The organism is Cryptosporangium minutisporangium (genome assembly GCF_039536245.1).
GTDB classification, from domain to species: Bacteria; Actinomycetota; Actinomycetes; order Mycobacteriales; family Cryptosporangiaceae; genus Cryptosporangium; species Cryptosporangium minutisporangium.
The window spans coordinates 94,417-209,759 of the sequence record NZ_BAAAYN010000024.1 but is presented as its reverse complement, the minus strand read 5'-3'; the positions used below and the strand labels follow the sequence as shown (position 1 = coordinate 209,759).

Genomic DNA, 115,343 nt, shown 5'->3' with positions numbered 1-115,343 from the left:
GTCGCGACGGCCGCCCGGGCGCTGCGGGAACGGTACGCGGCCGCCGCCCAGCAGCAGCAGGCCACGATCGCCGGTGCGCTGCGGCGGGCCGGGGCCGCACACCTGATCCTGCGCACCGACCGCGACTGGGTCGCCGACATCGTCCGGCACGTCTACGCGCAACGCCGCCTGGGCCGTGCCGCTCACCGACCGATCAGCACCGGAGGTGCCACCGCATGAACTGGCTCTCCCCGGAGCGGCTGTGGCTGCTGCTCGGCGTCGCCGCGCTCGCGGCGGCGTACGTGCTCGCGCAGCGTCGCCGCAGCCGGTACGCCGTCCGGTTCACCAACCTCAAGCTGCTCGACCGGGTCGCGCCGCAGCAACCGGCCTGGCGCCGGCACGTCCCGGCGAGCCTCTTCCTCGTCATGCTGATCCTGCTGGTGGTGGGCTTCGCCCGGCCGCAGGCGGAGGTCCAGGTACCCCGGGAGCGCGCCACGGTGCTGGTCGCCGTCGACGTCTCCCGCTCGATGCTCGCCCCCGACGTCGCCCCGGACCGGCTGACCGCCGCGAAGGACGCGGCCCGGGAGTTCGTCGCCGACCTGCCCGAGCAGTTCAACGTCGGCCTGATCGGATTCGCCGGCAGCGCGTCGGTGTTCGTTCCGCCCTCGACCGACCACGACGCGGTGGCCGCCGGAATCGACCGGCTCGCCGAAGGCAGCGCCGGACAGTCGGGTACCGCGATCGGCGACGCGATCGCGACCTCCCTCGACCAGATCCGGTCGGCGTCCGAGGGGGACGAGGACGCGCCGCCCGCGCGCGTGGTCGTGCTCTCCGACGGTGCGAACACCGCCGGTCAGAACCCGGACGACGCGGCCAGGCTCGCCGCCGAGCAAGGCGTTCCGGTGGACACGATCGCGTTCGGCACCGCCGACGGAACGATCGACGCCGGCAGCGGTCTCGGCACCGGCGCCCAGCCGGTGCCGGTCGACGGCCAGACCCTCGAATCGGTGGCCGGCGCGACCGGTGGCTCCTACTTCCAGGCCGGCGACGCCGACGAGCTGCGCGACGCGTACTCCGACATCGGCAGCTTGATCGGCTACGACACCGAGGTCCAGGACGTCTCGGCGCGGTTCATCGGCGTCGGCCTGGTGCTGGCCGTGCTCGCTGCGGTCGCCTCCCTGTTCTGGTTCGCCCGCCTTCCGTGAGGGGATCGCTCATGTCCGGACTGGGATCACCGAGGGGACCGCACTTCGTCTCCCCGCACCTCCTCGCACCACCGCCCTATGTGCCGATCGCACCGCCGGGCACCCGCCGCCGCTGGCCGCTGGTCGCCGCAGCCGGCGTGGCGGTGGTCCTGCTCTCGACGGGCACCGGCGGCGTCGCCGGGTACGTCGCGGGGGCGGACGAGCAGCCACCCGCCGCGGTCGCGACGACCGGCATCCCGTCCGATCTGGTCGCCGCGGCCAGCCGGGCTCTCCCGGGTGTCGTCTCCGTGCAGGTCCGCACCGGATCGGGTGGTTCGTCCGGGTCCGGCTTCGTCTTCGACGACCGCGGCCACGTCGTCACGAACAACCACGTCGTCGCGGCCGAGGGCGGTGGATCGGTGTACGTCGTCGGCTCGGACGGGCGCCGGCTGCGCGCCGAGGTGATCGGCACCGACCCGAGCAGCGACATCGCGGTGCTGCGGGTCGATCCGTCGCCCGCGTTACGCCCGCTCGGCCTCGCCGACCTCGGCCGGACCCGGGTCGGCGAGCCGGTTCTCGCGGTCGGCTCGCCGCTCGGACTGTCCGGCACCGTGACCGCCGGCATCGTCAGCGCGCTGGACCGGGAGGTGCGGCTCGGCGGTGCGGTGCGGCAGTCGGCCGTGCAGACCGACGCGTCGATCAACCCCGGCAACTCCGGTGGCCCGCTGGTCAACGCGCGCGGCGACGTCGTGGGCGTCAACACCGCGATCGCGACGCTGGAGGGCGGTGGCTCGATCGGGATCGGGTTCGCGATCCCGATCGACCGCGTGCAGCAAGTCGCCACCACGCTGATCGCCCGGGGATAGTTGGAGCATGAGGCTCTTGGTGGTCGAGGACGAAGAGGACCTGGCCGAGGGTCTGCGCGTCGGCCTGTCCCGCACCGGCTACGCCGTCGACGTCGCCACCGACGCGACCGAGGCCGCCGACCGGCTCACCGTCCACGCGTACGACCTGATGCTGCTCGACGTCAACCTGCCCGACGGCGACGGGTTCGCGCTGTGCCGGTCGCTGCGCACCGGTGAGCTGACGACGCCGGGCGACGGCGACCTGCGCGTGCTGATGCTCACCGCCCGTGGCGGGCTGCGCGACCGGGTCCGTGGCCTGGACGAGGGCGCAGACGACTACCTGGTCAAGCCGTTCCACCTGGCCGAGCTGCTGGCCCGGATCCGGGCGTTGCTCCGCCGCGACACCAGCGGCACCACGGCGACGCTCGCCGTCGGCGACCTGGCGCTGGACACCGCCCGGCACACCGCGACGCTGCGCGGCGAGCCGCTGACGCTGACCCGCAAGGAGTTCGGCGTGTGTGAGTACCTGATGACCAGGCCCGGCCTCGTGGTCTCCAGTGAGGAGCTGCTCGAGCACGTCTGGGACGCCAACGCCGACCCGTTCACCCAGACGGTCCGGGTCACGGTCGGGACGCTGCGGCGCAAGCTCGGCGACGGGTCGATCGAGACCGTGGTCGGGCGGGGTTACCGGCTCCGGGACGGTGGCTGGTGAGGCGGCCCGAGGTGTTCCGCTCGATCCGGTTCCGGCTCACGGTGATCTACTCGACGCTGCTCTTCGCGCTGGCCGGCACCGCGCTCGGCGTCACCTACATCGCGGTGGCGCAGACGACCGAGCCGCAGCCGATCACCCAGCGGACCGCCAAGGTCTACGGCGCCGAGTGGGAGCTCCTCGGGACGACCACCGTGGCCGAGGTCAGCGAGATCGAGGCCGCGGTCAACTACAACACGCTGCAGAACCTGCGCACGTACTCGCTGATCGCGCTCGGTGGGCTGTTCGTGGCGAGCCTCGGCATCGGCTGGGTGCTCTCCGGGCGGGTGCTGCGGCCGGTCGGCGCGATCGCCAGGGCCGCGCGGGACATCCAGGCCACCGACCTGTCCCGCCGGATCCGGCTGCACGGACCGCACGACGAGCTGCGGGAGCTCGGCGACACGATCGACTCGATGCTCGACCGCCTCGAGGACGCGTTCTCGGCGCAGCGTCAACTGATCGACGATGCCTCCCACGAGCTGCGCAGCCCGCTGGCGATCATCCGTACCCACCTGGACGCGTCGCTGACCGACCCCGACGCGACGCCGGACGAGCGGCAGCGGGCGGTCGCGGTCGTCGACCGCGCCACGTCGCGGATGTCGCGCCTGGTCGAGGACCTGCTGGCGACCGCGCGCCGGGACGCGGACGCCGCGGTCGAGACCGATGTGGATCTCGCCGCGGTCGCCAGGGAAGCCGGGGAGGAGGCCTCGCTCGACGACCGTCCGATCCGGCTCCGGTACGCGACCGTGCCCGGCCTGCGCCTGGTCGGTGACGCGGACGCGCTGCGGCGCGCGGTCGGCAACTTGCTCTCCAACGCGCTGCGCCTCGCCCCGGAGGGATCCACCGTCACGGTGGCCACCGGCCGGTCCGGGTCGTGGCTGTGGGCGGCGGTCGCCGACGAAGGGCCGGGCATCGCGCAGGAGGACCTTCCCCGCGTGTTCGACCGGTTCTGGCGGGCGCCGAACGGACGGAGCTCGTCGCGCGAGCGCCGCACCGGGCTGGGCCTCGCGATCGTCCGGCAGATCACCGAATCCCACGGCGGCTCCGTCGCGGCTTTCTCCGCGGTCGGGACGGGCAGTACGTTCGTACTCTGGCTTCCGGCCGCCGACCGCACGGGCGACGAACCACCCCCGCAACGCAGTCCATGGCCCTGACGCGCTGCGCGGACAAACTCCCTGATGCGTCGGTATCGCGCGTTACTTCTGATCTGCGCCACGTCTTTGCAGTTTTTCCGACGGGTCGAATGGACAGGAGTTGACGCGTAAGGAAGGGTTAGGCCCACGGCCCACGTGGGGCCGAGGAAGCTTTTCGGAGGAAATACAGCATGGCTACTGGCACCGTGAAGTGGTTCAACGCAGAGAAGGGCTTCGGCTTCATCGCCCCGGACGGGGGCGGCCCGGACGTCTTCGCCCACTACTCGGCGATCCAGGGACAGGGCTACAAGGAGCTGACCGACGGTCAGCAGGTCGAGTTCGAGGTCACGCAGGGCCAGAAGGGCCCGCAGGCTGCGAACATCCAGCCTCTCTGAGCCGCTAGGTTGCGCCGGGCTACACATCCGGCGCGACCGTCCCGGTCGTCGCGACGCCCGGCCCCGATGAGGGCCGGGCGTTGCTGCGTGTAGGGGCCCGTCAGGTCACCGTGCGGACGAGGTCGGCGACGCGCTCCGGCATCGACAGGAACGGCGAGTGCGACGCGTCGAGCGCCACCACGGTCGTCGGATTCCCCGGATAGGCCGCGTCGGCCTCCGCGATGAACCTGCGCTGCAACGTCGGCCGAATCGCCATGTCCTGCTCGCAGGTGACGTAGGTGCGCGGCACTGAGCCCCAGCCGTCGCTGGTCAGCGTGGTGGTTGCGGTGACGATCGCGGCCGGCGCGTCCGGGCTGAGCAATCCGATCGCGGCGTCGGCGGCGTCCGGGTCGACGTCGCCGTAGAACGCCTGACGCAGCTGCGCCTGGTAGTCGGCGTCGCTCGACGACGTGTCCAGCCGGAGCGCCCCCACCGCCGCGGGATCGGCGCGCAGGGACGGCCCGATGAGCTCGCCCGCGTTCTCCGGCGACTGGATGTAGGCGATGCCGGGGACGCCGGACGCGGGCATGAACGCCGCCAGATACACCGCGTGCGCGATCAACTCGGGCGCTTGCTGGGCGGCGCGGGTCAGGACGAAGCCGCCGGCGCTGTGAGCGACCACCACGACCGGGCGGCCGCCGCCGAGCTGTTGGATCTGCGCGATCAGCAGGTCACCGGCGTGGTCGAGATCCACGTCGGCCACCGGGGAGACCTCGGTGGCCTGCGCCTGCGCGTCCGCCGGTGACCGACGCGCGAACGCGGGGCGGCGTGCCCGCAAGCCGTGTCCGGCCATGTCGACGGCGGCCGCCCGGCGCCCGGCCGCTGCGAGCCGAGGGAGCACCTCCGACCAGCACCAGGACCCGTGCCAGAAGCCGTGGAGAAGTAACAGGGGGGCCGGGTCGCCGGACATGTCGCTCCTCGGGGTGCGGCGTCGCTACCTCGGAGTCTCCGATGAGGGCGGGTCGGAGAACCGGTCAATCGATCCGCTTCTTACCCGGCAGTCCACGGAACGCTCGCGAGAGTCTGATTGTGGCAGGAAGCGGCCCGCGTCGTCAGGTTTACCGCTCGTCGAGGCGCTCGATCATGAACGTCGCCGGGGCGAGCCGGAGAGCGGGGCCGCGGCGTTGTCCGCGCGCATCGCGCGCCGCGTCGGCGTCTGTCCGGCTCACCGCGGGCCGGCCAGGGGGATGCGCTGGAGATCGTGGCCCACGATCACCGTGCCGGAGTAGCCGGTCCGGGCCTTCCGCTCCCAGACGGCGTCCGGAACCAGGTTCGGGTCGCCCGGCGAGAGGTGATTGAGGACCAGGGTCGGGACGCCGGCCTGTAGCTCGCGAGGTCACCGGGTGCGGCCCGGTCCGCGGTGAGCAGCCGGTCGTCCGGCTGGGCGGCGGCCAGCTCGTCCAGGGACGGAACATCGGCGCGCGACTGAGCATCCAGCGCGTCCAGGCGATCCGGATCGTCGGGCTGCAGCGCCAGGACCGGAACGCCGAGCTCCTTCCCCAGCTCGGCCGCGAGCTCGATCGACGGTTCCGCCGCCACGATCAGGCGGGCGCCGCCGAGGCGCAGCAGGCCGGCGATCGCCGCCGGGGAGAGCGCCGGGTTGATCGGCTGCGCGATCCCGACCGCCTGGGCGGCGAGCAGCGCGGCGAGCATCTCGCCGCTGTTCGGGGCGAGGAACGCGACCGCGTCCCGGCGGCCGACACCCAGCTCGGTGAAGACGTTGGCGACCCGGTGCACGCGGTCGCGCAGCTCCGCGTGGGTCGACGTGACCGGCTTCTGCCAGGCGGTGACGTCGGGCAGGAACACGGTCGCCTCGTCGTCGGGCCAGCAGGTCGCCGCGCGGTCCAGCAGCGCGTACGTGCTGGCGGGGAGCGCACGGTCGGACAGCGGCACGGCCTCGATGCCGGCGGGGTCGGTGTCGGTGGGCCAGAGCAGGCTCATGCGGCTCCTTCCAGGAGCATGCGGAACGGTGGGAGGAGAGGAAGAGAGGCTCGAACGGCGTCCAGCAGGCCCTGGCCGGTGCGGTCGGCGGCCAGCACCACCCGATCCGGCCGGATCAGCGCGTACCGGGCACGGCCGCGCGCCAACCAGGCACGGAGCGTGCCGTCGTCGTCCGCGAGGTCGCGGCCGAGGACCAGACGCCGAGCGCCGATGCTCGCGGCCAGCGCGTCGGCCGTGTCGTCGAGCGGGCCGGCGGAGAGCAGCGCGAACCCGGTGCCGAGGACGTCGTCGAACCGCTGGGGGTGGCCGTCGACCGTCACCCAGGGCTGCGGGACCAGGGTTCCGGCGAGGCCGGGGCGTGGTCCGGGCCGCGAGCGGACCAGCGGGCCGCGGCGCAGGCGCGGCGCGGCGGCGTCCAGCGCACTGGCGGTGAAGCCGGGCAGCCGGCAGGCACCGGCCAGCACGGCTCGGCGGAGTGCGGCGGCGCCGTCCTGGCCGCCGGTCATCGTCCAGCCGACCATCATCGCGGTCCGCACCATTCGCCGGGCGTGCGGCGCGCGCTCGGTGGCGTACGTGTCGAGCAGCCGTTCGTCGGCCGCGTGGCGGAGCACGGCGGCCAGCTTCCAGGAGAGGTTGAGCGCGTCCCGCACACCCGAGCCGAGGCCCTGTCCGATGAACGGCGGGGTGAGATGGGCGGCGTCGCCGAGCAGGAACACGCGGCCGCGTCGCCACCGATCGGCGAGCCGGGCCTTGAACGTGTAGGCCTGGGCGCGGATCACCTCGACCGGCGCGCCACCCGTCCACGGGCGGAGCAACTCGGCCAGGCGGTCGGGCTCCGTGAGCGCGGCGACGTCCTCACCCGGTCGCACCCGGAACTCCCACCGGTACCGGTCCGGGCCGACGCGCATGTAGGTGGCCGCGCGCGCCGGGTCGCAGACCTGGTGGACGCCGTCCCACGCGTCCAGCGGCGTGGCGCTGCGGGCGTCGATCACACACCACTGCTCGGAGAACCCCAGATCGGTCAGGGTGGCGCCGATCGACGCCCGCACCGTGCTGTTCGCCCCGTCGCAGCCGAGCACCGCGCGGGCGGTCAGGTCCTCGCGGCCCCGGACCCGCAGGCGGACGAGACCGGCCTCCTGGTGCACGCCGAGCACCTCGGCCCCGGTGCGGAGCGGGATCCCGGCGCCGGCGACCGCCTCCCGCAGCAACCGCTCCAGGTCGGGCTGGTCGAAGAGGTTCGCCTGCGGATACCCGTGGTCGCCGATCGGCCGGGCCCGGCGGAACTCGGCCATCGTCCGGTGCCGGGCGTCGAGCAGCCGCATGCCGAGCGTCGGGCGGCTCACCCGGCGGAAGGCCTCCGCGACGCCGGCCGCCTGCAGGATCCGGCACACCTCGTCGTCGAGGTGCACCGCGCGGGGCAGCGGGAACGGCTGCGGATGGCGTTCCAGGACGACGCTGGGCACGCCGTGCCGGGCCAGCAGCAGGGCGGCGGTGAGCCCGACCGGGCCGGCGCCGACGATCGCCACCGGAATCACGGCGCGGTCACCGTCGTGTGCTGGCAGCCGAGATCGATCCGCCCGTCCGGCGTCGCGATGCTCGCCGTGACCACGTCGCCCGGCTTCAGGTAGCGCGGATTGGCCTCCTGGCGGGCGAAGAACGTCCGCCACTTGCGCTCGGGCGGCAGCAGGGCGCCGATCTTCTCGACGATCTTCGGAGGCGCCTTCAGCGCGGTACCGCCCGGTGTGCCGGTGAGCAGCAGGTCGCCGGGCGCGAGCGTCTGGAATCGGGCCAGCAGGGTCAGCGCGCGGGCCGGGCCGACGATCATGTCGGCGAGCGTCCGATCCTGCCGGGGGACACCGTTGACCGCCAGACGCAGGCGCAGGTTGATCAGGTGCGGGAAGTCCTCCGGTTCGAGCAGGGTGAGCCGCGGCCCGACCGGGGTGAACGTGGGGTAGGACTTGCTCTCGTAGAACTGGCCCTTGGTCAGCTGCACGTCGCGGGCGCTGACGTCGTTGGCGACGACGAGCCCGGCGACGTACTCGGCCAGCGTCGCCTCGGTGACCACCGTCCCGATCGGCACTGCGGCGCCGAGAACCAGGCCGAGCTCGACCTCGTAGTCGAGCAGCCGGACGTGGGCGGGCTTGACGATCGGGTCGGTCGGTCCGCTGATCGACGCCGACGACTTGCGGAAGAACGTCGGCGACACCCGGTCGGGGTCGAAGCCGGAGTCCTTGGCGTGCGAGCGGTAGTTCACCATCTGCGCGACCACCCGGCACGGGGCGGTGACCGGCGATTCGTGTGCGAGCTCCGCGATCGGCCTCGTCCCCGCGGAGGCGCCGGCATTCTCCGCCGCCTTCTCGACCGCGGCGCGGTCGGCGAGCAGCTCGGCGGTGGTGGTGGCAGCGGTCTCGATGCCGATGGCGTGGCCGTCGCGCTCGATCCACCAGCCGTCGGCCGTGCGGACTACGTCGATCGTCATTTTTTCATCGCCTTCATCAGCGCGATCAGGCGCGGGACGTCGATCTCGTTGGTGTCGTCGCGGAGCGCGCCGAGCACAGTGCTGGCCATCGCCGGCGACGGTCGGGTGCCGAGGAAATCCGCGGTCACCGGCGGTCCCCACTGGGACAGGCCGCTGGCCGACATCTCCGCCCAGCCCGGCTCGACCGTCGCGTCGAACAGGTCGCCGTCGGCGAAGTGCTCCATCATCAGCCGGTCCGGGTCGCGCCAGTAGTCGAAGATCTGGCTGCCCTGGATGTGCCGGCCGATGCCCCAGACGCGTCGGTAGCCGCGCTCGGTCAGGTACTCGCCGCCGGCCGCGACGGCGTCCAGGTCGGTGACCTGGTAGGCGGAGTGCACGTAGCCGGTCTCCGGGCCCAGGTGCATGGCGAGCGTGTGGTGGTCGGCCGGTTCGCTGCCCCGGTCGCAGCGGAGGAACGCCATCGTCGGCCCGCGATCCCGCTGGCCGTCGAGGAACAGGAAGTCGCTGACGATCAGCCCGAAGTGCTCCAGGTACCAGTCCAGTGCCTGGCCGAACCGCGTGGTCTGCAGCACGACGTGCCCGAGGCGCTGGACCCTGGCCGGTTCGCGCGGCGGCCGCTGCGTCGCGTTGATCCGGTGTGGCGCGGCGCCGACGTTCAGCGTCTGCGGCCGCTGCTCGGGCAGCGCGGGCAACTCCTCGACGCCGTGGACGACGCGGACCGGGAACCCGCTCGGATCCCGGACGTCGACGACCCGGCCACCGCCGGGCTCAGCGAGCTGCCGGACGTCCGCGCCGGTGTGGCGCGCGAGCCGGTCGAGGTCGGCGGCGTCGACGGCGCGGAACGCCGGGCCGACGAAGCGGGACACCGGCCCCCGGCGGATCACCGAGCAGCCGGACCCGGCGAACGTCCCGCGGAGGTAGAGCGCACCGTCCGTCCGCGCGGCCACCGCGAAGCCGAAGTCGCCCGCGAAGCGCTCGGCCCGGTCGAGGTCCGGCTTCTCGAACTCCAGCCACGCCAGGTCGGCGACCTTGATCACCGGGTTCCGGGCGCGGCCGGGATGCTCGCCGCGGTGGGCGCCGTGCTCGCTGTGCAGGTTCTCGTGCGCGGTCGCTGGCTCGGCCATCGCGACGCCCCCTCGTCCTCGGGCTACCCATCAAAGTGACGAAATCTTCAACTCTGATGAAACCCTCTGTCAAGAGCCTCCTCTACAGTCGGGGGGTGACCGCTGAGACCGACGCACGGCAGGGAGCCAACCGCGTCGCCCGCCGAAAGGCCCGGACGCGCCAGGCGCTGATCACGGCCGCCCGCGACGTGCTGGCCAGCGGGGGGAGTACCGACCTCAGCGTTCAAGAGCTCACCGAGGCCGCCGACGTCGGGCTCGGGTCGTTCTACAACCACTTCACGAGCAAGGCCGAGTTGTTCGAGGCCGCCGTCCTGGAGGTCCTCGAGCAGCACGGCCAGTACCTCGACGACCTGCTCCCCGACGTCGAGGACCCGGCCGAGGTGTTCGCGGCCTCGGTGCGGCTGACCGGCCGCCTGGTGGGCACGCACCCGCACATGGCCCGCATTCTGGCGCGGTCGGGAATGGCCTATCTGGAGGCCGACCGCGGGCTCGCGCCCCGGGCGTTGCGCGACATCGAGCGGGGTATCGCGTCCGGACAGTTCACCGTGCGGAACGCGTACGTGGCACTGGCCAGCACGGCCGGCTCACTGCTCGCGTTCCTGCACCTGCGCCTGTCCGGTGGGGACGTCGTCGAGGCCGACGCCGACGAGCTCGCCGAACAGGTGCTCCGGATGCTCGGCATGCCCCCGGACGTCGCCCACGAGATCGCCCACCGCCCGCTGCCGGACCGTTCCTGACCACGCGCGCCGCCGGGCGGTCGCGAGCACGATCCCCGAGTAGCCGTGGACGTCGCCCTGTGGGACCTCGTGCACCACGACGTCCCCGTCGGCGACGTCGAAATCCCGCTCGAGTACGGCGCGAACGTCGTCCTCGTCGATGTCCGCACCCGGGAAGAGCTTTCCCGCGACGTGATAGCCGCGGCAGCGGCGCAGCGCCGCGGTGACGAACAGCCCTCCGGGCCGGACCATCGACGTGATGTGGCCCATGAACACCGTCCAGGTGGTCCGGTCCGCGGTCGCCGAATCCGCGCAGTAGGCGCTGACGACCGCGGAGTACCGGCGGTCGATCGGACGCGGATTCCGCGCATCCGCCTGGATCAGCGCGGTGATCTTCGCGCGCGCCAGCTCCTCCCGGGCGGTCACCTGCTCGGACGTCGGTTCCTCGCCGCGTTCGCCGCTCTCGCAGCGCAGTGTGTGACGGACGAACGGGCGCCAGTCGTGAGCGGCGGGATCCCGGTCGATCCAGCGCTGGATCTCACGGAGGTTGGCCGGTAGGTAGTCGGCCAGGTGGATCTCGGAGGCCACGGGAGCGGCCGCGAACACGTGGTGCAGGGTCGGACCGACGCCGAAGAACAGCATCGGCCGGCCCTGCGGTGCCCGGCGCACCGCCTCCACCAGGAAGGCGATCGTGGCGATCTCGTCCGGCTCCACCTGGCGGTAGTAGCCGGCGAGGTACTCGGCAGGCACCCAGTCGGCCTCGAACGACGCGTAGCGGCGTCGCCTGCGGAGAGCCGCCCGGGTCAGACGGCCGAGCCCGTACTCGTACGCGGCGGCGACGAGGTTGGCGCCGCCGAGGAACACCAGCGCCTCCCGTGACCCGACCGAGTCGCTGAGGAGGACGGCGCCGAACGCACCGACGTAGTACGGCACCTCTTTGCCGATCTCGCTGCCCACGTACCCGGCGTCCGCGGCGATCCGCCCGGCCCGCTCGTTCGTCGTCGCACGCCGGACCAGGTCGTGCGCGGCCTTGGACAGGACGTTCGTGCTGGTCCCCGTCGTCGTGAGCAGGGTCCGGTTCGCCGGCAGGCTGGTCCGCAGTCCTTGGATCCACGCGAGGTAGGTGGCGGCGAGGAACGCGAGCGCCCACGCGTGGTCGAGCCCGGCGAGCAGGCCCGAGGCGACCAGCGCGATTCCGGCGGCCGTGGCGACCGCGTCCAGCGCGTAGGTCGAGGCGGCGGTCGCCACGAGGCTGATCACCCAGCGGAGCAGGCCGGCGCGGCGGGGGGTTCCGGCGACCGCCGTCACCGCCCGGCTCCCGCGTCGGGCCGCTCGGCGTCGGATCGCTCGGCGTCGCGCCGCTCGCCGTCGGCCAGGACGCGGCGGAGCAGCTTGCCCGCGGCTGACCTCGGGACCGACTCGGTCAGCCGAACCGCCCGGAGCCGCTTGTACGGTGCCACCCGCGCGGCGACGTACCGGAGGAGTTCCTCGGCGGTCGCCGGTGCCCGCAGCGCCACGTGGGCGACCGGGACCTCGCCGGCGTCGGGGTCGGGGCGGGGCACCACGGCCGCGTCGGCGACCGCCGGATGGGTGAGCAGCAGGTGCTCCAGCTCCGCCGGGGCGACCTGGTAGCCCTTGTACTTGATCAGCTCCTTCAGCCGGTCGACGACGTAGAGGTAGCCGTCCTCGTCGAAGTAGCAGAGGTCTCCGGTGTGCAGCCACCCGTCACCGTCGATCGTGGCCGCCGTGGCGCCGGACCGACCGCGGTAGCCCCGCATGAGCTGCGGACCGCGTACCCAGAGCTCCCCGGTGCGGCCGGCCGGGAGGTCGACACCGCTGTCCGGGTCGACGATGCGCGCCTCGGTGTTGGGCACCAGGCGTCCGACGGACCCCCGCCGCGGTGCGTCGAGCGGACCGACGGTGAGGAGCGCGCTCGCTTCGGTGATGCCGAGTCCCTGGCCGGTCACGCAGCCGAGCCGCTCGGCGCACCGCAGCTCGATGGCCGCGCTGAGCGGTGCCGCACCCACTCCGATCGCCCGCAGCGAGGACAGGTCGTAGTCGGCGACCATCGGATGGGCGGCCAGCGCGAGTGCGATCGGCGGCACCACGACCGTCACCGTCACCCGCTGCTCCTGGATCGCCGCGAGGAAACCGTCGAGGCTGAACCGCCCGAGCGTCACGACCGTGGCGCCGGCCGCCAGACCACACGGGAGGACCAGGCCGAACCCCATCGCGTGGAAGAAGGGTGCGACCGCGAGCACGACGTCGTCCTCGCGGAACTCCAGCACGGCCTGGCTCTGCCGGATGTTCGTGACCATCCCCGCGTGCGTCAGCTCCACCCCTTTCGGCAGACCGGTGGTGCCGCTGGAGTAGGGCAGCGCGGCCAGCTCGCCGCCGACGACGGTGGGCGGTGGCGCGCTCTGGTCGATCAGCGTGTCGAACGACGTCGCACCGGCGGCGTCACCGAAGACCACCACCTCCGCGACGCCGGCCTTCTCCGCGGCGGCGAGCGCCCGGTCCAGGAACGGCGGCGCGGTGACCAGCACGCGCGCCCCGGCGTCGGCCAGCTGCTCGGCCAGCTCGTCCGCGGTGAGCATCGGGTTGGCGCCGGTGACGATCCCACCGGCGGCCATCGCTCCGTAGGCCGCGACGGCGTACTCGGGGAGGTTGGGGCTGTAGAGGGCCAGCACGTCGCCGGTCCCGAAGCCTCGCGCCGCGAGCGCGGCCGCGACCCGCTCGGTACCGGTGGCGAGGCCTCGATAAGTGATCGTCCGGCCGGTCGCGGCGTCGACCAGGGCGGGCTTGTCGCCGAGCCGGGCTGCGTGGCGGAGCACGGTCGCGTGCACGGTGGAGCCGCCGACCTCTACGTCGGGAAGGTCGCTGCGGAACAGGTGGGACAGGGCCATGGAGGGCTCCTTCGTCGGTCGTCGTGGGGCGGACCGTACGAAGGCACCGTTAGCCGACCGTTTCCCGATCGTGTTCCGCGCTAGAGTCGAGCTCCCCGGTGACGGCGGTGGCGACAGTGGACGAAGAGCTCCGCATCCGCGTACTCGGCGGCGTCGAACTGTCGCTGAGCGGACGGCCGCTGGTCGGGCTGGCGTCGGCCAAGGGCACCGCGCTCCTCGTGTATCTCGCGGTGACCGGCCGAGCCCACTCCCGGTCGGCTCTCGCCGGACTGCTCTGGAGCGACCTGCCCGAACAGACCGCCCGGGCCAATCTGCGGCTGGTGCTGACGAAGCTGCGCCGGATCCTGCCGCACCACGTCACCGCCACCCGGACGACCGTGACGCTGGCCGAGGACCGGCCGGTCTGGGTCGACGCGGTGGAGGTCGGCCGGGCGGCTCGCGCCGGGTCGAACGGCGCGGGCGGCACCGACCTGCTGCCGACCGTGCGGCTGTGCCGCGGGGAGCTGCTCGACGGGTTCGCGGTACCCGGCGCCGAGCTGTTCGACGAGTGGCTGGCCGGCCGTCGTGCGGCGGCGAGGGCCGACATGCTGGCGCTGTTGGAGCGGGCAGCGCAACGCGCCCGGGAGCAGGGCGCGACGGAGGCCGGCATCGAGGCCGCCCGCCGGATGGTGGGGCTGGAACCCCTGCGCGAAGAGGCCCACCGGGCGCTGATGTGGTTCCTCGCCACGGCCGGGCAGCGCAGCGCGGCGCTCGCCCAGTACGACACCTGCTGCTACCTGCTCCGGGAGGAGCTCGGCGTCGAACCGTCGGCGCTCACGGCCTCGCTCGCCGCCGACATCGCCGGAGCAGGCGGCTTCACCGACCTGGCGGCCCCAGCCACGTCGACCGCGGGTGACGACCTTCCACGCCCGCTGACTGCTCTGGTGGGTCGGGAGCGGGAGTTGGCGCGCCTGCACTCCATGCTCGACGACGCCGCCTGCCGGCTCGTGACGCTGGTCGGCCCCGGCGGGATCGGGAAGACCCGCCTCGCGGTGGAGGTCGCCGCGTCCCGGCGGAGCCGCGCGAGCGACGACGTGGTGTTCGCGTCGTTCGTCGGGACCGCACCGGCCCGTCCGGGCGACGCCGCCGACCTGGTCGTCGCGCATCTCGCTCGCACGCTCGGGCTGGCGCCGTCCGCGCCGGGAGACCTGCTGGAGCTGATCGCCGAGCAGCTGACCGGTCGGCGACGGCTGCTCGTCCTCGACAACCTGGAGCATCTCCGCGGCGCCGCGGCCGTGTTCTCGGAGTTGCTGCGTCGCGTGCCGGACCTGCAGCTCCTGGTGACGTCCCGGCGGCAGCTGGGCCTCGGAGCGGAGTGGGTGTTCGAGGTGCGCGGGCTGGCCTTCCCGCGGCCGGGGGACGAGCGTGCCGCGTCCGGATACCCGGCCGTGGAGCTGTTCGAAGAACGTGCCCGGCTGGTGCGGCCCGGCAGCCTCGGTGTCGGCGGCTCGGACGGGGTCGCCAGGGTGTGCCGCCTCGTCGACGGGGTGCCGCTCGCCATCGAACTGGCGGCGCGCTGGGTTCGCGGCGCCGACCCGGACGCGATCGCCGACCGGCTCGGCCGGGGACTGGAGCTGCTCTCCACCGAAGCGCCCGACGTCGAGCAGCGGCACCGTAGCCTGCGTGCGGTCATCGACTGGTCCCACCAGCTCCTCACCGACGCCGAGAGCCGGGCGCTGCATCGCCTGTCGGTGTTCCGGGGCGGCTTCGACCTGGACGCCGCCGAGGCCGTCGCCGGAGCCGATCTCCCGATCCTCGGCGGGCTCGTCGAGCAGTCGCTGGTCGTCGTGGCCGAGGACGGCCGGTACGACATGCACGAGCTGCTCCGCCAGTACGCGGGCGAGCGTCTGGCGGCCGAGCCCGAGCAGGAGAGGGCGGTCCGACGCCGCCATGCCGCGCACTTCGCCGCCCGGCTCCCGGAGGTGGGCGCCGACGACGAGAACCTCCACGTGGCCACCGATTGGTTCGTCCGGTGCGGCGATCCCGCGGCCCTGGACAGCCACCTGATGCGGGTCTGGGCGCTGTACCGGAACCAAGGCCGGTTCCGGGAGGTCCAGGCGTTCGTCCGGGCCGCGCTGCGACGCGACGACGTGCCCTCAGCGCTCGTGGCCCGCTGGCAGCGGGTGCTCGGGGAGTGCGCGCAGCAACTCGGCCAGGCGGCCGCCGCGCGGCACCATCTGGAGCGTGCGCTCGCGGCGTCGGGCACTCGGCTGCCGAGTTCGCACGCAGGCTGGGCGAACGCGCTGGCGAGGGCGGTGAGCGACCGGGCGGTGCACCGCCTCCGCCCCGACCGGGTCGCGCGAGACGCGCACACGCGCGAGCTGGCGACCGAGCGCGCTGCCGCGCTGTTCGCGATCTGCGAGGCGTACTGGACGCTCGAGGGGCCGCTCCCGGTCCTCGTCAGCTCGCTCCGGGCTCTGGACGACGCGGAGCGAGCCGGTGACGCCGACCTCGTGGCTCGCGCCGAGGCCGGGGTGGGGATGACCGTGGGCACGGCACGTTTCCGTCGTTCGGGTGGCCGGAGTCTCCGGGCCGCGCGCGCCGCCGCGGAACGCAGCGACGACCCGCTGACCGCCTGCTGGGTCGGCATCCTCGGTGGTCTCTACGGGCTCGGGGTCGGCGACTGGTCCGCGGTCGAGTCGGGCGGTGCCAGGGCTCTGGAACTCCAGCGAGGGGCGCCGCTGCACCGGCTGGCCGATCAGAACGGGCTGATCGTCGCGATCGCTCAGTACCTCCGGGGCCGGTACCCGGAAGCGGTCACTGGAGCCACGAGAGGGCTGACGGCCGGGCGGCAACGGCACGACCCCGGTGTGCAGCTCTGGGCGTTGCTCATCCTGTTGGAGACCAACCTGCGCACCGATCCGGACGCCGCCGCGCTCGCGGCCTGGGGCGCCGAGGCGTCTCGGCTCCTGCCGAAGGCGACCGCGGTGGACGCCGCGCGTCTGCACGTGGCCACCGCCCGGCGGCAGCTGCACTGCGGCGAAACCTCCGCAGCGATACGCGAGCTGCGAATCGCCGACGGTCTGGCCGACGCGCCCTCGCCCAGCGTGCCGTACGCGCTCGAGGCACACGCCGGCATGCTCGACGTCTGTCTGACGCTGATCGACCACGGCGCCCCGGCGGAGCTCAGGGCGATGGCGGCGGCAGCGCACCGTCGGCTCCGGCGCCACGCGCGCACGTTCCCGGTGGCCCGGCCGCGGGCACTGCTCGGTGTCGGTCGGCTCGCGGAGTCGGGCGGCCGGAGCCGGACCGCGAGACGTGCGTGGGTCCGGGCCGCCGCGGAGGCCGAGCGTCTCGGGATGCCGTACGAGGTGGCCGGCGCCCACGACGCTCTCGGCCGTCACCTCGGCGGCGAAGCCCGGTCGGCGCTCGGGCTCACCCGCACCCAGCACCTGAACCGCGCGCTCGCCGACTACGAGGCGATCGGCTGCGCCGCGGACGCGCGCCGCCTGCGCGCGATTTTGGCCGAGGACGCCGGGGCCCGGTGAGCTAGGCTCGGGAGGCCGACACCGCGGGGGCCGCGCCGATGGTCGATGACTTCCTCGCCGACGCGTTGGGCCGACTGGACCAGCGCATTCTCGAGGTCTGCGACGAGGAGGAGCGGCGGGCATCCCGGCTGGCCGGCGGCGGTGGCCGCGGCTGGGCTGCGGTACGCGATCTCGTGCGCCCGCCGGTCAACGACCTCGCGATCCCAGCGGGTGAGCCGGCCGAGCTGGTGCCGGACGGATCGCACGTGCTGCGCCGGATCGGCCGCGAGCTCGCGCTCACCGAACGTCAGCTGGAAGTGATCCTGGTTCTCCTTGCCGCTCATGTGGAGCCGCGGTACCAGTCGGTCTACGCGGTGCTACAGGACGACCTGCGGCAGCCCCGTCCGACCGAACGCGTCGTGCACGCGCTGCTCGGTCGGCATCCGGATCGGTCCCGGGCGCTGGCCGACGCGCTGAGCGCCGGTGGCCGGTTGGTGCGCAGCGGCCTCGTCCGCCGCCTGCCGGGGCTGTTCGCGCCGCTGGCCCGGCCGTTGGATCTGGCGGACGACGTCGTCGCCGCGCTGCTCGGCGCGCCGGAACCGCCGGTCGAGGGCGCGACCGCACAGCACTGGAGCGTCGGTACCGGTGCCCCTGGTGAACCTCGGTGGCAAGTCCTGTTCGGACCGGGCGACCTGGCGGCGGCTGCCCGCGAGCGAACTGACCGACGGGTGGTCGAGATCGGCGTCCCCCCGGCACCGGAGACGGCGGTCGGCGTGGCCACGGCGGCCTGGCGGGTCGGCGTCGCGACCGACGCGTGCCCGCTGCTGGATCTGAGCGCCCTGGAGCAGCCCGCGGTCGACGCCGTCGTCCGGACGGTCGAAGAGCTGGTCAGCGGCGTCGGCGGAGGCGCGTGGCTGCTCAGTCGCGAGGCGATCCCGGTGGCCGCACCGCACGTGGAGGCGGCGTCGCCCACCTGGGCCGGACGCCGCGATGCCTGGACCGCCGAGGCGGCGTTACGCGGCATTGCGCTCGCCGCCCCGGACGCCGCCGAGCTGGCCACCCGCCACCGCCTGGACGCACGGGGCGTCCGGCAGGTGTTCGGCCTCGCCCCACCCACCCCGACGCTCGCCGACCTCGACCGGATCGCCGCCGGCTTCGGGCTGGAGCACGTGCGGCTCAGCCAGCGCACGGTACCGATCCGGGGCTTCGACGACCTCGTCCTGCGGGAGACCACGCGGGAGGCGCTCGACCGGCTGGTCCACTATGCCCGCCATCGCGACCGGATCGCCGAGGAGCTCGACCTGGAGCGGCGGTTCCGGCTGCAGCGTGGACCGGTCGCGCTCTTCTCCGGCCTCTCCGGTACGGGCAAGACGCTGGCCGCCGAGGCGGTGGCGGCCACGCTCGGCCGGCCGCTGCACACCGTCGATCTGGCGCAGTTGGTGAGCAAGTACATCGGCGAGACCGAGAAACACGTCGACGAGGTGATGACGCAGGCCGAGCGCGCCTCGGCGGTGCTGTTCTTCGACGAGGCCGACGCGCTGTTCTCCAACCGGGTCGAGAAGGCCTCGAACGCCGGTGAGCACTTCGCGAACATGCTCGTCGGCTACCTGCTCCAGCGGATCGAGCTGCACGACGGCACGACGATCCTCGCGACGAACCTCCGCGGCGGCATCGACGAGGCGTTCCTGCGCCGGTTCCAGGTCCGGGTCGAGTTCCCGTTCCCGGAGGCCGACGAGCGGGAGCGGATCTGGCGGCTCCTGCTCCCCGATCGGCTGACCCTGGCCGACGACGTCGATCTCGGACGGCTGGCCAAGGCGCACCGGCTGGCCGGCGGGGACATCCGCAACGCCGCGCTGAAGGCCGTGTTCGCCGCCCACCGGCGCGGAGCGCCGCTCTGCCAGGACGACCTGGAGCGGGCGATCGCGGTGGAGCTGCTGGAGCTGGGCCGGCTGTCCCGTCACCCCCGCGGGACCGACGGCCAGCCGGACCGCGGTGAGCTGCTCCGGGCCGTCCTCGACGACCTGCACGACCAACTGGACGCGTGCCTGCGCGGACGATTCCTCAAACAGATTCACCTGGTACACGGCTCGCCCACCGACGAGCGGCTCGCCGGGAAGCGGCCGGCGGTCTCGATCGCACTGTTCCGGCTCGCCGCCCGGCGCGGCGCGGACGGACTGCGGGCCGGCTTCATCGTGTCGGCGTGGTCGCACCTGGCCGAGGAGGAGACCGAGTTGCTCGGCGTCGTGCACGAGGCGCTGGGCGGGATGGCGCTCGCTCCGGTGCACGGCAGGGTGGCGCGGCTGCGGGTGCAGGAGAGCCACGACTTCGACCTACTGCACCGGTTCTGGAGCAGCCACGACCATCCGGTCCGGGCTTCTGTCGTCGTCGACGCCGAGATCGAGTGACGGTCAGCGGTTGGTGGACGCGATAGGCCGACCTGCCCCCGTGAGCCGGAGCTCGTCCGGGCGGAGTTCCCGCATGTGCGCGAGCGCGACGAACACGGGCTCGGGGCCGAGTAGCGCGACGGCATCGGCGTTGATCGCGATGACCGTGCCGTACATCATCGGGAGGAGCCCCCACTTCGTGGTTCCGTATTCGTCACCGCCGACTCTGGCGACGACCGGCTGGTAGCCGGTGGGCACGGTGTACTCGGAGGTGTGCTTGATCCAGCCCGCGTTCCAGGTCAGGAACGGGGAGGTGTCGATGACCATCAGCTGGCGTTCGAGCCGGCTCATCTGCTCGGGATCGAGCGTCGGGTTGGCCAGTGGCACCGAACGCATCGGCGTGAGCAGTTCCCAGGCCCGCGTGAGCTGTTGCTCGGTGGAGGACAGCCGACCGCCGAGGTCCCTCAGCTCGCTGCCGCGTAGGGCCTTGATCTCCTCGGGAGCGAGCGGGGCGGGCTCTGCGCCTGCACCGGTGAGTCGGGCTCTCGGGTAGGCGGCGTCGATCCGGGCGGCGAGCGTGCGGTCCTCGGTGGCGCGGCGACCTGCCAGCTCGGCGTCGAGTTCGGACGGCAGGATGAGGCCGGAGCTCACCCGGCGCTCCTCGATCGCTCGTTCGGCGGCGGCGGCCTCCCGCTCGATCAGCCCGGCGACGGTCGGATCGGTGCCCGTGGTCGCGGCTGCGGAGCGGGCCTGGGCGATCGACGAGCGCAGGGCCATCTCGGTCAGGCGCAGGCGGTGGAACAGGTCCGGGTGCTCGCGGAACGCCTGCTCGCTGCGCTGCCCGAGGCGATAGGAGTCCGACCAGGTCTCAGCCTTGGACATCGTCGGGAGTGCCGCCACGCCCTCGGCGACCCTGGCGTCATACGCGGTGCGGAGCGACTGAAGCCGGGCCACGGCGGCGCGTGGGTCGACGGCGTCGCGTGCCAGTCCCGTATACGCGGCGGTCGTCACGTCGACCGGCTTGCCCGGCCCACCTCCGAGCACGGCCGCCCGGCGTAGTACTGCCGACATCCGGCTCTCGAACTCGGCGAGTTTCTCGGTGTAGGCCGAGTAGGCCGGGGTGCCCGGACGGATCATCGGCACCGGTCGTTGCCCGCCGGGTGGCACTTCGATCCGGTAGCGGGCGTTGTCCAGGATCTGCTGGACCTTGTCCATCGCCTCGAACAGTTCGTCCCACTTCGGAGACGCCGCGTCGAGCTGCCCTTCCAGCGTGGTCAGCCGCTTGCGGAGCTCCGTCCACTGATCCATTGCCGCGATGCGCGTCGCGTCGTAGCCACTGAGGTCGAGCTTGGCGTCCAGCGCCAGGAACCGGGCCTGGACGCCCGGCTGGTCGGGATCGCCGATCGTCGCGGCTCCGCGCGTCCGGGCGAACCGTGCCGCGAGCGCGTCCAGCGTGCGGAGTCCGATGTAGGAGTCGGCGGCCGCCGCGTAGGCGCCCTCGAACAGCCCGATCAGCTGGTGCTCTTTCAAGCGTGCCCGGATGGTGTGCCGGATCTTCGCCTCGGTTGCCGCCGCCTTGAGCTCGGCCGCCCGGTCCGAGCCCAGCTGCGTGAACGAGGCCTCGTCCCGCTCGGCGAGCATCTTGCTTCCGATCGCCATCTCGTACTCGTCGAGGACCGCGCCGATGTCCTGATAGACGTGAGTCACCGCGCCGGGCCCGAACGCCGTGAGGCGTACCAGATCGTCGTCCAGATGGGCCAACGCGAGGAGCGGCTCGCCGGCCAGCGTGACCGCCAGACCGGCGCTCATCGTGACCGCCTTCACCGGGGAGGGCGGCATGACCGCAGCCGCCGACATGATCGACATGCCGGCCTTCATGCAGAGCAAGTTCACGGTGCTGTGCAGTGTGGTCCGGAGGATCCTGAAGTTCTGCTCCTCCTCCGTCCCCTGATCGGACATCCAGGCGGCGCCCACCTCCAGCAGCGCCAACGCGACGAACTCCTTCTGGGCCACCTCCTGGACGCGGAACATCCGGATTCCGATCGAGATCCCCCAGGCGTCGTGCGTCGTGCGGAGGATCGCCTCCGGGATCGTCGCCTCTCCGCTCGCGACGCCACCGGCCGTGGACGCCAGCCCGCCCACGCTGTGGATGACCATGAGCGCGCCGAAACCCTGACCGATCCGGCCGAAGACGCGGTCGATCTTGTCCGGTGCCTTCATCAGGAACTCGGTCTTGACCTGCTCACCCGCGGCGTTCCGGGTGATCGACTCGCGCCGCAGCACGCCCTCGCTCAACCGCTCGAGCACGGCGTCCACCCGATGGAGCTCGCCGTCGAGGACCGTGCGCTCCGGCCCGGTCAACTCGTTCGCGGCTGCCGCCAGCTCGGTCCGGAGCGCGGTCGTGCGGGTCATCAGGTCGAGCCGCTTGTCCGCCGGGACCCGGTCACCGTCGATCGTGGCTCCGGCGTCCTTCAGCTGCTGGTAGATACGCTCCAGGGCGACGCGGCGCGGCTCCGGGAGCCGGGCGATCGCCTCGGTGACGCCGCGTGGGATCGCCGACAGCTCCGCCTCGATCGTCAGCGTGGAGCCGAGGCGGATCGCCGCCCGGAGATGTGTGACAACGTCGCCGGGGAGAGCCGCCTCGATCGCGCCGACCCGCTGCAACTCGGTGTGGATCTGGTCGGCGGTGACGCCCGCCCGGACGGAGGCCCGCTCGGGGTCCGCGAGGAACTCCGCCTTCTTCCCCGCGCTGATTTCGGTGCCGCGGGCCTCGATCAACTCGTTCCCGCGCAGCGTGACAAGCTCGTTGAGGCGCGACTCCAGGTAGGCGATCTCGGCGTTCAGCCCGGCGACGAGGTCCGCTGCCGGGAGCGTGCTGCGCAGGTGCCGGGGACCCATCTCGGCGTCGCTCAACACCGTGCGCTTCGCCTCGTGCAGCATCTGCAGCCGCTCCAGCACCGCCACGGTGCGTGCCTCGCCCGAGTACTGGGTGATCCCGGTGCCCGACGTGCGCACGGTGAGGTCGGAGCTGAGCACGGCCTCGCCGCCCGGCGTCGGGCTGGTGGGCTCGCCCGCGAACACGACCCGCGCGCCCAGGCGGGTGACGAACTCAAGCAGCGCCTGGGCGTTCGGGGCGGTGGGGGTCTTGCCGAACGAGAATTCCGCGTCGCTCTGGATGACGATCGTGAGCTCCCCGTTGCGCAGGAGCAGGCGCCGCAGGAGGAGCTCCATGCCTTTGACATCCTCGCTTCCGCTTTTGCCAGCGGCCAGACCGAAGTGGTGTCCGAAACCGACGAGCACCTTGACGCCGGTCAGCGCGGCATCCAGGCGCGCTGCGCCCGGCGCCGTGTCCTTCAAGAACGCGGAGAAGTCGGCGCCCCGCAGATCGCCCAGGACGATCGCTCGATTGCCGGAGGTCTCGTTGCCGAAGAGGTAGAGGAAGCTCCCGGTGTCGACCAGCTTCCCGGGGCTCTTGCCGGCGGCGATCTTGGCCTGGTAGTCCGACTGGGCGCCGCCCAGCGCGAAGATCTCCACGCTGCGACCGCCGCCGAGCTGAACGCCTGTGGTCGTCACGCTGTCCTTCGGCCCGGTCAGGTCGAGGCCCGGCTCCCACGTCGGCCCCAGCCGGGTGCGCACCGGCTCGGCGCCGGCTCTGGTCCGGAGATCGGTGATGAGGTCCGTGTAGACCTTCGTCTTGAGCCCGGTCCAGCTTCGGGAGACGATGACGCGGTCCGGCGGGATGTTGTGCTCGGCCATCAGCCTGCGGATCACGTTGACGTGGTCGTCGTGGGCATGGCTGGTCAGGATCGCGTCGAGAGTGGAGACTCCGAGCTCGATGGCCATCCGGCGGGCGGCTTCCACGGGGAGGAAGCGCTCGACCTCGGTGCCCGCGTCCATGATGAAGCCCATGCCGACGTTGGTCCGCACGACGATCAGCGCTGCTTTTCCCAGCGCGGGTATCCCCATCCAGCTGGTGGGGGTCTTCGCCCCGATCGGCTGGGGGCCGGTGGGGCCGGTCGGCCGCAGGTTCGGAACCGTGACGTCCGGCACCGGGGCCTGCCGGGGCTTGAGCATCACGCCGTACGAGTCGAGCAAGTACATCCCGCCGCCGCCGATGCCGATGACCACCTCGTCGGGGACCTTCTCCCACTCGGTGTCGAGTCGGTCGACGATCGCCGCGTCGATGGCGGTCGGCCCCGCTGCGGGATCCACCGGCGCGCCGGTGAGCGTCACCAGCCCGCCGGTTTCCTCGGCGAGCATCAGCGCCGGCGGGACGACGGTGCCGAGCAGCGCACTCACCTGGGACTCGACGTAGTGGTTCCAGCGCACCTCGCGGATCGCGGCGTTGGCCGCGATCGGCTGCCGCGCCTCCCACGCCGCCCGCTCGGTGTCCAGCCGGGCTCGTAGGTCGGACTCCAGCCAGCGCCGGTACTCGGCCTCGGCGCCGCGGACCGCGTCGAGCGTTTCGCGGGCGCGGGGATCGGCGTACTGATCCACGGTGGCGCGGATCTGTCCGATCGCGAACCGCTCCGCGACGAACGGCAGGTTGTGGCCGTTCGGTGCGCCCTTCATCAGCACGGCCTCGTCGAAGCGCCGGACCGGGGCGGTCTCGCCGAGCCGCCGGGCGATCTCCGCGCCGACCGGTGCGGCGAGCGCGGGCGTGCTGAGCTGCTGACCCGCGTCGAGCAGGATCCGGCCGGAAGAGGTGTCGACGACCACGACCACGCCGGCGCCGACGGCGTCCGGGGTTGGCTGCGTGGTGAACGCGTACTCGTCGGTGACCGCGCTGACGATGAACGAGCCGTTCAGCGTCCAGGCCGGTGCGCCCTCTGGGAGATCCGGCGGGATCCGGAACGGGTCGCTCGCGGTGGCCATCGCCGCTTCGTCGGGGTTGTCGTAGACGTCGGCCAGCGGGACCGCGTAGACCGTGATCCGCTCCGCGGTGCGCACCGGCCGGTCGAGCTGGACGTACCGGTCCACCCCGGTCGCGGCGGGTCCGACCACCCGGACGTGGGTCGTGACGTTTGCCGGGGGTGCGGCCTCCAGCGCTGGGTCGAGGACGAATGTGCTGACCGGTTCGAACGCCTCCGAGGAGGGCCCGGCGTCCGGTACGTCCTGATGCTGTACCGCGTGGCCGCCGAGCGGCGTGACGGTGAGCGGGCGGCGGCCGGCCGCCATCGCGTCGCTGATCTCGTCGGCCTCGGTCTCCGCGGCGGGACCGGGTAGGCCCGGCGCCGCGTGCGGAGGGCCGTCCAGCTGCTGGAGGACGTGGCCGATCTCGTGACGGAGCAGGCGGTCACCCGCCGCGGTTCCGGGCTGCGGTTCGCCGGGGGCGATCGCGATGTCGGCGCCGACAGTGAGCGCACGTGCACCGACATCCGCCGCGACCGCGGTGTCCCGATGGACGCGAACCTCGCCCAGCTCGCGATCGGTCGTGGCCTCCGCCGCCGCTCGCAGGTGCGTGGGTAGTGTCTCGCCCGCGCCCAACTGGCCGCGGACGGCGTCGGGCTCGGGGGCGTATCGGCTGCCCGCGCTGGGCGGAACCGTGACTGTACGGCCCTGGAAGTTCGTGGCGGCCGCGGCGCGGGGGCCGGTGGTCGTCGCTGGCTCGCGGACGTGGTCGCTCGGCTCCGGCGCCGGCGGATCCGTCGCGGGCACCCGGACGGGTGGCCGGCGAGGGACGCGGGGAGACGGCGCCGGGGTCCTCACCGCATCGACTCCGGGGCGGGCTGGGCCGGCCGATTCCCGTGGGCCGGCCGAGTATCGTGTGCCGGACGAACTTCGTGGGCCCCCAGGATGACCCGGCCTACGGCGGAGGTACCGAAGACCCGGGCGGTGACGCGGGCGTCCGGGTCGTCCCGGCCGGTGCTCGTGGCTGTGCGGCCGTCGGCGGCGGGTGTCACCGGCCCGCTCCATCGCGCGGTCCAGCCGTCGTCGAGCCCGTAGGTGGCCAGCCGGTACTCGTGGTGGGATTCGTCAGGGCCGACGACGACGGCCAGCGGCAGTACCTCGACCGGGCCCAGCACGGCCCAGCGCGCGAGGATCAGGTCGGTGAGCCGGGCCGCCTCGGGAGGGTCCAGCCAGCCGGACGCCGCGGCGGCTCCCTCCGGGGTTGCCAGCCGCGCCAGGACCGCACAGCCGTCGGTGAACCGGTCGGCCTCCAGCAGCGGTCCGAAGTGGCGCGGTAGCCAGTCGCCGAGCGCGGTGAGGACGTGGGCGAGCAGCATGGTCGGCGGCACCGGTGGGCTCATCCGAGCCTCCGCAGCGACCGATCCTGGAACCGGCGGTGCAGGCGGCCCGGCGCCGGGTCCGGGCCTAGCTCGGTCGTGATCCCGCGCCCGCGCAGGGGCCTCGCAGCCGGTCGGGTTCGGGGCGGCGCGACCGTGTGGTCGGTGTCGACGGGGTCGATGGGGTCCACCGCGACGACCCGTTCAACGTCATTGGCCTGTTCCTCGGCGACGGCGGGCGCGGTCGCGTCGACGAGGTTCGGAGGAGGTGGCGGGAGCTCGGGCCGTCGGATGTGTTCGGGGGCGGGCGCGTCGCGGACCGGGTTGCCGTGCGGCGGAGGACTGAGCCTGGTAGGGACGTGCGGCCGGTCGGATGGTGTCGGCGGTGAACCGGGGTGCTCGGCCGCGAGGGCAGGAAGGTCGGAAAGGGTCGGCTCGGGGGGTACCGGTTGAGTGGGGAGGCGCTCAGCGGGACGCGGGGCCGGGAGTCGTGCTACCCCAGGTCCGGTAGGTGAACCGGGTACCTTCGGTGCCGGGGATGTTCCCGGTGCTGCCGGTGTTGCCAGTGCGTCCGGCGTGGACGGTGCCTCCGGGGCGGGCGGCAGGTTCGGGGTGCGCGGCGCGGGCAGCTCCAGCCGCGGTTCGACGCGGGAAACGTCCGGAGCCTCGGCCGGGCTTCGATCGACCGGTTCGACACCGGTGACCGGGATCTGTCGGGGGAGCGGAACGGATCCGCCACGGAGTCCGTCCGCCCGGGTCCGGATGGCTTCCGGGGGACTGCCCGGCGCGAGCGATCGGTCGGCCCCGAGCGGCTCGCTCGCGTCGACCCGCGGTGCATCCCCGCGCGGTGACGCCTCGCGCTGCGATGACCCGGGCGGCCCGAGTGGCTCCAGCCACGTAGGCGGCTCCGGCGACCCGGGGGACGGGAACCGTACGCGTGTCCGGGGCGGCCCGGGCGGATCTCTCGGCGGGACGACCCGCGCGTCGGTCCTCGGTTCCGGCGGCGGATCGGCACGCGGCGCGGATCGGCCGACGACCGGACCGTCGCGATCAGCCGGGCGCGGGCCCGGCCGACCGGACTCTTCGGAAGGACCGGGCTCGGCCCGCTCCACCCACGGCACCACCACCGGCCTCCGGCGGTCGGCGCGACGCCGATCGCGTCCGGCCGTCCACTCCGACGCCGCGCGCGCCACCGGGGCGCCCGAGGCACTGCCCGGCACGGCGCCCGGCGCACCGGTCGGCGGCAGCGGACCGGGTGTCGTCGGCTGCACCCGGAAGTCCTCCCCACCCACCGGCGGCAACGGATGGAGCACCCGGTCGAGGTCACGCAGCAGGAGCGCGGCCCGGTACGCGTCGTCGGTTCCTGTCATCGTCGTCCTCCCTCCCGCGCGAGGTCAGTCGCGGAGCGCATGCTGCGTCCACCCGGTGAAGATCTCCAGCGCGGCGGTGAACTCGTCGGCCGGGACGACGTCGGCCGGGCCGGTGCTCGCGGCGTCGGAGCCGAGTACGTCGGCCAGCAGGTCCAGAGGCAGCAACCGCTTGGTCGCCAGGCTCGGCAGGTCGAATCCGGGGAAGTCACGCCGCAGGGTCACCGGGCCGCTCACCGGCTCGGTCAGCCAGGACCGCCGCAGCACGACCACCGCCACGTCCTCCTGAGGCCCGCAGATCAGGCACGGCCCCGCGCCGTCCGGGGCAGCACCGCCCTCCGGCCCCGGCAGCGCGGCAGGGTCAGTGGAGAGCACGCCCGCCGCGGACGTGTCGATCCGGTCGAGGAGAGCGGCGCTGGTGCGGATCACCCGCTCGATCTCGACGACGCCCTGCACCACCAGCTCACCCGACCCCGACCCCGCCGTGCCCCGCACCAGTAGCAGCTCACCCGGTCGGCCGATCAGCGGCGTCGGTTCGCCGTCCAGCAGGCTCCAGAACGGCGGTCCCAGGCCCGCGAGGACCAGGCTGCTCGCCCTGGCGGGCACCGACCCGTGCAGCGACACGGTCTGAAGCGGCGCCGAGGTCGGCTCCGTGATCGACCGCAGACCGTCGCCGCCGGCCACCTCGTCGTCCACCAGCGCACGCCCGTACACCAGGCAGAGCCGCGACCAGAGCGCGATGGCCTCGTGTAGCGGCCCGTCGGCGGCGGCACCGAGCGTCGACTCGCCAGTGCGCAGCTCGGCCTCGGACAGGCCCGGCGCCACCGTCCCGAGCAGCGACCCGACCGGCACCACGCCCGGGGCACCCGGACCGTCCGTCTCGGTCGAGGTGCGCAGCGGCGCGATGTTCAGGGCCAGCTGCCGGTCGATCCGGTCGACGCCGAGCACGACGACGGCTGCCGGCCGGTCGCCGCCGATCACTCCGACCGTGCCGGGTTCCAGCTCGACGAGCGAGCGGCCGAGCGACGACGGCTGCCCGGTCGGGACCAGCTCCACGCCGGCCGTCGCATTGTCCCCGAGCGTCAGGCCCTGGTAGATCAGGCCGGTGTCCCCGCCGTTGACCAGCGCACGGACACCGGTGACGAACGGCGCCCGGAAGCGGGTCGCCAGCGGCGCGAGTAAAGCCTGGTAGCGCAGCCGGAACCAGCGCAGCCAACCGGGCCAACTCGCGGTGAACGCGCCCTCCAGTGCCCGCAGCATCCGCAGTGTGCCGTCCGGGTAGCCGACCCGGGCCGCGATCGCCGCGTCCAGATCGATCCGTACCTGCCCGAGCTCGACCGGCATCGTCAGCAGCAGTGGGCCTGCGGCCGACGCCACCGCGTCCGCGGCGGATTCGAGCGCCTGCCGGGCGGACGCCGACGCGAGGCTCAGCCGGAGCGCGTCCGCAGCCTCGGCGAGCCCGCGCCAGGCGGTCTCGGCGCCGGTCAGCGCCGTCGCCGCGTCCCGGACCCGGTCAGGCAGGTCGGGCGTGCGGCAGCCCTCGGAGTCCAGGATCGTCGCCACGTCCACGAGCCGGGCGGCGTCCGGAACGGCGTCGGCCAGCGCCTGTCGAGCATGGGCCGCGACACCGAGCAACAGGCCGGTCGCGACCGACGACGTCATCGTCTGTGCCCGCAGCCCGGCGACGACGGCCCGCGCGGTGGGGCCGACACCGGTGGCGAGCGGCGCGGGACCACCCGGCCGGGCGCTGATCGGGATCTCCCCGTCGCGCGCGGCGAACCGGCGACGGACGCAGAGCGCGCTCCACGCGAGGACCGGCTCCGGAGGGTCTTCGTCCTCGTCCTCGTCCTGCCCTGGCACCCCGACCATCGCCGCGGCGAACCGGGCGGCCTGGCCGAACAGGCTTGCGGTGTCCGCGTCGACGTCGGGAAGCGGCGCGACGTCCACGGTCCGGCCGCCGCCGACGATCGTCCCGGCCGTCCCACCCGGGTAGGCCGGGAGCCGGAGCAGCGCCGGGGGATCGCCCGGCTGCGCGGATCGGGTGAAGATCGGCCGCTCGCGGGGGACCCGTACCTGGTCGTGGACGGTCACGTCGCCGTCGTCGACGCTGGTCCGCAGCTGCGCGACGGCGAGTTCCAGCTCGTCGGTGCCGGGCACCCGCCAGCGACGCTGCTCCGGCGCCCACGCGAACGTGCTGTCGGTCCCGACGACTGCCTGGCTGCCCGGACTCCAGTGGTGCCCGGGCAGCGCCTCCACCACCGGAGGGCTGAGCGCGGTCGGTGGGTCCCGGCGCGCGTGGCCCCGCTCGACGACGTCGGCGACCCGGAGCAGCGCCTCGGCGACCCGGGCGTGCGGGTCGTCGGCATCCCGCGCGGCGTCGATCCGGTCGAGGAACGTCTCGACCTGCTGCCAGCCGGTGGCCCAGAGGTCCAGCTCCCGGCGGAACGCGCGCGCGACCCTCATGACCGGCCTCCCGGGGGTGCCGGACGGGTGCCGAGTGACATCGCCAGCGACCGGTTGCCCCGCCGCCGTGCCCGGCGGGTCGCCTCCACATAGGCGAGCGTGGCCGGGTCGAGCCGGACACCCTCGTCGAGTAGCTGCTCCAAGCCGGTGACCAGATCACCGCGGGAGATGCCGGCGGCCTCGGCCACCTCGGCGGCGGTGCGGCCGAGCGGTCCGGCCAGCGCGACGAGTTCGGCCGTCGGCCCGGCCGAGGTCGTTTCGAGTTCCTTCCAGGCGGTCCCGGCCAGCGCAGCAGCGTCGGCCGCAGACCGTTCGGCCTGGTCGGACAGGGCATTCCAGTCCTCGGTCAGCCCCACGAACGCCTGCTCGGCGGTCTTGCCCTGGCCGAGCAGCGCCCAGATCGGCGCGATTTCGGCGGTCCCGGCCAGCAGGCACACGCCCGCGACGGCGTTCGCGGTCGTCACCGACCCGTCCGGTGCGGTGTTGGGCCGGTTCGTGGCCTCCAGGAACGCGGAGACCAGGCCGTCCACACCCTCGTCGGTCGCCACGAACAGGCAGTGCAGGCCGGTCGCGGTCAGTGCGGCCAGGGTGTCGATGACCTGCTGCAGGATCGTGACGATTTGCCGGAGGACGTCGATCTTCAGCCGGACGGCCTCGACCAGCGCCTTGATCAATGCGACGACGCCGTCGACGTTCAGCAGCAACGCCTCCAGCCAGACCGGGATCTTCTCCAGCAGACGGAGCGGGTAGCCGGCGTCACCACCGAGGTCGCGCAGCTCCCAGGACCGCCAGTCCGGGCGCACCGAATGGGCGCGCAGGCGGCTGCGGTCCGGATCGTCCGGCCAGGTCGGGTAGGTCGCGGCGAAGTGCTCCCAGGCCTTGCCGAACGCCTTGGCGTCGAAAAGTGAGGCCAGCAGCGGGCCGAGCGCGGCGAGGTCGGGCAGGTTCGGTGCGGTCGCGACGATGAACAGCGCCTCGACCGGTGCCCCGTCGGAGAACGTGGGCCGGTCGTGGTCGCCCGGGTCGTCGAACGACTGGCGGAACCGGTGCGCCCACTGAGCGAAGCCGTCCGCGGGCCGGTTGGGCCGCAGCGGCTTGTCGCCGGCGAGCCACTGGGGCATGTCGGGCTCGCTGCCACCGAGTTCGCGGACCGTGACGACGTTCGACAGCAGCCCGGGGGCGTCGACGTAGACGTACGCGCCCGACCGGAGCAGGTCGTCGATGATCGTCGTGATCAGCTCGATTGCGGCCAGGATCAGCGCGCGGATCGGGTCCGGCAAGCTGATCAGCAGCTTCGAGACGACCTCGAGAATGCCGGCGGCCAGCTCCAGCAGCGCGGCAACGACCTGGACCGGCACCTGCGCGGCCGAGACCACCTCGGCCAGGCCGGGGATCTGCCCGAGTGTCAGCTGGCTCCAGCGGAGCGGCACCGAACCGCCGTCGGGCTCCGCGCCGGGGTCCGCGCCGCCGTCGCCGGAGCCGCCGCCACCGGCTGCCTCTCCCACCGCCACCGCGGCGGTGGCGAGCCGGGCCAGCGTCTCCTCCGCGACGTCCGGGCAGTGCGCGGTGAGCAGCGCCAGCAGGTCAGCGGTAGCGTCGCCGGTTCGCGTCGACATGACGCTCCTCCTCCAGCCGGCGCTGCAGCTCAGCCATTGCGGTCAGCCGGGCACCGTCGTCGGCCGCGGCCGCCACCGCGGCACTCTCCAGCAGTGCCTTCGCCTGGGCCAGTCGCTCCACCAGCTGCGCCGGATCGAACGGACGCCAGCCCGCGTTCTCTCTCTTCCGGTCGCCCGCCATCACGTCAGCCCACCGGGAAGCGCTTGACCAGCGCGAAGTACGAGAGATCCAGCAGCGGGGTCATCGCGGCCCAGACGTCCAGCGCGGGACCGTAGGCGGCGACCGTCAACGGGTTCACCGCCTTGAGGATCTGCGCCAGCATCGTCAGGTGGATCGCCAGGCCGTCGCCGATCACCACCGGTGAGGTAGCTGACAAGCCGCCGAGCTGCAACAGACCCAGCTTGGTGTTCACCGAGAGATTGCCGGCCAGCGCGTCGATCGAGAGCGCGGTTAGTGTCAGGTCGGGCAGGCCCGCGGCGATCTTCACCGGGCCGGCCGACGTCAGGCTGATCGGACCGGTGCTGCTGAGGCCGTAGCCACCGACGACCGTGTCGGTGGCGGCGCCCGCGACGGTCCGGCTGTGCGAACCGGAGATCGCCTCGGTGAGCGGACCGCCGACCGCGATCGACGTGCCGTTCTTGTCGACGTTGCGCACGAACGCGGTCGCGCCGATCGTCTCGGTGAAGTTGCCCTCGACCGAGACCGCGCTGTTCCCCGAGACCGTCCGGGTATGGGCGCCGCCGACGATCTCGGTCTGCCGTCCGGCGAGGTCGAGCAGCGCGTCGCCGTCGATCTCCTCGGACCGCGATCCCTTGTTGAGGACCCGTTCATTGCTCATGATCCGGTCCAGGCCCTCCCGGCTGAGGATGAGCCGGTTGCCCTGACTGTCGTGGATCTCGATCCGCTCCGAGTCCGGCCGGTCGTCCAGGACGATGTGGTGCCCGGTGGCGGACTTGAGAATGCGCACCTTCGGCGTGGCGGTCTCCCGGGGGTAGTCGTGCTGCGGTGTCTCCGGTGTGCGGGGCGCGGCCGTCGGGGGTGCCCCTGCGCGGGCAGTGCTGTCCGGGCCGCCGACGTCGTCGCCGCCGGGCGAGCCCCACCACAGGCCGGAGTAGATCGGCCGGGACAGATCGCCCTCCTCGAACTCCATCCAGACCCCGACCCCAGGGTCGGGCACCGCGAAGAAGCCCTGGTCGGGGCCCGCGTAGGGCGCGGCAGGCAGCGCCCAGCCGGTGGGCGTCGACGGTCCGAGCAGACGCGGGACGATCGCCCGGATCCGGCCCTGGTTCTCCGGGTCGGCGACGTCGTGGACGTAGCCGCGGTACTTGCCGTAGTACCGGTTCTCCAGCCGGTCGAGCAGGGCGGCGACCAGGTCCTCCATGGCCACGTCGGTCATCTCGGCCTCCTCTCCGGTTCCTCGACGGTCAGCCGGACGCCGGAGACGTCGCCGAGGTTGAGCACGATGTCGGTCAGGCCGTCGGGCCGAGCGAGGCGGATCGCGTCGTCCTCGATGTCGACCACCGAGCCCACGTAGACATGGCCCAGCGTGGTGAAGACCAGCAGCGGGGCGTCCGGCGGAAAGCTTTCGAGCTGAGCGCGGAGTGTCACGGCGCGGATCCGTTCATCGCAGGCCCGCGAGCACCTGGTCGAGCACGAAGCGCCGGGCCGACAGCTCGTCGACGTCGAGCCGGATCCGCTCGTCGCGCAGGCGTCGCCGCGCGGCCTGGACCCCCTCGGCCAGGCTCTGCGGCCGGTCCGGCTCGGGCAGCGTGGGAAGGCGCCCTCGCCACGCCTCGGTGATCCGCAGCAGTGCGTCGATACGGTCGACGCCCGCGGTGAGCGGTGGGATCGGGTCCGCCCCGGACTCGTCCGGGGCGGCCGGTACCACCGCGCGACCGAGGTGCGCGGCGGTCAGGCTGGTCGGTGGTGGCATCAGGTGCTCCTCAGAGGTTGTTCTCGATCGATTGGCCCGCGTCATGGAGGTGGACACCCGCCGTGGTCACGTTGCCGACGGCACCGACCCGGCTGCCCCCGATGACGACCAGCGAGTGGCGCTTCGGGTCGGGCGGCGGCGCGGCGATCACCGACGGTCCCGTCGAGGGCCCGATCACCGACGGGCCGGTCAGCGGCGGCTCGACCGGGGTGAAGCGACGGTTGCGCAGCAGTAGCGAGAGCAGACCCTCCACCGGGTGCGCGGCCTCGACCTGCTCGGTGACGGTGGGGCCGACCTCGGCGACGCCGGTGAGGGATTCCAACCCGCCGGCCAGCGCCGCCGTCTGATTGCCCCCGGCGCGGACCAGCTGCGTCTGGACGAGCGCACGCGCCTGGTGCGGCGCGAGCCCAGCGCTGACCGCCATGCCGTAGAGCTTGGCGGCGCTGGGCAGCTCGACGCTGGTGAGGATCGTGTTGGAGACGAGAACAGCCCGCTCGATCACGTCGTCGGGAACCTCGGTCTGCGGGGCGGCCTCCGGGACATCGGCCTCGTCGGTCGGGTCTTCGGCGTCTGACGGGGTCGGTAGCTGCGGCCGTTCCGGCGGTGGGACCTCGGGCCGGCCGAGGTCCGGCCGCGTCGGAAGCGTCGGCGTCGGGCGGGGGCGGCCGATCGGGCCGAGTGGGCCGGGATCCAGCGGCCCGACCGGCCCGACCGGACCGGACGGCCGGGGTCGCTCGATGATCGGTCCTCCCGGCCCCTTGCCGAATCGGATCAGCTCGTCCCGCGCCCCGAACGTCAGCACCCGGGCGATGTCCGGTGCCGCTGGCAGGTCCTGACGCTTCGCGAACAGGTTGAAGCTGGCCTCCGCATCCGTGCTGACCTCGCTGAACGCGGTGCCGGTGCGGGCGTCGAGCGCTTCGGCGACCGCCCGCTCGTCGAGCCGCAGGTTCATCGTCGCCGCCGGGCCGACCTTGACTTGCAGGGTGAGGTCGCCGAACGACGTCGGCAGCGGGAACTCCGGGATGAACGGCGGAGTCGTCGGCGTCGGCGGCTCGGCCCCGGCCGCCACGTTGCCCTGGACCGTGACCAGGGACCGCCCGCACCGCAGCACGACCACGTTCGGAAGACCCAGGCACTCGCACCGGTTCGCGGAGAACACCGTCGTGTCGATCCCCCGCAGGTACACCGCGCCGGTGGCCGTAGAAGACGCGAGCTCGTTGCCGACCACCGACGCGGAGACCAGCGACTGCTGCGCCAGTACCAGCAGCGCCGGGCCGCCCGCCACCACGTCGTTGCCGGCCACCTGCACGGCCCGGCGCGGCGTGGGCTGCGGGAAGTCGTCGAGCGGTGGCAGCCGCAGCAGGAACTCGACCAGCGGCTCGAACCGCACCGGAGCCGTGCGCGCCAGCCACCCGTCTGCGGCCTGGACGGCGCCGCCCGGCAGCGCCGCCGCGGCACCGGTGGCCAGCACGTCGATCCCCGGCTGGAGCACCCGGGTGGAGAGCCGGAACGCCCCGACGCCGAACGTGTGGGTTCCGGCGAGGAACGCCCCACCGCCGAGCCCCGCGGCGACCAGGTCGTTCAGGCCATCCAGCGGACGATTCGGCAGATCACCGGGGAACGGCGCGGTCTTCGACAGCGGCTCGACGTCGAGCGCGGCCTTGAGCGAGAGGTCGCCGAGCAGCGCGGCCGGGACCTCGTCGATCAGGACCGCGATCGCGACCCCGCCGCGCTCGCCGCCGGTGTGGCGGATGCGGTTGCCCCGGACGAGGACGTCGCCGCGCCAGTCGAGCAGGACCTCGTGGAGCGGGCCGCCGGACCGCCGGTTGCCGTTGCCGTGCAAGCGGTTGTCGACGACGACCGCGGCCCCGGAGCCGACCACCCGGACGACGGCCTGGCCGCGCTCCGCCGCCGACTCCGGGCCGGCACCGGCGCAGTTCGTCGCGGAGTTCCCGCTGACCGAGAGCTCGGCGGTGCCGTCCGGACCGAGATCCAGTGCGGCCACCGCGGCGCCGGACACCTGGTTGTCGTCGACGGCCACGGCGGCGGGTGCCGCACCGAGCGGTGCCAGCGGATGAGCAGCCGCCCCCACCACGGTGACGCCGGTGTGCGCGTCGGCCAGCTCGTTGCCACGGACGCCGAGTCCCTGCTGGACGCCGGCGGCGTAGAGCGCGTCGGCCGGATGCGCGTCGACGACCAGCCGGACGCCGAGCGGAGGGCGGCTGATGATCGGTACCCCGGTCACCCCGGCCAGGCCGCCCCGGACGACCCCCAGTGCGGTGTTCAGACCCGGTGCGGCGGTCACCGCCCCGGAGAGCGAGTTCGACAGGCTCTTCTGGTTCCCGCGGACCCACCGGCCGACCGTGGTCAGGCGGTCGGCGTCGTCGGCAGCCGGGTCGAGCGCCCGGGTGACGGCGCCGGTGAGGACGTAGGTGGTGTGGACGTCCGGAGCCGCGGTCGGCGCTTGGGCGGCGCGGAGACCGACCTGCTCGACGGCACCGGCCAGCGTGTGCGCCGCCACCGCCGCGTCCGGGCCGCTGTCCGACGCGAGCGCCGCCAGCGCCGATGGCAACGTGCCGAGCAACCCTTCTCGCTCGCTGCCGCGGATTCCGGCGGCGTCGATCTGCCGCCGCAGCGTGTCCTCGAACAGTCGGACGCCCTCGGTCCGCAGGTCCGGCTCTCGGACGTCGCGGAGCACCAGCAACACCTCGGCGAGCGCCGCGAGTTGCTGCTGGTCCACAGCGGCCGGACCGGCGTCCGGCGCCGGGTCGGTCACCGCGATCCCGGCTTTGCGCGCCTGCACCCGCTGGAGGTCCCGCAGGTGGCGGCGGGCTTCCGCGGTGTGCTCGGTCCGCCGGTCCGGGTCGGTGACCGCCTGTGCGAGCGCCTGGCGCACCGCGCGAGCCGGACCCGCCAGCTCCGGATCCGCCCCCACCAGGTTGATCAGCTGTCCGGCGCTCTGGCCGAGGAGCCGTAGGTTGCGGGTGGCGGCGGACGGGGTGTCCAACGCCAGCCCCGCGACCCGTCGCTCCAGCTGGTCGGAGGTGAGCGTGACCAGCTCGGCCTGGAACCGGGCCTGCTGCGCGGCGACGTCGTCCGGCCGCACCACGATCGCGTCGACGGCGCCGGCCGCGACCGTCCGGGCCGCGGTGAGCGTCGCGACGAACCGGTCGACGTCGGCTCGGGTCGGGCGGCCGGACGTCGCGCGCAGCAGGTCGAAGTCGTGCCGGACCCGGTCGGCCAGGGGCCGGTGGGCTGCCTGCAGCACCTCGGCGAGCGCCGTGCTGCCGCGTTCGAGGCCGGCAATCGTCTCCGCGTTGAGTTGGTCCGGCTGCGGTACGTCGAGCGCGTCCAGGCTGAGCCGGACGATCCCCTCGGCGACCGTGCGGTCCGTTTCGGACAGCGCGCCGCCCGCGGCCGCCTGCTGGTAGGAGAGCCGCTGTCCACGGGCCTCGGCAACCGTGTCGAGCGCCGCGGCGAGCGCGAGCCGGGCGGCGGTCCGTGCCGCCGGGCTGCCGGTGGCGGCGACGACGGCCTGGGCCCGCTCGCCCAGCCGCAGTTCGAGCGCTTCGAGGCCCTGGGTGAGCGCGTCGGCCTCGGAGACGACGTCGGTGGCCGCCGCGACGACCTCCTCGAACGAACCGAGCATCGCCCCGTCGAACCGGGCCGCGGCCTCCCACGCCCTGGTCGTCTCCTCCGCCCCGGCGCTCCGGGCCGCGGCCAGGGACAGCGTCGCCCGCACGTGGGTGGCGGTCCGGGTGTGCTCCTCGCCGCTCTGCGCCGCGAGCATCTCGCCGATGCCGCCGGTCAGCTCCAGCGCGAGCCGCCGCCCTTCGGCGCCCCCGCCCTCCATCGCGGCCGCCACCGACTCCATCGCGGTGTAGATCCGGCCGCCCAGCCGCTGCCGAACCGACGCGTTGCCCTGCGCGTACTCCATCACGAGGCGGCGGAGCGCGACCGAGGCGCCGTAGGAGTCGGTCCCCACCGACCGGCCCGGCTGCACCGCGACGCTCGCGGACTCGAGCACGTCGAAGACCGGCGGACGGATCGGTGGGGTCGCGGGCGGACCGACCGAGGTCACCTCCACCGGTGCGAGGATCCGCTGGACCCGGTTGCCGGCGACGACGAGGTCGCGGCCGCCGACCGTGGCGACCCCGGCGGTACGAATCTCGACGCCCGGACCGCCGAAGCCGGGCGGCAGCGTCCGGGTACCGATGTCGGCCACCCGGTTGTCCCGCACCGCGCTCTCCTCGACCAGGCTCAGCACGATTCCGCCGCGCAGCGTCGCTCGCTCCAGCCAGCGGAGCACGTCGTCGAGTGCGGCGTCGAGGTCGCCGGGGGCGGCGAGCAGCGTCGCCAGCGCCTCCTGCGGGCCTGCTCCGCCCGGCAGCGCGACGCCGCTCCTGGCGGCGAGCTGCGCGACCGCGTCCGGGCCCCAGGAGAGGTACCCGAGGGCGGTGGCCTCGACGTCGTTGTCCTCGATCCGGACGCCGCCGACCGCGCCGCCGTACCCCCACGCGCGGATGCCGGCGTCGCCCAGGTCCCGCAGCGTGTTGCCCCGCACCCGGACGTCGAACGCAGCCTGCGCGCCGCCGATCAGGATGCCGGTGGCGAGTGACCCGGGCCCCTCGACGCGGTTGCCGGCGATCTCGACGTCGTGCACCGGACGTGGCACGACGGGATCGGCACCGGCGACCAGGCGCTGCGCGACCAGGCCGGACCCGATCACGATGCCGGCCTGCAGCGCGAACGGGAGCGGTGTCGAGGCGCGCGGCAGCGTGATCCAGCTGTCGCGGACCCGGTTCTGTGCTCCGGTGACCTGGATGCCCGCGGTCAGGCCGTCCCGTGGGCCGTCCGGTTCGGCCACCCGCACCTCGTTGGCCGCGGCGTCGACGCCGTCACCGGCGATCAGGATGCCGACCTCCCGGCAGCCGGTGACCAGGTTGCCGGTGACGACCGAGGCGTCCACCGGCTCACCGGCCCTCGTCTCGGCGCGGTCCTGAAGCGCGATACCGCGGGCGAACCCCTCGATCCGGTTGCCCTCGATCGTCAGCCCGTCGACCACGCCGTCGGCGACCCGCACCCCGTCGGCGGCCGACCCGGCGGCGGTGATCTCGTTGCCGCTGATCGTGAGACCCCGGACGAACAGCCCGGACCGGGGCCAGAGCACCAGCGACTCCGGCGTGAGCGAGCGCCCGTACGGCGCGGCGACCACCCCGGACGGCGCGCGCAGCCGGGACTCGGTGACGCTGATCCCGGCGCACGCCCCGGCCACCAGCACCGCGGCGTTGACGACACCGGCCAGCCCGGCCTCGCGGGAGGTGACGGTCAGCCCGGTCAGGCGCACCTGCCGGCAGTCCGCGACCGTAACCACGCCGTGCGGCAGCGTCCGCAGGACCGCCAGCTCATCGGGCGCGATCTCGTCCAGCGGGCGGCCTGGGTGGGCGCGCTGGAGCCGGCGCAGCTGGGCCACGGTGGCGACGACGGCCTCGGCGCCGCGCCCCTCGAACGGGCGGATCGCGCGCAGCCGAGCGGCGAACCCGCCGAGCAGATCGACGGTGGTGCTGCTGATCGGCGACAGATCGGACGGCACCAGCGGCCGGACCGTGGTGTCGCCGCCCGGAGCGCCCGGCAGCTCGGGGGCGAGCACGTCGACGCCGACCGGCACCTGCGGTGCGGCGGACTCGATCAGCTCCATCCGCTCGACCGAGACTTCGCCGTCGGCGCCGCACCAGTCGAGGAAGAACGCCCCGCCGGCACCGGTGATCTCGACGCGGGTCGCGGCACCGTCGCCCAGCAACCGGATCCGGCTGCGGCCACGCACCAGCACCGGGTGCTCGAGTCGGTACGTCCCGGCGCGGAGGTACACGGTCCCGCCGTCGGGGCCGAGCCGGTCGAGGGCCGCTTGCAGCGCCTCGTCGCCGGTGACGCCTTCGGAGAGGTTCTGGTCGATGTCGCCGAACGTGCGGACGCCGTCGCCGACCACGACCGTGAACGCCCCGGGGGAGAGGTTCCGGCGCCCCAACTCGGCCAGGCGGTCGCGCACGTCGTGCAGCGGAAGGAACCGCTGCCGGACGTCCTCGAAGCTGCGGCTGCCGGGCGTCCAGCGCACCCGCGCCAGCGGAACCCGCAGGTGCGCCGGGCCCTGAACCGGTGCTGCCGTCAGCTGCTCGACGACGCCGGTCGCCGCACCGTCCGGACTGGTCACCCGCGCGACGAAGCTCCAGTACTCCGACAGCCGCAGGCCGGTGCCGGTCATCGCGAAGACGATGCCGTCGGCCAGGTTGTAGCGGACGTCGGCCAGCAACCAGTCCGCGCCGTCCCACCGCCGCACCGCGGGTGCGTCGGCCAGCGCGAACGCCCGGTCGAGCCCGCCGCCCGCGACCAGTGGCGCCGGATCGGTGGTGAGCGTGTGGCCGGCGCCCTCGAGTTCCAGCTCGCCGGTGGCGGTGTCGACCGCGGCCAGCCGGCGTAGGACCGCCCGGCACTGCGGCCGCTCGCCGTCGAGCCGGCTGCGCTCGTCCTCGATCACGACGACGTCGCCGGCCACCAGGTACTTCGCGTCGTCCGGGTCGACGTGGACGGTCGCGGCTCCGGCCCCGGCCGGCTGCACGAGCGGCGCGAGCAGCGACGCGTTCTCCCGCGACCAGGCGATCACCGGCCGGTCGCCGTGGGTGGCGATCGCTTCGACCCGGACGTGGACGTTCCGGGTGCCGGTGTAGCCCTCGCCGATCGTCGCGTTCTCGGTGAAAAGGCACCGGTCCCGGCACGGGTCGGGTTGCTCGGCCGGGAACCGGTCCGGAAGCTGCCCGGCCGGGACGTTCGTGGTCAGCCGAGCAGTACCGAGCGCGGGAGGCAGCGTCTCGGTGTCGTCCGAAGGCACCGGCAGCACGCGGACCTGCGTCACCTTGCGGGTGCGGAACGCGGTCTCCTCGCCGGGCAGCGCGTCCTCGGCGAGGAAGCGGTCCTGGAACCGGTGCCAGGTCCGTTCCCAGATGTCGGCGTACACCAGGTGATGACCAGCGGGCTCGCCGTCGGCGTCCAGCGGCGGGCGCTCCAGCGGAGGCGGGTCGGGCAGGTCGGGCTGCCGGCTGTACCGCCAGTCGTGTTCGAGGAACGTGCGCAGCCCGCCGGCGTAGAGCCGCCCGGCGCCGGCCAGCGTCCCGTCGCCGCCACGGATGACCAGATCGCCGTCGCCCAGCCCACCGTCCTCGGCCAGCAGCGCGTCGAGGTCGGTCTCCGCTCGCGGTGGCAGGCCACGCAGCCCCCATCCGGCCAGGAGCAGCTGGTTCCGCCCGTCGACGGTGCCGCCGAGCGGGTCGAGCGCGGCCCGGGGGATCCGGACCGTAGTCCAGTCGGTCGCGGCCACGCTCACCTCGGGGAGGCTCACGTCGGCAACCTCGTGCTCGGTGCCCTCACGATCCAGAACGACGACCCGGACGTCGACCAGCTCGTCGTCGGTCGGTGGCCGTTCGAAGCGCACCCGGACGCGGAGCGCGGCGACGCCGTAGGTGGCGCCGGCGGGGTCGAGCGGCACCGGCAGACGCAGCAAGTCCAGAGGGTTCGGGAGCCGGTGGAGCACGGCGACGTGGCCGCGGGTCCGGACCACGTGCGGGAGCGTCTCCGGGTCGCGCCGCGCCAGCCGCAGCAGGCGCGGGATCACGCGCTCGTCGTCGGCGGGCAGGCCCTCGGCGCTCCAGCCGTCGAGCGTGGTGATCGGGTCGATCAGGTGCGCGTCGCCGATCGCGAACCCGTCGTCCGGCGACCCCTCGGCCAGGTCGGCGCTGCGGCGGCGGGCATCCGTCCTGGCCAGGACCGTCTGCTCGTTGGCTTCGGAGTCGAGCCGGACCTGGCCCATGCGTTCGCGGACCCCGGTGAAGCGGCGGCGCTCGTCGAAGCGCTCGCGGGACGTGTATGCCTTCACGGCAACCTCCCCTTCGTCGCAGCCGGGCCCCTCATCGCAGCCGGCCCCCTCATCGCAGACGGCCCCCTCATCGCAGACGACCTAGGTCCGCGACCGCCGCGTCCACGTGGTGCGGCACCAGGCCCAGCGGCAGGAAGTCCTCGGCGCGCTCGGTCAGCTCGCGCAGCCGGGCCGCGAGCGTGGCGTGGGCGCCCGGCGTGCGCCCGGCCTCGCCCGCGGACCGGACGTCGTCCGGGTTGTTGTCCGCCAGCGCCAGGTGCAGCGGGTGGTTCGGGTCGACCGAGCCGAACGAGGCCCGGTGGACGATCGTGCGGTAGCCGGTCGGGGGCCGGCCGCCGGGCGCCCGCACGCAGTGCCGGAGCCAGCCGAGGTCCGGTCGGTCGCAGCTGATCGGCGCACCGAGCACGCAGGACGAGGCCGCCAACCGCCCGGCGAGCGTCCGGCCGTTCACCGTGCAGTGCGTCAGCCGGACGTCGGCACCGGCCGCTCCGATCGCCACGTCGCCGCGCGCCCCCGCGTCGAACGTGCAGCCGTCGGCGGTCAGCAGCGCCCACGGCGGGAGCTCGACCCGGCCGACTCGGCACTGGGTGAGGTGCACGTGGACGGTCGGCGTGGGCAGGGTGCGGCGGAGCAGCGCGGACGCGTGGGCTGCCCCGGCCACGGTGAGCGCGGCAAGGCCCGGCGCGGCGAGCGTGCACCAGCGCAGGTCGAGCCGACCGGCGGCGGCCACCAGCTCGATGATTCCGGCGGTGGAGAGCCCGGTGAACGTCCAGGCAGGCCCGGCGCCGGGGTCGGTGTCGCCGTCCGCGGGACGCTCGGAGAGCGTGAGCGACACGCCGTCCTCGGCCCGCAGGAACGGCAGGCCGCCGGTCTCCACCGGCCAGACCGCGAGCGTGCCGTCCGGCGGCAGCGCGAGCGCCTGCGCCGGGAGCCGCGGCGAGCCGAGGATCCCGAGCAGGATCCCCGGCCCGCCCGGCTCGTCGGCCGTGCCCCCGCCACCCCCGGCGTCCGATGCCGCTGCGGAGCCCGCCGCCAGCCCGGCCGCCAGTCCGGTTCCGAGGTCGGCGACGATCGGCAGGCCGTCCGTGCCGGGGACCCCGGCGCGCTGCGGTGACACCCAGGCCGTCACCGGCCCACCGGGCCGCGTCGCCGCGGCGGGGAAGCCCGCACCGAGCGCGGTCGCCCGCCCGACCCGGAAGCTCGCGGTCACCTGCCCCGCGCCCAGGGCGGCGGGCAGCAGCACCCGTCCGAGCCGCGGATCGACGCCGACCCGGTCGTCGAGGTGCAGCGCGAGCGGGACGTCCCAGCGCCCGAGGCTCACCTGGCGCAGCCGCAGCGGCGTCCAGCCCAACCGCCCCGGCACGCCGTACCGCGCGGACGGCGCGGATCGCCGCCCCGGAGGCGCGAACCGCCCGGCGCCGAGCCGCAGCGACGCCGTGGCCGGCTCGCCGGGTGGGAACCAGCGCTCGGTCGACGCGTCGTCGCGGATCTGGTGCAGCTCGACGTCGGCGGAGGTCGGCAGGTCGAGGGCGGGCAGGAACGCGAGGTGCCCGACGCCGCCGAGCCGGAAGACCACTTCGCTCGGGGGCAGCGGCGCCGGCCCGACGACCGTGAACACGTCGTCGAGGAAGAGGCCCTCGCCCTCCGCCGGTGGATTCGGCGCCGTCGGCTCCGGCGGCCCGGCCGTCCAGCGGTCGGCGTCGGCGGAGTACCGCAGCAGGCGCGGCGCGGTGCGGTCGGCCCAGGCCAGCACCTCCGGCGTCCCGTCGGCCCTGGCCCACAGCGCGCCCGGACGCCCGGCTTCGATCGGTAGCGCGGCCAGCGGCTCCCAGGACGGCCGGGGCCTGGTCAGGTCGGCTCGCCAGACGGTCGGGTCGAGCGCGCCGGGCACCGAGGCGCCGCCGATCAGCACCAGACCGTCCGGGGTGGACAGCAGCCGGCCGCCGATCCGGAGCTGGCGTCGCCGGACGAGGTGCGTGATCCACGGTCCGGCCTCGCCGCCGCCGACCGCGATCGACCAGAGGTCCCCGAGCGCGCGATCGGTGCCACCGACGGTCGTGCCGCCGAACACGAAGATCCGGCCCGCGTGCACGCAGAGCATCGGCTGCACGCGGCCGGGCGGCCGCCGCTGATCGGCGGCGTCGGCCCGGTCCAGCACCGGAGCGGCGGCCAGCGGATCCGGGATCCGCCAGGCCCCGGTAGTGCCGCCCGTGGCCGGTCCGACGATCAGCACCGTGCCGTNCGGCCAGCGGATCCGGGATCCGCCAGGCCCCGGTAGTGCCGCCCGTGGCCGGTCCGACGATCAGCACCGTGCCGTCGTCGATCCGGCGCGCGGCCAGCGCCGGGCCGGGCACCGAGGCCGCCGGACGGTCGCCGGCTGGAAGAGCGTCCAGCCGCAGGGGCCGGGAGGTCCACCGGGACGCGGGCGAGTCCGGACGCCAGAGCGCGAGTCCGAACCCACCGGCCGTGGCCTGCTCGAGACGTGCGACGAGCCGGGTGCCGCCGGACACCACGCCGGTGGCGTCGCTCGCCGGTGCCCCGGTGACCTCGCCGAGCGTGAACCGCTGCCAGGTGCCGTCGGCGGCGCGACGATGTCCCTGGTCGGTGCCTGCCCGCCGCACTCGGATCGCGATCGTGGCTCCGGCCCTGGGCACCTGCGCCGCGTCCGACACCGCCGACGGGCCGGTGACACCGCGGCGGGCCACCACCCGGATCAGCCCGGGGTTGGCCGCGGTCACCGCGCCGTTGGGCTCGGCGTCGAGCACGTCCGCCGCGACTCGGCTCGGGTCTCCGATCGCGACCAGACCGAGCGTCCACTCGTCACCGGGTGCGGGACGGTCGGCGTCCGCGAACCGCAGCAGGGGCGCCGGTCCCAGCGGCGCCATCCGGAGGTCGTCGCCGGCCGCCGGAACCGGGTCGCCGCCCACGACCCGGACGTCGTCGACGAAGACGCCGATGCTGTCGGCGCGCTCGGCGGCGTCCGGGTCCAGCGCCAGTCCGGTCGGGGTGAGCAGATGCGTCCGGAACCCGGTCGGCGGTTCGGGTGCGGTCGGCTCGTGCAGCTCGGTCGTCGCGGCGACGGGCTCGGTGAGAGGCGACCGTCCAACCAGGGGCTGATCGCCGCCCCGTGGGTCGAGGACCAGGCCCAGGTAGCCGCGTTCCGGGCCGTCGACCGGCCGCCGGTCGCCGGGCTCGACCCGGTCCAGCTCGGCCTGGTCGAACCGCGCCGTGCTGATCACCGTCTGCTCCGGCCGGGCCCACCCCAGCAGGTCCACGGTGCGGGGCGCGGCGGCCGGGAGACCGGCGTCGGCGCGACCGAGCCGGGCCAGCGCCGTCTCGACGCTCTCACCGGGCAGCCGGGCGGCCAGGCGGCTGGGTTCCGCGGCCCGGCGCGGTTCGCGCCCGGCCGGTGCGCGGCGGGCCAGCGGGTCGGCGAGCGCGATCGGGTCGGTGAGCACCGCGACCATGCCACGCCACGGCAGGGGGTGGGCCAGGTCTTGCGTCTGGAGCAGCGACCGGAACGCTTCGTCCACCTCCGTGTCCCACCCGCTGGTCACGCGGAGCACGTCGGTGAGCGCGGCCGCGGTGCCCTTGCGTCGGCGCCAGTGGACGGTGCGGGCCACGACACCGCGGTTGGTGCGCGGATCGTCGCCGAGCAGCCGGGCGCCGACCAGCTCGGCGAGCAGTGGCAGCGCCGCCGGGTCCGCCCGCTCGACGAAGTGGTCGTCGCGGAGCCGGTCGATCGCGGCCTGCAGCTCGGCCAGCGGGGAGGCGAGCACCTCGAGCAGCACCCGGAGCGGCCGACCGGCGACGGTCTCGTCGCGGGTGCGGTAGACGCCAGGCAGCAGGGAGGCCAGCCGGTCGGCAGCCGGGCTCAGTTCGGTGGAGGTCACCGGTCGCTCGCCTCCTCCCAGACGAGGTCCAGCGGGTCGGCGCCCCCGGCCGTCACCGCGGCCCACGCCACCAGCGCCGCCGGTCCGGCCGCTATCCGGTCGTGCCGCGCGGGCGCGGTGCCGTCCCGGTAGAGCAGGTCGACCAGTACCGAGGCCAGACCTGGGAGGCCCGCCAGCGCACCGTAGACCGCCGAGACCGCCAGCCCGCGGCCCAACTCGGCGCGCTCGGGGTGGAGCAGGCCGGGCGGCTCGCCGGGCTCGGCGTCGGCACCGAGCCGGAGCCTGGTCGAACGAACCACGGCGAGTGGATCGGCACCGGGCTCGATCCGCAGCACGAGCCGCATCCGCACCGGGACGACGTTCCGGTCGACGACCGTCACCGCGGTCCCCGGCGGCGTCCGCGCGACCAGGAAGCTCCGCAGCCGGGCGGCGTCGGCCGGGTCGAGGTCCGCGCCACCCTCGGCCGCGATGACGACGGTGACGTGATCGCGCCGCCGGATCGGGTCGCGCAGCACCGCGGCCCGCCGCACTCCGCCGAACGCCAGCGCGAGCGCGCGCACGTCCCCGGCGGAGACCGCGCGTCCGGGGGCGTGCGTCCCCGCCTCCGCGCGGGCCCGGGCGGCGTCGGCGTCCTCCGGATCGACGCCGCCGCTCACCGGTAGCGGGTTGAACGTGGCCGCCACCGCGGGCTCGGCACCCGCGGCCGCTGCCACCGCCAGCGCGGGGCGGTTCCCCTCGGCGCCGACGCCGGTCCGGTAGATGACCGTGACCTCGGCGCCGACCGGTACGGCGGCGGCGCCGACGCCACCGGTGGCCTCCGCCAGCCGCAGCCGACCGGTCGCGTCCGCAGCCACCTCGACCGCGAACGCAGCGGTCCCGGCCCGGTGGCGGAGGTCGTCCACCCGGCTCCAACCCCGCCCGGCGACCGACAGTTCGACTGCGGGCACCCGGCCTCCGGCGGCGTCCGGGCTCGCCGAGCGGATCCAGGTGAGCGGTCCGGCGGTCAGCGGCAGGTGGGCGTCGTCGCCGGTCCAGGCCGTCGTCTCGGTGACGGTCGTGCCGTGGGTGATCTCGGCGACGTTTCCGAGAAGGACGGTGGTCGCCAGGTCGTATCGGCGGGTCAGCGGCGGCGCGAACGTGACGCGGGTCGCCGGTGAGGACGTACCGGGGAGGGCCTGTCGACGCAGGCGCACGACCTGGACCGCCTCCCGGTACGTCCGGGTCGGGGGATCCTCTGTGCTCTCGTCGGCGACCACGAGCCAATCCCCGGGGCGCAGCAGCGTGCCGGGATCCTGCGGCGGGTTCCCGACCGGCAGTAGGAACAGCGCGTCGGTGCCGGGAGCGGCGGTCCCACTGCCCCTGCCGGGTACCGGAGCGCCCGGCGGATTCGCGCCCAGGGAACGGTCCAGCGTCTCCAGCGCACGCGGTCCGCGCAGCCGGACGACCTGGTCGCGGGCCTCCTGGAGGAGCCTGCCGACCAGCGCGTCGAGGAAGGCCGCGAGGCGATCGAGGCGCCCGGAGAACGCCGCGTCGGTCTCGTCCTCCTGCCTGGCCAGAGCCCCGCCCAACGCTTCGACCGCGTCCGGCTGCCGGGTGGCCAGATCGCGGAGCAGCGTGAGCAGCAACTCCTGGGACTCCGAGAGCGGCCCCGGCGCCGGCTCGTAACCCGCCTGGTTGGCCAGCTCCTGCACCGCGCAGAGCTCGGCGCACAGCTGCTCGAAGACGTCCGAGCAGAGCGCTTCGGCGCCGGCCGCCCGCAGGCGGCTGACCAGATCGGCGAGACCGAGCGCCTGCTGCCGGGCCCGCCCGGCGTTGCGCTGGGCGAGCGATCCGGCCCGGGCGACCGCGAAGCGCTGGCCGATCGAGTCGGTCAGCGCGACCGCACCGGCGACCTCCGGCGGCCCCACCATGATCTCCGGCTCCAGCAACGCGTCGGCGATCGCCCCGGCCGAGGACGGCGCGGCCGGCCCTGTCGGCGCCGCCGGGAGCGTCGCGCGCAGCTCGTTCAGCACCGGTGAGAGCCGCAGCGCGCGAGTCGTCTCGTACACGGCGGCCGGGGTGTTGCCGACCGCCTCGGCCCGCACCCGGAACCCCGGTGGAAGCGTCACCGGCTCGCCCTCGCGGCACCGGAAGTGCTGCAGACCCTCCGCGGCGAACCCCGGGTCCCCGGCATGGCCCACCTGGTCGAGCAGGCGCCGCACGGAGGACGGCAGCCGGGCGGTGCCGAGGAAACCTTCGTCGGCCCAGGCCTCCTGGTAGACCCAGAGCACGTGCAGGCCGAGCGCGTACGCGTCGAGCAGTCCACGGCCGTGGTCGGCCAGCTCGGTCGGCTCCTGCCGGACCGGATCCCAGGGGCGGGGCAGCGACCGGGCCCGGCGTCGGCCGTCCGCGGCCATCGCCGCCAGCAGGCCGCTGTGCTCCCGGGAACGATGGGCGTCGAGCGACGGCCTCATGGCACGCCTCCGCAGACCTCGACCGTGAGCAGGCCCTGCGGCTGGGTGGGACCGTACGGGTGGCGCAGTACCGCGACCTCCTCGGTGCCGACCGGCAGCACGCCGTCGGTGCGGTGGTCGGCCGCACCCGGCTGGAGCCGCCGCAGCCGCCGCACCCGGACCGCGTCGACGCCGGGCACGTCGAGCACCCGCCGGTGTACGGCGTCCAGGTGCACATCGCCGCCGAGGCCGGAGGTGTCCGGGTCGAGCAGCCCGCCGTCTCCGGCCAGCGCCGCGACGACGCCGGCCCGAACCGTCTCGGCGCGCGCCCAGGCGGCGGCGTCGATGCTCAGATCCAGGTCGATCGGCACGAACCGTGGCGGGACCAGCTCGACGTCGAAGCCGAGCAGCCGGACGTCCTCCAGCCGCGTTCTCGCGACCGCCCAGCGACGCAGCCGTTCGGCCTCACCGGGCGGGCCCGCGACGGTCAGCGCGTCCTCGTCGCGGAGCAGCAGCGTCACCCGCACGACCGGCCGAGGCGCGTCGGTGCGCACCCTGGCCCGGGCCGCCGCGACCTCCGGCAGCGCGCCGACCAGGCGCTCGTAGTCGGCCGGCACCACGGCAGAAAGCAGTTCACGAACGCCGAGCGGCGCCGCATACCGGATCCGCTCCAGCGGCTCGGGGTCGCGTCCACCGATCGCCGGCACCGGGTTCGTCACCCGCAGGTGCCGTCGCAGCAGCTCGACCCGGTCGGCGTCGCCGGTGCCGAGCAGCAGGTCGGCGTCGCCGCCGCTGCCCAGGGCCAGCAGCCGGACCAACGTGCCGGCGGCCACGTTCCCGATCGCGCCCAGTCCGATCCGGACGCCGAACTCGACGGTCACCTCGCGGTCGGGCAGCCGAGTGCCGGTCACGCCGTCCCCGACCACCGCCGCGACCCCGCCGGTGTGGCCGGGCCGGAGCACGAAGCTCTCGTCGCCGGGGCCGAGCGTGGCGAGATCGTCGGCGAGCGTCCACGGTTCGCCGTCCACGCTCAGCCGGACCTGCGGCACGCCGGTGCGCGCCGGGTGATCCGGCAGCGGCCACCCCGCGGCGTGGCGGCTGACCGGCTGCCACGGCAGGTCCACCTCGCGGGTGTCGCCGCCGGTCACCCGCACCGTGAGCCGCTCGCGCCACGGGCGGAGGAGCTCGGCGTCGTCGAGCACGGCCGCGGCGCCCTGGGCGGCGAGCGGCGTCAGCGGCAGCCCGTGGTGCGCGGGGACGACGTTGCCGAGCACCGTGCACGCGCCGGGCAGGTACGCCACCGGCGCGGGACGGCGTGGATCCCAGGACACCCGGGTGGTGTCGGTGCCCAGCTCCACCGCGGTCACCCGGACGACGTGCGGTGGAACGTCGACGTCCGAGGCCGCCAGCAGGACCAGCCAGCGGCCGGGCCGAAGGCCGGTCAGGTCCTCGGCCAGGATCGCGCTGGTCGCGCCCACCGGCACGGGTTCGGCCGGTCGCAGCTCCGCCAAGGCCGGGTCGACCGGCAGGTCCTCCTCGGTGGCGAACACGACCAGCCGGTCGGCGGCGTCCGGGTTGACGACGAGCGTGCCGGCCGGAACCACGACCGCCCCGGTCCTGGCTAGTGCCCCGGCCAGCCCCAGCGGCTCCGGGTCCAGCGTCAGCTCGACCATCGTGGTCGCCGAGAGCCCGGCGTCGGGCTCGTAGTCCACCAGCCGGGCGTGATCCTCGACCGAGCGGCGCGACTGCGCGGTGCCCAGGTACCCCTCGGCGACGGCGACCTCCTGCCGGTACGCGAGCTGGTCGAGCCGGGCGGCGAGCAGCTCCAGCCACATCGTTGTCTGGTCGGCGGGGCCGGTCGGTGCCCAGCCGGGCAACACCCGGCTCGCTCGGTCGGTGATCACACCGAGCAGGCCGCGGGCGTCCCGGGCGCGGTAGTCCACGGGCGGACCGGGAGGCGGCACCGGCGGCGGCACCGGCGTGAGCGGTGGGTCGGGGTCGCGCAGCGCGCAGTGGGCATCCGCGTCCGGGGGGTGTGCACCCAGGTACACCGGCACGTCGTCGCCGTCGCCCGGCACCCGCACGGCGAGCGCGTGCCGCGTGGGATCGGCCAGTCGGAGGTCGACCGCGACGGACGGCGCCAGCCCACCGGCCAGCACCGATGGCGGGATCCCGACCGGGCCCGGCGTGACGTAGAGCGGCTCCGGCGGCAGCTGGAACGGCGGCGGGGCGCCGGTCGCGAACACCGCGAGCGCGGCGTCGACCTCGGCCTGCACGCCGGGCACCAGAGCGGCGCCGTCGACGACACCGGTGAGCAGGCTGTCGGCCGCGGTCAGCGCTCCGGCGGCCACCTGGAGGCCGGTCTGGACGCGGTGGACGGTCAGCTGGGCAAGCCGGATCCGCTCACCGGCGAGATGACCGCTGCGGATCGCGGTCCACACCTCGACGCCGCGCAGCTCGGAGTCCCGGAGTTCGCCGTCGATCTGGACCGCCGTGCCGCTCACCCGGCGCACCACGCACTCGGCGACGATCACCTCACCGGCGTCGGTCACCGATTCCAGCCACGGCTCGCTCTCGTCCACCGGCGCGCAGACGTGCAGCCCGGCGACGTCGTCCACGTGGGTGGGGTCCGCGGTGGCGAACGGTCCGGGCGGGCCGACGCCGGTGCCGTCCCCGACCCAGGGCCGCACCCGGTCGAGCCAGGAGCGCCACGACGGTGACGGTTGCGCCGAGGGCCCGACGGCAGCGCCCCGCACGGCCTCGACGTGGACGTCGCGAACGGTGAACGCGGACGGCGACGGAATCGCCAGCAACCGCGCACCGGCCGCACCGCGGCTGACTCCACGGATGTCGGTGACCGTGCCACCGAGCCAGTCGAGCGCGCCGGCGGCCACCGCGAGGACGCCGTACGCGGTGGCCGCCTCGACGCCGGCCACCGACACTCCGCGCAGCCCCAGGTCGCCGCTGACGAACAGGACCAGGCCGATCGCCGAGTCGCCGGTGCCGCGGACCTGCTCGGCGCGGACGTCGAGCAGCGAGAGCTCCCGATGCGTGTCCGGCGGGCCGACGACCCGGAACTGGGCGCCCTCGGCCTCCGTCCCGGCGATGTCGGTCAGCCGCAGCAGCGCGACGTCGGCGCGCTCGGCCGCGGTGAGCCCGAGGCCGGTCACGAGCGGAGCGCGGAGCCGTGCCACGGTCAGCCGGGACACCCCGACCCGGTCGCCGGTCACCGCGACTCCGATGCCGAGCGTGGTCGCGGTCGTGCCGGTGGCACGGACGTCGTCCGCGGTGACGCCGGTGAGCGCGGCCTCCGGCGCGGTGACCTCCAGACCGAACACGTCGGCGCCGCGGAGCCCGCTGACCCGGACGTCGTCCACGTGCGCCGAGACCGTGCCGGTGGCCCGGACCCCGGTCAGCGCACCGGTGGCTCGCGCCCGCACCGACACCTGCGCCACCCGCACGCGGTCCCCTCGGACGTCCAGGCCGACGAGGTCACCGGGGAGCGGGGCGGCGCCGCCGAAGACGAGTTCGGTGTCCCGGCTGCCGGTGACGGTCAGGTTCCGGCCCTCGACGCCGAGCCGCAGCCCGGCGTCGAGCTCGAAGGAGCCGGCCGGGAGCCGCCAGGTCTCGCCGCTGCCCGCCGGTGCCGCCACGAGCCGCTCCTGGGCGGCGGCCAGCCAGGCGACCAGTGCGTCTGCCTCGGCCAGCCGCTCGATGTGCACCTCAGCGGTCGTGACTCCGGCCGAGATCCGCAGCGGCTCCTCGGTGTCGCTGATCGTCAGGCCGGTCAGGCTGCCCGCCGCGGCGTCCACGGAAAGCCCACGGGCCTGCGGCCCGCGCACCCGGGATACGCTGATCCGGACGCCGGTGACGATGCCGTCGGCGGCATCGCCCGGACTGTCGGCCGCAGTGATTTGCACGCCGGTCGCGGGCCCGGTGGTCGCGGCCAGATCGGCTGCTCCGGTGTCGGTCAGCTCGACGCGGGGTGCCTCCAGTCGGAGCCCGGTCGTGGTCGCGGCGTGCAGGGTGGTCACCCGGACCCGGCGCACCGCTACCCGGGCGCTGCCGGTCAGCCGGATCCCGACCAGGTCGGCGTCGACCGGAGCGCACGTCACCTCGACGTCCTCCAGGACGACCGCACTGCCGCCCAGCCCGAGCGCGGTCACCGATCCGGCGCTCCCGGGCACCGGGACGAGGCCGAGGATCGTGCGCCGTCCGCGCAGCGTCAGCGCGACTCCGGGGGCACCCAGGTCCAGGGTTCCGCTGATCCGATGGGTGCCCGGGGGCAGCAGCCAGACCTGGTCGGCGGCCCGCCCGGTCGACGCGGCGGCCAGCAGCGCCTGCTGAGCCGCGGCGAGCGCGGCCGGCAGATCGGCGCCGTTCAGCTCGCGCGTCGTCATGAGGTGCGCTCCGCCGTGTTTCCGGAGAGAGCGGGGAGCATCGCAGGGAGTCCTAGCGACCGAGGAGCGGAGCGGAGGAGTGCGCCGGGGTACACGGTCACGGCGCGCCCTCCACCGGCTGGGCGATCGTCGCGACCAGCTCCTCGCCGGTGTCGACCAGCGTGTAGAGGACGTCGACGAACAGCTGGCTGTCGGAGACCGTGACCCGCACCGCGTCCACGGTCAGCAGCTCGCCGAGGTATCGGCGGACCGCCGTCGAGATGACGTACTCGGCCGCGGCGGCCACCTCCGGGCTCGCGCCGCCGAAGACCAGCCGCTGCACACCGCATCCGAAGTCGGGCCGGTTGACCCGCTCGCCCGGCACCGTGAGCAGCAGCTGCTCCAGCTGCTCGTGCACGGCTGCCGCGCGGCCGGAGACCGCGGCCCCGCCCCGGTCGGCGGTGCGGAACGGGAACGCGAGCGAGAACTCCATCCCGGCCATCAGCCGGCCCCGCCGAGCGCGTTGCGGACCAGCGTCACGTCCGCTTCGTACCGTCGGATCGACTGCTCGACGGTCGCCTCGTCCGGGTCCACGCCCCACCGGTGCCGTACCGCCCGGACGTACCAGGAACCGTCGAGCAGGTGGCCGGCGCCGGTCAATCCGATCGGGCGGCCCGCCCGCAGAATCACCGGGTACCGCTCGCAGAGCACGGTGCCGGTGCCCGCCGCGAACCAGTCGATCAGCCGCAGCTCCGCGCGGGCGAGCGCGGTCACCTCCGCGGCCGAGTGCGGCACGTCGCTGGTCTGGACGTCGACCGACTCCATCGGCGTCGGTGAGGTCCCATGCCGGACCGGCTGGATTGCGGCCAGTCGGGTGGCCAGCACGTCGGCCCGGCTGTGGCTGCCCATCCGCCGGTAACCCGGGTCGCTGACCGTGACCCGCTGCAGGAGCCGGGTCTGCTCGTCGATGTGCCAGCCCATGATCCGGGTCGGCTGGTGGCTGTCGTAGCGGGCCCGGAAGCTGGCCAGCGTCGGGGCGTCTCGCGGGAACAGCGCGAGCGCGGGCTGCTCCGGCAGCGCGACCGCGGGGGAGTGGAAGTGCCCGACGACCGAACCGGCCGGGTGCGGCCCGGCGGTGACCGGGCCAGGCCCGGGCGCGACATAGGCCTCGAACCCGTTGCGCCGCGCCAGCATCCGGAGGAACTCGGCGTCGGTCGCGCGCTGGACGAGTACGGCCCGGGCGCCGGGCCGGTCGAGACCGCCGTCCTCCAGAGTGGCGCCCGGCTTCCCGGCGTCGACGACCGCGAAGCCGTAGCGGGTGAAGATCTCCCTGGCGATCTGGACGTCGGTGAGGTCCGACCAGGTCCGCGTGACGGTCTCGAAGTGCATCAGGCAGGACGCGTCGACGCCGGTCAGCTCCAGCCGCGAGTCGGGCACCCTGGCCTCACCGAACACCGGCTCGACCGCGGTCAGGTAACCGTCGAAGACCGTGCTGCTGATCTCGGGCCCGTCCGGGTCGTCGCTCTCCAGGCCGAACTGGACGGTGACGCGGCGGAGCAGGCCGAAGTCCGGCACGGCGGCATCGGCGGCGAAGCTGCCTCGCTCCAGCGCGTCCCAGTCACCGGCGGCGTCGCTGCCGTGGATCGGGCTCAGGTCGACGCTCAGCCGGAGCGAGGACGCCTCGTCGCAGCGCTCCTCGACCTCGACCTGGAGCACCCAGTCGCCGAGCTTCTCCAGCGGGACGCCGTCCAGCCAGAGCCGGAGCACCGGCCGGCGCTGTGCCGGACTCATGCGGGCCGCCGCGGGATTCCGAGCGTCCGGCCGGGCTCGATCAGCGCGTCCAGGTCGCTGTCCGGGTTGGCGTCGGCGATCAGCCAGAACTGGTGCGGATCGTCGAGGTAGCGGTAGGCGAGCAGGTCGAGCCGGTCCGCGCCGGTGACCGCGTGCCGGACGACGGCGTCCGGCCGGGTGCGCAGCTGGGGGGTGTAGAGCTCGGTGTCGGCCGGTGCACCGGCCACCGCCCGCCGGTAGGTGGGTAGGTCGGCGTGGCGGGACGACCGGTCGGTCATGACAACTCCTCGCTACGCTCGTCGCGGTCATGACCGAGAATCGACTCTGCTAGCCGGACCTCGCGCAAGCGCTCGGTCATATCGCCACCCCCTCGGCGGCGCTCGGCCGCGGAGCGAACGGGTCACCGGCCAGCTCGCGGGCGATCGCCGCGGCGACGTCGCCCTGGGCCGCGGCCTTCGCGGCGGCGCTCACCCGGCCGGCGAGCAGCCGGTCGTAGGCGGTCGAGATCCACGCCCGGTACGCGGCCTCGTCCGGCTCCAGCACGGTGAACTTCAGGTCGGCCTCGGCCCGGAGCGGTACCAGCGTCGGCAGGAACTTCTGCTCGGTGATCGTGAGGTTCGTGAGCACCACCGGGAACAGTCGCCGCTGACCGAGGATCAGCAGCAGCTCGTCCGGGCGCACGGGTTGGACGGCCTCCCGACGGGCGTCGCCTTTCTGTCCCTCCTTGCCGGTCGAGAGCACTTCGAGGAACGCCAGCTGGGGCAGGACGCCGTACTCGGCGGCGTCGGTGCGGCCGGCGAGCACGGCCTCGGTCGCGTCGAAGAGCACCTTGAGCGCGACGGTCTCGGCCTCGGCCAGCAGTGCCGACGAGCCCTGGCCGCCCCGCTGCCGGACGTCGGCCGGTGCCGCGACCGTGCCGCTCTTGCGCTTCTTCCGGGGTTCCCACTTGCCGGTCCGGGTCCGACTGATCGTCTCCGGGTTGTACTGGAAGTACAGGACGTCGCCGGTGAGCTCGTCGCCCGGCGCCGCAGTGGCCCCCGCCGCCGGGGACCCGGACGCCGCCGGCGCACCGATGCGCATCAGCGCGCCGCGCTCGAGCTGGGCCCCGAACGCGATCAGGCGGGGGTCGAGGTTCACCATGTCAGCAGCTCTCGGGCAGATCGGTGCGGGCTCCGTCGGCGGCGTGCGCGGCCTGCGCCGCGTTGTTGCGGTCGATCAGCGTCACGACGACCTCGCCGAGGAACTCCGGCAGCTTGGCCGGGTCCCGCGGGCACCGGCGCAGCAGCCAGGACAGCTCGTAGTCCAGCTGCCGTCGGGTCAACCCGTTGTGCGGCTTCTCGTGCATCGGCGCTCCTCAGCGGTGTTCTCAGACCAGCGGGCGGCCGTCGAGCTGCTGGCGCAGCAGCTCCAGGTAGCGCCAGCGGCGCGCACGGGGCAGGCCGAGGATCGCGTCCTCTGACCAGCCGTAGTGGAACGCCAGGCAGTGGACCTCGGCGAGCAGCCGGTCGGTGCCGAGCGCCAGTTCTCGGACCAGGAGGTCGAACGGGTTCAGCTCCAGCTCCAGCAGCGCCCGGCAGGCCGGGCAGGGGGAGGCGAACGTCAGATCGGGCAGGCTGCCGCTCCCGGCCAGCGTCCGGGCGAGCAGCTGGCGGCTCGTCGTGTCGAGCGCCGCCCAATCTGCGTCGATCAGGCGGTTCCAGAACGCGGCGGCGCGCTCGGCCGGTGAGCCGGCGAGAGCGGCGAGCGCCTCGTCGTCGGCGCCGGTCGGGGTGCGCAGCCGCAACTTCCCGGCGGGCGTGTCCACCGTCCACCACTCCGGCTCGGCGGGCGCGTCCGTACTCCCTTCGTCGAGCAGCGCGCTCACCCGCAGCTCCAGATCGGCCAGCTCACCGCAGTCGGGGCGCGGGCAGCGGAGGGTGAGGACGAGCTGGTCGCCGATCATCAGCGCCCGCAGGGCCAGCGCGAGGCGCTGGCGATCGCCGCGGGACAGCGCAGCGACGTGGACCGGTGTCACGTCCCGGTACCCGCCGAGCCGCTCGACGCACGTGGCCAATACCTCGTGCACCGCGTCCTCATCGGACTGGGCCACCAGAGCGTCGTCCCGGTCGGCCAGCCGGGCTTCGTCCCGCCCGGCCAGCGGACGCAGCGCGACCCGGCGATGCCGGTCGCCGACGTCGTCGACCAGCCCGCGGCGGAGCAGGAGCTCGGCCGGCATCAGGACACCTCGATCCGTTCGAACCCCTCGAACGTGATCTGGAGTGTCTCGACGAGGACTTCCTGGCTGTCACCGGCTAACTCGGACATCGCGGTGTACTTCGAGACCCAGGCTCGGTGCAGTACGTACTTGCGCACGAGCGTGGTGTTGTCGATGTCGTAGACGTGGATCTCCACCTCGCGGCGGAAGTTCGGCTCGGCCGTCCGGCCCGGACGGTCCTCGTGGTGGACGAGCTGGTTCGCCCACTCCTCGAACGCCCGGTCGTTGGTGACGCCGGCCTCCAGCGTCACCGGCTCGTACTCGACCAGCGTCGGCAGCATCTCCGCGACCGTCGACTTGCTGTTCCCGGCTCGGAACTTCACGCTGTTGACGGTCACGTCCAGCGCCGACATCTTTCGGCATGCCGCGACCTCGACGCCGCCGAGGACGATGTGGAAGTTGAAGCTGCGGAACGGGTCCCGGCGATCGGACTCCTCGAACCTCGGCATGGGTGCTCCTCAGATGGTCACGGGGGTGGCGATGGCCGGCGCGCCGCCCGACGGCTGGTCGGCGTGCCAGCCCTCATGGGTCAGCTCGACCGCGAGCAGCGCGACCTCGCTGCTCAGCGCGTCGAGTTGGGGAACGGCGCGGAACTTGCTGATCCAGGCGTTGACGACGATGTAGCGGCGGAGCCGTTGATCCGGTGGACGGCCGCCGTCGTCCGCCGACCCGACGAGGCCCTCGGACAGATCGGCGCCGTGCAGCCGGGTGTCCCAGACATCGATGACGACGTTGCGCTTCACCGGCTCGCCGGGCTCGACCGCGCCGGTCCGCAGGAACCGGAGCACCGCGGCCGCCCAGCGCTCCAGCGTGTCGTCGACCGCCAGGCCCTGCTCCAGCGTGATCGGGTCCCACGTCGCCCGGTCGGGATTCGCGTACCGGTGCAGCGAGTTCCCGCCCTCCTTGGTCTCGGTCGCGGCGATCGAGACGTTGAGCCCGGAGACCCGCTTCACGCCGGCGACGTAGCTCTGGCCCTCCGGCGCCGGCTGCGGCGGCGTCGCCGGAGACGTGCCGACCGGCGCGCCGAGGAAGCTGCGCCCGCCGGTCGGGTCCGGCGGTGGCGGCAGGATCCCGATCCGGAACTGGTGGGTGCGCAGCGGGTACCAGGGCGTCAGCGCGGGTTCGGTCGGCACGCTCACACCACCAGCAGGCTCTTCTGGCTGATCTGGATCACGACGAACTCGGCGGGTTTCAGCGGCGCGAACGCCACCTGGGCGGTGACGATCCCGGCGTCGACCTGCTCCTGCGGGTTGGTCTCCCGGTCGCACTTGACCGCGAACGCCTCTTCCGGCGTCGCGCCCTGGAACGCCCGCTGGCGGAACAGGCCGAGCATGAACGCGGAGATGTTGATCCGGATCCGGTCCCAGAGATCCACGTCGTTGGGCTCGAAGACCGCCCACTGCAGACCGCGCCGCAGCGACTCCTTGAGGAACAGTGCGGTGCGGCGCACCGGGACGTAGCGCCACTGCGGATCCGAGGAGAGCGTGCGCGAGCCCCAGGTGACGATGCCCGCGCCGGGGAACTGCCGGATGCAGTTGAGGCCGATCGGGTTGAGCAGGTCCTGGTCGGCGTCGACGAGGCGGTGCTGCAGGTCGACGGCGCCGCTGACAATGGCCTCCACCCCGGCCGGCGCCTTCCACACCCCGCGGGTGCTGTCGGTGCGGGCGAAGACGCCGGCCACGTGCCCGGACGGCGGCACCAGGCGACGGGGGTTGCGGCCGGCGCTCACCGGATCGGGCACGGTGATCCACGGGTAGTACATCGCCGCGTTGTCCGATCGGCCCGGCAACCCCTCCACCAGTTGGCGCACCTCGTCGGCGGAGATCTCGAAGTCGGTGTCGACGCTGCCGACGCCGTCCGCGAGCAGGAAGACGTCCTCGGCGTCGCAGTAGGCCATCGCCGCCGACAGCAGGTCCGGCGAGTTGCGTCCGGGCATGACCAGCAGGTTGACCTCGACCGTGTCGAACGCGTGCAATCCGGTGCGGCCGGCGTCGGTGACGCCGCCCGCGTACTGGGCGACGCCGACCTCGCGGACCGCGGCGACGCCGCCGACCAGCCGCAGCGGGGTGTCTTCGGTGAGCGCCGGGCGCAGGATCGGATCACCGGGGTCGTTCTCCACCAGACCCGCGCTGCGGACCGAGCCGAACAGGCCGGACAGGGCCCGTGCGACGCCCGGCTGGATCGTCTCGCTGACCGTGATCTCCACGCCGCGCAGCGAGTCCACCAGTACGCCCGGATCGCCCGCGATCACGTCGGGCTCCGGCCACGGCGCGTTCCCGCCCACCGCGGCGATCGCCAGTCCGACGCCGTCGGCGGCCGCCGGAGCGGTGATCACGACGAACGGGCCGGCGGCGTCGACCGCGAGGCCGTACGGGTTGTCGTCCGCCATAGCGGCGGCGATCAGCTCGGCCAGCGCGGCCGGGGAGAGCGCGGTGGTGTTGTCGGGAAGATCCACCTCGACGGCTTCGGGGTTCTCGCCTTCGGCGTCGGCGGCGGTGATCCGGACCGCGGTCAGCCCGGAGACATCGAACTCGGTGTCGTCGTCGGGCAGGCGGACCGCGAGGTACGCATCGCTCGCCACGGCCGGCTCGATTCGCACGATGTCGTCGCCGGGGTCGCCGTCGTCGGGGCGGGTGACCCGGAACTCCTCGCCCAGAGCGTCGCCGAGAACGGCGCGGAGCTGGGCCGGGGTGAGCGTGCCGCGGCCGGCCGCGACGGTGCCCCCGGCATCCTCCACGGCCGCCTCGCTGAACGTTACCGCCGGTGGGTTCGCGACGTCGGTGCCCTGCCCGGACGATCCGTCCCGCCAGCTGAACGTCAGCCGGGCCCCGACCGGGATCGGGTGCCCGGCCTCAACCGTCGGCTCCCTGGACACCAGCGCCGGCACCTGCTCCGGCAGCGGTGGCGCGGTGCGCTCGGCGGCGTCCAGATCCCGCTGGAACAGGTCGGTGGCCCGCAGGTACTGGGAATTCTCTTCGATCACTCGCGGTCCGTAGTCCTCCGACTCCGGATCGGTGCGGAGGTTGTCGAACGTCTCGACGGTCCGGGAGCGCCCGCCCTCGGTCCACTCGATGCGCAGCCGGTAGGCCCGGTCGGTGAACGACGTGGACGGTTCGACGTGCAGTCGCAGATGGTCCGACCAGGCACCGTTGCCACGGGCGTCGAACCGCAGCGAGGGCCGGTTCACGCCCCAGACGTCCGCGGCCCGCGCCGGTACCTCGGCCGACGCTCCGGGCGTCGCGTCCGTGGGCAGCACCCGGACCACGAACGCGCGTCGGCCACCGGCGGCGAAGAACGCCTCCACGGCCGCGGTGAGGAATCCGGCCTCGCCGCGGCGGTGGCCGCCGAAGCGGCGTTCGAAGTCGCGGAAGCCGGAGACGAACTCCGCCCGGTCCGGGATGCCGCGAGCTGCCTCGCCGATGAAGGCGGCCGTGGAGGTACCGACACCCTGGATGGGTCGGACGTTCCCGCCAACCTCCTCGACGTACACACCGGGCGTGAGCCGTTCAGCCATGCGGTGCCTCCGAGGGTGTGGTGGCTACGAGCTGAGCGCTCGTTCCTGGATGTCCGGGAGCCGGCCGGGACGGCGGTCCGCCGCCCGCGCCCGCCGACCCTCGGCTGAGGTCGAGAAGATCGAGTTCGGTGGCCTCGACCAGGGGCGCGCTGACGCCGGCGGCGCGCTCGTCGAGGAAGGCCGAGACGCGGTACTCGGCGCTGATCCGGTAGAGCCGGTTCATCAGGTCGTCGTGTCGCCGCAGCTGCCGCTGCGAGAAGAACAGGGAACGGGCGAACACCAGCGTCCGGGCCCGGGGGAACGCACTCGGCACCGGCCGGTCGAGCAGGAGCCGATCGCCGTCGACGGCCAGCGCGGTGGCGACGAACAGCTCGCCGGTGCTGGTGACGCCGTCCTCGGTCCGGCAGAGCGCGACCGGATCACCCGGTGACCACCGGTCGGCCGGGGCGAGTCCGGCTCGCGCACGGGGGTCCGGTGGGCCCAGCGGGCGTCCGGCGAGGTGCAGATGTTCGACGGTGAACCCGGGCGCGGCTCCGGCGGCGTCGCCGAGACGCAGCACGAGATCGGTGCCGCCTGCGGGTGCTCCGGGCGCGGGGGTGCCGCTCGCGGCACCGGTCGGCACTCCGTCGACGTAGAGCGCGACCGCACCGGCGGCGGCGTCCGCGACGACGTGGACCTGCGCTCCCTCGCTCAGAATCGTCGTTTCCAGGACCCCGGCGGCGGCCGCCTACGCGGTGCCGTCGGCCCGCCGGGCGTCACCGCGCAGCCGCACCGGTGGTGGCCCGCCGTTGGTCGGCGCGAGGTACTCGATCTCGACGCTGAGCGCCGGAGCACCGTCCGCCTCCACGGTGAGGATCCGCGCCCGCTCGCCGACCGCACCGGTCTCGGTGCGCAGCCCGAACGTGGCCGCGTAACCGTGCGGCGCCGGGTGCTCGGGTAGCCAGGCGAGCGGGACCGGGGGAGCCTCGAAGAACGTCAGGCTGGCCGTCCCGGCGTCGACCAGCCGGATACCCGTGGCCGTCTCGGTCGCGCCGCTGGTCAGCGCGGGTCGGCGACCGGCGACCCGGTCGGCGAGCCCGCCACCCTCGGCGGCCTCCAGCTGGAGCAGGGTCGAGCGGCTCGCCGGCTCACCGGCCGGCTGCAAGCGGATCGAGGCCGCGCCGGCCGGGATGTCCTCGGCCGGGAGCGCGGTCCGCTCCAGCAACTGACCGCGGGTGGCGGTGAGGCCGGTCCACGCGTCGAGCGTCGCCGCGAGGTCGAGCTGCGAGCCGGCCCAGAGGTCGACCCGGACGTCGACGGCCACGGCGGCCGGGGCGGGGCGGCGGTGCCGGACCAGTCGTCCGGGGACGGGTACGGCGTCGGCGAGGCCGAGCGCGGTCGCGATCGGGCCCGCGGGCGCCGGGATCTCGACCCGGCTCGGCCGTGGGTCGAGTTCCGCGCCGGTGCGGACACCGCGACGTCCGGACGACAGCACGAGGCGCTGCGCGCGGCCGTCCCAGCGCACGGTCACCGCGGCCAGTTCGGCGCGGCGGGCCGGGTCGGTGACGATCGCGCCGTCCGTCCGGAAATCCGCGGTCCGGACGGCCTGCTGGAGTGCGGTGGCCACCGCGACGCCCACCCCGGCCGCGACGAACGACTGGCCGGTCAGGGTGGCGAGGTCCGGGTCGACGCTGCCGGTCGCGTCGCCGTCGATCAGCAGCACGAGCGGGCCGGAGGCGGGGACGCGGTCGGCCGGTTCGCGGCGGGCGCCGGGCAGGTATCCGGGGGTCTGGACCGCGAGCTGGACCGATCGCGGCAGGTCCCGGTCGGGCTCGAGCTCGACGGTCAGCGGCCCGACCACCGAGATGTACGGCAGCCGCGGCGGCCGGTACGCGGGGTCGGCCATGCCGTGGCCGGCGAAGAGCGGAAGTCCTTCGGTGCGGATCCCCGCTCTGGCGCGCCAGAGGAAACCGGACAGCACGTCACCCGAGCTCATCCGTCACCTCCTCCGGTGTCGGCCGGCCGCCTCGCGGACGGCGGTGCGCAGGCCGGCCAGCGAGACCTCGCCGAGCGGGCGGGCGTGCGGCTGGAGCTCGCAGACCCACGCGTCCCTGGCATCGGGGGAGAGGGTCAGGACCGCCATGCGCGGATACTCGAGGAGCAGGTCCCAGTGGGCGTCCGACTCGGCGGCACCGAGGATCATGACGTCCGGCCGCGCATGGTCGACGGCGGCGCCGAGGTCGCCGTCCGGCAGGAACTCGACGCTGACGTCCGGCTGGTCCGCGAACGCCTCGCGGACGACGTCCATGAGCAGCGAGGGAAGCTCGGACACCGCCAGCCGGATCGACACGCGGTCCACTGTGACGGCGGCGCCGGAGCCGGGTAAGGACCCGAGGGACCGGTCCGGGTCGGCGCGGGTACTAGGACCTCATGCCGTCCGTCAGGTCCGGCGCCCCGCCGGATCCGCGGAACCGACGACGCGACTCCTGCGGTACGCCGCCACCGCCTCGCCGCGGCGCCGAGCCCCGACTTTCTCCAGGATGTTGTGTACGTGGTTCTTCACCGTGCGGACCGTGATGCCGAGCCGGTCGCCGATCTCCTGGTTCGAAAGGCCCACATCGAGCAGATCGAGGACATCCTCCTCGCGGGCGGTGAGGGCCGGCACCGCGCGCCGGCCCGGTACCTGCCGCGCCGCCAACGCCTGGACCCGGCGGAGCAGCAGCGCCGTGGTCCGGGGCGAGCACAGCGTCTCGCCGGCCAGCACCGACCGCATCACCCGGAGCAGGTGCTCCATCGGCTCGGTGCGCAACAGGTATCCGGCGACGCCCGCCTCGGCGCAGGCGACGACGTCCTTCTCCGACTCGGACACACCGACGACGACGATCGCGGTGTCCGGCGCCGACGCCCGGACGGCGCGGACGAGATCGTGGTTGCCGTCCGCGACGTTGATCAGGACGACGTCCGGCTGGTGCTCACGCAGCTCGTCGGCGGCCGAGCAGGCGTCGTGCGCGGTGAGCACCCGGCCCACGCCGTGTTCCCGGGCCAGTACGACCGCGAGGCCCTCCCGGTAGAGCCGGACGCCGTCGACGACGAGCAGTTGCAGGGCGGCCAGCTCGTGATCCCGGCGTCGCTCGTTCGCCGGGGGTCGGTCGGACGCGCCGGGCAGCGGCGGGCCGGGCCGGCGAACTGGTGGATCCGAGCGGGTCACGAGCACCCCTTCCCCCGGGCGCCTGTGTGAGTTTCGGACCAACAGCTTAAATTTGATTCCGCTCCGTAGCCCATACCTTGCCGCTAACCCGACACGAGGCTCGGCCGGTGCCGGTTGCGGCGCTGACGGGCTCTTGCCAGGTGCCGGCGTCTAGGCTGAGCCCGTGGACGCCGTGGCGGAACTGCTGGCCGGATGAGTGGCGGCGGGACGAGCGCGCTGGCGCGTGCGGTCGCGGACTGGCAGCCGGAGCTCGTCGAGGTGTCCCGGCGGGTGGATCCGTGGCCCAGCGCCGCGTTCGCCGCCCTGCTCGACGTGGCCGATCCGACGCCGGGCGGGCAACTCCCTCCGCTGTGGCACTGGTTCACGCTGCTCGACCACCCGGCGCAGTCCGCGCTCGGCGACGACGGGCACCCGACCGAGGGCGCCTTCCTGCCGCCGATACCCGATCGACGGCGGATGTGGGCCGGGGGCCGCTTCGAGCAGCGGGCTCCGATCGAGTACGGCGCGAACCTGTCGTCCCGGGCCCGGGTGTCGGAGGTCGCGGTGAAGTCCGGCCGGAGCGGGGAGCTGGCGTTCGTGACCGTGCGGTCCGAGCTCACCGTGGACGGTCGGCAGGTGGCGGTCGAGGAGCAGGACATCGTCTACCGCTCGGGCGATCCCGGCCGGACATCGAACCGACCGGCTGCCGACGAGCCCGCGGGCGACTGGACGCTAGAGGTCGCTACCGATCCGGTTCTGCTCGCCCGGTTCAGCGCGCTGACCTACAACGGTCACCGCATCCATTACGACCGGCCGTACGCGACCGAGGTCGAGGGCTACCCGGACCTGGTCGTGCACGGGCCGCTGATGGCGTTGCTGGCGCTGGAGCTGCCGCGCCGGAACGCCCCGGACCGCCGGGTCGGCCGGTTCTCCTACCGGATCCTCCGCCCCATGTTCGTGCCCACCCGCATCGTCGCGGTCGGAATCCCGTCCGAGAACCGTGTCGAGGTGGCCGTCGGCACCGGACCCTCGCTGACCGCGACCGTCGAACTGGAGACCGGGTGAGCGCGCTCGACGCCGAGGAGCGCGCCATCGTGGACACGGTGCGCGAGTTCGTCGACCGCGAGGTCAGGCCGGTCGTCCGCGAGCTGGAGCACGCGAACACCTACCCCGAGGGCCTCGTCGCGCAGATGAAGCAGCTCGGGATCTACGGGCTGGCGATCCCGCAGCCGTGGGGTGACGCACCGGTCACCATGCCCTGCTACGCGCTGGTCACCGCCGAACTGGCCCGGGGCTGGATGTCGCTCGCCGGCGCGATGGGCGGGCACACCGTCGTCGCCAAGCTACTGCTGGAGTACGGCACGCCGGACCAGCGGGACCGGTACCTCCCGCGGATGGCCACCGGCGAGCTGCGGGCCACGATGGCGCTCACCGAACCCGGCGGCGGGTCGGACCTGCAGAACATGGCCACGATCGCCCGGCGCGAGGGCGACGAGTACGTGATCGACGGGTCCAAGACCTGGATCTCCAACGCACGACGCTCCGGGCTGATCGCGCTGCTGTGCAAGACCGACCCGGCCGCCCGGCCGAGACACACGGGCATCTCCGTGCTGCTGGTGGAGCACGGGCCGGGGCTCGTCGTCAGCAGGGACCTGCCGAAGCTGGGGTACAAGGGCGTGGAGGCCTGCGAGCTGACCTTCGACGGGCTGCGCGTCCCGGCCGACGCGGTGCTGGGCGCGGAGCCCGGCCACGGGTTCGCCCAGATGATGAAGGGCCTCGAGACGGGCCGGATCCAGGTGGCGGCACGCGCGTTGGGCGTCGGGCAAGCCGCGTTCGACGACGCGCTGCGGTACGCCCAGACGCGGGAGTCGTTCGGCAAGCCGATCTGGCAGCACCAGTCGATCGGGAACTACCTGGCCGACATGGCGACGAAGCTCACCGCCGCCCGGCAGCTGATCCTGTACGCGGCCGAGAAGGCGCAGTCCGGGGAGCGGTGCGACCTGGAGGCGGGGATGGCGAAGCTGTTCGCGTCGGAGACCGCGATGGAGATCGCGCTGAACGCGGTGCGGATCCACGGTGGTTACGGTTACTCGACCGAGTTCGACGTCGAGCGGTACTTCCGGGACGCGCCGCTGATGATCGTCGGTGAGGGCACCAACGAGATCCAGCGCAACGTGATCGCGGCCCAGCTCGTCAAGCGCGGACGGCTCGACCACTGACGCTCGCTCAGGCGACGAGAGCAGGCAGCTCGTTGCGCCAGGCCATCTGCAGGATCAGCACGGCGCTCGTCGGTGTTTCGGCCTGCCATCCGACGACGTGCTCGTCGCCGCCGATCTCCTGCACGGTCGCGGACTTCAGCAGCTCGGCGTAGGGCCGCCTGCTACTCGCGGTGGTGCCGCGCGCCAGGGCGTCGCGCAGGTCGGTGGTGTACGCGTCGGCCGCCGCGGACGTCGACCAGGCGGTGCAGGTCACCGCTCGCGGAGTGTCGTCGCCGGTCTTCGGCCGGCGGACGCCGACCGCCACCATCGTCGGGCTGCCCTGCTGCTGCCCGACGACGAAGGTGGCCGCGACGACGTCCCCCAGGCAGTCGGCGAGCGCCGCGACGCGTCGGTCGTCGGCGAGCGTGTCGCCGTCCGCCCGTGCGCTGCCGCTCCGCCCGACGTCGGACACGCGGGCGCCGTTCCCGGCGTAGACGACGTCGCTGCCGTCGGCGCGCACCCGCGCCAGGTGGATCGGGAGCGTGGTGCCGTCGGAGACCGATCCGTCCGGGGACGCCACCAGTTGGTCCCCGTCGGCCTTCCAGCCGGAGGCGGTCAACGTCTTCTCGACGTCGTCCGCGTTCTGCCCGCCGGCGACGACGGCGACGACGGCCGGGGTCCGCCCGGCGCTGATCGTGAACGAGGCCGAGCGGGGCCGCAGCCCCGTGGTCTTCTCGACGGTCTTGAGGTCCCCGGACAGTGCCGGCGATCCGGCCAGTACGAGGCCTCCGAACCCGACGGCCGGGTCGGCGTCGTCGCTCAGTTCGGTGAGCGCGGCGGTGTCGTCGAACGTGATCTGCTGCCGGGTCGTGTCGCTCGCCGAAATCCGCTCCAGCGCACGTACGAGCGCGTTGCTCTCGTCGCCGGGGTCGTCCTTCCCGCCGGACGTGCATCCGTTCACCAGCGCCGTGAGCACGACCAGACCGAGGAGGAGGAGTCGCCGCATGGGCCATTATCGACACACCCGCACCATCGGTCCGTCCCGCCGCAGCTGGGCCTGCCTAGCGTCGGAGGAACGCGTCGAACGCCTCCAGGGCGGGACCGGGATCGCGGCGGCCGACCCCGATGCGGAAGCGATCGGCGGGGACCGGAGCCAGCGCGGAGGCGTAGACCGACGCCGGCAGCAGCAGCACTCCGGTGGTCTCGACCAGCTCCCGGCAGAACGTTTCGACGCCGTCCGGGCCGCGGTAGCGGGGAAAGGCCACGCAGCCCCCGTCCGGGCGTGCCCAGTCGAACCGGTCGGCGTGCGCGGCGAAGAACGCGTCGAACTGCGGCAGGTTCTCCGCGATGATCGCGCGGTTGCGGGCTCGGACGGTCTCGCCGGCTCGGAGCGCGACCGCGGCCAGCAGCTCACTCGGCCCGGCGTTGCAGATCGACGTGTAGTGCTTGTGCCGTTCCAGCGTCTCCAGGAGGGCGTGGTCGCGGCAGGCGACCCAGCCGATGCGCAGGCCGGGCAGCCCGTAGGACTTCGACAGAACGTTGAGCGAGACCGCGGTCGGGCTGAGGTCGGCGGCCTGGGGAAGCCGCAGCGAGGGGTCGAGCTCGACGCCGCGGTACACCTCGTCGGAGACCAGCCGCGCCCCGTGCTCGGCGCAGAGCTCCACCAGGGCCTGCCAGGTGGCCGCGTCGGGCATCGCGCCGGTGGGGTTGTTCGGGAAGTTGACCGCGACCACCCGGGTGTTCGGACGCAGGGCGGCGCGGACGGCGTCCAGGTCCAGCCGCCACCCGTCGTGCTCGTCGAGCAGGACGCCGGTCACCTCGGCACCCGCCACCAGCGGCACGGTCTCCATCGCCTGGTAGTTCGGGACCGTGACCACCGCGTGGTCGCCCGGACCGACCAGCACCTGCATCAGCCAGAACAGGGCTTCCTCGGCGCCGGCGAACGCCAGCACGTCGTCGGGCGCGCACCGGGTGTACGTGCCGGCGATCGCCGCGCGCAGCTCGTCGGTGCCCCACGTCTCGACGTAACCGAGGGGGAGCGCCATGAACCGCTCGCGGTCGGCGTCGGTACCGAGCGCGAGCAGTTCACCGACGGTGAGCGTCTGGGCGTCCGACGCGGTCAGGTGATAGCGGGCGGCGAACTCCCAGCGGGAGAAGTGCGCTTCGAGCTTGAAATCGGGCATTCTCACGCGCGGACCTCCTTGAGCAGTGCGTACACGGTGGCCCGGGACACGCCGAGCGCCTCGGCGGCCAGGTCGGCGGAGCGCCGGACCGCGAACAGCCCTTCGCGGTCCAGCTGGGCGATCAAGTCCCGGCGGGCGTCGCGGTCGAGTGGCTCCGGGTGGGTGCGGCGGAACTCGTGGACACGCAGCGCGATCTGCTCGCGCCAATCGCGGTCGAACAGGGCCGGTGGGCGGGGCTGCGTGGCGGCGAACAGCGCGCCGGACAGCGCGGCGATCCGGTCGAGGTCGGAACGGTCGAGGTTGACGCAGAGCAGCGCCCGCGGCTCACCGGCCGTGTCGCGCAGCACCGCACTGACCGAGGTGCAGCGCCGTCCGTCCGGCAGCACCTTCTCGTAGGGGCCGATCACCGGGGCGTCGCCGGGCGCGACCGGCAGTTCGTCGAGCAGGGAGTCGTCGCCGATCGCGCGTCCGGAGAGGGGGTTCCACAGCGCGGCGATCCGCTCGGTGGCCAAGTCGTGGACGGCGACCTCGCCGTGCGGGTCGAGGAGGGCCGCGATCGCCGCGCACACCGGTGCGTACGGCGCCAGCCAGGAAGGCGTCACGCTGGACAGACTATCCAGGGGCTGGACGCTTCGTCCAGGCGGGCCGTGCAAGGGCGGTCCCAACCGCGGGCCAACGAGGGTGTGCGTAGCCTCGTCGAATGGAGTTCCGTTCCGCTGCCGACATCGCCGCACGCCTCGGCGAGACCGGCTACCTCTGTGACGACGCACTGGCCACGGTGACCTACCTCGCGCTCGGGATGCGACGCCCGCTGCTGCTGGAGGGCGAGCCCGGTACCGGCAAGACCGCGTTGGCCGAGGCGATCGCGCAGACCATGGCCCTGCCGTTGATCCGGCTGCAGTGCTACGAGGGCATCGACGCCACGCAGGCGCTCTACGACTGGGACTTCGCCCGGCAGATCCTGCACCTGAGGGCGCTGGAGGCCTCCGGCGGCGTCGACGCCGAGCAGGCCGAGAAGTCCCTCTACGACGAGCGCTTCCTGCTGGCCCGGCCGGTGCTGGCCGCGCTCCGGGAGGCGCCCGCGGTCCTGCTCGTCGACGAGATCGACCGCGCCGACGACGAATTCGAGGCGTTCCTGCTCGAAGTGCTCTCGACCTACCAGGTGACGATCCCGGAATTCGGCACGGTCTCCGCCGCGGTGCCGCCGATCGTGCTGCTCACCTCCAACCGCACCCGCGAGCTGCACGACGCCCTGAAGCGGCGCTGTCTCTACCACTGGATCGACCACCCCGGGCTGGAGCGGGAGATCGAGATCGTCCGCTCGCGAGCCCCCGAGGTCTCGGCCGAGCTGAACCGGCAAGTCGTCACCGTGGTGCAGGCGCTCCGCGACGTCGACCTGCAGAAGCCGCCCGGCGTAGCCGAGACGCTCGACTGGGCCCGTGCCCTGCACATGCTCGGTGTCGCGCGGCTCGACCTGGAGTCGTCGGCGCGCACCGTCGGTGCGCTGGTCAAGTACCGGGAGGACGCCGAGAAGGTACGGCACGCCCTGGACCGGATCCTCACGTCGTGACCGAAAGCTCCTGGATCGCAGAGTCGGTCGACCGCGCGGCCACGAGCGAACCGGTGCGCGAGGCGGAGGAGATCCTGCTCGGCTTCACGGTCGCCCTCCGCGCGGCCGGTGTGTCGGTCACCCACGACCGTGCCCAGGCCTACCTCGAAGCGGCGGCGATGGCCGGGCTGGACGACGCGACGGCCGCCTACCACGCGGGCCAGGCGACGCTCTGCGGCTCCCCGGCCGATCTGGATCGGTACGACCAGGTCTACGAGGCGTACTTCGATCACCGCGCCGGGCCCGCACGTCGTCGTCTGTCGTCGCCGCCCTCGCTCCAGACGACGTCGTCGATCCTGCCCGAGTCGGAGACCGGCGGTAGCGGCGACGCGGACGAGGACGTCGTGCAGGCGAGGGCGAGCGCGGCCGAGGTGCTCCGGCACCGCGACATCGCCACCCTGACCGCGAACGAGAAGGCGCGGCTCGCTGCCCTGTTCGGGACGTTGTCGGTGCGGCTGCCGCAGCGCCGGTCCGGACGCCAGCGGCCCTGGCGACGAGGAACACTGGACGCCTCTCGGACCATGCGCGCCAGCCTCCGCCGGATGGGCGAGCCCGCGGCGCTCGAGTGGCGCCGCCACACCCAGCGGCCGCGTCCGGTGGTGCTGCTGGTCGATGTGTCCGGCTCGATGAGCTCGTACGCGGACGCGTTGCTGAGGCTGGCCCACCGCATCGGGCAGGGCGCACGGGGCAGGGGAACGACCGGCGTGGAGACGTTCGCGCTCGGCACCCGACTCACCCGCCTGACCCGCGCCCTGAGCGCCCGCGACCCCGAGCGGGCGCTCGTCGCGGCGGGACAGACCGTGCCGGACTGGTCCGGCGGCACCCGGCTCGGTGAGACGCTCAAAGTGTTCCTGGACCGCTGGGGCCGGCGCGGACTGGCCCGCGGCGCGGTCGTCGTCGTGTTCTCCGACGGCTGGGAGCGGGGTGACGCCGCGCTGCTCGGCGAGCAGATGGCGCGCTTGCACCGCATCGCGCACCGCGTCGTCTGGGTCAACCCCCATCGGGGCAAGTCCGGTTACGAACCCGTCCAGGTCGGCATCCGGGCGGTTCTGCCCTCTGTGGACGATTTCGTGGCGGGCCATTCGCTCGCCGCGTTCGCGGAACTGACCGAGGTGATCGCGCGCGCATAGCTGCGCCCGGCGTCACCCTTCGGTGTTAACGTCACGTTGACTCGCGATCGCAGGGACAACGGAGTTCCGGATGGCCGACGGCGACTTACAGGCGCGCAGGGTGCAGGCCGTGCGCGCCTGGGCGTTGTTCACCGAACACGGAGACGTGGCGGCCCAGGTACGCCCGGAGATCCTCACCAGCTGGGGGCGCTCCCGCGAAGCTCACGTCTCCACCGACGTCGAGGCCGCGCCGATGGCCGACGAGTCCGAGACCGTCGCGGTCTGGAAGGACACTCCGCTGCAGACCGCGGTCGAGGCCGTCGAAGGTGAGCTGCGCCGGACCGCGGAGGACGGCGACCTGGTGATCGCGGTGACCGACGCCGACACCCGGATTCTCTGGACCTACGGCGGCCGGGTGATGCGGAACCGGGCCGAGAGGGTGGGTTTCCTGCCCGGCGGACGCTGGGACGACGAGTCTGTCGGCACCAACGCCCTCGACCTGGCCAACCGCTTGGACGCACCTTCGATGGTGTTCAGCGCCGAGCACTACGCCCGGATCGTCGCCAACTGGGTGTGCTGGGCGGCGCCGGTGCACGACCCGGTGTCCGGCCGGAAGCTCGGCGTCCTCGACCTGTCCACGTCGTGGGACCGCACGCATCCGATCGGGCTGGCCACCGCACGGGTGATGGCTCGGCTGATCGAGACCGCGATCCCGTTCTCGACCGAGCATCCGTCCGCGCAGCCGGAGCAGACCGCCGACCCGGGTCTGGTGATGACGCTGCTGGGCACCGCGGAGGCCCGGCTCGACGGCTACCGGCTGCTGCTCAGCCGGCGTCAGACCGAGGTGCTCGCGCTGCTGGCCCTGCACCCGGAGGGGCTGTCACTCGAGCAGCTGCACGCGATGGTCTACGGCGACCAGGCGATCACGTTCTCCACCCTCAAGGCCGAGGTCAGCCACTTGCGCCAGGCGCTCGGCGGCCAGCTGTCGTCCCGGCCGTACCGGCTGCTGATGCCCGTCGCCACCGACGTCCAGCACGTGCTCGCGCTGATCCGCGGCGGCCACGTCGCGGCGGCGGTCGACGCCTACGGCGGCGACCTGCTGCCCGGCACGAACTCCCCGGCGCTGAGCGAGCTCGCCGACTACGTCGCGGTCGCGCTGCGCGAGGCCCTGCTCGCGGACCCGCAGCCGGACGCGGTGCTGCGCTACAGCCAGGACCTCGCGCCCTACGACCGCGAAGTCGTCGAAGCCTGCCTCGCGCGGCTCCACCGCGCCGGCAGCGGCGGCGGTCCGCATCCGGCGATTCCGCTGCTCAAAGCCCGGCTGGCGGTCGCCGGGCGTTAGCCGGCCGCGTGTCCAACCTTCCGCCAACCGCGCGGTGCCTAGGGTGAGCTGACTCACATCCGGCTGAAGGACGATGGAGCTCCCCCATGACTCGAATCAGCCTCAAAGTCGACGGTGCGACCGTCACCGACGACGTCGAACCGCGCATGTTGCTGGTGCACTACCTCCGCGAACGGCTGGGCAAGACCGGCACCGTCATCGGCTGCGACACCAGCAACTGTGGCGCGTGCACGGTTCACCTCAACGGCCGCAGCGTGAAGTCGTGCAACGTACTGGCGGTCCAGGCCGACGGTGCCGAGGTGACCACGATCGAGGGCCTCGCCAGCAACGGCAGCCTCCACCCCGTCCAGGAGGCGTTCCGTGAATGCCACGGCCTGCAGTGCGGCTTCTGCACGCCGGGGATGATCATGCAATCGGTGGACCTGCTGAAAGAGAACCCCCGGCCGACCGAGGAGGAGATTCGCCTCGGGCTGGAGGGGAACCTCTGCCGCTGCACCGGCTACCACAACATCGTCCGGGCCGTGCAGTACGCCGCCCAGCACTCGGGCGACCCGGTGGGAGGTCAGCAGTGACCGCCGTCGACGACCGCCCCGACGCACTCGCCGCCGAGATCGGCCGCGACCGGCGGCGCAAGGAAGACCAGCGGCTGATCACCGGCCGCACCCGCTGGACCGACAACATCACCCTCCCCGGCATGCTGCACCTGGCGATGGTCCGCAGCCCGTACGCGCACGCGCGCATCGTCAGCATCGACACCTCCGCCGTCGCCGAGGCGCCCAACGTCGTCGCGGTGATCACCGGGCGAGACGTCGAAGAGGAGCAGGGCGGCCTGCCCAACGCCTGGCCGATCACCCCCGACCAGGCCACCCCGGTGCACCCGCCGATCGCTGTGGACCGGGCCACGTTCGCCGGTGAGATCGTGGCCGTGGTGGCCGCGCGGACCGCCGCGGAGGCGCGCGACGCCGCCGAACTGGTGGAGGTCGAGTACGAGGAGCTCCCGGCTGCACTGGACCTGAAGGAGGCCGCCGCCGCGACGCCGGAGAACGGTGGCGCGCTGGCCCACCCCGAGCTGGGCACCAACAAATCGGCGCTGTGGACGTTCGACTCCGCCGAGGCCGGGACCGGCGGTGACGTGGAGGCGGCGATCGCCACGGCCCGCGGCGGCGGGATCGTGCTCGAGCGCGAGTACCGCCAGCAGCGGCTGATCCCCGCGTTCATGGAGCCGCGCTCGGTCGTCGTCGACCCGACCGGTGAGCAGATCACGATGTGGTCGGCCACCCAGATCCCGCACATCCTGCGGTTCCTGCTCGCCGCGGTCACCGGCGTCGCGGAGTCCAAGATCCGGGTGATCGCGCCGGACGTCGGCGGCGGTTTCGGCGGCAAGCTCCAGACGACGCCGGAGGAGTTCATCGCCTTCCTCCTCGCCCGGCGTCTCGGCAAGCCGGTGAAGTACACCGAGACCCGCTCGGAGTCGCTGGTCTCCGCGCACCACGGGCGCGACCAGTGGCAGAAACTGACGCTCGCGGCCGACCGGAACGGGACCGTCACCGGCCTGAAGGTGGAGCTGCTCGCCGACCTCGGCGCGTACGTGGCGCTGGTCGGCGGCGGCGTCCCGGTGCTCGGGGCGTTCATGTTCAACGCGATCTACCGGTTCCCCGCCTACCACTTCGCCTGCCAGACGGTCCTGACCAACAAGACCTGGACCGACGCCTACCGCGGCGCCGGCCGGCCGGAGGCCACGTTCGCGATCGAGCGGATCATGGACGAGCTCGCCGCCGAGGTCGGCGTGGACCCGCTGGTGATCCGGGAGCGGAACTGGATCACCCACGAGCAGTTCCCGTTCACCACCGTGGCCGGGCTCACCTACGACTCGGGCAACTACGAGGCGGCGACGGCTCGCGCCAAGGAGATGTTCGACTACGAGGAGCTGCGAGCCGAGCAGCGGAAGCGGCGCGAGGCAGGCGACCCGGTCCAGCTCGGCATCGGCGTCTCGACGTTCACCGAGATGTGCGGGCTCGCGCCGTCCCGCGTGCTGGGCTCGCTCGACTACGGCGCAGGCGGCTGGGAGCACGCGACCGTCCGGATGCTCCCCACCGGCAAGGTCGAGGTGGTCACCGGTGTGACACCACACGGCCAGGGGCACGAGACGGCCTTCAGCCAGATCGTCGCGGACCGGCTCGGCGTCCCGTTCGAGGACGTCGAGGTGCTGCACGGCGACACCCAGATCTCCGCCAAGGGCATGGACACCTACGGTTCGCGGTCGCTGGTCGTCGGTGGTGAAGCCGTCGTCCGGGCCGCGGACAAGGTGGTCGAGAAGGCGAAGGTCATCGCCGCGCACCTGCTCGAGGCCTCCGTCGAGGACCTGGAGTTCAGCGGTGGCCGGTTCCAGGTCAGGGGAACCGACCAGGGGCTCGGCATCGGCGAGGTGGCGCTGGCGACGTTCACCGCGCACAACATGCCGGACGGTGTGGAGCCCTCGCTCGACTGCGACGCGACGTTCGACCCGGTCAACTTCAGCTTCCCCCACGGCACCCACCTGTGCGCGATGGAGGTGGACACCGAGACCGGGGAGCTGACGATGCGCAAGTACGTGGCGTGCGACGACATCGGCAACGTCATCAACCCGCTGATCGTCGCCGGCCAGGTGCACGGTGGGCTGGTGCAGGGCATCGCCCAGGCGCTCTGGGAAGAGGCCGTGTACGACGAGTCCGGCACCCTGGTCAGCGGGTCGCTCGTGGACTATCTGCTCCCCACCGCGGCCGACACGATCAGCTTCGACGTCGACCACACGACGACGCCCGCGACCAGCAACACGCTGGGGACCAAGGGCGTCGGTGAGGCCGGGACGATCGCCTCGACGCCCGCCGTCGTCAACGCGGTGGTCGACGCGGTCCGCCACCTCGGCGTGCACGACATCCAGATGCCCTGCACACCGGAGCGGGTGTGGAAGGCGGTCCAGGGGGCTTCGGCGCACACGCCCACGCAGGGGGCGGCGATGCCCCACTTTGCCGAAGGCGAACCAGGCCAGCACGGTGATACCGAGCAGCCCGGCACCGACAGCACGGAAGGGACTGGCCAGTGATCCCCGCACAGTTCGACTACCTGGCCCCGACCACGATCGGTGAAGCCGTCGCGGCCCTGTCCCAGCACGGCGACGACGCCAAGCTCCTGGCCGGCGGCCAGAGCCTGCTGCCGGTGCTGCGGATGCGGCTCAACGCCCCCGAGGTGGTGATCGACCTCGGCCGGATCGACGCGCTGCGCGGCATCCGCGACGAGGGCGACGCGATCGTGATCGGCGCGATGACCGAACATTCGGTGGTCGGCTCCGACCCGCTGGTGGCCGAGCACGCGACGCTGATCGCCAAGGCGGTCGAGCACCTCGCCGACGCGCAGATCCGGCACCGTGGCACGTTCGGTGGGGCGCTGGCCCACGCCGACCCGGCCGGTGACCTGGGCGCGCCGGTGCTGGCGCTGGGCGGCCAGTTCGTCGTCACCGGGCCCGGCGGGACCCGGACCGTTGCGGCCGACGAGTTCTTCGTCGGGCTGTTCGAGACCGCGATCGGCGACGACGAGATCCTCACCGAGGTGCGGATTCCCAAGCACACCGGCTGGGGAGCGCACCACGCCAAGTTCGTCCGGATCGCCCACCAGTGGCCGATCGTCGCCGTCGCCGCGACCGTGCGCACCGAGGGCGGCGTCATCGCCGAGGCGAAGATCGGGCTCGCCAACATGGGCTCGACCCCGCTGCGAGCCCGCGCTACCGAGACCGCGCTCGCCGGTGTCCCGGCGGCGGTCGACGCGGTCGCCCCGGCGGCCGCGCGGGCCGCCGAGGGCACCAGCCCGCCGTCGGACCTGAACGGCGACGCCGAGTACCGGCAGCACCTGGCGCGCGTGCTCACCCGACGGGCCGTGCTCGCGGCCGCAGGGGCGTGAGCGGATGGATCTGACCCATCAGTTCCGCGTCCCCGCCGGAGTCGACGAGACCTGGGTCCGGTTCCAGGACGTCGCCGGGCTGGCCGGCTGTTTCCCCGGGGCTCAGGTCACCTCGGTGGACGGCGACGAGTTCACCGGCTCCTGCAAGGTGAAGCTGGGGCCGATCGCGCTGGTCTACAACGGCACCGGCACGTTCACCGGACGGGACGAGAGCGCGCACCGGCTCGTCGTCGAGGCCAAGGGGCGGGACAAACGCGGCAACGGAACGGCGGCGGCCTCCGCGACCGTGACGATGACCGAGGCCGACGGCGGTGGGACCGACGTCGAGGTGGTGACCGACCTCCACGTCACCGGGAAACCGGCCCAGTTCGGGCGTGGGCTGATCCAGGAGGTCTCCGACAAGCTGCTCGGACAGTTCGTGGCCTGCCTGGAGCAGCAGCTGGGGCCGGCGGAGGTCGCCGACACCACCCCGACGCCGTTGGCGGGAACTGGTTCGCCGGCCGGGGTCGATGCGCCGGCCACCGAGCCGGCCGCGCCATCGGCGGGAGCCGGGACGCCCGCGGTCGCACCGGCGTCGACGCCAGCGCAGGGTCGGGTGGACCGGCCCGCGCAGCCGTCGCAGCCGGAGGCGCTCGACCTCGGGGCGACCGTCCTACCGGTCGTGATCCGGTCCTACTGGAAACCGGCGCTCGCCGTGGTGGTGGCGCTGGCCCTGGTCGTCCGCCTGTTCAAACGGCGGGCGCGGCGCTGAGCGCGGACCGTGCGCGGTGGAGTTCCCAGTCGGGGCTCCACTGTGCACGGTCGTGTCGCCGATCTCCTCCGGCAGCCACCACAAGGGGTTCCGCGGCTGGGTGAGACCACGTCGGTCGAGTGGAGGAGCCGGGAGGCGTTGCTCCGGCGGCTGCCGACGAGCGTCACCGCTGACGGCCTGCGACGGCTTCTGGAACCAGTTGAAGGCCGGGGTGTTCGACGGTTCAGCGAAGTGGCGGCCGTGAACCCAGTGGCCGCCTGCGGCCGGCGCGGGCGTTGCCGGGGTCGGCGCGGGCGCCGCCGGGGCAGTTGCGGGCGGTGCGGGGGTGGGCGCGGCCGTCGCCGGTTGGGTCGCCAGCCGCAGCGGGAAGGCCCTGCGGGACGCCCGCACGATCACCCACGCCACCGCGGCGAGCACCAGGGCGACCAACGGCAGCGCCTCGAGCCGGTCCGCGCGGACGATCCGCTCTCCCAACAGCGATCCACCGCCGATGCCGATCTGGAACGCCACGACGTAGACCGCTGACCCCGCGTCCGCGGCGTGCGGTGCGACGCGGAGCACCGCGGCCTGCAGGACGATCGGCGCGGCCGTCATCGCCGCACCCCACGCGAGCACCGCGATGACCGTCGGCACCGGTCCCAGCGCCGGTGCGAGCAGAGCCAGCGCGGCGATGATCACCGTGATCAGCACGCTCAGCAGGAGCCCGGGGTACCGATCGATCCAGCGTCCGATGAGCCAGGTGCCGACCAGACCGGCGGCGCCGAACCCGAGCAGCAGCACGCTCAACGCCGGGCCTTCCAGGCCGGCGTCGCGCCGGACCAGGGGCGCGAGGAAGGTGTAGGCGGAGAACACGCCGGTCATCAGGACGGCGGTGACGCTGCAGACCGCGACGAGCGGCCCCGAGCGCAGGACCAGCACGGCGTTGCGCAGCCGCTGTCCGGCCGGTGTGGCGACGTCGGCCGGCAGCGGCGGCAAGGCCGGTAGCAGGAAGAGCACCGCCGCGACGCAGGCCGCACCGCCCACCGCGAGACCCACCAGCACGAGCCGCCAGCCGAACCACTGACCGAGCGCGGTGCCGAGCGGTACACCCAGGACGATGGCGAGCGAGTTGCCGAGGAAGACCCGCGCGGTCGCCCGGCCGCGGTGCTCCGGCGCGACCAGGCGGGCGGCGACCGGCGCGATCGTCGCCCAGAACATCCCGTGCACCAGCGCGCACATCATCCGCGCCATGACCAGCAGCACGAACGTCGGAGCGAACGCGGCCGCCAGCTGCGAGACCGCGAACGCCGCGATGGTGCAGGCGATCAACCGCCGTCGCGGGACGCGCATCGTCACCGCGGTCAGGGGGACCGACGTCAGCGCCGCAACCGCTGCGTAACTCGTCAGCAACAAACCGATATCCGCCTCGCTGACCGACATGTCGGACGCGATCTCCGGGAGCAGTCCCACCGGAACGGCTTCGGCGGTGACGTAGACGAACGCGGAAGCACCCAAAGCAGTCAGAGCGGCACGGGAGTTCACTGCGACAGGGTAAGCGTGTGCTGAGAGCGAAATCACGGACTTAGAGTGAAAGGAGACAACCAGAGTGCGAGAATGATCCCGCTTGGTTCACAGGACAAAGAGGTCAGTCAGGCTGTCCCGGAGTCGACCGGCTACACGGATTCGGTGACCGACTGACGGCTCAGGTAGATCCGGGTGCTCGTGCCGACCGGCGTGGTGTGCACGCGAACGAGGTCGCTGAGTTGGTTGATCAGCAGGAGCCCGCGGCCCCCCTGGCGGGTGTGGTCGGTGACCGGGATCCGCCCGGCGAGCGGGTCGGCGAGGTACCCACGGTCGGTCAGCTGGCAGATCAGATCCTCGCCGTCGGCCCAGACCGCGAGATGGCCGGTGCCGCCGCCGTGTTCGACGGCGTTCTCGGCGAGTTCCGTGATCACGATCGTGAGATCGACGATCCGCTCGTCCGGTAGGCCCGCGCGCTGGGCGTGCTCGGTGACGAAGCGACGCACGGCCGCCAGGGCCTGCAGACCGACGGTGAGCGTCGCGGCGTCGGCGGGTGGGTCGGACAGCGGCTGATTGAAGCTCGCCGCGACCGCGAGCGGATCGGCGTACTCGGCGCTGTCGAAGCGGAGACCGGCCTCGAGCAGAACCGGGTGCGTCCGGTACGCGTCCTCGACCCACGCCGGATCCAGCGACCCGGTGTCGTACGGGCAGAGGATCGTCGCGGACCGATCGGTGAAGGCGGCGTTGATCAGAGCCTCGTGCTGGGCGCAGGCGGGGTACTCCGACGGGCTGCGGCCGGCCCAGATCGGTTCGCCGATCAGGCGCACGCGCCGCCCGGGGTGGGTGTTCGCGAAGGCGAGCAGCACCGCGGGGATGATGCGGCCCGGATTGCGGCCGACCACCGTCATGTCGCGCAGCAGCACCTGCTCGGCGTCGGCGCCGAGGGCGTCCCGGATCAGGTGCAGGTTCGGTCCGGGAACGGCTACCGCGACGGGTTCCCCGGCGGCGAGCCCTTCGCGGATGAACGGCACGGTGCCGGCCAGGTACTCCTCGTCGTCGCGGTAGAACAGCGCCGGGTGGTCGAACTCGTTGACCGCGGCCGTCATGCACCCACCGCCGCGTCACCCAACTGGAGCCGCTCCGCGAGGCGTGCCCCTGTCATCCGATTACCTCCCGAGCCAAGCGCACCCAACGGGACGGTACACCGGGCGGCCGCCGACGGTCGGGCCCGTCCCGGTCAGGGCCCTCGGCACCGATCGGGTGGTCCCTGCTCGCCGCGGCTGGTACCGCACGCCGGGCNTCCCCCCCGGGCGTCGCGTCGCTCAGGCCACGGGGTTGTCGATCAGCTCGACGCAGGACAGCTTCGCCCGCACCGTGTACTTCTTCCCGTCGCTGCTGACCCAGGCGAGGCAGCCGGCCGACTCGCCGTGCATCCGCGGGAACTCCAGCTTCCCGACCCCTTCACCGTCGACCATGCTGAAGTCGTCGTTGAGCATCGTCACCAGTGAACTGCGGGACAGGTCCTTACCGGCCTTCTCCAGCATCTTCACGAACATGTCGGCCGACCAGTAGCCGTACCCGAGCGGAAGCGTCAGCCGCTGATCCGCCTTCACGGCCCGGATCGCCGCGATCGACTCCTTCATCCGGGGCGTGTCGACCTCCCACGGCTGCATCGACATCAGCTCGTTGCCACCGGCCGCCGCCCGGACCAGGCGCGGGTCGTACATCGTGAAGTCCTGGCGGATGCCGCGGTAGCCGGCGCCGAGCAGCGCCTTGGTCATACCGAGCGTGTTCTGCGCCGTTGTGATCGTCATGACGTACTCGGGCGCTTTGCCGCCGGCGCTGCGCATCACCTCGGTGGCGTACGGGGTGTAGTCCGAGACCGGCGCAGACGTCGCTCCCGGCATCGTGTTCTGCGTCAGGACGAGGTTGCCGCCCTGGGCCTTGATGACGCTCGCGTAGAGGCGTGCGGTCCGCATCGACGACGCGCCGTCGTCGCCGACGACCGCGATCGTGTGGCCCTTGACGGTCTTGTCCGGGAAGAGCTGGCCGACGAAGTGGGCGATGTTCGAGGTGTGCGCCGTGGTGCCCGCGGGGCAGCCGTTGTAGGCGAACGTGTAGTCGCTGTTGCACCAGGCGTCGTCGAATCCGAATCCGAACGTCGGCACCCCCTGCTGTTCGATGAACGGCTTGGTGTTCGCGAGGAAGCTCGACGTCGTCACCAGCGCGAAGACCCCGTCCTGCTGGACCAGCGACCGTACCGCGGTGACCGCGGAGGCGGCGGTCCCGCCGTCGTCGGCGACCTTGTCGACGACGATCTTCCGGCCGTGGACCCCGCCGGCGTCGTTGGCCTGCTGGAACCGGGCCTGGATACCGACGGCCGCGTCGGCGAACTGCTTGTTGCCCACCACCACACCGACGTGGATCTCGGTGTCGCTCAGGCCGGCCGAGTCGTCGCCGACGACCGCCTTGTCGGTGTCGCGGCGACCGTCGGTGGAGGTCGAGGTGCAGCCGGCCAGTACGGCCGCCACGGTGACGGCGGCGCACAGCGCGCGCCCTCCGGCTCGGCGCCATCTTCCGCTGGGTGCCATCGTGCGTGTCGGTGCCATCGGACTCCCTTGTTCGATGTACGGGGGTTTCACTCGGCGGGCACGGGATTCGTGGGGGTCACCGTGGCAGCGCGGACCGCCAGGTAGTCCTCGGCGATCCGGTCGAGGTCGATCTCCGAGCGAGGACCGGTCCAGACGACGCGGCCGGGCGCCATCAGCACGACCTCGTCCGCCAGCCGGAGGGCCTCGGCGGCCCGCTCCTGGATCAGGAGGATCGCGGTGCCCTGCTCCCGCAGCTCGACGATGGCCGCGAAGATCTGCTCGGCCACCTTCGGTGCGAGGCCGAGCGTCGGTTCGTCCGCGAGGAGCACGGACGGCGGGCTGACCAGCGCTGGCGCCAGCGCCAGCATCTGCTGTTCGCCGCCGGAGAGCGCGCCGGCGCGGACCCCGCGGCGGTTCCGGAGCGCCGGGAGCCGGTCGTAGGCGGCCGTCCGAAGCTCCGCGCTACGCATCCGGATCGCCAGGTTCTCCTCGACGGTGAGGCCGGGGAAGATGCCCCGCCCCTCGGGGGCGACGAAGATGCCCCGCGCGCTGCGGCGGAAGGCCGGCTCGCCGGTGACGTCGGAGCCCGCGACGTCGATCGCGCCGGACGTCGGCACGACGAGGCCTCCGGCGACGTTGCAGAGCGTGGTCTTGCCGACGCCGTTCGGCCCGACCAGCGCGACGACGCGTCCCGCGGTGAGCGTCAGGTCGACGCCGTGCAAGACCTCGCGCCCGTCGTAGCCGGCGTGGACGTCGTGCAGCCGCAGTGCGGGTGCCGCGGCTCCCGGCTCCGGAACCGGCCCGGTGGTCCCCGCCGGTGCGGGCGAGACGGGCGCCGCCGCGAGCGTGGGCGGCGTCCGCGGAGGGTCGGAGAGCGACACCGATGCGGCCACCTCATCCGTGGTGGCCGGCCGCAACCGCCGCTCCCGGCGTGCCTTGCGTTCGCGTCGGTGGGCGCCGCTGAGCGCGAGCGCGCCGTCCGGGTTCTGCGCCAGTCCGATGGCGCCCAGACCCAGCAGGGCCGCGAGGAACTCGGGATCCCCGACGAACGACTCCGCGCCCTCGGTCCAGCCGAACAGCGCCACGAGCAACTCGCTCCCGGCCGCGGTGAGGAATCCGGCCAGCAGCGCGCCCGCCGGGCGCCGTACCCCCAGGGTCGCGATCGTGACGAGCCAGATCAGCCCGGCGATCGGCGGCGTGGTGCTGTCGGTGAACGAGCCGGCCTGGAGAACGTAGAGCGACCCGCCGAGCCCGGCGATCGCCGCCGAGAAGGCGAACGTGAGGACCCGTGTCCGGTCCGGAGCCAGGCCGACCGTGCGGGCGGCGATGTCCGAGCTGCGTGCCGCGTAGATCACCCGGCCAGACGCCGAGTGCTGCAGGTTCGTGATCGTCCAGGTGAGTCCGCCGAAGAGGACGAGTACCGCGACGAACATGACGCGCTGGTCCGAGAAGTCCACCGGTCCGAGCGACCCCGCCGTGACCGTCCACCCGGCGGTGGTATTGCGGATCGCGTCGACCTTGAACACCAGCAGGTCGGCGACGAACGCCAGGGAGAGGGTCGCCAGCGCCAGTGCCAGGGCACCGAGGCGGCGGATCGGCAACGCGATGAGGGCGCCGACCGACCCGGCGACCACGGCGGAGAGCACGACGATCGGGATCTCGTGGAGGTAGCCGTCGGGCAGGACGCCGAGGACTCCGACCGGGAACTGGTGGTTGAAGAGCCAGCCGGTGAGGAAGGCCCCGGTGGTCACGAACATGGCCTGAGCCAGGCTCACCATGCCGCCCATCCCGGTGACCACGACGAACGACAGATAGATGACGGCGAACACCGCGCCCAGCGCGAGCAGGTTCTGCCACAGCGGCGACGCCAGGAACAATCCGAACACCAACAACGCGGCGACGACGACCAGCCAGGGCAGTCGGCGACGCCAGACCGGCAGATCGTCGCGGTGATCGGGTGGGGGACTCTCCCGCGCGGACAGCCCACCGAGCCGCCCTTGCCGCCGCGCCAGGATCAGCAGGCCGATGAGCGTCAGCAGGTAGGGCACGGCCGAGCGCAGCCCCGAGAGACCGGCGATGACGTCCGGCAGCACCCGATCCGCGTACCCCGCCACCAGGTTCGCGACGACGCCCAGCAACAGTCCGCCGAGCAGCGCCAGCGGAATCGACCGGAACCGGGCCAGCACGACCGCGCCGAGCGAGCCCAGCACGAGCAGGGTGTAGAGGGTGTCGCCGAGCCCGAACAACGGGCTGATCAGGACGCCGCCGAGCCCGGCCAGCCCGCTGCTGACCGCCCAGGCGGTATCGGAGACGCGTGCGGTGTCGATGCCGCGCAGGATCGCCAGTTCGCGGCGGTCGACGTCGGCCCGCATCGCCAAGCCGATCCGAGTGCGGTTCATCAGCAACCACAAACCGGCGGCGGTCAGCGCCGCCACCACCAGCACCGCGATCTGGTCGGTGTCGAGCACGACGCCGGTGAAGAGCGTCCACCGTTCGGCGGGCACCGGGCCCAGGCCCGGCGTCTCGTACACGTTGTCCGTGGTCGGGAGCGTGCCGCCGTGTTCGTTGATCTGCTTGACGACGAACTGCGCCAGCGCGGGGAGGGCGACGTAGATGCCGATCGTGCCGACGATGCGGGCGTAGACCGGCGCGGTGGCCAGGCGTCGGAACAACAGGCGGTTGAGGAGGATGCCGAGGCCGGGCGCGAACAGCAGCACGCAGATCACGAACGCCGCCCACCGCGGCACGCCCAGCCCGGTGTTGAGCTGGTAGAAGAGGTACGCGGTGACGAACGCGATCGCGCCGTGGGCGAAGTTGAGCGTGCCGGACGACTGGTAGGTCAGCACGATGCCGGACGCCATGATCGCGAAGAGCGCACCGGTCACCGCACCCGACACGACGAGCGCGAGGAGCTCGATCACGCGGCCACCTCGCCGAGGTAGGCGCGGCGGACGTCCGGATTCGCCTGGATCTCCGCGGGCGTGCCCTGCGCGAGCAGGCGACCGGAGTCCAGGACGGCGATCCGGTCGCAGCGCCCGACGATGAACTCCATGTCGTGTTCGATCAGGAGCATCGCGCAGCCGGTCTCGCGTCCGACCGCCTCGATCCGGCTGATCAGGATCGCGGCCTGGTCGGCGTCCATGCCGGAGGTCGACTCGTCGAGCAGTAACACCGCGGGCGGATCGACGATCGCCCGAGCCAGCTCCACCAGACGGGCGACACCGAGTGGTAGGCCTCCGGCGTTCCGGGCGGCGTACTCGCTGATACCGCAGAGGTCGAGTACCTCGCGGACGCGCTCGCGCCGGCTCCGCTCCCGCTGCTGCCGCGCCGGTAACCGGAGCAGGTCGCTGACGAACCCACCGCCTCCGCCGCGCCACTCCAGCGCGGTCAGGACGTTGTCCTCCACCGACAGCCAGCCGAACACCTGCGTCGCCTGGTAGGTCCGGCGCAGCCCGAGCCGGGCGCGGGTGGCGGGGGAGCGGCGGGTGATGTCGTCACCGGCGAACTCCACCGTGCCGGTCGCGGGCGCGCGGAGCCCGGACACCACGTCGAACAGCGTGGTTTTGCCGGCGCCGTTCGGACCGATGATGCCGAGCGTCTCGCCGGGGGACAGGTCGAGGTCCACCGCGTCGAGCGCGACGACGCCACCGAAGCGAACCGTGACGTCCCGCAGCCGGAGCACCGGCGATCTCTCGTGTTCCGCATCGTCATCGGACACGCTGCCTCCTCGCAGTCGTGGCTGGTGAGCGCGTGATCAGGGAATGAGCGTCCCGAACGCGTCGTGGTCGGCGGCCGCTGTGCCGAGGCGGGTCAGCAGGACGCTGGTCACCGCCGGGTCGACCTTGAGCGTGATGCCCCACAGGTAGAAGCCGTGGACGAAGCCGCGCCGGATCCCGCGCCACGCGTCCGCCTCGGACGGCGTCTCGACGCCGCCCGCGCGGAGCCGGTCGAGGTAGTGCCGGACCAGGTCCCGCTCGGTCCGCCTCCGGTCGTCGACGGTCAGCGCGGACGCGAGGTGATAGCCCACGTCGAGGTACCACGGCCCGCGCTGCACCAGTTGCCAGTCGAGGAACGCGGGGCAGCCGGCGCGGTCGAGGTAGACGTTGCCGACGTGGGCGTCGCCGTGGATGACCGACCAGGGCGCCGAGCCGGACGCCTCGTCGGCGAGCGCCCGATACGCCCGGACGAGCCGGTCGGCGTCGCGCACCTCGGCCGGAACGCCCGCGCCGATCGGCCCGGCGAAGTTGTCCCGGATCTCGGTGACGCCGCGCAGCTGCAGGTAGCTGCGGAGCCGCGGTGCCAGCCAGCGGAGGCCGGCGAGCCGGGAATCACCCCAGGTGCTTGCGTGCAGCGCGGCCAGCTGCGCGAGGCTCTCGGCGGCCTGGTCGGGGGTGTACTCGCTGAGCGCGTCGAGGAACGTACCGCCCTCGGCGATCACGTCGTGGGTGATCACCACGCCGTAGCCGTCCGCGGGATCGACGTCCGCGTAGACGCTGTGCAGCGTGCGGACGCCGGCGTAGGCCGCGACGTCCCGATAGAAACCGGCCTCCGGGATCCCGGCGTGCCGGAAGGCGCGGCCGGCGTCGGAGAAGTATCCCTTGGCGCAGAGATCGGAGGAGAGGCCGTCCGGTACGCCGCCCGCGCACTCGATCCGGAACCGGGCGTTGGTCGCGACCCGACTGATCACCGGCCCCGGGACGGCGGCGGTGACGACGACACCCGGGAACCGGCGCCCGAGTGCGGCGGTGAGCCACTCCGGCGAGAGCAGCTCGTCGAGCTCACGGGGGATCGGAACGGTCATGGCACGCTCCAGACCACCGGCACGCTGGTCGGGCCCCGCTCGTACATGCCGATGATGCGCGGCGGCTCGGCGTCGGGATCCAGGCGGAGGCCGGGCAGGCGCTGGAGCAGCGCGGCGATCGCGGTCCGGATCTCGGCACGGGCGACGTGCATACCGAGGCAGATGTGCGCGCCGCCGCCGAAGCCCAGGTTGGCCTGCAGCGGCCGGCCGGGGTCGAACTCGTCGGGACGTTCCCAGCGCTGCGGGTCGCGGTTGGCCGCGCCGAAGCAGACGTGTACGACCGCTCCGCGCGGGATCGGCACGCCGTGCAGCGCGGTGTCGCGGGTCGCGAATCGGCCGAAGGCGGGGTCGGTCGGCATCCACCGCATCGACTCCTCGACCACGGCGCGCAGGAGCTCCGGCTCCGCGCGCACGCGCTCCAGCCAGACGGGGTGGCCGAGCAGGCTCAGCATCGTGATTCCGAGCTGCTTCCAGGTGGTCCCGGAGCCCGCGGCCAGCAGGAGGTAGGCGAAGATCAGCACCTCCGAGTCGGACAGCCGGTGCCGGTCCCCGGTCTCCTCGTCCACCTCGGCCTGCACCAGGACGCTGATCAGGTCGTCCGCCGGCTCGATCCGGCGGGCCTCGATGATCGGCTTGACCAGGCGGCCGAACAGCTCCATGCCCTGTCCGTCCGCGGTGACCGCGGCGCGGATGTCCAGTGCGTCGGGCACGCCGATGCCGAAGCTCCCGCAGATCGTCAGCAGCGGGATCGCGGCGAAGTACTCGACGTTGAGGTCGGCCTTCCCGTTGGCCTCGAACGTGTCGATGAGCGCGTGGACGGTCTGGTCGATCCAGTTCTCGATCCACCAGCGGGCGCGCTTCGGTACGAACGCGGACTGCACCAGGGTGCGGTGCCGCTTGTGGCGGTCACCGTCCATGTAGAGCAGCATCCGTTCGCGCTCGTGCGCCTCGGTGCCCGGTGCGTGCTCCGAGGCCGAGAACGTGTCGACGTCGCGGACGACCTCGTTGCACGTCGCGTAGTCGAACACGGTGAAGTGGGGCCGGTCGGGGTGCGGCAGACCGGAGAAGAACGCCGGCCCGGTGAAGCCGACCAGCTCGCCGGGAGTACCCGGGTGGACCGGTCCGCTCTCGCGCAGCGCGTGGAAGGCGGGGTAGGGATCACCCTCGAACGCGCCGCCTCGGCTCGCGTAGACGCTGCTGCGCAGGTCGAACAGTTCGCGCAGCCGGGCGGGGTCGAGCAGCGGATGGTCGTTGACGGTCATCGGGTGGTCCGTTCCAGGGCCACGACCGGGATGATCCGGTCGGTCCGCTGCTGGTAGACGTCGTAGCTGGGCCAGACGGCGGCCATCAGCCGCCAGAGCCGCTCGCGTTCGGCGCCCTCGGCGGTGCGCGCGACGGCGGTGTACCGATCCGCTTCGACCTGCACTCGGACCTGCGGGTCGGCGACCAGGTTCAGGTACCACTGCGGGTGGGTCGGTGCGCCCCCTTGGGACGCGATCACCACGCCGGTGCCGCCGTCGTCGCCGTAGATCAGCGGGGTGTCGCGGGGGAGGCCGCTGCGGCGCCCGGTCGTGGTGAGGATCAGGGTCGGGACGCCGTTCCAGAGATAGCCCTCCGCGCCGCCGGTTTCCCGGTAGCGGCGGACGTGCTCGGCGCCGAAGAGCGAAAGATCCAGTTCCATACGGGGCTCCAGTTCCATGGGGGCTCCTGAATCAGCGCGCGACGTAGCCGCCGTCGACCGGCAGAAGAACGCCGGTGATGTTCTTGGCGTCGTCGGAGGCGAGGAAGAGCGCGGCCGCCGCACAGTCTTCGGCGGTGACGTAGCGCCCGTTGGGCTGGAGGCCGGCCGCCATCCGCAGGTAGTCCTCCGGAGGAGGGCCCGCACCGATCCGGATGAAGTTGGTGAGCGGCATCGTCCCGGGGCAGATCGCGTTGCAGCGGATGTCCTCCGCGGCGCACTCGATCGCGACCCCGCGGGTGAGCTGGTTGATCGCCGCTTTGGTGGCGCCGTAGAGCACGCTGCCGAAGCCGACCATCCCGGCGATCGACCCGGTGTTCACGATCACCCCGCCGCCGCCCTGGGCCTTGAACGTCCGGACCGCGTGTTTGCAGCCGAAGAACACGCCGCGGACGTTGATCGCCGTCAGCCGCTCGAAGTCCTCGGCGGTGTCCACTTCGAACGTGCTCCCGGGCTTCAGACCGGTGACCCCCGCGTTGTTGAACATGACGTCCAGGCGCCCGAAGCTCTCCGTTGCGGTCGCGACGGCCGCCTCGACGTCGCCTTCGCGCGTGACGTCGCAGTGCTGCGCGACCGCGGTACCGCCGTTCTCGATGACCAACTCGACGGTCTCGGCGGCCCAATCCGCCCGCAGGTCGGCGCAGACCACCCGGGCGCCCTCGGCGGCGAACAGCAGGGCCGACGCGCGGCCGACCCCGGAGCCGGCGCCGGTGATGACGACGGATTTGTCGGTGAGCCGCATCTCAGGCCTCCTGATGAGGGTCGGCGAGGCTGATCGCCTGCGTCGGACAGGCGTCGGCGGCCGCGCGCAGCGCCGCCTCGGGGTCGCGGTCGTCCCCCAGGACGACGCGGTCGTCGGCGTCGAGGCCGAACGTGATCTCGGCGTGGAAGAGACAGGCGCCGCTGCCCTGGCACCGGTCTCGATCCACGGCGACGGCCACGCTCACGACGCCGGCCCCACGACGACGTGTTTGGTCTCCTGGTATTCGCGCAGACCGGCGACCCCCCGTTCGCGGCCGATGCCGCTCTGCTTGACCCCGCCGGTCGGGGTGTAGGCGGTCGCGGCCGACCGGTTGACCTGCACGGTGCCCGACCGGATGCGCCCCGCGAGCGCCAGCCCGGCAGACAGGTCCGCGGTGTAGACGCCGCCGCCCAGCCCGTACTCGGTGTCGTTGGCGATCGCGATCGCCTCGTCCACGTCGCGGTAACCCTGAACGGTGACCACCGGGCCGAACACCTCGCGCTGCGCGACGGGGTTCGAGTTGTCCTCGACGAGTAGGACGGTCGGCTCGACGAAGTAGCCCCGGTCGAGGTGCGAAGGCCGGCCGCCCCCGGCGACGAGCGTGGCGCCTGCCTTGATCCCTTCGGCGACCAGGCCCTCGACCCGCTGCCGCTGGGCGGCGCTGATCAGCGGCCCCACCAGGGTGTTGGCATTGCGCGGATCACCGGGGGACAGCGCCGCGGCGGTGCCCGCCAGGCGCTCCAGCGTCGCGTCCAGCGCGTCCCGCGGGACCAGCACGCGGGTCTGCGCGGTGCAGGCCTGGCCGGAGTGGGACGCGAAGACCGTCGCCGCCCCGGCCCCGACCCGCTCGACGGCGTCCGGCAGGTAGAGCTGCACGGACTTGCCGCCCAACTCGAGCACCAGCCGCTTGACGGTGGGGGCCGCCTGCGCCGCGATCCGCCGCCCGACCGTCGTCGAGCCGGTGAACGAGACGCAGTCGACCCGTGGATCGGAGGTCAACTTCTCCGCGCCGTGGGTGCCCTCCTCGACGATCACGTTCAGGACGCCGGGCGGCAGCTCCGCCGCGACGGCCGCCTCGCCCAGCGCCAGCGCGGTCAGCGGCGTCAGCGGGCTCGGCCGCAGGATCACCGAACAGCCCGCGGCCAGCGCGGAGAAGACCTTCCAGACGTTCGTCTGCAGCGGGAAGTTGTACGGGGTGATCGCGGCGACGACCCCGACCGGCTCGTAGCGCCGGATGCTGAGCAGCACGTCCTTCGCGCCGACCAGATCGGCGAGCGGCAGCTCGTTGTGCTCCCACTCGGGCAGCGTGGCGAACAGCGCGGGGAGCTGCCGTGCCTGGTCGATCGACATGCCGACCTGCGCCCACTGCGCCAGCCGCAGCGGCGCACCGACCTCCCGGACCGCGGTCTCGACGAGCTCCTCGCGGCGGGTGTCCAGCCAGTCCGCCATCCGGCCGAGCGCCGCGACGCGGCCCGCGACCGGAACGGACGCCCACACGCCGGAGACGAAGGCGTCGTACGATCCGGCGATCGCCGCCTCGACCTGTGCGGCGTCCGCGGTGGGGACCGTGGTGAAGACTTCCTCGGTGGCGGGGTCCTCGACCGGCAACGGGTTGCCTCGTCCGGGCACCGGCCGGCCGCCGAGGTACAGCTGCCCGGCCGTGAGATGCGAGGCCATCGGCTACGCCGGTACGGGAGGCTCGGCCGGCGTGAACCGGAACACCCGCTCGGCGTTGCCCCGCAGCAGTTTGTACTGGGTGGACTCCGGCAGGTGCGCCAGCCGTTCGTGGGCCAGGTGGATGCTGTCCGGCCAGGTGGAGTCGGTGTGCGGGTAGTCGGTCTCGATCATCACGTTGTCCTCGCCGATCTCCGCGACGCTGTTCATCGCGTGGATGTCGTCGATGAAGCACCCGTAGACGTGCTCGCGGAACGTCGTGCGCAGGTCCAGCGCGTGCAGGTCGACCTGCCGGCCGCTCTGCCCCATCGCGCCGTAGAGGTCCACACCGGCCGCCTTCGAGGCCCAGTGACGCTGCTTGTCGAGTACCTGCTCGGCGCGCTCCAGGAAGTACGGGATCCAGCCGACGCCGCCCTCCGACAGCGCGATGCGGAGGTTCGGCAGGTTCTGCAGGTACGGGCTGAACAGCCACTCCAGCATCGCGCCGCTGGCCCGAACCGGCCCCCAGGCCATGTTCGCCAGCACCGGGGCGTTCGGCGAGATCTTCGGCATCGTCGACGAGGAGCCGGCGTGCATGCACACCACCAGGTCGGCGTCGTGCGCGGCCGACATCACCGGGTCCCAGTAACCGGACGGGTCGTGGATCGTGGGTAAGCCCAGCGGCGCCGGGTTCTCGGAGAACGCGATCGCCCGGCTGCCCTTGCCTGCGCAGCGCTCGATCTCCGCAGCGGCGGCGACCGGATCCCAGAGCGGGATCAGCGTCATCGGGATGTAGCGGCCCGGTGCGGCTCCGCACCACTCCTCGATGAGCCAGTCGTTGTACGCCTGAACGCAGAGCAGGGCGAGCTCCTTGTCCTGCGCCTCGGCGAAGATCTGGCCGCAGAACCGGGGGAAGGACGGAAAGCAGAGCGAGGCCAGGATGCCGGCCTGGTTCATGTCGTCGAGGCGCGCGGCCGAGTCGTAACACCCGGGTCGCATGTCGCCGTAGCTGAGCGGCTTCGGGCTGAACTCCTCTTTCTTGCGCCCCGCTGCGGCGGACAGGCCCGAGGTGGGGATCCGCTTGTCCTCGTAGACCCAGACCTCGCCGTGCTCGCCCGGGACCATCCGCGGTGCGCGGTCCTTGTGCTTGGCGGGCACCCGGTCCTGCCACACGTTCGGGGGCTCCAGGATGTGGTCGTCCACCGAGATGAGCCAGGTGAGGTCCGGCTTGCTGGTGTCCTTCGACACGCGTTCCTCCAATGGCTGAATTGGCTACTGTATATTTGGACTTTATATTGGATCCAAGTCAAGGCCATGGGGAGAAACGATGTGCGGAGCTCCGCCGGGGTCTCGTCCGCTCGAGGGCGTCGTGGTCGTGGAGATCGCGCTCTGGGTCGCGGGACCGGCCACGGCCGCCGTCCTCGCCGATTGGGGAGCCACCGTCGTCAAGGTCGAGCCGCTCGGCGGCGACCCGCAGCGGCACCTGGAAGGGCTGCGCCCGCCCGGCGCTCCGGCCGAGGGCGGCAACCCGACGTTCGACGTCAGCAACCGGGGGAAGCGCTCGGTGGCGGTCGACCTGAAGTCCGACCAGGGGCGCGAGGTGGTCGAGAAGCTGCTCGGGCAGGCCGATGTCCTGGTCACGAACATGCGGATGCCGGCACTGGCGCGGCTCGGGCTGGACCACGAATCCACGCTCGGGCGCCACCCCCGGCTGGTCTACGCGCTGATGACCGGCTACGGCCTCCGCGGTCCGCACGCCGACGCGCCCGGCTACGACACCGGCGCGTTCTGGGCCCGCAGTGGAATCGCGGCGTCGCTGACCGTTCCCGGCGGCACGCCACCGTTCCAGCGGGGCGCGATGGGAGACCGCTCGGCGGCGGTGGCGCTGGCCGGCGGGGTGGCGGCGGCGCTGCTGGCCCGGGAACGGACGGGCCGGGGACAGCTGGTCAGCTCCTCCCTCTACCGCTGGGGCACCTATCTCCTCGCGTCGGACTTGAGCATCGCGCTGCAGTTCGGTGCGCCGATGGCCACCGCGCGCCGGGACGTGATGGCGAGCCCCACGGTCAACTGTTACCGCTGCGCCGACGATCGGTGGGTCTGGCTCATCGGCCTCGAGCGTGACCGGCACTGGCCACCGCTGGTCCGGGCGGTCGGGCGGCCCTCGTGGCTCACCGACGAACGCTTCGCGACGTCTTCCGCGCGTCAGCAGCACGCCCAGGAACTCATCGCCTCGCTGGACGCCCTCTTCGCGGAGAAGTCGCGTGCGGAGTGGCTCACGATCTTCGACGAGTGCGACGTCTGGGCCGAGCCGGTCAACACCATCGAGGACGTGCTCGTCGACGAGCAGTTCCTCGCGGCAGGGGGCCTGGTCGAGCTGCCCGGTACCGGCACGCTGACGGTGAACACCCCGCTGGACTTCGGTGACACGCCGGTGGGTCCCCGGGCGGCGGCACCGGCCCTGGGAGCACAGACGGAGGACGTCCTGTCGTGGCTCGGCTACACCCCCGCCGACATCGAGACGCTCCGATCGGCGGGCGTCGTTGGCTGATCACTGGAGTTCCGGAGCGTTCTCCGTGGCCGGGCTCGGGGTGACTGAGCAAGGGCGGCGGCTGGGCGTCCCACCGCGCGAACTGCGCCGCCGCGCGCTGGAACTGGCCCTGGCCGACGCGGGCGTCGAGCGCGGTCGCGTCGACGGGTACATCGGCACCTCCAGCGAGGCCTTCGACGACGTCCGCTACCTCGGCCTCGCGCCACACTTCGCCTGGACGATGCAGGCCGGTGGCGCCACCGCGATCTGGTCGGTGCTGAACGCGATCGGGGCGATCCTCACCGGACAGGCCACGACGGTGGTGTGCGTGTACGGCGCGGCACCGACGGCGGGCGTTCGCCGGCCGGACGGGCGCGTCGGCGGTTACGGCGGCTTCCGCTACGGCTACCCGGCGATGTACGGGCTGATCGGCGCGGCCGGCGCGCACGCGCTGCACGCCCGCAGGCACATGCACCGCTACGGCACCACGGTCGAGCACCTCGCCGCGGTCGCGGTGGCGCAGCGCGCCCACGCCGCCGTGCGGCCGGGCACGCTCGGGTACGGCGCACCGCTCACCCCGGCCGACCACCAGGCCTCGCCGCTGGTCGTCGATCCGTTCCGCAGGCTGGACTGCTGCCGGGACACCGACGGCGGGGTCGCGCTCGTGGTCACCAGCACCGAACAGGCCCGCGACCTGCCCGGACGCCACGTCCCGATCCTGGGCCTCGGCACCGGCCACAACCTCCGCAACTGGTGGACCGGCGAGGTCTTCGACCACCACGACGACGTCGCCACCGCGAAGGTGACCGCGTTCGGCCAGGCCGGCATCGACGTCGGCGACGTCGACGTGGCCGCGCTCTACGACCCGTTCACGATCTCGCCGATCATGCAGCTGGAGGCGTACGGCTTCTGCGCGCCCGGCGACGGCGGCCCGCTGCACGCCGCCGGCCAGACCGGGCTCGGCGGTCTGATCCCGACCAATACCGGCGGCGGTCAGCTCTCCGGCTACTACGCTGCCGGTTTCACCGCGATCGTCGAAGGGGTGCTGCAGATGCGCGGCGACGGCGGCGCCACCCAGGTGCCGGGCGCACGGATCGCGCTGGTCAGCGGCCACGGTGGCAACGGGGGCGTGCAGAACACCTGGTCGCACGCGACGATGCTGCTCGGTGCGGCGTGAGCAGGCCCGGGCCCCGGGACGTCGTCCCGGACGACCTCGACGCGCCGTTCTGGGACGCGTGCCTCCGCGCGGAGTTCCTCGTCCAGCGCTGTGGTGGCTGCGGCCGCGCGTTCTGGCCGGCGTCCAGCTGTCCGCAGCACGGTGCCGCGTCGATGGCGTGGGAGCCGGCCTCCGGACGGGGAACGGTCCACACCTGGACCGTCTACCACCACGCCTACGACCGCGACCTGGCCGACGAGGTGCCGTACGTGCTCGCGGTGATCGAGCTGGCGGAGGGTCCGTTCTTCCACAGCGATCTGGTCGGGTGTGATCCAGGCGACGTGCGGGTCGGCTTGCCGGTCGAGGTCGTCTACGACACCGTTCGACCCGACGTCGTGGTACCGCGCTTCCGGCCCCGGGACGCACCGGGTGAGCCTCCGACGGCGGACGAAGGGAAGTCCTAGTGCGCAAGACGCCGGACAACGAGTACGTCAGCGGATGGGACAGCGGGCACTTCCCCGGCACGGTGCGCCAGACCGGCGCCCAGCGGGTCGCCGCCGCCATCCGGCGCCTGATCTTCGAGGGCAAGCTGCGGGCCGGCGATCGCGTCCGGCAGGAGGAACTCGCCGACCGGCTCGGCGTGAGCCGCCTTCCGGTGCGGGAAGCCATCATCGCGCTGGACCGGGAAGGGTGGCTGCGGGCCGAGGCCCACCGCGGCGCCTACGTCGCCGGGCTGGACGAGAACACCGTCCACGACCACTACGAGATCATCGGGCTGGTCTACGGCCTGGCCGCGCGCCGGTCCGCCGAGCGCGGCACGCCCGAGGACCTCGCCGAGCTCCGCGCGCTCGACGGCGTGCTGGGATCGGTCACCGACGCCGACGAGTTCTGGGCGGCGAACCGCCGACTACTCACCCGGCTGCTCGGTGCGGCGCACTCCCACCGGCTCACCGCGGTCGGGGGACTGTTGACCGGCACGATCATCCCCGGCAACTTCTTCGTCGAGGTTCCCGAGACCCTGCAGGCTCATCAGACCGCGATGCACGGCGTCGTCACCGCCATCGAGGCCGGCGACGGCGAGGGTGCCGAGCGGCAACTCGTCGACACCTTCCGCCGCGCGGGCAAGAGCGCGGTCCGGCTCCTCCGGCACCGCGGGGTCCTCGGCGAGTGAGGCAGGAGCGTCGGCAGGTCGGGACTTCCGACCCTGATCGCCGACCCGCCCGTCGAACACACTGGGGGTGTACCGAGCACCGAGCCGAGGGGACCGGCACGATGAGCACCGCTCAGGCGTACCGGTGGAGACGGCCGTGTCGGGCACCCCGCGCAAGATTCCGCTGCGGTCGTTCTTCCCGGAGGGCGGCGAGGGCCTGCTGCCGGGCCCCGGCCACGACGGCGGAGCCCGCTACCTGGTGCTCTGGACCCGCGACGACGAGCCGACCGACTGGCTGGCCGCCGGCGAGGCGATGAGCTCCGCGCTGCTGGAGACCACCGCGGCCGGGTTGGCCGTCTCGCCGATGACCGACGTGGTCGAGGTGCCGGCGTCGCGTGCCCTGCTGCACCGGCTCCTGGACAACCTCGGCGAGGCGCAGGCCGCGCTGCGCATCGGTGTCCCGGCGACCGACGACTCGGCCCCGGACACGCCTCGCCGCCCGGCCGGCGAGGTCATCGAGCGCTAGCTAGCCGCCGCGGCGCTGTGCGGGCACGCTGGGCACTGCGTGCTGCGACGCGTCGGAGTGCGCGGTGGCTCGGGCTCCTCGGCGGACGACGAGCACCGGGGCGTCGGCGTGGTGCAGCAGCCGCCGCGCGACCGAGCCGAGCCGCATGCCCGCGAACCCGCCGCGCCCGTGCGACCCCACGACGACCAGACCGGCGGCTCGCCCCAGCTCCAGCAGCATCCGCGCCGGCTGCTCCCGCTCCACGACCGTGCCGACCCGGACGTCCGGATACTTCGGACGCCACGCGGCGAGCTGCCGCTGCAGCAGGGCCTCGGCGTGCTGACGGGCTTCGATCCAGCTCGGTACCGCACCGGCCCCGAAGACGCCGACCAGCGAGGCGTCGCTCCACGCGTGCGCCACGATCAGCGGGGCGCCGCGCCGGTCGGCCTCGGCGAACGCGGCCCCCAGGGTGGCTTCGTCCGCCTCCGAGCCGTCGATTCCCACGACCACCGGTGCCGGCGGCACGGTCGGGCCGATGCGCGGGTCCGACCGGACGACGACCACCGGGCACTTCGCGTGCCCGGTGAGAGCGGCGGAGACCGACCCGAGGATCACGCTCGCCGTCGGGTTGAGGCCCCGGCAGCCGACCACGATCAGACCGCTGGACTCGGAGGCCGAGAGCAGTGCCCGGGCCGGGGGCTCGTCGCTGACGTATCCGGAGACGGCCAGCTGGGGTAATACCGCACGAACCCGCTTCAGCGCCCGGTCCAGCGTCCGCCGGCCGTCGATCCGGGCAGCCTCCTTCAGCTCGGCGAGCTGGGACCCGCCGTACCCGGGCCGCTCTCCCGGCCAGCCGACCGCGGTCAGCACCTGCAGCGGGACGTAGTGGGCCTGTGCGTACTGCGCGGCCCAGTCGAGCGCGGCGATCGCGGGTGCCGAACCGTCCACACCGACCGTCACCGCGTGGGTCTCGGACATGTCTGCCTCCCTTCCGATACGTCCGAGCTTCCTCCGATCAGCGGCGGCGCGGCAGGGGCAGTATTCGTGCGGCGATCCTCAGCGGCGGAGGGCGCGGCGGGCGAGCCAGTTGCCGAGGAACTGGCCGGCCTGGACGATCACGACGATCGTCGCGACGGTGATGTAAACGACCGGCCAGTTGTAGCGCTGCGAGCCGTAGGTGATCGCGAAGTCACCGAGACCACCGCCGCCGAACAGCCCGGCCTGCGCGGACATGTCGACGGCCGCGACGAAGATGAACGTGTAGCCCAGGATCAGCGGCCCCAGCGCCTCCGGGATCAGCACCGTCACGAGGATCCCGATCGGCCGGGCTCCGGCCGCGCGGGCGGCCTCCACCACACCCGGGTCGACCGTGAGGAGGTTCTGCTCGACGATCCGGCTGATCGCGAACGCCGCCGAGAGCGAGAGCGCGAACGTGACCGCGTTGGTGCCGATCGTGGTGCCGATCGTGTGCAGCATCAGCGGCTGGATCGCGGTGATGAAGATGACGAACGGCACCGGCCGCACCACGTTGACCGCCACGTTGACGGTGAGGAACACCGCCCGGTTGCCGAGCAGATTGCCCGGGCGCGTCGCGTAGAGCACCAGGCCCAGGACGAGGCCGAGCACTCCGCCTGCCGCCAGCGAGATGCCGACGATGTAGAACGTCTGCCAGATGGCCTCGCGGTACACCGGCAGGTTCGAGAGGAACTCGTCCATCAGGCCTTCTCCTCGACGAGGTCGACGCCGTCCGCGCGCAGCGTCGTGAGCGCGGCGTCCACGGCGCCGTCCGGGCCGGTGAGCTCGAACGTCAAGCTGCCCACCGGCCGCTCCTGCAGTTCGCTGATGCCGCCGAACACGATGTCCGCGGCGACCTGGTGATCGAGGAACGTGCGGGCCAGCCGGGTCTGGAGCCCTTCCTCGTCGCGGATCCGGACGGTGATCAGCCGCCCGGGGTGCCGGGCGCGCAGCCGGGCCAGCGTCTCCGGGGAGGGCCGGTCGCGCAGCGCGGTGCGGACGAACTGCGCGGCGGCCTCGGTCTGTGCGCGGGCGAAGACGTCGTAGGCGCTGCCGGTCTCGACGACGCGGCCCGCGTCGAGCACCGCGACCCGGTCGGCGACCGAGCGGATGACGTCGAGTTCGTGGGTGATGATCACGATCGTCACGCCGAGGTCGCGGTTGATCCGGCGCAGCAGCGTCAGCACCTCGCCGGTGGTCTCCGGGTCGAGCGCGCTGGTCGCCTCGTCCGCCAGCAGCAGCGACGGTTCGGTGGCGAGTGCCCGGGCGATGCCGACTCGCTGTTTCTGCCCGCCGGAGAGTTGTTCCGGGTGGTCGTGGGCGCGGTCGAGCAGCCCGACGAAGTCCAGCAGCCGCGCCACCCGGCGGTCGCGCTCGGGCTGCCGTACCCCGGCGACCTTCAGCGGGTACGCGACGTTGCCCGCCACCGTCCGGGACCGGAAGAGGTTGAACTGCTGGAAGATCATCCCGATGTCCCGCCGCACCGCGCGCCGGCCGCGCTCGGTGAGGGCGGTCAGCTCGTGCTCACCGACGTGGACGCGGCCGGTGGTCGGGGTCTCCAGACCGTTGATCAGCCGCACCAGCGTGCTCTTGCCGGCCCCGGAGTGGCCGATGACGCCGAACACCTCGCCGCGGCGGATCTCCAGGTCGACGTCGTGGAGTGCCACCTGCGGCGCGGCCCGGCGGCCTCGCCCGGGGAAGGTCTTGCCGACGTGCTCGAACCGCACGTGCACCGGGACGGGCTCCTCGGCGGGCATGAATCGTCCTTACTCGACGCCGGCCCGGCGATCCCGCCGGGCCGGACTCGCTCGGAGGAGGGCTACTTCTTCGCGTCGCGGGCTTGCTGCTCCACGGTCGCCAGGTCCTTCTGGAGCTGCTCGGCGGAGGTGGTGCGGAACACGGCCGTGCCGCTGTTCGCCTCCTGCACGCCCTTCTCGACGGCCGGATCGTGGTACAGCTCGGCGAGCTTCAGGTACGTCTCGTTCGTCGCGTCGGCCCTCCGGGCAGTGAAGATGTTGACGTACGGCGCGGCGCTGGGGCTGCCCGGGTCGTCCTTGAAGATGGCCTGCGCCGGCTTCAGCCCGGCGTTCGTCGCGTAGTTGTTGTTCACGATCGCGGCGACCACCGAGCCGTTCTGCAGGGCACCGGCCGTCTGCGAGGCGTCGAGCGTGGTGACGTCGACCTTCTTGGTCGCGATGTCCTCGACGGTGGAGAACGCGCCGCCGCCGTCCTTCAGCGTGAGCAGCCCGGCCGCCTGGAGCACGAGCAGGCCGCGGGCCTCGTTGATCGCGTCGTTCGGGATCGCGATCTTCGCGTTCTTCGGCAGTGCGGACGGGTCGGTGAACTTCAGCGAGTAGAGCGGCAGCGGATACACCGCGGTCGCGCCGATCGGCTGCAGGTCGTCGTTCGCGGTGACGTTGTAGTTCGCCAGGTACTGGATGTGCTGGAACTGGTTGAGGTCGAGCTGCTTCTCCTTCAGCGCCGGGTTGGGCTGGCTGTAGTCGTTGAAGTTGACGTACTTCACGGTGACGTCGAGCTCTTCCTTCGCCAGCTCGGCGTAGGTCTTCCAGTACGGCTGGGACGCGTCGACGACGCCGATGCGGACCGTCGTCGCGGACGCTTCCTCCGGGTCGTCGCCGAGCGACACGACCAGGCCGATCACCAGGGCGGCGACGAGCACGACCGCGGCGGCCGCGATCCACACGACGCGGCGCCGGCCGGTGCCGCGCGACGGCAGCCGAGGCTCGTCCGGCAGCTCCTCGGACGATCCGTTGGGCGGGGTTGGCTCGGTCACGACAAGTACCTCCGGTGGGGTGGCGCCGGGCACGCGCACGGGTGTGCGCGGACCGGCGAGGCAGCGGCCAGACGACGGTTCGGCGGCGCGAAGCCTATCAGTCCGATAGAGAAGCTCTGGAATGACACCGGGGGGCGGTTGACGGCTCGCGGCCGGAAGATACAGACTTTCTCGACCAATCAAGTAGGCAATTTCCCGAGGGGGCACTTCATGCCGGATTTCGCGTCCACCCCTGCCGAGCGACCGGTGCCCGCTCGATGACCCACGTCGTTCGCTCCGGCGCGGAGGCAGAGGAGATCGCCCGCAAGCTCGCGGCGATCTACGCCGAGGAGGCCGCCGAGCGGGATCGGGACCGACGGCTGCCGCACGCCGAGCTGGACGCGCTGTCGGCCTCCGGGCTGCTCGGCATCACCGTGCCTGCCCGCTTCGGTGGTGCGGAGGTGCCGGTCACCACCGTGGCCGAGGTCTTCCGGCTGCTCGCCACGGCGGATGCCAGCCTCGCCCAGATCCCGCACAGCCACTTCGTGTTCCTCGAGGCGCTGCGCCTGCAGGGCACCGAGGACCAGCAGGCCCGCTGGTTCGCGGCCGCGCTGGACGGCGCCCGGTTCGCCAACGCGCAGTCCGAGCGGTCCGGACGCACGGTCGTGGACGACACGACCAGCGTGCGGCGTCGCCCCGACGGCGAGTACGTGCTGACCGGCGAGAAGTTCTACAGCACCGGTGCGCTCTTCGCGCACTGGCTGGTCGTGCGTGCGGTCCTCGAGCAGCCGGGGGAGCCGCGCCCGAAGGTGCTGGCGTACGTCCCTCGGGACGCCCCCGGCGTCACCGTGACCGACGACTGGGACGGCATGGGGCAGCGCACCACGGCGAGCGGCACCGTCCGCCTCGACGAAGTCCCCGTGACGTCCGAGCAACTCGTGCCGTACACGCCGATCTTCGCCGGCCCGACCACGTACGGCGCCCGCGCGCAGGTGCTGCACGCGGCGCTCGACGTCGGCATCGCCCGCGGCGCGCTCACCGCCGCGACCGACCTGGTCGGCCGGGCCCGGCCGTGGTTCGAGGCGGGAGTCGAGACCGCGGCCGAGGATCCGTTGCTCGTTCAGCAGGCCGGCGAGCTGGAGATCGCCGTGCGCGGCGCGGAGGCCCTGGTACGGGAGGCCGCGGTGGCTATCGACGCCGCGGAGTCCGATCGCACCGACGCCACGACCGCGGGGGCGTCGGTCGCCACCGCCGTCGCGAAGGTCGCCGCCGCCAGGGCGTCGATCGCGGTGTCCTCCGCGCTGTTCGACCTGGGCGGTACGCGCTCGGCCGCCGACCGGCTCAACCTCTCCCGGTACTGGCGGGATGCCCGTACCCACACCCTGCACGACCCGGAGCGGTGGAAGGTCCAGCACATCGGCCGCTGGACGCTGACCGGCGCACCGCCCCCGCGCCACGGACTCCTCTGATCGCTCGCCGGTCCTCGCCGCAACGCTTGCGGGCGCTCACCCGCGTTTGACACTCTGACGAGAACAGGTTTCAGTTCTGTTCTGCTCGGCGTCGAGGAGTGGTGAGTGTGGAGCCGGTTCCGGCGGTCGCGGCGGACGAGGTGACGGATTGGTCCGACGACGTCGACGTCCTGGTGATCGGCGCCGGGATGGCCGGGGTGAGCGCCGCGATCGAGGCGGCGACGGCGGGTGCCCGCGTCCTGGTCATCGACCGCGGCGGACGGCTGACCTGCACCAGCGCGATGTCCGGTGGGCACTTCTACCTCGGTGGCGGCACGCCGGTCCAGCAGGCCACCGGGTGGGAGGACACTCCGGCCGAGATGGCCGCGTACCTGGCCCAGATGTCGCCGGAGTGCGATCCGGAGAAGATCCGCCTCTACGCCGAAGGCAGCGTCGAGCACTTCGGCTGGCTGGAGTCGCTCGGGTTCGAGTTCGAGCGCTCGTACTACCCGCACAAGGCCGTGGTGCAGCCGGGAACCCAGGGCCTGATGTTCACCGGCAACGAGAAGTGCTGGCCGTTCCGGGAGATCGCCCGGCCGGCGCCGCGCGGTCACAAGCCGCCGGTCGTGGGCGACATCGGTGGTGGCTCGTTCGTCGTCGAACGGGCGCTCAACCGGCTGGCCGAACTCGGCGTGGAGGTCCGCTATGACACCGGCGCGAGCGCGCTGGTGGTGCGGGACGACACGGTGGTCGGCGCGCGCTGGCGCCGCTACGCGGACGAAGGCGTCATCCGGGCCCGGAGCGTCGTACTCGCCGCAGGTGGGTTCGTCCTCAACCCGGAGATGGTCGACGCCTACGCGCCGCAGCTGGGCGCGTTGTTCACCCGGGGAATGGCCCTGGGCAACACCTACGACGACGGACTGGGCATCCGGCTCGGCGAGTCGGTGGGCGGCATCGCCGACCACATGGAGGGGGCCTTCTTCACCTCGCCGTTCTACCCGCCGGAGGAGACCCTGCGGGGCATCGTGGTGAACAAGCTCGGCCGGCGGTTCGTCAGCGAGGACGTCTACCACTCCCGGGTCGCGGCGTTCGTCTTCGACCAGCCCGACCAGGCCGCGTACCTGATCCTCGACTCGGCGACGATGACGCAGCCGAGCTACAAGTTCCAGCCGCTCGTCGACGGGTGGGACACGATCGAGGAGATGGAGCGGGCGCTGGGGATGCCCGCCGGGGCGCTGGTGGCCACGATGCGGGCGTACGACACGGCCGCCGCCACCGGCGACGACCCGGAGTTCCACAAGGCCGAGCAGTACGTCGTCCCACTCGACCAGGGCCCGTGGGGTGCCTACGACCTCACCCCCGGTGCGTGCTTCTACTCCGGCTTCAGCTGCGGGGGCTTGCGGGTCAATCCGGACGGCCAGCTGCTGCGCGCCGAGGGGTCGGTCGTCGCCGGTGTCTACGCGGCGGGCGCCTGCGCGTCGAACATCGCGGTGGACGGGCGCGGGTACGCGTCCGGCACCCAGCTGGGTGAGGCGTCGTTCTTCGGCAGGCGCTGCGGACGCCACGCGGCTCGCCTCGGGCAAGAACGTGTTCTACTTTGAGCGTCCGGCTGCCGACTGCTCCGGGGAGCCACCGATGAACTTCGACCCGTACGACCACCTGCTCCAGGACGATCCGTACCCGGTCTACCGGCGGCTGCGGCGGGAGAGCCCGCTCCACCACAACACCGAGCACGACTTCTGGGTGCTCACGCGCCACGCCGACGTCAGCGCCGCCCTGCGTGCGGATCGCGCGTACAGCAACACGATGGGCGTCTCGATGGACAAGAGCGCCTGGAGCCCGCACGCGCACGTCGTCATGTCGTTCCTGGCGATGGACCCACCCGAGCAGTCCCGGCTGCGGAAACTGGTCTCCCGGGGCTTCACGCCGCGTCGGGTCGCCGAAATGGAGCCACGGATCCAGCGGATCACCGACCACTACCTCGACCGGCTGCTGACCGGCGCCGGACCCGGCGCGACGGCGTCGTTCGACTGGATCGGTGACTTGGCGGGCAAGGTGCCGATGGACGTCATCTCCGAGATGCTCGGCGTGCCCGAGCCCGATCGCGTCGAGGTGCGTCGCCTCGCCGACCTGCTGGTCCAGCGCGAGGACGGGCTGCGGGACGTGCCTTCCGCCGGCCTCGATGCCGGGCTCCGGCTGATGGAGTACTACCGCAACCACGTCGCCGAGCGACACCGGCGGCCGACGGACGACCTGACGTCGGCACTGCTCGCTGCGGATGGCGAGGGCACGGACGGAGGTGCTGACGGGGGCGAGCGGATGACCGACGACGAGGTCGTCGCGTTCCTGTTCCTCATGGTCGTCGCCGGCAACGAGACGACGACGAAGCTGCTCGGCAACGCGATCTACCAGCTCACCGCGCACCCGGAGCAGCGCGACCTGGTCTTCGGCGACCCGACGCTGATCCCGGCGTGGGTCGAGGAGACCCTGCGGTTCGACACCTCCACCCAGCTGCTGGCCCGGCATCTCGTCGAGGACGTCACGCTGCACGACGTCACGGCCCCGGCCGGCGCCCAGGTGCTCCTCGCGCTCGGTTCGGCCGGCCGGGACGACGCGGTCTTCTCCGCGCCGGACACGTTCGACGTCACCCGGTCCAAGGACGAGCTCGCCCGGATCTTGAGCTTCGGGGGCGGGCGGCACTACTGCCTCGGGGCGAGCCTGGCGCGGCTGGAGGCGAACATCGTGCTGCGGGAAGTCGTCCGGAGGTTCCGCACCGTCGAGGTGGACCACGAGCGGTGCCTGCGCTTCTACTCCGCCAACGTGCGCGGCTACGCGTACCTCCCGGTCACGGCGGAAGTGCGCTGATGACGGGTCCGGTGGGGTTCGTCGGGCTGGGGGCGATCGGCGCTCCGATGGCCCGGCGGCTGCTGGACTGGCCCGATGGGCTGTTCGTCTACGACGTCGCACCGGAGCCACTCGCCGAATTCGTGCGGGCCGGGGCGAAGGTGGCGACGAGCGTGGCGGAGCTGGCCGCAGCGGTGGGCGGCGCCGGCACCGTCTGCGTCATGGTGCGCGACGACGACCAGGTACGCGACGTGCTCGCGGAGATCCTCGGGGCGGCCTCTCCCGGGCTCGTGGTCGCGATCCACTCGACGGTCGCACCGGAGACCCCGGCGCGGCTCGCGGAGCTGTCCGCGCGCTCCGGTGTCCGGGTGATCGACGCGCCGGTCAGCGGAAGCACGATCGGCGCCGCGAACGGCACGCTGGCCATCCTGGTCGGCGGCGCGGACGACGCGTACGCCGCGGCCGCGGACGTGCTGGCCAGGATGGGAACCCGGGTGATCCACGCCGGGCCGATCGGGGCCGGGACCAGGATGAAGGTGGCCCGGAACCTGCTGCACTTCGTCTCGTTCACCGCCGTCGCCGAAGCGCAGCGGCTGGCCGAGGCGGCCGGGATCGACCTGGTGGAGCTGGGCCACGTCGTACGCCACACCGACGCGATCACCGGCGGCCCCGGCGCCATCATGTACCGCGACTCGACCGCGCAGCTCGCGCCGGAGGACCCCTGGCACGGGATCTTCGCGCACGTCCGGGCGCTCGGGGAGAAGGACCTCGGCCTCGCGGTCGGGATGGCCGAACGGCTCGGGGTCGACGTCCCGCTCGCCCGCTACTCGCTCGCCAACCTCGCCCGTGCACTGGGCCTTCCGCCGGATGTTCCGGACAGTACCGACGAACCCGCGGAGGGCACCGCATGACCGAGCAGCCGGACGAGTTACGCCGCCGTGGCCTGGAGCGGATGGCCGAGGTCTACGGCTTCGAGTTCCAGGACGGCGAAGGTGAATTCTGGCGCTACACCGCCGATCACCTCTTCGCCGACATCTGGAACCGGCCGGGGCTGAGCACCCGCGACCGTCGGCTCATGCTCATCGGGCTGCTCGCCGCCACCGGCACCATGGACGTGCTGGGACTCCAGATCCCGGCCGCCTACCAGAACGGCGAACTCGACGACGACGAGCTGCGGGAGATCGTCATCTTCCTCAGTCACTACGTCGGTTGGCCGACCGGGGCGAAGCTCAACACGCTGGTCGAGCAGACGATCGCCAAGGGCGCGCGCTAAAGTCCGGGGCGCGATGACGGCGCAGACAGAGGGCGGGACCGGCGGCCTGCCGGTGGAAGGCCTGCCGCCGTGGCAGCGCGCCCGACGGGAGCGGATCATCGACGCGGGGCTCGCCGTGCTGCGGCAGCACGAGTACGAGCGCATCCAGATCCGCGACGTCGCCGAGGCCGCCGACGTCGCCCGCGCGACGCTCTACCGCTACTTCGCGTCCAAAGACCACCTCTACGCGTGCGTGCTCCAGAAGTGGTCGGCGCTCGACCGTCCGGACCCGGCGCTGCGGAAGGCCACGGCGGAGGAGCGCGTCCGGACCTGGATCCGCCGGCTGATCCGTGCGTTCGAGCGGGAGCCGCAGTTCTTCCGGGCGTCGCTGGCGTTGCAGCACAGCGCCGATCCGGAAGCCACCCGGATCCTCGCCGAGATGTCCCTGGCCTCACTGTCGCGACTGACGCAGCACCTCGCGGTGCTCGGGCCCGACCGAGCCGCCGACGCCGCGGACATTCTCTTCTCGATCGTCAACTGGGGCTCGATGCGGGCGATCTTCCACGGCGGCGACATGAAGAAGGTCTACCGGCTCGCCGACCGGTTCATCGACTCGCTCGCGCCCGAGCTGCGCTGAGGCCGCTCTCCGGGGCGGGCGGCCGCGGCTGGACAGTACGCCGGGCAGATACTAGAACCGGTTCTGACATAGATCGAGAACTGCAAAGTTCAGTGAGGGCGTGCGTGGACAAGAACAAGTTCTCCGGACGGACGGCGCTGGTGACCGGCGGCGGCTCCGGGATCGGCGCCGCACTCTGCCGCGCACTGGCCGTCGGCGGCGCCCAGGTGGTCTGCACCGACCTGGACGGCGACGCGGCCGCGCGGGTCGCCGCTGACCTGCCGGACGCTCGCTCGGCCCGCCTCGACGTCACCGACGCCGACGCCGTCCAGCGGGTGGTCGACGACGTCGACTGCCCGGATCTGCTGTTCAACAACGCCGGCATCGTGTTCGGCGGCGAGACCACGGACCTGACGCTCGGCCAGTGGAACCAGATCATCGACGTCAACCTGCGCGGCGTCGTCCACGGGATCGCTGCGGCGTACCCGCGGATGGTCGCGAGGGGCTCCGGGCACATCGTCAACGTCGCCTCGCTCGCCGGACTGCTCCCCTCCGGGCTGCTGACCAGCTACGTCACGACCAAACACGCGATCGTCGGGCTGTCGCTGGCGCTGCGCTCGGAGGCCGCCGCGCACGGCGTCGGGGTGACCGTCGTCTGTCCCGGCGCGGTGGACACCCCGATCCTCGACAAGGGTTCGGTGGGGCGCATCGTCGCCCGCGACCTGTTCCTGCAGGGCAAGCAGCGGCCGTACGACGTCGACCGGCTGGCCGCCGAGGTGCTGCGCGCGGTCGCCGCCGACCGGGCGATGGTGGTGACGCCGCGCAGCGGCCGGCTCGCCTGGCGCTTCGGCCGGGCCGCACCGCTGCTGCTCAACCGGGCGGCGACCCGCTTCGTCGGTCAGCAGCGGGCTCGTGCCGCGGAGCGCTGATCAGCTCCACGGTGCCCAGGTCCCGGATGGCGCGCGCCGACCGCGACGCCATCGACAGGAACATCGCGTCGGCGTCGGCGGTCCGCTCCGCCGGGGAGTAGACGCAGCCGAGCACGGTGATCAGCGGTCCCTGCAGCATTCCGACCCGGTAACCGGCCAGGCAGTCGTCGGGGGAGAAGCCCCGCACCCCGTGGCCGACCAGCGCGGAGTGGTAGGCGGCGACCAACTCGTGCTCGTGCTCCCGCCGGAGGTCCGGCGGGAGCGACAGCGCGACGAAGTAGGCGAGGTCCCGCCCCGGATGGCCGATCGAGAGCCCTTGCCAGTCCAGGGCCGCCGAGCCGGTTCCGGACCGCGGGAACATCAGGTTGTCCAGCCGGTAGTCGCCGTGGACCAGTGAGAACGGCGTCTGGTGGGAGAGCACCCACTCGGTCACCACCGTCGCCGCGGCGGCGAGCGTCGCGGCGTCCTCGTGCGCCAGGTCCGCGCCGAAGCGCTCGACGAACGTCTCGGTGGCGCCCTGGAGGGCGACCCCGGCGAGTTGGGCGAGTTCGGTCGTCGGAAGAGTGAGCCACTCCAGCCCGCTCACGAGGAACTCGTCGTTCCAGAACGACGCGTGCAGCGCGGCGAGGTTCTGCACGGCGTCGTGGGCCTGCTCCAGCGTGCACCCGGCGGCCTGGTTGCCCGGCACCGAGGGCGTCAGGTCCTCGAGGATCAGCGTGAAGCGGGTGTGGTCGGTACTGATCGCGCCGTACCAGCAGTGCGGGATGCGGGCCTTGACCCGGTCGGCGAGGTGCAGATAGAACCCCACCTCCGAGACGAACGCGCGGCTGACCTGCGCGCGTTGCGCCTCGGTGCCGACGGCGATCTTGGCGACGACACTCGTCGGCGCCTCCGACGGGACCGGCCCGGCGTACTCCAACTCCACCCGGTAGCTTCCGCCGATCTGGCCGGTGCCGATCGGCGCGTGCCGCGTCGCCCGCACCGGGAGGCCGAGCGCCCGGCTCAGCCACTCCGGCGTGAGCGCGGCCGGATCATCGATCAGCAGCTCGGGGTCGCTGACGGTGGGTAAGGGAAGCCGCGTCATGCTGCGGACACCTCCTCGCGGAGCGTCCGGCGGAGCAGTTTCCCGGTAGGCGTCCGGGGCAGCGCCTCGCGGAACTCGAAGCGGCGGGGACACTTCTGCGCCGCCAAGCCCTGACGGCAGTGCCGGTCGAGTTCCCCGACCAGTGCTTCGCCCGGCGTCGTCCCCGGTTCGGTCTGCACGATCGCGACGACCGTCTGTCCCCACTCCGGATCGGGCGCGCCGATCACCGCGACATCGGCGACGGCCGGGTGCAGCAGGAGCCGCTGCTCGACCTCGGACGGGTAGACGTTGACGCCGCCGGAGATGATCAGGTCGTCGCGCCGGTCGAGCAGGTACAAGTACCCGTCCTCGTCGAGCTGCCCCAGGTCACCAGCGGTGACGAAGCCGTCCGGACGAACCGCGGCCGCGGTCTTCTCCGGATCGTTGTGGTACACGAACGCCGAGGGCGAGGCGAAAAAGATTCGCCCGGCCTCCCCGACCGGAACCGGCTCGCCGTCGTCGTCGAGGATGCGCACCTCCGACGTCGGCCGCCCGACCGTTCCCGGGTGCGACCGCGCGTCGGCGGGGGAGGCGATCGCGACCATGCCCTCGGTCGAGGCGAGGTACTCCCAGACGACCGGGCCGAGCCAGTCGAGCGCGGCCTGCTTGGTCTCCGGCCCGAACGGTGCACCGGCCACCAGGAGGTTCGTCAGGCTGGACAGGTCGTAGCGTCCCCGGACGTCGGCGGGAAGGCGTAACAGGCGGTGCACATGGGTCGGCACCAGTTGCGAGCTGGTGACCCGGTACCGCTCGATCGTGCGGAGGACGGTCTCGGGTTCGAACTTCGGCAGGATCACGACGGTGTGGCCGAGGTGCAGCGACTGCGCGGCGATGTTGCCCGGTGCCGCATGGTAGAGCGGGGAGCACGCCAGGTGCACACCCGGCCCCGGATACAGCGCGAATCCGCTCAGGAGGGAGCCGAAGAACGTGATCATCAGCTCCGGCGGGATCGGCGGAATCTCCCGCCGGACACCCTTGGGTCGGCCGGTGGTGCCCGAGGTGTAACCCAGGTACGCCCCGGCGACGCGGTCGTCGGGTGGGTTCGCTGATCCCTCGGCCTTCCAGACGTCGTAGTCGGCCCACCCCGCGACCGGGGTGCCCACCGCGAACCGCGCGACCGGCAACTGATCCGCGACCGGCGCCAATCCGAGCGCGAGGTCGTCGTGCGCGATCAGCGCCTTCGCGCCGCTGTCGGTGACGATGTACGCGGCCTCTTCCGGCGTGAGGTGAACGTTGATCGGCACCTGGAACAGGCCGATCTGCGTCGTGGCCAGCACCGCCTCGAAGTGCTCGACCGAGTTGTGCAGCATCGTGGCGACCACGTCACCGGCGCCGAGGCCCCGTGCGCGGAACGCATCGGCGAGGCGGTTCGCCGCCTCGCCGAGTTCGCCGAACGTCACCTCGCGGCCGTCCGGCCCGACGAGCGCGAGGCGCTGCGGATCGTCGGCGGCGAGCACGTAAGCGCCGGGTGGTGCCTGGTCGGGTGTGGACATCGATGGCCGCCCTTCCTGGCCGGGCGAAAGTGCCGCCTCGATCGGGGCGCCGACACTAAACTGAACTCCGCGTTCAGTCAACGGATGCTCCGACGGCGTCCTAGCCGCTTGACAAGATTGAACTCCGAGTTCAGAGTTGCCCACCAACCGCACGTATCCGATTCCGATTAGAGGGTGGCCGGCGGTGCCGGCGTCCCGCCGCTCTCTCGCTCATCGAGGAGCGATGTCCATGCCCCTGTTCGCGACGCCCCACCCGGTGACGACCGAGGTCGACATCTCCTCCCAGCGGTTCTGGGCGCTCCCGTTCGCCGAGCGGGAGCAGTCGTTCGCCCGGTTACGCGCCGAGGCGCCGGTCAGCTGGCACCCGCCGGTCGAGGTCGACTTCCCGCACGACCAGCGGGGATTCTGGGCGGTGACCCGCGCCGAGGACATCACGGCCGTCAGCCGCGACAGCGAGGTGTTCGAGTCCAAACACGGCATCACGCTGGACCCGGTGTCGCCGGAGGAGTCCGTCGCGGTCTCGTTCTTCCTCGCGATGGACCCGCCCGAGCACACCCGGTACCGGAAGCTGATCAGCGCGGCGTTCACGCCGAAGGCGATCGGGCGGATCACCGAACGGATCGAGCGGAACGCGGCGTCGATCGTCGACGGGCTGATCGGGGCGGGCGACGTCGATTTCGTCGAGGCCTGCTCCAGCCGGTTGCCGATGACCACGGTCTCCGACATCGTCGGGGTGCCGGAGTCCGAGCGCGACCGGGTCTCCCGCGCGGCCGAGCACCTGGTCGGCGGCGGGGACGCGGCCGGCCTGTCGCGCGAGGAGTTCCACTCGTTCGCGTTCGGCGAGGTGCTCTACCTGTTCCAGGTCGGCGCCGACCTCGCCGCCCACCGGCGGAAGAACCCCGCCGACGACCTGATGACGAACCTCGTCCAGGCCGAGATCGACGGGCACCGGCTGACCGACGACAATATCGGCGCGTTCATGGTGCTGATGAGCGTCGCGGGCAACGACACCACCAAGCAGGCGACGACGCGGACGATGCTCGCGCTGCACGCGCACGCCGCGCAGCGCGAGTGGCTGAGGGAGGACTTCGGTGGCCGCATCATGCCGGCGATCGAGGAGTTCGTCCGCTACGCGACCCCGGTCATGCAGTTCACCCGGACCGCGTCCCGCGACGTCGTGCTGAACGGCGGACGGATCGCGGCCGGCGACAAGGTCGCGCTGTTCTACTGCTCCGGCAACCGCGACGAGCGGGTCTTCGACCGGCCGGACGTCTTCGACCTGACGCGACCGAAGAGCGCGCACGTCGGATTCGGTGGCGGCGGCGCGCACTTCTGCCTGGGCAGCGGTGTCGCCAAGACCCAGTTGCGCGCGATCATCGGCCAGTTGCTCACCCGGGTTCCGGCGATCGAGTTCGGCGAGCCGGTTCCGCTGGAGAGCAACTTCATCCACGGCATCGCGTCCCTGCCCGCCCACATCGGAGCCTGATCCATGACCTCCTCACGCAGCGCCGTCCTCCGCGACCTGGCCGGTCCGTTCTCGATCGAGACCGTCACCGTCGATCCACCCGGTCCGGGGGAGGCGCTGGTCCGGATCGTGGCGGCCGGACTGTGCCACACCGATCAGTTCGGCCGGAGCGGCTTCCTCGGCGACACGTTCCTCCCGGCGATCCTGGGCCACGAGGGAGCCGGGATCGTGGAGGCGGTCGGACCCGGGGTCACCACGGTGGCGCCCGGCGACCACGTGGTCCTCTCCTTCGATTCGTGCGGTTCCTGTGACGCCTGCATCGCCGGTGAGCCGACGAACTGCGTCTCGTTCGAGCTGCACAACATCACCGGTGCGCGCCCCGACGGCAGCGGCTGCGTCACCGACGCGTCCGGAGCGCGGGTGACCAGCCGGTGGTTCGGGCAGTCGTCGTTCGGCGAGTTCACGCTGGCGACCGTGCGGAACATGGTGAAGGTCGGCCAGGACGTGCCGCTGACGCTGCTCGGTCCGCTCGGCTGTGGCATCCAGACCGGCGCGGGGGTCGTGCTCAACACGGCGCGGCTCGCGCCGGGGCAGTCGATCGGCGTCTTCGGCGTCGGTGCGGTCGGGCTCGCCGCGGTGATGGCCGCGAAGCTCTCCGGGGCGAGCGAGATCGTCGCGGTCGACCTGCACCCGGCGCGACTCGAGCTCGCCCAGGAGCTGGGCGCCACCCGGGTCGTCGACGGCAAGGACGCGGAGCTGGTGGCGGCGGTGCGCGGCGACGGGCCCGGCCTGGACGTCACGTTCGACACCACCGGCGTCAGCAGCGTGATGAGCGCGGCGGTCGACGCCCTCCGGCGCCCCGGGAAGTGCATCCTGGTCGGCGCGGGGCTCGACTCGCTCACCGTGCACCCGGCCGCGCTCGCCGGGAAGACCGTGACCTACGTCTACGAGGGCAGCGCGGTGCCGCAGGTGTTCATCCCGCGCCTGATCGATCTCTGGAAGCGCGGGCTGTTCCCGTTCGATCGACTGATCACCGAGTATCCGTTCGAGGCGATCGACCAGGCGGAGGCCGACGCCAACGCGGGAACGGCGATCAAGCCCGTCCTTTTGCTCGAGCCGCCTGCGGGCGCCTGAGGCGACGCCGCCGAGGCGTTGCACGGAATTGGCCGGTATCACGGCGAATTCCGTGCAACGCCTCGCCGCGGCTTATCCGACGCGGCTCGCCGCCAGCTCGGTGAACGTGTCGGCGACCCAGTCGGCGATGAACGTGCTCACGTAGGGCAGGTGGTCGAGGCCGATGTGCTCGGTCGCGCCCTCCTCCGGCGTGAAGACCCGGAGTTCGCGCTTGGGCGAGTTCACCGCCTGGTCGTACGACCGGTGCGCGTACTCCAGCGGGATCTGGCGATCGTTCGCACCGTGCGCGATCAGGAAGGGCACGGTGATGTTCTCGACGACGCCGTCGAGGTGGGCGTCGTCGGCGAACGCGATGAACTCGTCCAGGTCGGTGTGGCCCCACACCCAGAGCACGTGCTCCCAGTAGTGCGGAACCGGCCGCTCGCCCTCGCGCTCGAGCCGGCGACGCTGGACCGCGCCCCAGTTGTGGTTGGCGCCCCAGGCGACGCAGAGCGCGAAACGCTTCTCGAAGGCCGCCGCCCGCGGGGCGTAGTAGCCGCCGAGGGACCAGCCGGTGATGCCGATCCGCGCGCGGTCGACGTCGTCGCGGGTCTCCAGCCAGTCGACGCACGCGGCGGCCCACGCCTCGGTGTCGAGCCGGGCCGGAATGCCCTGGAGGCGGAGGGCCTCGCCGGTGCCGGGCTGGTCGAGCATGAGGCAGGAGATGCCGCGCGCGGCCAGCTCCTCCCAGTGTGCAGAGGCGTACTGGTGCTCCTTCGTGGAGTCCAAGCCGTTGACCAGCACGATCACCGGTGCCGGGCCGTCGACCGGCGCGGCGCTGAAGTAGGCCGGGAGCGTGGTGCCCTGGTACGGGATCGCCACCCGGGTGACGCGGCCGCCGTCCTTGAGCTCGAACGCCTTCTGCTGGAGTTCGAGCACCCGCCGGTAGGTGGGGAGCCGGTTGGCGTCGGAGTTGGAGAGCATCCGCTCGGCCTGGCACAGGTAGTTCGTGGCCCGGGCGTAGAGCTGGCCGGCGGTGCGGGCGTGCCCGGCCTTCTCGGCGCCCTCGGCCTGGCCGACGAGCTGGTCGGTCAGCGCCGTCCAGGCGCGGAGGAAGTCCGGGGTGCCGGCGTCCTCGCCCTGGGCGGCTGCCTCGCGGATCGGGCGGCACGCGCGGTCGACCTCGTCGATGAGACCGCCGGAGTTGAGCGTGGCGACGACGCCCAAGTTCCAGACGTAGTTGCCCGGGAAGTACTCGAACACGATTCAAGCCCTTTCGAAAGGTCAGACCGGCGGAGCGAGGAACAGGCCCTTGTCCGGGTCGTTGAACGACTTCTGGGCGACGAACTCGTTCATCGCGTTCGCCGTGCCCCACTGGTCGGAGACCTCGGGCTGGGTGAAGTCGTAGAGGTGGGGGTGCCAGGTGTCCTCGTCGACGAGCTCCAGCTCGGTGGTGTACTCCATCGTGTTGCCGGAGGGGTCGAGGAAGTAGCTGAACGTGTTGTTGCCGGCCAGGTGGCGGCCCGGTCCCCAGATCTTCTCGACGCCGGCGCGGAGCACCCGGCCGGTGCCGCGCATGTACTCGTCCAGGCCGCGCAGCTCGAAGCTGGCGTGGTGCAGCGACGGGTGCGGGCCGCGGGCGATCGCGAGGCTGTGGTGCCAGGCGTTGATCCGCATGAAGTACATCATTTCCCCCATCCGGGGATGCATCAGCGTGTCCGACAGCGCGAACGCGAGGTGCTTCTCGTAGAAGGCCCGCGTGCCCTCGGGGTCCGCGGAGTTGATCACGACGTGGGAGAGGCGGACCGGGATCGACTCGCCCTCCTCGATCGCCCGGTGCTGCCGGACGGCGACGTCGGCGGAGATCTCGACCGTGCGGCCCTCGTTGTCGAAGAACCGGAACCCGTACCCACCGCCCGGGGTCTGCAGGGCACCCGGCTCGCTCACCAGCCGCACGCCGTCGCTGGCCAGGCGGGCGGCGATCGCGTCGACGTCGGCGGCGTTCGCGGCGCCGAACGCGATCAGGTCGATCCGCTTGTCGTCGGACTCGCGGAGCCGGACGACGTACTGCTCGGGGCTGCCCTCGGCGGCGAGGAACGTCAGGCCGGTGTCGTTGTGCTCGGGCTTGAGGCCCCAGGTGTTCGTGTAGAACTCGAGCTGCTGGCGGTAGTCGGGCACGGCCAGGTCGACGTGGCGCAGGTGGGTGATCAGGCGCTGGGTCATCGAAGTCTCCAAGGGATTCAGGCGGGGCGGCTGACGAGTTCGGCGATGCGGTGCATCAGCGACGGCACGTCGCCCTGGACGTGGTCGAGCTGCCACTGGCACAGCTGGTTCGAGGCCTCGACCACCGCGGTCGCCCGGTCCACGCGGCGGGCGTGGAACTCGTCCCACAGGGCCCGGTCCAGCGCCGGGCGCTCGACGAGCAGCTCGGCGAGCACGGCGGCGTCCTCGAGGGCCTGGGCACCGCCCTGGGCCAGCGTGGGTGGGCAGGTGTGGGCGGCGTCGCCGATCAGGACGACCCGACCCCGGTTCCACGGCGCGGGCAGCACGTGCGTCTCGAACCACGTGTAGTTGACGCGGTCGGGGTCGGTGAGCGTCTCGCGGATCTCGTCCCAGGGGCCGTGGTAGGCGGCGGACAGCTCCTTCATCGTCGCCAGCTGTTCGGCGGGGGAGAGGGTGGAGCGATCCTGCGCCGTCTCGACGATGTAGGCGTAGAGGGAGTCGTCACCGGTGGGGCAGTAACCGGCGATGAACGACGGCCCGCCGTAGTACAGGTCGGTACGCGTCACCGACGCCGGGCGCGGTCCGAACGCCCGCCAGATGCCCATGCCGACCGCCCTGGTCTCCAGGTCGATACCGAGCGCACGGCGGGTCCACGACCGGATCCCGTCGGCGCCGACCATCAGGTCGTAGCGTGCCGCCGACCCGTCGGAGAACGTGACGTCCACCCCGTGGTCGTCCGGCTGCAGGTCGGTGTGGGTGAGGCCGGTGCGGATCTTGACGCCGACGGCGGCCGCGCGGTCGAGCAGGATCCGCGCCAGCTCCGGGCGCGGCATGCCGAGCACCGCAGGCAGGTCCGGCCCACCCGTCCGGGCGTCCGGGATCTCCGCCACGACGCTGCCGAACAGGTCGGCAGCCCGGATCCCGGTGACGTCGAACGAGTAGCCGTGTTCCCGGACTGCGTCCCAGACGCCGAGCGAGCGCAGTTCGCGGAGCGCGTTGCCCTGCAGCGTGATGCCGGATCCGAGCGCGGCCGCCTGGGGCTTGATCTCGACGAGGTCGACGGCGACACCGCGAGCGGCGAGGGAGATGGCGGTCGCGGTCCCGGCCAAGCCGGCGCCGACCACGAGGACGCTGCTCACAGCAGACATGTCAGAGACTCCTTCGTCGCCGACCGAGGCGCGTGCGACCGCACGGTTACGGCGGTCGGAACGCGGCATTCCAGGGGAGTTACGAGGTGATGCCGACCACTGTCCGCGATGGCCCGCCTATCGGGAACCCCAATCTATTGATGCCGCCTATATCGGCTCCCTATGGTGAGCGCATGGCGGTGGATCGTCTCCTGATCAACCTCGATCTGAATCTCCTGGTCACGCTGGACGCGTTGCTCCGCGAGCGGAACGTCACCCGCGCCGCGGAGCTGCTCGGCTCCAGCCAGCCCACGGTGAGCACGGCGCTGGCCCGGCTGCGCCGGTACTTCGACGACGAGCTGCTGCACCGGATCGGCAACCGCTACGAGCTGACGCCGCTGGCCGTGCAGCTCGCCGCGCGCACGCCGCCCGCGATCGAGGGCGTGCGGCGCGTGTTCGACGTCCGGATGGAGTTCGACCCGGCGACGATCGAGCGCGAGTTCACGATCGTGACGTCGGACTACGCGGCGTCGGTTCTCGGGCCGATCGTCGCCCGGCTGGTCGCGGAGCGGGCACCGGGAATCCGGCTGCGCCTTCAGCAGACGACGCCCGAGGTGGTCAACCACGCCCAGGAGACGCTCCGCACGGTCGACGGCTTCCTGCTGCCGCACGGGATCCTCACCGACTTCCCGTACACCGATCTCTTCGGTGACCGGTGGGTCTGCATCGTGGCCCAGGACAACCCGGTCGTCGGCGACACGATCACGATGGCGCAGCTGGAGCAGGCGCCCTGGGTGGTGCTGTTCCACCGGCCCACGGCGTTCGCCCCCGCGGCGCAGCAGCTCCGCATGCTCGGGGTCGAGCCGCGCGTCGAGGTGGTGGTCGACGGCTTCCTGCAGATGCCGTTCCTGGTGGCCGGCACCGAGCGGGTGGCGCTGCTGCAGGAGCACCTGGCCCGTCGGATCGGTCCCGCCGCCGGCGTCCGCGTCGTCGAGTGCCCGTTCGAAGCGGTTCCGCTCGCCGAGGCGTTCTGGTGGCACCCGATGTACCGGACCGACGTGGCCCACACCTGGCTCCGCGGCATCCTGGCCGAGGCCGGTCGCGAACTGATCGCCGAGCGGGTTCCGGAGCTGGGTTGAGTTCCGGACCTGCCCCGGCGGCGCGCAGCATCGCCCAGGTTCTGGCCGTCCTCGCGTACCTCAACTCCTGACATCGGCGTCCATATTTTTTATACGGTCAGCGTGGACTGTTGGAACACCGCCGTTCTCGGAGGCCCTGATGCCCCTCGCTCTCACCGACGATCACCGGCAACTGGCCGACGTCGTCCGCTCGTTCGCCGAAGACCTGAACCTGCGGGCCGCGACGCGGGAAGCGCTGACGCAGGTGCCGGAGGTGCCCGGAGCGGCCTGGAAGCAGATCGCCGACCTGGGCTGGGCGGGCCTGCACCTGCCGGAGGCCGTCGGCGGCTCGGACGCCGGGCTGCCGGAGCTCGCCGTCGTCGCCGAGCAGCTCGGAGCGGTCGCAGCACCCGGGCCGTTCCTCGCCGCGGTGGCGGGTGCGGCGGTGATCGACGCCGTCGCACCCGACGACGTGAAGGCCGCGCTGCTGCCCGCGCTGGCGGACGGCTCCGCGATCGCCGCGCTCGGGCTGGTCGGTTCGCTGACGGCGGCCGAGGGTGTGCTGTCCGGGTCGGTGGGCCCGGTTCCGGGCGCGGTGTGGGCCGACCACCTGGTGGTCCGGGTCGGGGCCGACGACCTGGTGATCCTCCGCGCTGCGGACGTGACGGTCGAGCCGGCCCCTGGCCTCGATCCGGCGCTGGGGAGCGCGCGGGTGCACGTGTCGGGCGTCAGCGCCCCGGTGCTCGCCGGTGCCGCGCCGGTGGCCGTGCGGATCGGGCGGGCACTGGCCGCGGCGGAGGCCGCGGGCGGCGCGCAGGCGACGCTGTTCATGGCGCTGGAGTACGCGAAGGTTCGGGAGCAGTTCGGGCGGATCATCGGCAGCTTCCAGGCGGTGAAGCACCACCTGGCCAACATGCTGGTCAACGCCGAGGCGGCGACGGCCACGGCCTGGGACGCGGCCCGCGCGGCCGCTGGCGC

89 protein-coding genes and 2 pseudogenes (1 of these 91 running past the window's edge) are annotated in these 115,343 nt (G+C 73.0%); 34 read left to right on the top strand and 57 right to left on the bottom strand.

Annotated elements, in window-relative coordinates; all coding sequences use genetic code 11:
• The 6 genes from ABEB28_RS19895 to ABEB28_RS19870 form a co-directional block, all read left to right on the top strand.
• Nucleotides 1-219 carry the final stretch of a DUF58 domain-containing protein gene (locus ABEB28_RS19895; RefSeq protein ID WP_345729652.1) on the top strand. Its footprint begins 747 nt before the window's first position, so only the last 219 of its 966 coding nucleotides appear in the window; its start codon lies off the left edge, out of view; it ends in the stop codon at nt 217-219.
• Complete coding sequence (locus ABEB28_RS19890; RefSeq protein WP_345729651.1) at nt 216-1,184, top strand: VWA domain-containing protein; 969 nt, start codon at nt 216-218, stop codon at nt 1,182-1,184. The genes ABEB28_RS19895 and ABEB28_RS19890 overlap by 4 nt, the downstream gene beginning before the upstream one ends.
• A gap of 11 nt (nt 1,185-1,195) precedes the next feature.
• Entirely contained in the window at nt 1,196-2,029 is an 834-nt protein-coding gene (locus ABEB28_RS19885; RefSeq protein WP_345729650.1) for a S1C family serine protease, read from the top strand.
• 7 nt (nt 2,030-2,036) lie between these two features.
• Nucleotides 2,037-2,720 carry a response regulator transcription factor gene (locus ABEB28_RS19880; RefSeq protein ID WP_345729649.1) on the top strand — a complete coding sequence of 228 codons (684 nt, stop codon included), beginning with the start codon at nt 2,037-2,039 and terminating at the stop codon, nt 2,718-2,720.
• Nucleotides 2,717-3,910, top strand: coding sequence for a sensor histidine kinase (locus ABEB28_RS19875; RefSeq protein WP_345729648.1), 1,194 nt, complete (start codon nt 2,717-2,719; stop codon nt 3,908-3,910). The genes ABEB28_RS19880 and ABEB28_RS19875 overlap by 4 nt, the downstream gene beginning before the upstream one ends.
• 170 nt (nt 3,911-4,080) lie before the next feature.
• Complete coding sequence (locus ABEB28_RS19870) at nt 4,081-4,284, top strand: cold-shock protein (protein WP_345729647.1); 204 nt, start codon at nt 4,081-4,083, stop codon at nt 4,282-4,284.
• Nucleotides 4,285-4,384: 100 nt separating this feature from the next.
• Here the strand turns inward: ABEB28_RS19870 and ABEB28_RS19865 are convergent, their stop codons facing one another.
• The 5 genes from ABEB28_RS19865 to ABEB28_RS19845 all read right to left on the bottom strand — a co-directional run bounded on the left by ABEB28_RS19865 (nt 4,385) and on the right by ABEB28_RS19845 (nt 9,867).
• On the bottom strand, nt 4,385-5,233 hold the full coding sequence (locus ABEB28_RS19865; protein ID WP_345729646.1) for an alpha/beta fold hydrolase: 849 nt from the start codon (nt 5,231-5,233) through the stop codon (nt 4,385-4,387).
• A 302-nt stretch (nt 5,234-5,535) separates the two neighbouring features.
• A complete protein-coding gene (locus ABEB28_RS19860; protein WP_345729645.1) occupies nt 5,536-6,264 on the bottom strand; it encodes an AMP-binding protein in 729 nt (242 codons plus the stop codon).
• Nucleotides 6,261-7,799 (bottom strand): bifunctional 3-(3-hydroxy-phenyl)propionate/3-hydroxycinnamic acid hydroxylase MhpA, encoded by a 1,539-nt coding sequence (mhpA, locus tag ABEB28_RS19855; protein WP_345729644.1) that lies wholly within the window; start codon nt 7,797-7,799, stop codon nt 6,261-6,263. Before mhpA ends, ABEB28_RS19860 begins: the two co-directional genes overlap by 4 nt.
• The gene (locus ABEB28_RS19850; protein WP_345729643.1) at nt 7,796-8,743 is read right to left on the bottom strand and encodes a fumarylacetoacetate hydrolase family protein; all 948 of its coding nucleotides are present in this window, start codon (nt 8,741-8,743) and stop codon (nt 7,796-7,798) included. Before ABEB28_RS19850 ends, mhpA begins: the two co-directional genes overlap by 4 nt.
• Complete coding sequence (locus tag ABEB28_RS19845; protein WP_345729642.1) at nt 8,740-9,867, bottom strand: VOC family protein; 1,128 nt, start codon at nt 9,865-9,867, stop codon at nt 8,740-8,742. Before ABEB28_RS19845 ends, ABEB28_RS19850 begins: the two co-directional genes overlap by 4 nt.
• 95 nt (nt 9,868-9,962) lie before the next feature.
• On the opposite strand from ABEB28_RS19845, the gene ABEB28_RS19840 reads away from it, so the two are divergent.
• Nucleotides 9,963-10,604, top strand: coding sequence for a TetR/AcrR family transcriptional regulator (locus ABEB28_RS19840; protein ID WP_345729641.1), 642 nt, complete (start codon nt 9,963-9,965; stop codon nt 10,602-10,604).
• Nucleotides 10,605-10,628: 24 nt separating this feature from the next.
• Here the strand turns inward: ABEB28_RS19840 and gntF are convergent.
• Both gntF and ABEB28_RS19830 read right to left on the bottom strand, forming a co-directional pair.
• Nucleotides 10,629-11,447, bottom strand: a pseudogene (gene gntF, locus ABEB28_RS19835) (guanitoxin biosynthesis pre-guanitoxin forming N-methyltransferase GntF); the annotation flags it as partial.
• Nucleotides 11,448-11,887: 440 nt separating this feature from the next.
• Nucleotides 11,888-13,489: an AMP-binding protein gene (locus ABEB28_RS19830; protein ID WP_345729640.1), complete on the bottom strand. Its 1,602-nt coding sequence runs from the start codon at nt 13,487-13,489 to the stop codon at nt 11,888-11,890.
• Between the two features lie 107 nt (nt 13,490-13,596).
• On the opposite strand from ABEB28_RS19830, the gene ABEB28_RS19825 reads away from it, so the two are divergent.
• Both ABEB28_RS19825 and ABEB28_RS19820 read left to right on the top strand, forming a co-directional pair.
• Nucleotides 13,597-17,016: an ATP-binding protein gene (locus ABEB28_RS19825; protein ID WP_345729639.1), complete on the top strand. Its 3,420-nt coding sequence runs from the start codon at nt 13,597-13,599 to the stop codon at nt 17,014-17,016.
• A 38-nt stretch (nt 17,017-17,054) separates the two neighbouring features.
• Nucleotides 17,055-19,400, top strand: a complete 2,346-nt coding sequence (locus ABEB28_RS19820) for an AAA family ATPase (RefSeq protein ID WP_345729638.1) — start codon at nt 17,055-17,057, stop codon at nt 19,398-19,400.
• A 3-nt stretch (nt 19,401-19,403) separates the two neighbouring features.
• Here the strand turns inward: ABEB28_RS19820 and ABEB28_RS19815 are convergent, their stop codons facing one another.
• The 26 genes and pseudogenes from ABEB28_RS19815 to ABEB28_RS19695 form a co-directional block, all read right to left on the bottom strand.
• On the bottom strand, nt 19,404-25,037 hold the full coding sequence (locus ABEB28_RS19815) for an eCIS core domain-containing protein (RefSeq protein ID WP_345729637.1): 5,634 nt from the start codon (nt 25,035-25,037) through the stop codon (nt 19,404-19,406).
• A gap of 47 nt (nt 25,038-25,084) precedes the next feature.
• Entirely contained in the window at nt 25,085-25,630 is a 546-nt protein-coding gene (locus ABEB28_RS19810) for a hypothetical protein (protein ID WP_345729636.1), read from the bottom strand.
• A 1,370-nt stretch (nt 25,631-27,000) separates the two neighbouring features.
• Entirely contained in the window at nt 27,001-29,436 is a 2,436-nt protein-coding gene (locus tag ABEB28_RS19805; protein WP_345729635.1) for a hypothetical protein, read from the bottom strand.
• On the bottom strand, nt 29,433-31,052 hold the full coding sequence (locus tag ABEB28_RS19800) for a hypothetical protein (protein ID WP_345729634.1): 1,620 nt from the start codon (nt 31,050-31,052) through the stop codon (nt 29,433-29,435). Before ABEB28_RS19800 ends, ABEB28_RS19805 begins: the two co-directional genes overlap by 4 nt.
• A complete protein-coding gene (locus tag ABEB28_RS19795) occupies nt 31,021-31,233 on the bottom strand; it encodes a hypothetical protein (RefSeq protein ID WP_345729633.1) in 213 nt (70 codons plus the stop codon). Before ABEB28_RS19795 ends, ABEB28_RS19800 begins: the two co-directional genes overlap by 32 nt.
• A 4-nt stretch (nt 31,234-31,237) precedes the next feature.
• The gene (locus ABEB28_RS19790; RefSeq protein ID WP_345729632.1) at nt 31,238-32,449 is read right to left on the bottom strand and encodes a phage baseplate assembly protein V; all 1,212 of its coding nucleotides are present in this window, start codon (nt 32,447-32,449) and stop codon (nt 31,238-31,240) included.
• Nucleotides 32,446-32,661: a hypothetical protein gene (locus ABEB28_RS19785; RefSeq protein ID WP_345729631.1), complete on the bottom strand. Its 216-nt coding sequence runs from the start codon at nt 32,659-32,661 to the stop codon at nt 32,446-32,448. Before ABEB28_RS19785 ends, ABEB28_RS19790 begins: the two co-directional genes overlap by 4 nt.
• Before the next feature lie 13 nt (nt 32,662-32,674).
• Entirely contained in the window at nt 32,675-32,986 is a 312-nt protein-coding gene (locus ABEB28_RS19780; RefSeq protein WP_345729630.1) for a hypothetical protein, read from the bottom strand.
• A gap of 10 nt (nt 32,987-32,996) precedes the next feature.
• Nucleotides 32,997-40,910, bottom strand: coding sequence for a hypothetical protein (locus ABEB28_RS19775; RefSeq protein ID WP_345729629.1), 7,914 nt, complete (start codon nt 40,908-40,910; stop codon nt 32,997-32,999).
• Nucleotides 40,911-40,977: 67 nt separating this feature from the next.
• The gene (locus ABEB28_RS19770; protein ID WP_345729628.1) at nt 40,978-43,143 is read right to left on the bottom strand and encodes a hypothetical protein; all 2,166 of its coding nucleotides are present in this window, start codon (nt 43,141-43,143) and stop codon (nt 40,978-40,980) included.
• Between the two features lie 1,321 nt (nt 43,144-44,464).
• Nucleotides 44,465-44,689 (bottom strand): annotated as a pseudogene (locus tag ABEB28_RS43175) (phage tail protein); the annotation flags it as partial.
• A 110-nt stretch (nt 44,690-44,799) separates the two neighbouring features.
• Entirely contained in the window at nt 44,800-47,256 is a 2,457-nt protein-coding gene (locus ABEB28_RS19765) for a baseplate J/gp47 family protein (RefSeq protein WP_345729627.1), read from the bottom strand.
• Nucleotides 47,253-51,635 (bottom strand): hypothetical protein, encoded by a 4,383-nt coding sequence (locus ABEB28_RS19760; protein ID WP_345729626.1) that lies wholly within the window; start codon nt 51,633-51,635, stop codon nt 47,253-47,255. The genes ABEB28_RS19765 and ABEB28_RS19760 overlap by 4 nt, the downstream gene beginning before the upstream one ends.
• Before the next feature lie 97 nt (nt 51,636-51,732).
• Entirely contained in the window at nt 51,733-52,107 is a 375-nt protein-coding gene (locus ABEB28_RS19755; RefSeq protein ID WP_345729625.1) for a GPW/gp25 family protein, read from the bottom strand.
• Between the two features lie 8 nt (nt 52,108-52,115).
• Nucleotides 52,116-53,405 carry a phage late control D family protein gene (locus tag ABEB28_RS19750; protein WP_345729624.1) on the bottom strand — a complete coding sequence of 430 codons (1,290 nt, stop codon included), beginning with the start codon at nt 53,403-53,405 and terminating at the stop codon, nt 52,116-52,118.
• Nucleotides 53,402-53,683, bottom strand: coding sequence for a LysM peptidoglycan-binding domain-containing protein (locus tag ABEB28_RS19745; RefSeq protein WP_345729623.1), 282 nt, complete (start codon nt 53,681-53,683; stop codon nt 53,402-53,404). The genes ABEB28_RS19750 and ABEB28_RS19745 overlap by 4 nt, the downstream gene beginning before the upstream one ends.
• A 76-nt stretch (nt 53,684-53,759) precedes the next feature.
• A complete protein-coding gene (locus ABEB28_RS19740; protein WP_345729622.1) occupies nt 53,760-54,545 on the bottom strand; it encodes a CIS tube protein in 786 nt (261 codons plus the stop codon).
• A gap of 1 nt (nt 54,546) precedes the next feature.
• The gene (locus ABEB28_RS19735) at nt 54,547-54,750 is read right to left on the bottom strand and encodes a hypothetical protein (protein ID WP_345729621.1); all 204 of its coding nucleotides are present in this window, start codon (nt 54,748-54,750) and stop codon (nt 54,547-54,549) included.
• 21 nt (nt 54,751-54,771) lie between these two features.
• Nucleotides 54,772-55,620, bottom strand: coding sequence for a hypothetical protein (locus tag ABEB28_RS19730; RefSeq protein WP_345729620.1), 849 nt, complete (start codon nt 55,618-55,620; stop codon nt 54,772-54,774).
• Nucleotides 55,620-56,108 carry a phage tail protein gene (locus ABEB28_RS19725; protein WP_345729619.1) on the bottom strand — a complete coding sequence of 163 codons (489 nt, stop codon included), beginning with the start codon at nt 56,106-56,108 and terminating at the stop codon, nt 55,620-55,622. Before ABEB28_RS19725 ends, ABEB28_RS19730 begins: the two co-directional genes overlap by 1 nt.
• A gap of 9 nt (nt 56,109-56,117) precedes the next feature.
• Nucleotides 56,118-56,792, bottom strand: a complete 675-nt coding sequence (locus ABEB28_RS19720; RefSeq protein WP_345729618.1) for a phage tail protein — start codon at nt 56,790-56,792, stop codon at nt 56,118-56,120.
• Between the two features lie 2 nt (nt 56,793-56,794).
• Nucleotides 56,795-59,173 (bottom strand): phage tail sheath family protein, encoded by a 2,379-nt coding sequence (locus ABEB28_RS19715; RefSeq protein WP_345729617.1) that lies wholly within the window; start codon nt 59,171-59,173, stop codon nt 56,795-56,797.
• Nucleotides 59,166-59,795: a hypothetical protein gene (locus ABEB28_RS19710; RefSeq protein ID WP_345729616.1), complete on the bottom strand. Its 630-nt coding sequence runs from the start codon at nt 59,793-59,795 to the stop codon at nt 59,166-59,168. The genes ABEB28_RS19715 and ABEB28_RS19710 overlap by 8 nt, the downstream gene beginning before the upstream one ends.
• Nucleotides 59,796-59,900: 105 nt before the next feature.
• Nucleotides 59,901-61,148: a hypothetical protein gene (locus ABEB28_RS19705; protein ID WP_345729615.1), complete on the bottom strand. Its 1,248-nt coding sequence runs from the start codon at nt 61,146-61,148 to the stop codon at nt 59,901-59,903.
• Between the two features lie 3 nt (nt 61,149-61,151).
• A complete protein-coding gene (locus ABEB28_RS19700) occupies nt 61,152-61,502 on the bottom strand; it encodes a hypothetical protein (RefSeq protein WP_345729614.1) in 351 nt (116 codons plus the stop codon).
• 90 nt (nt 61,503-61,592) lie between these two features.
• Nucleotides 61,593-62,360: a LuxR C-terminal-related transcriptional regulator gene (locus tag ABEB28_RS19695; RefSeq protein WP_345729613.1), complete on the bottom strand. Its 768-nt coding sequence runs from the start codon at nt 62,358-62,360 to the stop codon at nt 61,593-61,595.
• A gap of 192 nt (nt 62,361-62,552) precedes the next feature.
• Here ABEB28_RS19695 and ABEB28_RS19690 point away from each other — a divergent pair, with 192 nt between their 5' ends.
• Complete coding sequence (locus ABEB28_RS19690) at nt 62,553-63,404, top strand: HTD2 family dehydratase (protein WP_345729612.1); 852 nt, start codon at nt 62,553-62,555, stop codon at nt 63,402-63,404.
• Nucleotides 63,401-64,558, top strand: a complete 1,158-nt coding sequence (locus tag ABEB28_RS19685) for an acyl-CoA dehydrogenase family protein (protein ID WP_345729611.1) — start codon at nt 63,401-63,403, stop codon at nt 64,556-64,558. The genes ABEB28_RS19690 and ABEB28_RS19685 overlap by 4 nt, the downstream gene beginning before the upstream one ends.
• Nucleotides 64,559-64,565: 7 nt before the next feature.
• Here ABEB28_RS19685 and ABEB28_RS19680 read toward each other — a convergent pair whose 3' ends face one another.
• Genes ABEB28_RS19680 through ABEB28_RS19670 form a run of 3 tightly spaced genes read right to left on the bottom strand, consistent with a single transcriptional unit; the run spans nt 64,566 to nt 67,322 of the window.
• Nucleotides 64,566-65,543: a hypothetical protein gene (locus ABEB28_RS19680; protein ID WP_345729610.1), complete on the bottom strand. Its 978-nt coding sequence runs from the start codon at nt 65,541-65,543 to the stop codon at nt 64,566-64,568.
• A gap of 55 nt (nt 65,544-65,598) precedes the next feature.
• Entirely contained in the window at nt 65,599-66,720 is a 1,122-nt protein-coding gene (locus ABEB28_RS19675; RefSeq protein WP_345729688.1) for an aminotransferase class I/II-fold pyridoxal phosphate-dependent enzyme, read from the bottom strand.
• A gap of 2 nt (nt 66,721-66,722) precedes the next feature.
• Complete coding sequence (locus ABEB28_RS19670; protein ID WP_345729609.1) at nt 66,723-67,322, bottom strand: helix-turn-helix transcriptional regulator; 600 nt, start codon at nt 67,320-67,322, stop codon at nt 66,723-66,725.
• 98 nt (nt 67,323-67,420) lie between these two features.
• On the opposite strand from ABEB28_RS19670, the gene ABEB28_RS19665 reads away from it, so the two are divergent.
• The 7 genes from ABEB28_RS19665 (at nt 67,421) to ABEB28_RS19635 (ending at nt 75,464) form a co-directional block, all read left to right on the top strand.
• Complete coding sequence (locus tag ABEB28_RS19665) at nt 67,421-68,290, top strand: AAA family ATPase (RefSeq protein WP_345729608.1); 870 nt, start codon at nt 67,421-67,423, stop codon at nt 68,288-68,290.
• A complete protein-coding gene (locus ABEB28_RS19660; RefSeq protein ID WP_345729607.1) occupies nt 68,287-69,459 on the top strand; it encodes a vWA domain-containing protein in 1,173 nt (390 codons plus the stop codon). Before ABEB28_RS19665 ends, ABEB28_RS19660 begins: the two co-directional genes overlap by 4 nt.
• Nucleotides 69,460-69,529: 70 nt before the next feature.
• Nucleotides 69,530-70,780, top strand: coding sequence for a transcriptional regulator (locus ABEB28_RS19655; protein ID WP_345729606.1), 1,251 nt, complete (start codon nt 69,530-69,532; stop codon nt 70,778-70,780).
• A gap of 86 nt (nt 70,781-70,866) precedes the next feature.
• Entirely contained in the window at nt 70,867-71,352 is a 486-nt protein-coding gene (locus ABEB28_RS19650) for a (2Fe-2S)-binding protein (protein ID WP_345729605.1), read from the top strand.
• Complete coding sequence (locus ABEB28_RS19645) at nt 71,349-73,862, top strand: xanthine dehydrogenase family protein molybdopterin-binding subunit (protein WP_345729604.1); 2,514 nt, start codon at nt 71,349-71,351, stop codon at nt 73,860-73,862. The genes ABEB28_RS19650 and ABEB28_RS19645 overlap by 4 nt, the downstream gene beginning before the upstream one ends.
• Nucleotides 73,859-74,713 carry an FAD binding domain-containing protein gene (locus ABEB28_RS19640; protein WP_345729603.1) on the top strand — a complete coding sequence of 285 codons (855 nt, stop codon included), beginning with the start codon at nt 73,859-73,861 and terminating at the stop codon, nt 74,711-74,713. Before ABEB28_RS19645 ends, ABEB28_RS19640 begins: the two co-directional genes overlap by 4 nt.
• Before the next feature lie 4 nt (nt 74,714-74,717).
• A complete protein-coding gene (locus tag ABEB28_RS19635) occupies nt 74,718-75,464 on the top strand; it encodes an SRPBCC family protein (protein WP_345729602.1) in 747 nt (248 codons plus the stop codon).
• Here the strand turns inward: ABEB28_RS19635 and ABEB28_RS19630 are convergent.
• From ABEB28_RS19630 to ABEB28_RS19575, 12 genes are all read right to left on the bottom strand, one after another.
• Nucleotides 75,366-76,985 (bottom strand): MFS transporter, encoded by a 1,620-nt coding sequence (locus tag ABEB28_RS19630; protein ID WP_345729601.1) that lies wholly within the window; start codon nt 76,983-76,985, stop codon nt 75,366-75,368. The genes ABEB28_RS19635 and ABEB28_RS19630 overlap by 99 nt on opposite strands.
• A gap of 131 nt (nt 76,986-77,116) precedes the next feature.
• Nucleotides 77,117-78,070, bottom strand: coding sequence for an anti-sigma factor RsbA family regulatory protein (locus ABEB28_RS19625; RefSeq protein ID WP_345729600.1), 954 nt, complete (start codon nt 78,068-78,070; stop codon nt 77,117-77,119).
• A gap of 216 nt (nt 78,071-78,286) precedes the next feature.
• On the bottom strand, nt 78,287-79,573 hold the full coding sequence (locus ABEB28_RS19620) for an ABC transporter substrate-binding protein (protein ID WP_345729599.1): 1,287 nt from the start codon (nt 79,571-79,573) through the stop codon (nt 78,287-78,289).
• Nucleotides 79,574-79,602: 29 nt separating this feature from the next.
• The gene (locus ABEB28_RS19615; protein ID WP_345729598.1) at nt 79,603-82,476 is read right to left on the bottom strand and encodes an ABC transporter permease subunit; all 2,874 of its coding nucleotides are present in this window, start codon (nt 82,474-82,476) and stop codon (nt 79,603-79,605) included.
• Complete coding sequence (locus tag ABEB28_RS19610; RefSeq protein ID WP_345729597.1) at nt 82,473-83,273, bottom strand: ABC transporter ATP-binding protein; 801 nt, start codon at nt 83,271-83,273, stop codon at nt 82,473-82,475. Before ABEB28_RS19610 ends, ABEB28_RS19615 begins: the two co-directional genes overlap by 4 nt.
• 36 nt (nt 83,274-83,309) lie before the next feature.
• Nucleotides 83,310-84,356 (bottom strand): aminoglycoside phosphotransferase family protein, encoded by a 1,047-nt coding sequence (locus tag ABEB28_RS19605; RefSeq protein ID WP_345729596.1) that lies wholly within the window; start codon nt 84,354-84,356, stop codon nt 83,310-83,312.
• Nucleotides 84,353-85,618 (bottom strand): cytochrome P450, encoded by a 1,266-nt coding sequence (locus tag ABEB28_RS19600; protein WP_345729595.1) that lies wholly within the window; start codon nt 85,616-85,618, stop codon nt 84,353-84,355. Before ABEB28_RS19600 ends, ABEB28_RS19605 begins: the two co-directional genes overlap by 4 nt.
• Nucleotides 85,615-86,037 (bottom strand): nitroreductase family deazaflavin-dependent oxidoreductase, encoded by a 423-nt coding sequence (locus ABEB28_RS19595; RefSeq protein WP_345729594.1) that lies wholly within the window; start codon nt 86,035-86,037, stop codon nt 85,615-85,617. Before ABEB28_RS19595 ends, ABEB28_RS19600 begins: the two co-directional genes overlap by 4 nt.
• A gap of 31 nt (nt 86,038-86,068) precedes the next feature.
• Nucleotides 86,069-86,836, bottom strand: a complete 768-nt coding sequence (locus tag ABEB28_RS19590; protein WP_345729593.1) for an SDR family NAD(P)-dependent oxidoreductase — start codon at nt 86,834-86,836, stop codon at nt 86,069-86,071.
• A 1-nt stretch (nt 86,837) separates the two neighbouring features.
• Entirely contained in the window at nt 86,838-87,023 is a 186-nt protein-coding gene (locus ABEB28_RS19585) for a ferredoxin (protein ID WP_345729592.1), read from the bottom strand.
• A gap of 14 nt (nt 87,024-87,037) precedes the next feature.
• Complete coding sequence (locus ABEB28_RS19580; protein WP_345729591.1) at nt 87,038-88,513, bottom strand: aldehyde dehydrogenase family protein; 1,476 nt, start codon at nt 88,511-88,513, stop codon at nt 87,038-87,040.
• A 3-nt stretch (nt 88,514-88,516) separates the two neighbouring features.
• A complete protein-coding gene (locus ABEB28_RS19575; RefSeq protein WP_345729590.1) occupies nt 88,517-89,737 on the bottom strand; it encodes an amidohydrolase family protein in 1,221 nt (406 codons plus the stop codon).
• Nucleotides 89,738-89,816: 79 nt separating this feature from the next.
• Between ABEB28_RS19575 and ABEB28_RS19570 the strand changes: the two genes are divergently transcribed.
• The 5 genes from ABEB28_RS19570 (at nt 89,817) to ABEB28_RS19550 (ending at nt 93,848) form a co-directional block, all read left to right on the top strand.
• Nucleotides 89,817-91,037: a CaiB/BaiF CoA transferase family protein gene (locus ABEB28_RS19570; protein WP_345729589.1), complete on the top strand. Its 1,221-nt coding sequence runs from the start codon at nt 89,817-89,819 to the stop codon at nt 91,035-91,037.
• A 40-nt stretch (nt 91,038-91,077) separates the two neighbouring features.
• Complete coding sequence (locus ABEB28_RS19565) at nt 91,078-92,193, top strand: thiolase family protein (RefSeq protein ID WP_345729588.1); 1,116 nt, start codon at nt 91,078-91,080, stop codon at nt 92,191-92,193.
• A complete protein-coding gene (locus ABEB28_RS19560) occupies nt 92,190-92,636 on the top strand; it encodes a Zn-ribbon domain-containing OB-fold protein (protein ID WP_345729587.1) in 447 nt (148 codons plus the stop codon). The genes ABEB28_RS19565 and ABEB28_RS19560 overlap by 4 nt, the downstream gene beginning before the upstream one ends.
• Nucleotides 92,636-93,343, top strand: a complete 708-nt coding sequence (locus tag ABEB28_RS19555) for a GntR family transcriptional regulator (protein WP_345729586.1) — start codon at nt 92,636-92,638, stop codon at nt 93,341-93,343. Before ABEB28_RS19560 ends, ABEB28_RS19555 begins: the two co-directional genes overlap by 1 nt.
• A gap of 136 nt (nt 93,344-93,479) precedes the next feature.
• Complete coding sequence (locus tag ABEB28_RS19550) at nt 93,480-93,848, top strand: hypothetical protein (RefSeq protein WP_345729585.1); 369 nt, start codon at nt 93,480-93,482, stop codon at nt 93,846-93,848.
• On the opposite strand, the gene ABEB28_RS19545 is transcribed toward ABEB28_RS19550, so the two are convergent.
• From ABEB28_RS19545 to ABEB28_RS19530, 4 genes are all read right to left on the bottom strand, one after another.
• A complete protein-coding gene (locus tag ABEB28_RS19545; RefSeq protein WP_345729584.1) occupies nt 93,849-94,805 on the bottom strand; it encodes a universal stress protein in 957 nt (318 codons plus the stop codon). It lies immediately after the preceding gene.
• A 78-nt stretch (nt 94,806-94,883) separates the two neighbouring features.
• Nucleotides 94,884-95,543 carry a methionine ABC transporter permease gene (locus ABEB28_RS19540; protein WP_345729583.1) on the bottom strand — a complete coding sequence of 220 codons (660 nt, stop codon included), beginning with the start codon at nt 95,541-95,543 and terminating at the stop codon, nt 94,884-94,886.
• Nucleotides 95,543-96,598, bottom strand: a complete 1,056-nt coding sequence (locus ABEB28_RS19535; protein ID WP_345729582.1) for a methionine ABC transporter ATP-binding protein — start codon at nt 96,596-96,598, stop codon at nt 95,543-95,545. Before ABEB28_RS19535 ends, ABEB28_RS19540 begins: the two co-directional genes overlap by 1 nt.
• A gap of 62 nt (nt 96,599-96,660) precedes the next feature.
• Complete coding sequence (locus ABEB28_RS19530) at nt 96,661-97,635, bottom strand: MetQ/NlpA family ABC transporter substrate-binding protein (RefSeq protein WP_345729581.1); 975 nt, start codon at nt 97,633-97,635, stop codon at nt 96,661-96,663.
• 257 nt (nt 97,636-97,892) lie between these two features.
• On the opposite strand from ABEB28_RS19530, the gene ABEB28_RS19525 reads away from it, so the two are divergent.
• The 7 genes from ABEB28_RS19525 (at nt 97,893) to ABEB28_RS19495 (ending at nt 104,703) form a co-directional block, all read left to right on the top strand.
• Nucleotides 97,893-99,083: an SfnB family sulfur acquisition oxidoreductase gene (locus ABEB28_RS19525; protein WP_345729580.1), complete on the top strand. Its 1,191-nt coding sequence runs from the start codon at nt 97,893-97,895 to the stop codon at nt 99,081-99,083.
• 101 nt (nt 99,084-99,184) lie between these two features.
• A complete protein-coding gene (locus ABEB28_RS19520) occupies nt 99,185-100,663 on the top strand; it encodes an FAD-binding protein (RefSeq protein ID WP_345729579.1) in 1,479 nt (492 codons plus the stop codon).
• A 34-nt stretch (nt 100,664-100,697) separates the two neighbouring features.
• Nucleotides 100,698-101,927 (top strand): cytochrome P450, encoded by a 1,230-nt coding sequence (locus tag ABEB28_RS19515; RefSeq protein WP_345729578.1) that lies wholly within the window; start codon nt 100,698-100,700, stop codon nt 101,925-101,927.
• The gene (locus tag ABEB28_RS19510) at nt 101,927-102,817 is read left to right on the top strand and encodes an NAD(P)-dependent oxidoreductase (RefSeq protein ID WP_345729577.1); all 891 of its coding nucleotides are present in this window, start codon (nt 101,927-101,929) and stop codon (nt 102,815-102,817) included. The genes ABEB28_RS19515 and ABEB28_RS19510 overlap by 1 nt, the downstream gene beginning before the upstream one ends.
• The gene (locus tag ABEB28_RS19505) at nt 102,814-103,179 is read left to right on the top strand and encodes a carboxymuconolactone decarboxylase family protein (RefSeq protein ID WP_345729576.1); all 366 of its coding nucleotides are present in this window, start codon (nt 102,814-102,816) and stop codon (nt 103,177-103,179) included. The genes ABEB28_RS19510 and ABEB28_RS19505 overlap by 4 nt, the downstream gene beginning before the upstream one ends.
• Before the next feature lie 13 nt (nt 103,180-103,192).
• The gene (locus ABEB28_RS19500) at nt 103,193-103,795 is read left to right on the top strand and encodes a TetR/AcrR family transcriptional regulator (RefSeq protein WP_345729575.1); all 603 of its coding nucleotides are present in this window, start codon (nt 103,193-103,195) and stop codon (nt 103,793-103,795) included.
• A 104-nt stretch (nt 103,796-103,899) separates the two neighbouring features.
• Nucleotides 103,900-104,703, top strand: coding sequence for an SDR family NAD(P)-dependent oxidoreductase (locus ABEB28_RS19495; protein WP_345729574.1), 804 nt, complete (start codon nt 103,900-103,902; stop codon nt 104,701-104,703).
• Here ABEB28_RS19495 and ABEB28_RS19490 read toward each other — a convergent pair.
• Together ABEB28_RS19490 and ABEB28_RS19485 are read right to left on the bottom strand one after the other, a co-directional pair.
• Entirely contained in the window at nt 104,645-105,787 is a 1,143-nt protein-coding gene (locus tag ABEB28_RS19490; protein ID WP_345729573.1) for a phosphotransferase, read from the bottom strand. The two genes, ABEB28_RS19495 and ABEB28_RS19490, sit on opposite strands and share 59 nt — an antisense overlap.
• Nucleotides 105,784-107,319: an AMP-binding protein gene (locus tag ABEB28_RS19485; protein WP_345729572.1), complete on the bottom strand. Its 1,536-nt coding sequence runs from the start codon at nt 107,317-107,319 to the stop codon at nt 105,784-105,786. Before ABEB28_RS19485 ends, ABEB28_RS19490 begins: the two co-directional genes overlap by 4 nt.
• 229 nt (nt 107,320-107,548) lie before the next feature.
• Between ABEB28_RS19485 and ABEB28_RS19480 the strand changes: the two genes are divergently transcribed.
• Together ABEB28_RS19480 and ABEB28_RS19475 are read left to right on the top strand one after the other, a co-directional pair.
• Complete coding sequence (locus ABEB28_RS19480; RefSeq protein WP_345729571.1) at nt 107,549-108,805, top strand: cytochrome P450; 1,257 nt, start codon at nt 107,549-107,551, stop codon at nt 108,803-108,805.
• A gap of 3 nt (nt 108,806-108,808) precedes the next feature.
• Entirely contained in the window at nt 108,809-109,918 is a 1,110-nt protein-coding gene (locus ABEB28_RS19475; protein ID WP_345729570.1) for an NAD(P)-dependent alcohol dehydrogenase, read from the top strand.
• A 72-nt stretch (nt 109,919-109,990) separates the two neighbouring features.
• On the opposite strand, the gene ABEB28_RS19470 is transcribed toward ABEB28_RS19475, so the two are convergent.
• From ABEB28_RS19470 to ABEB28_RS19460, 3 genes are read right to left on the bottom strand one after another with little or no spacing between them, the layout of a single operon-like run.
• Nucleotides 109,991-111,160: an alpha/beta hydrolase family protein gene (locus tag ABEB28_RS19470; RefSeq protein ID WP_345729569.1), complete on the bottom strand. Its 1,170-nt coding sequence runs from the start codon at nt 111,158-111,160 to the stop codon at nt 109,991-109,993.
• 21 nt (nt 111,161-111,181) lie between these two features.
• The gene (locus ABEB28_RS19465; protein WP_345729568.1) at nt 111,182-112,120 is read right to left on the bottom strand and encodes a VOC family protein; all 939 of its coding nucleotides are present in this window, start codon (nt 112,118-112,120) and stop codon (nt 111,182-111,184) included.
• A gap of 17 nt (nt 112,121-112,137) precedes the next feature.
• On the bottom strand, nt 112,138-113,268 hold the full coding sequence (locus tag ABEB28_RS19460; protein WP_345729567.1) for an FAD-dependent oxidoreductase: 1,131 nt from the start codon (nt 113,266-113,268) through the stop codon (nt 112,138-112,140).
• A 173-nt stretch (nt 113,269-113,441) separates the two neighbouring features.
• Between ABEB28_RS19460 and ABEB28_RS19455 the strand changes: the two genes are divergently transcribed.
• Together ABEB28_RS19455 and ABEB28_RS19450 are read left to right on the top strand one after the other, a co-directional pair.
• Nucleotides 113,442-114,386: a LysR family transcriptional regulator gene (locus ABEB28_RS19455; protein WP_345729566.1), complete on the top strand. Its 945-nt coding sequence runs from the start codon at nt 113,442-113,444 to the stop codon at nt 114,384-114,386.
• 139 nt (nt 114,387-114,525) lie between these two features.
• The coding region (locus ABEB28_RS19450; RefSeq protein ID WP_345729565.1) for an acyl-CoA dehydrogenase family protein at nt 114,526-115,343 on the top strand (818 nt) is incomplete at its 3' end.

Coding starts and splice junctions, on each gene's coding strand:
- ABEB28_RS19490 (WP_345729573.1), bottom strand. CDS start 105,787: ATGACGCGGCTTCCCTTACCCACCGTCAGCGACCCCGAGCTGCTGATC.
- ABEB28_RS19480 (WP_345729571.1), top strand. CDS start 107,549: ATGCCCCTGTTCGCGACGCCCCACCCGGTGACGACCGAGGTCGACATC.
- ABEB28_RS19655 (WP_345729606.1), top strand. CDS start 69,530: ATGGCCGACGGCGACTTACAGGCGCGCAGGGTGCAGGCCGTGCGCGCC.
- ABEB28_RS19515 (WP_345729578.1), top strand. CDS start 100,698: ATGAACTTCGACCCGTACGACCACCTGCTCCAGGACGATCCGTACCCG.
- ABEB28_RS19570 (WP_345729589.1), top strand. CDS start 89,817: ATGTGCGGAGCTCCGCCGGGGTCTCGTCCGCTCGAGGGCGTCGTGGTC.
- ABEB28_RS19600 (WP_345729595.1), bottom strand. CDS start 85,618: ATGACCGTCAACGACCATCCGCTGCTCGACCCCGCCCGGCTGCGCGAA.
- ABEB28_RS19760 (WP_345729626.1), bottom strand. CDS start 51,635: ATGACGACGCGCGAGCTGAACGGCGCCGATCTGCCGGCCGCGCTCGCC.
- ABEB28_RS19465 (WP_345729568.1), bottom strand. CDS start 112,120: ATGACCCAGCGCCTGATCACCCACCTGCGCCACGTCGACCTGGCCGTG.
- ABEB28_RS19745 (WP_345729623.1), bottom strand. CDS start 53,683: ATGACCGACCGGTCGTCCCGCCACGCCGACCTACCCACCTACCGGCGG.
- ABEB28_RS19545 (WP_345729584.1), bottom strand. CDS start 94,805: ATGTCCGAGACCCACGCGGTGACGGTCGGTGTGGACGGTTCGGCACCC.
- ABEB28_RS19790 (WP_345729632.1), bottom strand. CDS start 32,449: ATGACCGACGTGGCCATGGAGGACCTGGTCGCCGCCCTGCTCGACCGG.
- ABEB28_RS19860 (WP_345729645.1), bottom strand. CDS start 6,264: ATGAGCCTGCTCTGGCCCACCGACACCGACCCCGCCGGCATCGAGGCC.
- ABEB28_RS19595 (WP_345729594.1), bottom strand. CDS start 86,037: ATGGAACTGGATCTTTCGCTCTTCGGCGCCGAGCACGTCCGCCGCTAC.
- ABEB28_RS19820 (WP_345729638.1), top strand. CDS start 17,055: ATGGTCGATGACTTCCTCGCCGACGCGTTGGGCCGACTGGACCAGCGC.
- ABEB28_RS19680 (WP_345729610.1), bottom strand. CDS start 65,543: ATGCGGCGACTCCTCCTCCTCGGTCTGGTCGTGCTCACGGCGCTGGTG.
- ABEB28_RS19475 (WP_345729570.1), top strand. CDS start 108,809: ATGACCTCCTCACGCAGCGCCGTCCTCCGCGACCTGGCCGGTCCGTTC.
- ABEB28_RS19735 (WP_345729621.1), bottom strand. CDS start 54,750: ATGCACGAGAAGCCGCACAACGGGTTGACCCGACGGCAGCTGGACTAC.
- ABEB28_RS19605 (WP_345729596.1), bottom strand. CDS start 84,356: ATGACCGTTCCGATCCCCCGTGAGCTCGACGAGCTGCTCTCGCCGGAG.
- ABEB28_RS19650 (WP_345729605.1), top strand. CDS start 70,867: ATGACTCGAATCAGCCTCAAAGTCGACGGTGCGACCGTCACCGACGAC.
- ABEB28_RS19740 (WP_345729622.1), bottom strand. CDS start 54,545: ATGGTGAACCTCGACCCCCGCCTGATCGCGTTCGGGGCCCAGCTCGAG.
- ABEB28_RS19870 (WP_345729647.1), top strand. CDS start 4,081: ATGGCTACTGGCACCGTGAAGTGGTTCAACGCAGAGAAGGGCTTCGGC.
- ABEB28_RS19540 (WP_345729583.1), bottom strand. CDS start 95,543: ATGGACGAGTTCCTCTCGAACCTGCCGGTGTACCGCGAGGCCATCTGG.
- ABEB28_RS19580 (WP_345729591.1), bottom strand. CDS start 88,513: ATGGCCTCGCATCTCACGGCCGGGCAGCTGTACCTCGGCGGCCGGCCG.
- ABEB28_RS19830 (WP_345729640.1), bottom strand. CDS start 13,489: ATGGCCCTGTCCCACCTGTTCCGCAGCGACCTTCCCGACGTAGAGGTC.
- ABEB28_RS19460 (WP_345729567.1), bottom strand. CDS start 113,268: ATGTCTGCTGTGAGCAGCGTCCTCGTGGTCGGCGCCGGCTTGGCCGGG.
- ABEB28_RS19500 (WP_345729575.1), top strand. CDS start 103,193: ATGACGGCGCAGACAGAGGGCGGGACCGGCGGCCTGCCGGTGGAAGGC.
- ABEB28_RS19730 (WP_345729620.1), bottom strand. CDS start 55,620: ATGCCGGCCGAGCTCCTGCTCCGCCGCGGGCTGGTCGACGACGTCGGC.
- ABEB28_RS19620 (WP_345729599.1), bottom strand. CDS start 79,573: ATGGCACCGACACGCACGATGGCACCCAGCGGAAGATGGCGCCGAGCC.
- ABEB28_RS19715 (WP_345729617.1), bottom strand. CDS start 59,173: ATGGCTGAACGGCTCACGCCCGGTGTGTACGTCGAGGAGGTTGGCGGG.
- ABEB28_RS19890 (WP_345729651.1), top strand. CDS start 216: ATGAACTGGCTCTCCCCGGAGCGGCTGTGGCTGCTGCTCGGCGTCGCC.
- ABEB28_RS19865 (WP_345729646.1), bottom strand. CDS start 5,233: ATGTCCGGCGACCCGGCCCCCCTGTTACTTCTCCACGGCTTCTGGCAC.
- ABEB28_RS19755 (WP_345729625.1), bottom strand. CDS start 52,107: ATGGAGTTCTCGCTCGCGTTCCCGTTCCGCACCGCCGACCGGGGCGGG.
- ABEB28_RS19850 (WP_345729643.1), bottom strand. CDS start 8,743: ATGACGATCGACGTAGTCCGCACGGCCGACGGCTGGTGGATCGAGCGC.
- ABEB28_RS19800 (WP_345729634.1), bottom strand. CDS start 31,052: ATGTCGACGCGAACCGGCGACGCTACCGCTGACCTGCTGGCGCTGCTC.
- ABEB28_RS19765 (WP_345729627.1), bottom strand. CDS start 47,256: ATGAGGCCGTCGCTCGACGCCCATCGTTCCCGGGAGCACAGCGGCCTG.
- ABEB28_RS19675 (WP_345729688.1), bottom strand. CDS start 66,720: ATGCCCGATTTCAAGCTCGAAGCGCACTTCTCCCGCTGGGAGTTCGCC.
- ABEB28_RS19805 (WP_345729635.1), bottom strand. CDS start 29,436: ATGAGGGTCGCGCGCGCGTTCCGCCGGGAGCTGGACCTCTGGGCCACC.
- ABEB28_RS19665 (WP_345729608.1), top strand. CDS start 67,421: ATGGAGTTCCGTTCCGCTGCCGACATCGCCGCACGCCTCGGCGAGACC.
- ABEB28_RS19505 (WP_345729576.1), top strand. CDS start 102,814: ATGACCGAGCAGCCGGACGAGTTACGCCGCCGTGGCCTGGAGCGGATG.
- ABEB28_RS19485 (WP_345729572.1), bottom strand. CDS start 107,319: ATGTCCACACCCGACCAGGCACCACCCGGCGCTTACGTGCTCGCCGCC.
- ABEB28_RS19455 (WP_345729566.1), top strand. CDS start 113,442: ATGGCGGTGGATCGTCTCCTGATCAACCTCGATCTGAATCTCCTGGTC.
- ABEB28_RS19750 (WP_345729624.1), bottom strand. CDS start 53,405: ATGAGTCCGGCACAGCGCCGGCCGGTGCTCCGGCTCTGGCTGGACGGC.
- ABEB28_RS19635 (WP_345729602.1), top strand. CDS start 74,718: ATGGATCTGACCCATCAGTTCCGCGTCCCCGCCGGAGTCGACGAGACC.
- ABEB28_RS19625 (WP_345729600.1), bottom strand. CDS start 78,070: ATGACGGCCGCGGTCAACGAGTTCGACCACCCGGCGCTGTTCTACCGC.
- ABEB28_RS19525 (WP_345729580.1), top strand. CDS start 97,893: ATGACCCACGTCGTTCGCTCCGGCGCGGAGGCAGAGGAGATCGCCCGC.
- ABEB28_RS19725 (WP_345729619.1), bottom strand. CDS start 56,108: ATGCCGAGGTTCGAGGAGTCCGATCGCCGGGACCCGTTCCGCAGCTTC.
- ABEB28_RS19510 (WP_345729577.1), top strand. CDS start 101,927: ATGACGGGTCCGGTGGGGTTCGTCGGGCTGGGGGCGATCGGCGCTCCG.
- ABEB28_RS19885 (WP_345729650.1), top strand. CDS start 1,196: ATGTCCGGACTGGGATCACCGAGGGGACCGCACTTCGTCTCCCCGCAC.
- ABEB28_RS19780 (WP_345729630.1), bottom strand. CDS start 32,986: ATGCCACCACCGACCAGCCTGACCGCCGCGCACCTCGGTCGCGCGGTG.
- ABEB28_RS19845 (WP_345729642.1), bottom strand. CDS start 9,867: ATGGCCGAGCCAGCGACCGCGCACGAGAACCTGCACAGCGAGCACGGC.
- ABEB28_RS19590 (WP_345729593.1), bottom strand. CDS start 86,836: ATGCGGCTCACCGACAAATCCGTCGTCATCACCGGCGCCGGCTCCGGG.
- ABEB28_RS19705 (WP_345729615.1), bottom strand. CDS start 61,148: ATGAGCTCGGGTGACGTGCTGTCCGGTTTCCTCTGGCGCGCCAGAGCG.
- ABEB28_RS19880 (WP_345729649.1), top strand. CDS start 2,037: ATGAGGCTCTTGGTGGTCGAGGACGAAGAGGACCTGGCCGAGGGTCTG.
- ABEB28_RS19690 (WP_345729612.1), top strand. CDS start 62,553: ATGAGTGGCGGCGGGACGAGCGCGCTGGCGCGTGCGGTCGCGGACTGG.
- ABEB28_RS19535 (WP_345729582.1), bottom strand. CDS start 96,598: ATGCCCGCCGAGGAGCCCGTCCCGGTGCACGTGCGGTTCGAGCACGTC.
- ABEB28_RS19795 (WP_345729633.1), bottom strand. CDS start 31,233: ATGGCGGGCGACCGGAAGAGAGAGAACGCGGGCTGGCGTCCGTTCGAT.
- ABEB28_RS19810 (WP_345729636.1), bottom strand. CDS start 25,630: ATGAGCCCACCGGTGCCGCCGACCATGCTGCTCGCCCACGTCCTCACC.